The sequence below is a fragment of the Paenibacillus sp. V4I7 genome (genome assembly GCF_030817275.1).
Taxonomy (GTDB): Bacteria; Bacillota; Bacilli; order Paenibacillales; family NBRC-103111; genus Paenibacillus_E.
Genome location: NZ_JAUSZD010000002.1, coordinates 1,038,087 through 1,153,429, shown reverse-complemented (window position 1 = coordinate 1,153,429; position 115,343 = coordinate 1,038,087). Strand labels below are relative to the sequence as shown.

Annotated in this window: 115 protein-coding genes and 10 pseudogenes (2 of these 125 cut by a window edge); 13 read left to right on the top strand and 112 right to left on the bottom strand. The window is 42.5% G+C overall.

The window, feature by feature from the left end; genetic code table 11:
- On the bottom strand, positions 1-86 hold the beginning of the coding sequence (locus tag QFZ80_RS06595; protein WP_307557935.1) for a hypothetical protein. 181 nt of this gene lie to the left of the window's left edge; 86 of the gene's 267 nt are visible here — the first part of the coding sequence; the start codon lies at positions 84-86; its stop codon lies beyond the left edge, outside the window.
- Here QFZ80_RS06595 and QFZ80_RS38840 point away from each other — a divergent pair.
- On the top strand, positions 13-279 hold the full coding sequence (locus tag QFZ80_RS38840; RefSeq protein ID WP_373460375.1) for an EAL domain-containing protein: 267 nt from the start codon (positions 13-15) through the stop codon (positions 277-279). The two genes, QFZ80_RS06595 and QFZ80_RS38840, sit on opposite strands and share 74 nt — an antisense overlap.
- Positions 280-340: 61 nt before the next feature.
- Here the strand turns inward: QFZ80_RS38840 and QFZ80_RS06590 are convergent, their stop codons facing one another.
- From QFZ80_RS06590 to QFZ80_RS06565, 6 genes are all read right to left on the bottom strand, one after another.
- Positions 341-1,048: a FadR/GntR family transcriptional regulator gene (locus QFZ80_RS06590; RefSeq protein WP_307548060.1), complete on the bottom strand. Its 708-nt coding sequence runs from the start codon at positions 1,046-1,048 to the stop codon at positions 341-343.
- Between the two features lie 23 nt (positions 1,049-1,071).
- On the bottom strand, positions 1,072-1,812 hold the full coding sequence (locus QFZ80_RS06585; RefSeq protein WP_307557933.1) for a LutC/YkgG family protein: 741 nt from the start codon (positions 1,810-1,812) through the stop codon (positions 1,072-1,074).
- Positions 1,805-3,316, bottom strand: coding sequence for a LutB/LldF family L-lactate oxidation iron-sulfur protein (locus QFZ80_RS06580; protein ID WP_307557931.1), 1,512 nt, complete (start codon positions 3,314-3,316; stop codon positions 1,805-1,807). The genes QFZ80_RS06585 and QFZ80_RS06580 overlap by 8 nt, the downstream gene beginning before the upstream one ends.
- Positions 3,313-4,041, bottom strand: coding sequence for a (Fe-S)-binding protein (locus QFZ80_RS06575; RefSeq protein ID WP_307548066.1), 729 nt, complete (start codon positions 4,039-4,041; stop codon positions 3,313-3,315). The genes QFZ80_RS06580 and QFZ80_RS06575 overlap by 4 nt, the downstream gene beginning before the upstream one ends.
- 306 nt (positions 4,042-4,347) lie before the next feature.
- The gene (locus tag QFZ80_RS06570; protein ID WP_307557929.1) at positions 4,348-5,304 is read right to left on the bottom strand and encodes an aldo/keto reductase; all 957 of its coding nucleotides are present in this window, start codon (positions 5,302-5,304) and stop codon (positions 4,348-4,350) included.
- A gap of 32 nt (positions 5,305-5,336) precedes the next feature.
- Positions 5,337-8,039: a UxaA family hydrolase gene (locus QFZ80_RS06565; protein ID WP_307557927.1), complete on the bottom strand. Its 2,703-nt coding sequence runs from the start codon at positions 8,037-8,039 to the stop codon at positions 5,337-5,339.
- A gap of 384 nt (positions 8,040-8,423) precedes the next feature.
- On the opposite strand from QFZ80_RS06565, the gene QFZ80_RS06560 reads away from it, so the two are divergent.
- The gene (locus QFZ80_RS06560) at positions 8,424-9,326 is read left to right on the top strand and encodes an AraC family transcriptional regulator (RefSeq protein WP_307548071.1); all 903 of its coding nucleotides are present in this window, start codon (positions 8,424-8,426) and stop codon (positions 9,324-9,326) included.
- Between the two features lie 838 nt (positions 9,327-10,164).
- Here the strand turns inward: QFZ80_RS06560 and QFZ80_RS06555 are convergent.
- The 14 genes from QFZ80_RS06555 to QFZ80_RS06490 form a co-directional block, all read right to left on the bottom strand.
- Positions 10,165-11,034 (bottom strand): carbohydrate ABC transporter permease, encoded by an 870-nt coding sequence (locus QFZ80_RS06555; RefSeq protein WP_307557925.1) that lies wholly within the window; start codon positions 11,032-11,034, stop codon positions 10,165-10,167.
- Positions 11,034-11,993: an ABC transporter permease gene (locus QFZ80_RS06550; protein ID WP_307557923.1), complete on the bottom strand. Its 960-nt coding sequence runs from the start codon at positions 11,991-11,993 to the stop codon at positions 11,034-11,036. The genes QFZ80_RS06555 and QFZ80_RS06550 overlap by 1 nt, the downstream gene beginning before the upstream one ends.
- A gap of 99 nt (positions 11,994-12,092) precedes the next feature.
- Positions 12,093-13,607: an extracellular solute-binding protein gene (locus tag QFZ80_RS06545; protein ID WP_307557921.1), complete on the bottom strand. Its 1,515-nt coding sequence runs from the start codon at positions 13,605-13,607 to the stop codon at positions 12,093-12,095.
- An 81-nt stretch (positions 13,608-13,688) separates the two neighbouring features.
- The gene (locus QFZ80_RS06540; protein WP_307557920.1) at positions 13,689-15,437 is read right to left on the bottom strand and encodes a sensor histidine kinase; all 1,749 of its coding nucleotides are present in this window, start codon (positions 15,435-15,437) and stop codon (positions 13,689-13,691) included.
- 87 nt (positions 15,438-15,524) lie between these two features.
- Entirely contained in the window at positions 15,525-16,538 is a 1,014-nt protein-coding gene (locus QFZ80_RS06535; protein WP_307548080.1) for a response regulator transcription factor, read from the bottom strand.
- A gap of 583 nt (positions 16,539-17,121) precedes the next feature.
- Positions 17,122-17,226, bottom strand: a complete 105-nt coding sequence (locus QFZ80_RS06530; protein WP_307564049.1) for a stalk domain-containing protein — start codon at positions 17,224-17,226, stop codon at positions 17,122-17,124.
- Positions 17,227-17,762: 536 nt separating this feature from the next.
- Positions 17,763-18,743: an aldo/keto reductase gene (locus QFZ80_RS06525; RefSeq protein ID WP_307557918.1), complete on the bottom strand. Its 981-nt coding sequence runs from the start codon at positions 18,741-18,743 to the stop codon at positions 17,763-17,765.
- A 215-nt stretch (positions 18,744-18,958) separates the two neighbouring features.
- On the bottom strand, positions 18,959-19,822 hold the full coding sequence (locus tag QFZ80_RS06520) for an aldo/keto reductase (RefSeq protein ID WP_307557916.1): 864 nt from the start codon (positions 19,820-19,822) through the stop codon (positions 18,959-18,961).
- A gap of 318 nt (positions 19,823-20,140) precedes the next feature.
- Positions 20,141-20,710 (bottom strand): cyclophilin-like fold protein, encoded by a 570-nt coding sequence (locus tag QFZ80_RS06515; RefSeq protein WP_307557913.1) that lies wholly within the window; start codon positions 20,708-20,710, stop codon positions 20,141-20,143.
- A gap of 116 nt (positions 20,711-20,826) precedes the next feature.
- Positions 20,827-21,534, bottom strand: coding sequence for an SDR family oxidoreductase (locus QFZ80_RS06510; protein ID WP_307557911.1), 708 nt, complete (start codon positions 21,532-21,534; stop codon positions 20,827-20,829).
- A gap of 35 nt (positions 21,535-21,569) precedes the next feature.
- Complete coding sequence (locus QFZ80_RS06505) at positions 21,570-22,049, bottom strand: hypothetical protein (protein WP_307557909.1); 480 nt, start codon at positions 22,047-22,049, stop codon at positions 21,570-21,572.
- A gap of 268 nt (positions 22,050-22,317) precedes the next feature.
- A complete protein-coding gene (locus QFZ80_RS06500; protein WP_307557907.1) occupies positions 22,318-22,713 on the bottom strand; it encodes a (R)-mandelonitrile lyase in 396 nt (131 codons plus the stop codon).
- Positions 22,714-22,735: 22 nt separating this feature from the next.
- On the bottom strand, positions 22,736-23,962 hold the full coding sequence (locus QFZ80_RS06495; protein WP_307557904.1) for a multidrug effflux MFS transporter: 1,227 nt from the start codon (positions 23,960-23,962) through the stop codon (positions 22,736-22,738).
- 5 nt (positions 23,963-23,967) lie between these two features.
- Positions 23,968-25,008, bottom strand: coding sequence for an NAD(P)-dependent alcohol dehydrogenase (locus QFZ80_RS06490; RefSeq protein WP_307557902.1), 1,041 nt, complete (start codon positions 25,006-25,008; stop codon positions 23,968-23,970).
- Between the two features lie 202 nt (positions 25,009-25,210).
- On the opposite strand from QFZ80_RS06490, the gene QFZ80_RS06485 reads away from it, so the two are divergent.
- Entirely contained in the window at positions 25,211-25,759 is a 549-nt protein-coding gene (locus QFZ80_RS06485; protein ID WP_307557900.1) for a TetR/AcrR family transcriptional regulator, read from the top strand.
- Positions 25,760-25,948: 189 nt separating this feature from the next.
- Here QFZ80_RS06485 and QFZ80_RS06480 read toward each other — a convergent pair whose 3' ends face one another.
- From QFZ80_RS06480 to QFZ80_RS06395, 18 genes and pseudogenes are all read right to left on the bottom strand, one after another.
- On the bottom strand, positions 25,949-26,290 hold the full coding sequence (locus QFZ80_RS06480) for a hypothetical protein (RefSeq protein WP_307557898.1): 342 nt from the start codon (positions 26,288-26,290) through the stop codon (positions 25,949-25,951).
- A gap of 332 nt (positions 26,291-26,622) precedes the next feature.
- Positions 26,623-26,898 carry a hypothetical protein gene (locus QFZ80_RS06475; RefSeq protein ID WP_307557897.1) on the bottom strand — a complete coding sequence of 92 codons (276 nt, stop codon included), beginning with the start codon at positions 26,896-26,898 and terminating at the stop codon, positions 26,623-26,625.
- 235 nt (positions 26,899-27,133) lie between these two features.
- Positions 27,134-28,072 (bottom strand): NADP-dependent oxidoreductase, encoded by a 939-nt coding sequence (locus tag QFZ80_RS06470; protein WP_307557895.1) that lies wholly within the window; start codon positions 28,070-28,072, stop codon positions 27,134-27,136.
- 18 nt (positions 28,073-28,090) lie between these two features.
- A complete protein-coding gene (locus QFZ80_RS06465) occupies positions 28,091-28,576 on the bottom strand; it encodes a MarR family winged helix-turn-helix transcriptional regulator (RefSeq protein WP_307446210.1) in 486 nt (161 codons plus the stop codon).
- 17 nt (positions 28,577-28,593) lie between these two features.
- Positions 28,594-29,673: an alkene reductase gene (locus QFZ80_RS06460; protein ID WP_307557893.1), complete on the bottom strand. Its 1,080-nt coding sequence runs from the start codon at positions 29,671-29,673 to the stop codon at positions 28,594-28,596.
- Between the two features lie 154 nt (positions 29,674-29,827).
- Positions 29,828-30,745 (bottom strand): MFS transporter, encoded by a 918-nt coding sequence (locus QFZ80_RS06455; RefSeq protein ID WP_307557891.1) that lies wholly within the window; start codon positions 30,743-30,745, stop codon positions 29,828-29,830.
- A 2-nt stretch (positions 30,746-30,747) separates the two neighbouring features.
- On the bottom strand, positions 30,748-31,491 hold the full coding sequence (locus tag QFZ80_RS06450; protein ID WP_307557888.1) for a pirin family protein: 744 nt from the start codon (positions 31,489-31,491) through the stop codon (positions 30,748-30,750).
- A gap of 548 nt (positions 31,492-32,039) precedes the next feature.
- Positions 32,040-32,465: pseudogene (locus QFZ80_RS06445) on the bottom strand (ABC transporter ATP-binding protein); the annotation flags it as partial.
- Positions 32,466-32,885: 420 nt separating this feature from the next.
- Positions 32,886-33,254 (bottom strand): mCpol domain-containing protein, encoded by a 369-nt coding sequence (locus QFZ80_RS06440; protein WP_307557886.1) that lies wholly within the window; start codon positions 33,252-33,254, stop codon positions 32,886-32,888.
- Position 33,255: 1 nt separating this feature from the next.
- On the bottom strand, positions 33,256-33,873 hold the full coding sequence (locus QFZ80_RS06435; RefSeq protein ID WP_307557884.1) for a Cap15 family cyclic dinucleotide receptor domain-containing protein: 618 nt from the start codon (positions 33,871-33,873) through the stop codon (positions 33,256-33,258).
- Between the two features lie 133 nt (positions 33,874-34,006).
- Positions 34,007-34,459 (bottom strand): Mov34/MPN/PAD-1 family protein, encoded by a 453-nt coding sequence (locus tag QFZ80_RS06430; protein WP_307557882.1) that lies wholly within the window; start codon positions 34,457-34,459, stop codon positions 34,007-34,009.
- Positions 34,449-36,248 carry a ThiF family adenylyltransferase gene (locus QFZ80_RS06425; protein ID WP_307557880.1) on the bottom strand — a complete coding sequence of 600 codons (1,800 nt, stop codon included), beginning with the start codon at positions 36,246-36,248 and terminating at the stop codon, positions 34,449-34,451. Before QFZ80_RS06425 ends, QFZ80_RS06430 begins: the two co-directional genes overlap by 11 nt.
- On the bottom strand, positions 36,232-37,209 hold the full coding sequence (locus QFZ80_RS06420; protein ID WP_307557877.1) for a CBASS cGAMP synthase: 978 nt from the start codon (positions 37,207-37,209) through the stop codon (positions 36,232-36,234). Before QFZ80_RS06420 ends, QFZ80_RS06425 begins: the two co-directional genes overlap by 17 nt.
- Complete coding sequence (locus QFZ80_RS06415) at positions 37,210-38,184, bottom strand: CBASS cGAMP-activated phospholipase (RefSeq protein ID WP_307564047.1); 975 nt, start codon at positions 38,182-38,184, stop codon at positions 37,210-37,212. It abuts the gene before it with no gap.
- 428 nt (positions 38,185-38,612) lie between these two features.
- Positions 38,613-39,467: a TniQ family protein gene (locus tag QFZ80_RS06410; protein WP_307557875.1), complete on the bottom strand. Its 855-nt coding sequence runs from the start codon at positions 39,465-39,467 to the stop codon at positions 38,613-38,615.
- A 48-nt stretch (positions 39,468-39,515) separates the two neighbouring features.
- Positions 39,516-40,502: a TniB family NTP-binding protein gene (locus QFZ80_RS06405; protein ID WP_307557873.1), complete on the bottom strand. Its 987-nt coding sequence runs from the start codon at positions 40,500-40,502 to the stop codon at positions 39,516-39,518.
- An 11-nt stretch (positions 40,503-40,513) separates the two neighbouring features.
- Positions 40,514-42,655 carry a Mu transposase C-terminal domain-containing protein gene (locus QFZ80_RS06400; RefSeq protein WP_307557871.1) on the bottom strand — a complete coding sequence of 714 codons (2,142 nt, stop codon included), beginning with the start codon at positions 42,653-42,655 and terminating at the stop codon, positions 40,514-40,516.
- An 11-nt stretch (positions 42,656-42,666) separates the two neighbouring features.
- Positions 42,667-43,305, bottom strand: coding sequence for a TnsA endonuclease N-terminal domain-containing protein (locus tag QFZ80_RS06395; protein WP_307557868.1), 639 nt, complete (start codon positions 43,303-43,305; stop codon positions 42,667-42,669).
- 551 nt (positions 43,306-43,856) lie between these two features.
- On the opposite strand from QFZ80_RS06395, the gene QFZ80_RS06390 reads away from it, so the two are divergent.
- Positions 43,857-44,045: a hypothetical protein gene (locus QFZ80_RS06390; protein WP_307440860.1), complete on the top strand. Its 189-nt coding sequence runs from the start codon at positions 43,857-43,859 to the stop codon at positions 44,043-44,045.
- Positions 44,046-44,127: 82 nt separating this feature from the next.
- Here QFZ80_RS06390 and QFZ80_RS06385 read toward each other — a convergent pair whose 3' ends face one another.
- The 8 genes and pseudogenes from QFZ80_RS06385 to QFZ80_RS06350 form a co-directional block, all read right to left on the bottom strand.
- The gene (locus tag QFZ80_RS06385; protein ID WP_307557866.1) at positions 44,128-44,970 is read right to left on the bottom strand and encodes a tyrosine-type recombinase/integrase; all 843 of its coding nucleotides are present in this window, start codon (positions 44,968-44,970) and stop codon (positions 44,128-44,130) included.
- Positions 44,971-45,139: 169 nt separating this feature from the next.
- A complete protein-coding gene (locus QFZ80_RS06380; protein WP_307557864.1) occupies positions 45,140-45,481 on the bottom strand; it encodes a hypothetical protein in 342 nt (113 codons plus the stop codon).
- 151 nt (positions 45,482-45,632) lie between these two features.
- Positions 45,633-46,169 carry a GNAT family N-acetyltransferase gene (locus QFZ80_RS06375; protein ID WP_307557861.1) on the bottom strand — a complete coding sequence of 179 codons (537 nt, stop codon included), beginning with the start codon at positions 46,167-46,169 and terminating at the stop codon, positions 45,633-45,635.
- 223 nt (positions 46,170-46,392) lie between these two features.
- Positions 46,393-46,815 (bottom strand): hypothetical protein, encoded by a 423-nt coding sequence (locus QFZ80_RS06370; RefSeq protein WP_307557858.1) that lies wholly within the window; start codon positions 46,813-46,815, stop codon positions 46,393-46,395.
- 212 nt (positions 46,816-47,027) lie between these two features.
- Positions 47,028-47,261: a hypothetical protein gene (locus QFZ80_RS06365; RefSeq protein ID WP_307557856.1), complete on the bottom strand. Its 234-nt coding sequence runs from the start codon at positions 47,259-47,261 to the stop codon at positions 47,028-47,030.
- Between the two features lie 240 nt (positions 47,262-47,501).
- Positions 47,502-48,116, bottom strand: coding sequence for a hypothetical protein (locus QFZ80_RS06360; protein WP_307557854.1), 615 nt, complete (start codon positions 48,114-48,116; stop codon positions 47,502-47,504).
- Positions 48,117-49,172: 1,056 nt separating this feature from the next.
- A pseudogene (locus tag QFZ80_RS06355) lies at positions 49,173-49,438 on the bottom strand (transposase domain-containing protein); the annotation flags it as partial.
- Positions 49,356-49,550 carry a hypothetical protein gene (locus tag QFZ80_RS06350; protein WP_307564351.1) on the bottom strand — a complete coding sequence of 65 codons (195 nt, stop codon included), beginning with the start codon at positions 49,548-49,550 and terminating at the stop codon, positions 49,356-49,358. The pseudogene QFZ80_RS06355 and the gene QFZ80_RS06350, both read right to left, overlap by 83 nt.
- Between QFZ80_RS06350 and QFZ80_RS06345 the strand changes: the two are divergent.
- A pseudogene (locus QFZ80_RS06345) lies at positions 49,462-49,722 on the top strand (transposase domain-containing protein); the annotation flags it as partial. The gene QFZ80_RS06350 and the pseudogene QFZ80_RS06345 sit on opposite strands and share 89 nt — an antisense overlap.
- Positions 49,723-49,790: 68 nt before the next feature.
- Here QFZ80_RS06345 and QFZ80_RS06340 read toward each other — a convergent pair.
- The 14 genes and pseudogenes from QFZ80_RS06340 to QFZ80_RS06275 form a co-directional block, all read right to left on the bottom strand.
- Positions 49,791-50,891, bottom strand: a complete 1,101-nt coding sequence (locus QFZ80_RS06340; RefSeq protein WP_307557851.1) for a GerAB/ArcD/ProY family transporter — start codon at positions 50,889-50,891, stop codon at positions 49,791-49,793.
- A gap of 25 nt (positions 50,892-50,916) precedes the next feature.
- Positions 50,917-52,074: a Ger(x)C family spore germination protein gene (locus tag QFZ80_RS06335; protein ID WP_307557848.1), complete on the bottom strand. Its 1,158-nt coding sequence runs from the start codon at positions 52,072-52,074 to the stop codon at positions 50,917-50,919.
- Positions 52,071-53,519 carry a spore germination protein gene (locus QFZ80_RS06330; RefSeq protein WP_307557846.1) on the bottom strand — a complete coding sequence of 483 codons (1,449 nt, stop codon included), beginning with the start codon at positions 53,517-53,519 and terminating at the stop codon, positions 52,071-52,073. Before QFZ80_RS06330 ends, QFZ80_RS06335 begins: the two co-directional genes overlap by 4 nt.
- Positions 53,520-54,442: 923 nt before the next feature.
- Complete coding sequence (locus tag QFZ80_RS06325) at positions 54,443-54,607, bottom strand: hypothetical protein (RefSeq protein WP_307557844.1); 165 nt, start codon at positions 54,605-54,607, stop codon at positions 54,443-54,445.
- A gap of 278 nt (positions 54,608-54,885) precedes the next feature.
- The gene (gene tnpC / locus QFZ80_RS06320) at positions 54,886-56,463 is read right to left on the bottom strand and encodes an IS66 family transposase (protein ID WP_307564045.1); all 1,578 of its coding nucleotides are present in this window, start codon (positions 56,461-56,463) and stop codon (positions 54,886-54,888) included.
- A gap of 80 nt (positions 56,464-56,543) precedes the next feature.
- Positions 56,544-56,897, bottom strand: coding sequence for an IS66 family insertion sequence element accessory protein TnpB (tnpB, locus tag QFZ80_RS06315; protein WP_307557842.1), 354 nt, complete (start codon positions 56,895-56,897; stop codon positions 56,544-56,546).
- The gene (tnpA, locus tag QFZ80_RS06310; protein WP_307557839.1) at positions 56,891-57,226 is read right to left on the bottom strand and encodes an IS66 family insertion sequence element accessory protein TnpA; all 336 of its coding nucleotides are present in this window, start codon (positions 57,224-57,226) and stop codon (positions 56,891-56,893) included. Before tnpA ends, tnpB begins: the two co-directional genes overlap by 7 nt.
- 82 nt (positions 57,227-57,308) lie before the next feature.
- Positions 57,309-57,530, bottom strand: a pseudogene (locus QFZ80_RS06305) (hypothetical protein); the annotation flags it as partial.
- A 28-nt stretch (positions 57,531-57,558) separates the two neighbouring features.
- Complete coding sequence (locus QFZ80_RS06300; protein ID WP_307557837.1) at positions 57,559-58,584, bottom strand: DUF3231 family protein; 1,026 nt, start codon at positions 58,582-58,584, stop codon at positions 57,559-57,561.
- Positions 58,585-59,469: 885 nt separating this feature from the next.
- Positions 59,470-60,798 carry a group II intron reverse transcriptase/maturase gene (gene ltrA / locus QFZ80_RS06295; RefSeq protein ID WP_307557835.1) on the bottom strand — a complete coding sequence of 443 codons (1,329 nt, stop codon included), beginning with the start codon at positions 60,796-60,798 and terminating at the stop codon, positions 59,470-59,472.
- Positions 60,799-61,436: 638 nt separating this feature from the next.
- Positions 61,437-62,024 carry a Type 1 glutamine amidotransferase-like domain-containing protein gene (locus QFZ80_RS06290; RefSeq protein ID WP_307557833.1) on the bottom strand — a complete coding sequence of 196 codons (588 nt, stop codon included), beginning with the start codon at positions 62,022-62,024 and terminating at the stop codon, positions 61,437-61,439.
- A 174-nt stretch (positions 62,025-62,198) separates the two neighbouring features.
- On the bottom strand, positions 62,199-62,801 hold the full coding sequence (locus tag QFZ80_RS06285; RefSeq protein WP_307557831.1) for a tyrosine-type recombinase/integrase: 603 nt from the start codon (positions 62,799-62,801) through the stop codon (positions 62,199-62,201).
- A gap of 225 nt (positions 62,802-63,026) precedes the next feature.
- Positions 63,027-63,626: an NADPH-dependent F420 reductase gene (locus tag QFZ80_RS06280; RefSeq protein WP_307557829.1), complete on the bottom strand. Its 600-nt coding sequence runs from the start codon at positions 63,624-63,626 to the stop codon at positions 63,027-63,029.
- Entirely contained in the window at positions 63,623-64,030 is a 408-nt protein-coding gene (locus tag QFZ80_RS06275) for a MerR family transcriptional regulator (protein ID WP_307557826.1), read from the bottom strand. Before QFZ80_RS06275 ends, QFZ80_RS06280 begins: the two co-directional genes overlap by 4 nt.
- 541 nt (positions 64,031-64,571) lie before the next feature.
- Here QFZ80_RS06275 and QFZ80_RS06270 point away from each other — a divergent pair.
- On the top strand, positions 64,572-65,927 hold the full coding sequence (locus QFZ80_RS06270; RefSeq protein WP_060647817.1) for a catalase: 1,356 nt from the start codon (positions 64,572-64,574) through the stop codon (positions 65,925-65,927).
- 86 nt (positions 65,928-66,013) lie between these two features.
- Here the strand turns inward: QFZ80_RS06270 and QFZ80_RS06265 are convergent, their stop codons facing one another.
- The 7 genes and pseudogenes from QFZ80_RS06265 to QFZ80_RS06235 all read right to left on the bottom strand — a co-directional run bounded on the left by QFZ80_RS06265 (position 66,014) and on the right by QFZ80_RS06235 (position 71,194).
- Positions 66,014-66,355 (bottom strand): DoxX family protein, encoded by a 342-nt coding sequence (locus QFZ80_RS06265; protein WP_060647815.1) that lies wholly within the window; start codon positions 66,353-66,355, stop codon positions 66,014-66,016.
- 159 nt (positions 66,356-66,514) lie between these two features.
- Entirely contained in the window at positions 66,515-66,940 is a 426-nt protein-coding gene (locus QFZ80_RS06260) for a MarR family winged helix-turn-helix transcriptional regulator (RefSeq protein WP_307440771.1), read from the bottom strand.
- Between the two features lie 201 nt (positions 66,941-67,141).
- Positions 67,142-67,252: pseudogene (locus QFZ80_RS06255) on the bottom strand (polyketide cyclase); the annotation flags it as partial.
- A gap of 124 nt (positions 67,253-67,376) precedes the next feature.
- Complete coding sequence (locus QFZ80_RS06250) at positions 67,377-68,393, bottom strand: hypothetical protein (protein WP_307557823.1); 1,017 nt, start codon at positions 68,391-68,393, stop codon at positions 67,377-67,379.
- Positions 68,394-68,565: 172 nt separating this feature from the next.
- Positions 68,566-69,018 (bottom strand): DUF4275 family protein, encoded by a 453-nt coding sequence (locus QFZ80_RS06245; protein ID WP_307557820.1) that lies wholly within the window; start codon positions 69,016-69,018, stop codon positions 68,566-68,568.
- Between the two features lie 56 nt (positions 69,019-69,074).
- Positions 69,075-69,497, bottom strand: a complete 423-nt coding sequence (locus QFZ80_RS06240) for a hypothetical protein (protein WP_307557818.1) — start codon at positions 69,495-69,497, stop codon at positions 69,075-69,077.
- A 1,247-nt stretch (positions 69,498-70,744) separates the two neighbouring features.
- Positions 70,745-71,194: a GyrI-like domain-containing protein gene (locus QFZ80_RS06235; protein ID WP_307557816.1), complete on the bottom strand. Its 450-nt coding sequence runs from the start codon at positions 71,192-71,194 to the stop codon at positions 70,745-70,747.
- Between the two features lie 332 nt (positions 71,195-71,526).
- Here QFZ80_RS06235 and QFZ80_RS06230 point away from each other — a divergent pair, with 332 nt between their 5' ends.
- On the top strand, positions 71,527-72,804 hold the full coding sequence (locus tag QFZ80_RS06230) for an IS110 family RNA-guided transposase (protein WP_307557200.1): 1,278 nt from the start codon (positions 71,527-71,529) through the stop codon (positions 72,802-72,804).
- A gap of 460 nt (positions 72,805-73,264) precedes the next feature.
- Here QFZ80_RS06230 and clpP read toward each other — a convergent pair whose 3' ends face one another.
- The 20 genes and pseudogenes from clpP to QFZ80_RS06135 all read right to left on the bottom strand — a co-directional run bounded on the left by clpP (position 73,265) and on the right by QFZ80_RS06135 (position 88,898).
- Entirely contained in the window at positions 73,265-73,843 is a 579-nt protein-coding gene (gene clpP, locus QFZ80_RS06225) for an ATP-dependent Clp endopeptidase proteolytic subunit ClpP (RefSeq protein ID WP_307564042.1), read from the bottom strand.
- Positions 73,844-73,850: 7 nt separating this feature from the next.
- The gene (locus tag QFZ80_RS06220) at positions 73,851-74,381 is read right to left on the bottom strand and encodes a hypothetical protein (RefSeq protein WP_307557814.1); all 531 of its coding nucleotides are present in this window, start codon (positions 74,379-74,381) and stop codon (positions 73,851-73,853) included.
- Positions 74,378-74,806, bottom strand: a complete 429-nt coding sequence (locus QFZ80_RS06215; RefSeq protein WP_307557812.1) for a MerR family transcriptional regulator — start codon at positions 74,804-74,806, stop codon at positions 74,378-74,380. The genes QFZ80_RS06220 and QFZ80_RS06215 overlap by 4 nt, the downstream gene beginning before the upstream one ends.
- 317 nt (positions 74,807-75,123) lie before the next feature.
- Entirely contained in the window at positions 75,124-75,612 is a 489-nt protein-coding gene (locus QFZ80_RS06210; RefSeq protein WP_307557809.1) for an NUDIX hydrolase, read from the bottom strand.
- Positions 75,613-75,814: 202 nt separating this feature from the next.
- A complete protein-coding gene (locus tag QFZ80_RS06205) occupies positions 75,815-76,249 on the bottom strand; it encodes a hypothetical protein (protein WP_307557807.1) in 435 nt (144 codons plus the stop codon).
- A 180-nt stretch (positions 76,250-76,429) separates the two neighbouring features.
- Positions 76,430-78,550: a stalk domain-containing protein gene (locus tag QFZ80_RS06200; RefSeq protein WP_307557805.1), complete on the bottom strand. Its 2,121-nt coding sequence runs from the start codon at positions 78,548-78,550 to the stop codon at positions 76,430-76,432.
- Between the two features lie 1,457 nt (positions 78,551-80,007).
- Positions 80,008-80,229 carry a DUF7660 family protein gene (locus tag QFZ80_RS06195; protein WP_307557803.1) on the bottom strand — a complete coding sequence of 74 codons (222 nt, stop codon included), beginning with the start codon at positions 80,227-80,229 and terminating at the stop codon, positions 80,008-80,010.
- 64 nt (positions 80,230-80,293) lie between these two features.
- A complete protein-coding gene (locus tag QFZ80_RS06190) occupies positions 80,294-81,070 on the bottom strand; it encodes a Cof-type HAD-IIB family hydrolase (protein ID WP_307440855.1) in 777 nt (258 codons plus the stop codon).
- Between the two features lie 277 nt (positions 81,071-81,347).
- A complete protein-coding gene (locus QFZ80_RS06185; protein WP_307440854.1) occupies positions 81,348-81,536 on the bottom strand; it encodes a hypothetical protein in 189 nt (62 codons plus the stop codon).
- Between the two features lie 330 nt (positions 81,537-81,866).
- Positions 81,867-82,373: a 3'-5' exonuclease gene (locus QFZ80_RS06180; RefSeq protein WP_307440853.1), complete on the bottom strand. Its 507-nt coding sequence runs from the start codon at positions 82,371-82,373 to the stop codon at positions 81,867-81,869.
- A 244-nt stretch (positions 82,374-82,617) separates the two neighbouring features.
- Positions 82,618-83,079 carry a DinB family protein gene (locus QFZ80_RS06175; RefSeq protein WP_307440852.1) on the bottom strand — a complete coding sequence of 154 codons (462 nt, stop codon included), beginning with the start codon at positions 83,077-83,079 and terminating at the stop codon, positions 82,618-82,620.
- A complete protein-coding gene (locus tag QFZ80_RS06170) occupies positions 83,076-83,300 on the bottom strand; it encodes a hypothetical protein (protein WP_307450109.1) in 225 nt (74 codons plus the stop codon). The genes QFZ80_RS06175 and QFZ80_RS06170 overlap by 4 nt, the downstream gene beginning before the upstream one ends.
- Positions 83,301-83,426: 126 nt before the next feature.
- Positions 83,427-83,869 (bottom strand): annotated as a pseudogene (gene msrA / locus QFZ80_RS06165) (peptide-methionine (S)-S-oxide reductase MsrA); the annotation flags it as partial.
- A gap of 241 nt (positions 83,870-84,110) precedes the next feature.
- A complete protein-coding gene (locus QFZ80_RS06160) occupies positions 84,111-84,374 on the bottom strand; it encodes a Rossmann-fold NAD(P)-binding domain-containing protein (protein ID WP_307557801.1) in 264 nt (87 codons plus the stop codon).
- Positions 84,375-84,431: 57 nt separating this feature from the next.
- Positions 84,432-84,494 (bottom strand): annotated as a pseudogene (locus tag QFZ80_RS38835) (hypothetical protein); the annotation flags it as partial.
- A 22-nt stretch (positions 84,495-84,516) separates the two neighbouring features.
- A pseudogene (locus QFZ80_RS06155) lies at positions 84,517-84,948 on the bottom strand (SDR family NAD(P)-dependent oxidoreductase); the annotation flags it as partial.
- Positions 84,949-84,990: 42 nt separating this feature from the next.
- On the bottom strand, positions 84,991-85,641 hold the full coding sequence (locus QFZ80_RS06150) for an MFS transporter (protein ID WP_307557795.1): 651 nt from the start codon (positions 85,639-85,641) through the stop codon (positions 84,991-84,993).
- Between the two features lie 89 nt (positions 85,642-85,730).
- Complete coding sequence (locus QFZ80_RS06145) at positions 85,731-85,943, bottom strand: hypothetical protein (protein ID WP_307440849.1); 213 nt, start codon at positions 85,941-85,943, stop codon at positions 85,731-85,733.
- On the bottom strand, positions 85,940-87,370 hold the full coding sequence (locus tag QFZ80_RS06140; RefSeq protein ID WP_307440848.1) for an aldehyde dehydrogenase family protein: 1,431 nt from the start codon (positions 87,368-87,370) through the stop codon (positions 85,940-85,942). Before QFZ80_RS06140 ends, QFZ80_RS06145 begins: the two co-directional genes overlap by 4 nt.
- Positions 87,371-87,524: 154 nt before the next feature.
- A complete protein-coding gene (locus tag QFZ80_RS06135) occupies positions 87,525-88,898 on the bottom strand; it encodes an MFS transporter (protein ID WP_373460021.1) in 1,374 nt (457 codons plus the stop codon).
- Between the two features lie 242 nt (positions 88,899-89,140).
- Between QFZ80_RS06135 and QFZ80_RS06130 the strand changes: the two genes are divergently transcribed.
- Positions 89,141-90,058, top strand: a complete 918-nt coding sequence (locus QFZ80_RS06130; protein WP_307557792.1) for an AraC family transcriptional regulator — start codon at positions 89,141-89,143, stop codon at positions 90,056-90,058.
- A 516-nt stretch (positions 90,059-90,574) separates the two neighbouring features.
- On the opposite strand, the gene QFZ80_RS06125 is transcribed toward QFZ80_RS06130, so the two are convergent.
- The 3 genes and pseudogenes from QFZ80_RS06125 to QFZ80_RS06120 all read right to left on the bottom strand — a co-directional run bounded on the left by QFZ80_RS06125 (position 90,575) and on the right by QFZ80_RS06120 (position 91,907).
- Positions 90,575-90,787, bottom strand: coding sequence for a hypothetical protein (locus QFZ80_RS06125; protein WP_307440846.1), 213 nt, complete (start codon positions 90,785-90,787; stop codon positions 90,575-90,577).
- 75 nt (positions 90,788-90,862) lie between these two features.
- A pseudogene (locus tag QFZ80_RS38830) lies at positions 90,863-91,054 on the bottom strand (helix-turn-helix domain-containing protein); the annotation flags it as partial.
- Positions 91,055-91,679: 625 nt separating this feature from the next.
- Positions 91,680-91,907, bottom strand: coding sequence for a DNA cytosine methyltransferase (locus QFZ80_RS06120; protein WP_307440845.1), 228 nt, complete (start codon positions 91,905-91,907; stop codon positions 91,680-91,682).
- A 210-nt stretch (positions 91,908-92,117) separates the two neighbouring features.
- On the opposite strand from QFZ80_RS06120, the gene QFZ80_RS06115 reads away from it, so the two are divergent.
- Positions 92,118-92,537: a DoxX family protein gene (locus QFZ80_RS06115; RefSeq protein WP_307440844.1), complete on the top strand. Its 420-nt coding sequence runs from the start codon at positions 92,118-92,120 to the stop codon at positions 92,535-92,537.
- Positions 92,538-92,918: 381 nt separating this feature from the next.
- Here QFZ80_RS06115 and QFZ80_RS06110 read toward each other — a convergent pair whose 3' ends face one another.
- The 12 genes and pseudogenes from QFZ80_RS06110 to QFZ80_RS06055 all read right to left on the bottom strand — a co-directional run bounded on the left by QFZ80_RS06110 (position 92,919) and on the right by QFZ80_RS06055 (position 101,821).
- Positions 92,919-93,581, bottom strand: a complete 663-nt coding sequence (locus QFZ80_RS06110) for a response regulator (RefSeq protein WP_307440843.1) — start codon at positions 93,579-93,581, stop codon at positions 92,919-92,921.
- A complete protein-coding gene (locus tag QFZ80_RS06105; RefSeq protein ID WP_307557790.1) occupies positions 93,578-94,801 on the bottom strand; it encodes a sensor histidine kinase in 1,224 nt (407 codons plus the stop codon). Before QFZ80_RS06105 ends, QFZ80_RS06110 begins: the two co-directional genes overlap by 4 nt.
- Positions 94,802-94,912: 111 nt before the next feature.
- Entirely contained in the window at positions 94,913-95,059 is a 147-nt protein-coding gene (locus QFZ80_RS06100) for an IS3 family transposase (protein ID WP_373460020.1), read from the bottom strand.
- Between the two features lie 825 nt (positions 95,060-95,884).
- The gene (locus QFZ80_RS06095; RefSeq protein WP_307440840.1) at positions 95,885-96,346 is read right to left on the bottom strand and encodes a DinB family protein; all 462 of its coding nucleotides are present in this window, start codon (positions 96,344-96,346) and stop codon (positions 95,885-95,887) included.
- On the bottom strand, positions 96,343-97,488 hold the full coding sequence (gene msrA, locus QFZ80_RS06090) for a peptide-methionine (S)-S-oxide reductase MsrA (protein ID WP_307440839.1): 1,146 nt from the start codon (positions 97,486-97,488) through the stop codon (positions 96,343-96,345). The genes QFZ80_RS06095 and msrA (QFZ80_RS06090) overlap by 4 nt, the downstream gene beginning before the upstream one ends.
- Positions 97,489-97,636: 148 nt before the next feature.
- Positions 97,637-97,828 carry a hypothetical protein gene (locus QFZ80_RS06085; RefSeq protein ID WP_307440838.1) on the bottom strand — a complete coding sequence of 64 codons (192 nt, stop codon included), beginning with the start codon at positions 97,826-97,828 and terminating at the stop codon, positions 97,637-97,639.
- Between the two features lie 11 nt (positions 97,829-97,839).
- Positions 97,840-97,949 (bottom strand): annotated as a pseudogene (locus tag QFZ80_RS06080) (LuxR C-terminal-related transcriptional regulator); the annotation flags it as partial.
- A gap of 682 nt (positions 97,950-98,631) precedes the next feature.
- Positions 98,632-99,207: a DUF3841 domain-containing protein gene (locus tag QFZ80_RS06075; RefSeq protein ID WP_307442942.1), complete on the bottom strand. Its 576-nt coding sequence runs from the start codon at positions 99,205-99,207 to the stop codon at positions 98,632-98,634.
- Between the two features lie 160 nt (positions 99,208-99,367).
- Positions 99,368-99,991 carry a hypothetical protein gene (locus tag QFZ80_RS06070; protein ID WP_307557788.1) on the bottom strand — a complete coding sequence of 208 codons (624 nt, stop codon included), beginning with the start codon at positions 99,989-99,991 and terminating at the stop codon, positions 99,368-99,370.
- A 184-nt stretch (positions 99,992-100,175) separates the two neighbouring features.
- A complete protein-coding gene (locus tag QFZ80_RS06065) occupies positions 100,176-100,553 on the bottom strand; it encodes a DUF2750 domain-containing protein (protein ID WP_307557786.1) in 378 nt (125 codons plus the stop codon).
- 143 nt (positions 100,554-100,696) lie between these two features.
- Positions 100,697-101,185, bottom strand: a complete 489-nt coding sequence (locus QFZ80_RS06060) for a hypothetical protein (RefSeq protein WP_307557784.1) — start codon at positions 101,183-101,185, stop codon at positions 100,697-100,699.
- Between the two features lie 294 nt (positions 101,186-101,479).
- Complete coding sequence (locus QFZ80_RS06055) at positions 101,480-101,821, bottom strand: hypothetical protein (protein ID WP_307557782.1); 342 nt, start codon at positions 101,819-101,821, stop codon at positions 101,480-101,482.
- Positions 101,822-102,194: 373 nt separating this feature from the next.
- Here QFZ80_RS06055 and QFZ80_RS06050 point away from each other — a divergent pair, with 373 nt between their 5' ends.
- Together QFZ80_RS06050 and QFZ80_RS06045 are read left to right on the top strand one after the other, a co-directional pair.
- Positions 102,195-103,466: an S-layer homology domain-containing protein gene (locus QFZ80_RS06050; protein WP_307557780.1), complete on the top strand. Its 1,272-nt coding sequence runs from the start codon at positions 102,195-102,197 to the stop codon at positions 103,464-103,466.
- A 45-nt stretch (positions 103,467-103,511) separates the two neighbouring features.
- Positions 103,512-103,757: a hypothetical protein gene (locus QFZ80_RS06045; protein ID WP_307557778.1), complete on the top strand. Its 246-nt coding sequence runs from the start codon at positions 103,512-103,514 to the stop codon at positions 103,755-103,757.
- 390 nt (positions 103,758-104,147) lie between these two features.
- Here the strand turns inward: QFZ80_RS06045 and QFZ80_RS06040 are convergent, their stop codons facing one another.
- From QFZ80_RS06040 to QFZ80_RS06025, 4 genes are all read right to left on the bottom strand, one after another.
- Complete coding sequence (locus QFZ80_RS06040) at positions 104,148-104,480, bottom strand: hypothetical protein (RefSeq protein ID WP_307557776.1); 333 nt, start codon at positions 104,478-104,480, stop codon at positions 104,148-104,150.
- 116 nt (positions 104,481-104,596) lie between these two features.
- Positions 104,597-105,127 (bottom strand): hypothetical protein, encoded by a 531-nt coding sequence (locus QFZ80_RS06035; RefSeq protein ID WP_307557774.1) that lies wholly within the window; start codon positions 105,125-105,127, stop codon positions 104,597-104,599.
- A 186-nt stretch (positions 105,128-105,313) separates the two neighbouring features.
- The gene (locus tag QFZ80_RS06030; protein ID WP_307557768.1) at positions 105,314-105,598 is read right to left on the bottom strand and encodes a hypothetical protein; all 285 of its coding nucleotides are present in this window, start codon (positions 105,596-105,598) and stop codon (positions 105,314-105,316) included.
- A gap of 181 nt (positions 105,599-105,779) precedes the next feature.
- A complete protein-coding gene (locus QFZ80_RS06025; RefSeq protein WP_307557772.1) occupies positions 105,780-106,052 on the bottom strand; it encodes a DUF3977 family protein in 273 nt (90 codons plus the stop codon).
- 282 nt (positions 106,053-106,334) lie between these two features.
- Between QFZ80_RS06025 and yjcZ the strand changes: the two genes are divergently transcribed.
- Complete coding sequence (gene yjcZ, locus QFZ80_RS06020) at positions 106,335-106,514, top strand: sporulation protein YjcZ (protein WP_307557770.1); 180 nt, start codon at positions 106,335-106,337, stop codon at positions 106,512-106,514.
- A gap of 145 nt (positions 106,515-106,659) precedes the next feature.
- Here the strand turns inward: yjcZ and QFZ80_RS06015 are convergent, their stop codons facing one another.
- Positions 106,660-106,944, bottom strand: a complete 285-nt coding sequence (locus QFZ80_RS06015) for a hypothetical protein (protein WP_307557768.1) — start codon at positions 106,942-106,944, stop codon at positions 106,660-106,662.
- Positions 106,945-107,729: 785 nt separating this feature from the next.
- Positions 107,730-108,323 carry a YdeI/OmpD-associated family protein gene (locus QFZ80_RS06005; RefSeq protein ID WP_307557767.1) on the bottom strand — a complete coding sequence of 198 codons (594 nt, stop codon included), beginning with the start codon at positions 108,321-108,323 and terminating at the stop codon, positions 107,730-107,732.
- Positions 108,324-108,792: 469 nt separating this feature from the next.
- Here QFZ80_RS06005 and QFZ80_RS06000 point away from each other — a divergent pair, with 469 nt between their 5' ends.
- Positions 108,793-110,262 carry a hypothetical protein gene (locus QFZ80_RS06000; protein WP_307557765.1) on the top strand — a complete coding sequence of 490 codons (1,470 nt, stop codon included), beginning with the start codon at positions 108,793-108,795 and terminating at the stop codon, positions 110,260-110,262.
- Between the two features lie 690 nt (positions 110,263-110,952).
- Here QFZ80_RS06000 and QFZ80_RS05995 read toward each other — a convergent pair.
- The 3 genes from QFZ80_RS05995 to QFZ80_RS05985 all read right to left on the bottom strand — a co-directional run.
- Positions 110,953-111,384, bottom strand: a complete 432-nt coding sequence (locus QFZ80_RS05995) for a hypothetical protein (protein WP_307557763.1) — start codon at positions 111,382-111,384, stop codon at positions 110,953-110,955.
- Positions 111,385-111,595: 211 nt separating this feature from the next.
- Complete coding sequence (locus QFZ80_RS05990) at positions 111,596-112,222, bottom strand: hypothetical protein (protein WP_307557761.1); 627 nt, start codon at positions 112,220-112,222, stop codon at positions 111,596-111,598.
- 570 nt (positions 112,223-112,792) lie between these two features.
- Positions 112,793-115,343, bottom strand: partial view of an Ig-like domain-containing protein gene (locus QFZ80_RS05985; protein WP_307557759.1) — the 3' portion only. It continues 299 nt past the right edge of the window; the window shows 2,551 of its 2,850 coding nt (coding positions 300-2,850); the start codon falls outside the window, past its right edge; its stop codon occupies positions 112,793-112,795.

Sequence of the window (115,343 nt, the reverse complement as noted above, 5' to 3'; positions counted from 1 at the left end):
ACATTCAACCGGATTCGTTCTGATTTCCCGAGAAAAAAGCTTCCGGGACCGGCAACTTCCGGCAAGCCATCGAATACTTCTCTCATTGAGGGAATTATTGAAATAGCACGCAGCTTAAAGCTGGATATTATTGCTGAGGGCGTTGAAACAAAGGCACAATTTGATTTTCTAAAAAGTCACGGCTGTGACCAGGTACAAGGTTACTTATTGGCTGGGCCTTTATCAGCCGATCAGTTTGAACGCAATCATGTGCTCCGATTGCGTGCTGCTGGAAGCTAGCCAAATTGGGAAATGCGAAAACGACCGATCTCCTTTGGGAATGGCCGTTTTTTTTCGCATTTTATATATATTTGATTAAAATACTTTCCACATGCTCCAAATGCACTCGCATCGCTTGAGAGGCTAGCTCAGGATCTCCGCTGTGAATCGCTTCATAGATAACTTTATGTTCCTTCAAAAGCTGAACAGCCACTTCCTGATTCGCATACAGCTCCGCACGACGAATGTCGCGAATCATCATTTCCATCGCGTTGCGGATCGAATCGCACGTCTGCATCATGATTGCGTTATGCGTCGCTTGCACAAGCAGCTCGTGGAAGACAAGATCGGTTCGTTCACCCTCTGTATCATCGTTGATCGAGTTCTCCATATCCTGCATGATGAGCTGCAGTTGTGCGAGATCCTCGGGCGTTCTCTTCCGCGCAGCAATGGCTGCGATCGAGATCTCCAACGATTGTCTCACTTCCATGAGCTCGAGGAGCGTCGTCCGATTCATGCGAAGTGACGTCCACTCGGGCAGTGACACCTCGGCAGGCGCTTGCCGAATCACGCGACACGCGCCGCCTTGGCGAATCTCGATAAGACCCATCGCCTTTAAGGCGCTGAGAGCCTCCCTCATCGTGGAACGACCGACGCCGAAACGCTCGGACAGCTCTTTCGTGGAAGGCAGCTTATCGCCCATTTTCAACTGGCCATGTACAATCATATCTTTGATCTGCTGGGCAATCTCATCATAGTGATTCTGTTTGTGCAGCTTCGTAACTTCCATAGGGGTACCTCTTCTATCAGGTTCTATCCGATAAGTAGCACGTGAACAATCCCTGGACCATGCACACCGATCGTCAAATCATTCTCAATGTCCGCCGAACGGCTGGGCCCTGAGATGAAGTGGATGCCGGCAGGCAGGTCTTTCCTTGCTATCTGATCGAATGGGGTGAGAATTTCGCCTAGTCTCGTTTTCAAGCGTTCAATCGGCAGCAGGACGATCAATGCCGTAGGCAGCAGGCTGACCGAACGGCCTTTTTCTTTCGATGATAACACACTTAGCGATCCCGTGTAAGCCGCCGCATGGTCAGCAAGGACGATACCCAGATCGGCATTCGCTGCGCTGGCCTTCCAGTTGGTTTCTTCATCGGTATTCCATACCGCTAGGTCGACTTCTGGGAGAGCATCGGCTAGTTCCAGCGCATGTAACTCCGCTTGATTCTGGTGGATCACACGTCTGACACTTAGCGTGCCCACGAGTTCTTGGATGGTTGCTTTCGCCGCCTCCATCGAAGGGACTCTGACAACATGCCCGCCTGCGGCATGGAAGTTGGCCGTGAAGTTCTCGATGCGCTCCGCGGGTGACCAGTCAATAGTTTTCCAGCTATCCGATGCCCCTTGGAAAGGATGTGCAGGCTTCTCTGTTACCCGTGCACGCCCCAGTTTCTGGGCGATGCCTTGGATGAATCGTTCTTGCTCAGCCAGGGATTGCTGATCCAGCTTATTTAACTTCGCCTGCCAGTCTGGCGTAATGTCTCGTCTAGCCATGATGCTGTCCTCCCTTTTTGCCCCGAGCGGCTAGTGCGTCCGCCATTCTTGCTTGGATAGCAGGATCATCCGTAAGCCCATGACGAATCTCTTGCTCGAGTGTTTTCCAGCCGTCGCGGAAGGATGCCTTCGGAAGGCTCGGCGTTACGCGATAGGAGTTCCACCCTTTGAGCGGACCGACCTTCAGACGAATGCCCCCTTCACGGACGACCAGCTTTTGGCCGATTCTGCCCAGCTTGAGTACGGCGTTGAGACGCTTGGCATTGCCCATCACCGCAGCAAAGCCCTTCATACCCGCTGCCTCGATCTTGTCAACATGGCCCGCTTCCACCTTGCGCCTGCGCAGTGACACCAGCATGTCATGCAGTGGAATCTTCACCGGGCATGCTTCATAGCAGGCTCCGCAAAGACTTGAAGCATTGGCGATGTCATCCCATTCCGCCACGTTTTTCTTGAGCGCTGGTGTGAGCACCGCTCCGATAGGGCCGCTGTATGTGCCGCCGTAGGCATGACCGCCGATATGGCGGTACACCGGACACGCGTTCAAACATGCGCCGCAACGGATACAGTTGAGCAACTCTTGGAACTCCGGGTCTCCGAGCTGCTGCGAGCGCCCGTTGTCTACGATGATGATGTGCATCTCTTCCGGCCCATCAGCGTCCAAATCTCTTCTCGGACCTGTGATGCCTGACATGTAGACGGTCAGTTTTTGTCCCGTTGCTGAGCGCGGAAGTAGTGTCGCCATGACCTCGAGGTCAGCCCACGTAGGGATAATGCGCTCCATCCCCATGAGCGTGATTTGTGTCTTGGGCACCGTTGTGACCATGCGGGCGTTGCCTTCATTTTCGAACAAGACCATCGATCCGCTCTCCGCAATGGCAAAATTGCAGCCCGTCATCCCAATATCCGCTTCCAGGAATTTCTCTCTTAATTTCTTGCGAACATAGCCAGCCAGAATCGTCGTATCCGGGGCCAACGTCTCCCCAGCATCCTTCGATAATAGCTCAGCGATTTGATATCTATTTTTATGTATAGCTGGAATGATAATATGGGATGGTGTTTCGTCCGCTAACTGAATGATGTACTCGCCTAGATCTGTTTCTATTGCTTCGACGCCGATGGAAGCCAGCGCTTTGTTCAAATGCAGCTCCTCCGTCACCATCGACTTGGATTTGACGACCGATTTGGCTTGTTTGGCTGCTGTGATTTCCAAGGAGATTTTGACCGCCTCAACATCCGTATCCGCAAAATGCACATGAACTCCATTCGCTCTCGCATTGTTCGCAAACGTCGTTAAGTAATAATCCAGATGCGCGATCGTATGCAGACGAATCTGTCTGCCGCGTTCCCGCCAATCGTCCCAGCTCCCATGATCGGCAGCTGCCTTCAACTTGCCGTCGCGCAGGCGCTCGGTCGTAAACTTAACCGCTTTGCGCAGAAACTCATCATTGAGCGCGATATCTGCCCGTTCCTTAACCGTTGACTTCCCCATCGCTTGACTCATGCGCGCTTCATCCCTTCATACAGCAGCTCAGCTAGATGCATAACTCGCACCGGCTCGTTTCGATAGCGCAAATTTCCCGCAATATTCATCAGGCAAGCCAAGTCCAGTCCGACCAGCACCTCGGCCTCGGTTTCCTTCACATGATCAACTTTCTCCTGCACCATTGCCCCGGAAATATCGGCCATTTTCACCGAGAACGTTCCTCCAAATCCACAGCAATCATAGGCGAAAGGCAGCGGCACCAGCTCCAGATCTTTTACACTTTGCAAAAGGGCGAGCGGCTCCTTCTTGACGCCTAGCAGCCTGCTTCCGTGACAGGAAGGGTGGTACGTCACTTTATGTGGGAAAACAGCACCCAAGTCCGTGATATTAAGAACACTTACAAGGAACTGTGTGAATTCATAGGTCTTATTCTGAAGCTGTATGGCCTTCTCCAGCCACTCCGGCTCATCCTTAAATAGATTCGCGTAGTGATGAATCATAAACGTGCAAGAGCCCGAAGGCGAAATCACAAAATCGCTATCTTCAAATGCGGTAAGTAGCGTCTTCGCTGTTGTTCGCGCCTCATCCCAGTAGCCGCTGTTGTATGCAGGCTGACCGCAGCAGGTTTGTACAGTCGGTAATTCTAGCAGAACTCCATAATGCCCGAGTAGTCTTGCAATCGCTTCGCCGACCTTGGGATATAATGCATCACTTAGACACGTAATAAATAAGGAAACCTTCATGAGAAGCCCCACTTTCTTTCGTTAACTTATCAGGTTATCAGACATGTTGAGTTTAACACAAACCCCCTTGTCTTGAGAAGGGGCATATGGTGGGAATTGCATCATTTTTTTTGTGGACAGTCCGGGTATCGCTGCGTCCCAGTTAAGTAAATCCCATTATAAATCATCTTTTTGAAGTAATTAAAAAATCCCGCCCCAAAGACATTCTCTTAGGGACGAGATTATTGTTCCAATTCAATGAATCACCCGAGCAGCTCGGTCACGAATCGATCTAGATGACCATGATTTCCCCTACCACTAAGCAAATCAATTCCCTTCGGGATCTTCCGTATCATAGCCAAATTCATCAAGCGCCGGCCATAGTTCAGCGGCAATCGGGTAATTCGCGAGCTCCAATGTCTGGGCTACCCGTTCCGGTTTACTCATGCCGACGACCGTGCTGGCGATCCGCGGGTCGCGAAGTGAAAATTGAAGCGCTGCGGCGGCTAGTGGCACATCGTATTCCTGGCAAACTTTGGCAAACATACGTGCTCGTTCCACTATGATTGGCGAAGCATCGCTATAGGCATACCGAGCGTATGCTTCCGGACCTTTAGCTAATATGCCGCTGCCATAAGGAGCAGCGTTAATGACGGCGACGCCCATGCGACTAGCGACATCAAGCAATGGTTCAGCAGCTCGATTGAGCAGCGTATATCGATTGTGGGTTTCTACAGCGCTGAACGCTCCCGTTTCGACATAACGAATGAGCATATCGATCGGTCCGCCGGATATGCCGATGTGTTCGATGACGCCTTGCTTTTGAAACTTATGAAGTACTTCTAAAGGTCCACCGGTTCCCATAACATTTTCGAAGGTGGTATGTTCAGGATCGTGGATGTAAACGTATTGCAGACGATCAAGTCCTAATCGTTCGAGACTTCCTTCTATGGAACGTTTGATCTGTTCACCGCTGAAGTCGCCGGTCTTGAAGTCGCGGTCGGCTTTGGTAGCCAACACGTACCCAGCCGGAAGGCCACCATTCGCTCGAATAGCCTTGCCAATCCGCCGTTCACTCTCACCTTCGCCGTATGCTGCAGCCGTATCTATAAAGTTGATCGGGCTTTCGAAAGCGGTACGCAGCGTTACCAAAGCTTGTTCCTCCGACGTGCTATATTGAAAGGTTTCCGGCATATCCCCGAGCGGAGCGGCTCCAATACATAGCGGCGATATGAAGAGGCCGGTACGACCAAACGGTCGTTTGGATAATAATGCGTTCGTCATGGAGTGTTCCTCCCTTTCTGTTACTGTCTGCCTTATAACGACACGCCTAAAAAACCCCGTGTCATTTGAAAATCGATATTACCTTGCTGATAGAGACGCGGTACATAAGTATGTTCTAAGATTTCTTTGCTGCGCTCGAGAATATGATTCACCCATAAGCTCGGGTTACCCTCGAGTTCCAAATCAATATCTTGCTTATGATTATGCAGCACGGCCTGTTCCGACGTCACTTGCAGCATTGGAACGAAAGGATGCGTCTGCATCGGACGTTCACCGATCCATGCAATTATTAATTCTACCCCTGTGGCGGCGAGTCCTGTGATTGTCTCCACCCCATGCTTTGTTGGCGTATCCATAATGTGGAAGCCGTTTCGGCGGACATGTTCCCCATAGGCGATAGACGGCCCGACTTGATACGCGCTAAATAGATGCTGACTGAATGCATCCTCGGTTAGCAATCCGCTGTTCTCGGGAACGACGACCAAGCCTCCGGACCCGACAATGAGCTTGGTTAGTAGTCCCAGCTGCTCGCCGGCATCTTTGTTAATGGCACCAACGCTTACGATCCCGATGCGCAGCCCTTCCAAACCGACCGTCACCTTCTCCGCAGTATCGGCATCAATCAATCGATCGGCGAACCAGGCCTCTACCTTCTCGCTGACCTTGGCAATTCCGCCGTCGAGCTGAATGCTGGCATATCCAAGACGGCTCGCATCGACGCCCATCACATCCATCTGATGGCGCATGTAGTCATTATGCGTTTTCTCGCAGCCATGCTCCAGCAGCAAACAATGCTCCACCATCGGATGCGTAATATAGCCGATCATCGTGCGGGCAAATAGAGATTCAGCTGGCCCCCCTGAGGTGCCGCAGCCTTCCGTGTGCGCCAATGTTACGAAGCGCGAGAGCTCAGGCTGCCCTGCTCCTTTCTCGTTCAGGCGCTTTGTGATCATGCCCGCTACCTGTCCAGCACAAAGACTGGTCGGCACGATCAAGCCAATATTGTCACTAGACTGCCGATTGCGATGTCGAGTAAAGGAAAATTGGATCGGGTTAGCCATGGTTATAGCATCATCTTGAATGTCTATCGGAGCTCCCGTCGGTACAGGAGTGTGAAGCAGCATCTCAAGTTGACTCGCATCGTTCTGCTGCCAGTTGCGCCAAATTTGTACTTGGGCATGGCCCGCCTTCTCGCCGACGCTTCGCTGACCAGAGGCAATTTGGAGCGCCAACTCGAATACCTCTTGGCCCAGCTCATCCATCGACTTGCCTTCCAGATACTGCCCCGCGTTCACGTCCATATCGTTCGAAAGCAATTGGAAGCGGCGAGTTGTCGTGACCGCCTTGACCGTAGGCACATATGGAAAGTTAGTGATCGAACCGTTTCCCGTTGTAAAGAAAATCATGTTGCAGCCTGCGGCTACCTGTCCGGCGATGCTCTCCAGGTCATTGCCAGGGCTATCCATGAAATAGTAACCGCCATCCTTCATGAGTTCCCCGTACTCAGTTGCATAATCGATCCGCGTTGTCGGGTCTTTCTTCATAGCGGCGCCTATAGATTTAAGATAGATGTTGTACAAGCCGCGATACATGTTGCCACCTGACGGGTTACCTTCCGCACTGGTGCCGTGCCAAGACGTGCGCTCCTTAAATCGGTTCACAAGTTCCAGAAATTTGCGAGCGGTTTCAACGTTGCGTACTTTCGAGAGGACATAGGGCTCCGCGCCAATCAACTCATCCGTTTCAGCTAGACTAGCCGCACCCCCGTAACGCACCAATTGTTCCGAAACCCATCCGAGAAGCGGATTCGCGGATACCCCGGAAAATGCGTCCGAACCGCCGCACTGCAAGCCGATTCGCAAGTGGCGGATGGATTCAGGCGTTCGCTGCATCGTGTTGACCGTTGATAGCCATTCGCGTACTAAAGCTTCACCATTAACCAGCTCCTCTTCGAAGCTGCCTGTGAGCGACACGAACTTATGCAGGACTTCATCGATCGGATAGCTATGCTCACGTGCATAAGCCTCCACCATCTTGTTCGTGACCGATTCATTACCATAATCGACAACCAATACCGCTCCGACGTTCGGGTTGACCATGAAACCTGCGAGCGTCCGCAGCAGTAATTCCACATTATTCGGCTTTTCTGTGCCGCCCTCCGTGTGAGCGACGGGAACGATCCCGTCTATATTCGAATCTTTCTTCCATTCGCCTTGCAGACGAGTGGCAAGCTCATTCACGTAGCTCCCCGTATGCGAGGTGGTGCCGAGCAGTACGATGTAGTTCCGGGTGCCAACCCCGCGATCTTTATGGCGGCGATATCCCATGAAAGTTCGGGTATCCGTATAAGCTGGCGATGCCTGAGCCGGCCGGAAGTTCTCCTCGTCAAAGATAAAAGGAGAAACTTGATCCGCGAAATTGGGCTCCGCCGGCACCGCGAATGTCAGTTGGCGCACACTGAGCGCTTCCCGTACTGTTTCGTTGATCACATAGTGGCCGGGCTGAATCGGCTGAATCGCCACGCCGAATGGCAAATGCCACGAAAGCAGATCTTTACCAGGAGCAATCGCTTTCACCGCAAATCGATGGCCTTCCATAACCGTGTAATCCAAGGTGAGGATTTGGCCTTCATACTGAATGGTGGTACCGGAGTTCAATTGCTGAATCGCAACGGCGCAGTTATCCCCGGGCAAGGGAAGTCTCGCTACTTCTTCAAATTGGTAAACGACGTCCATCGATGACTGGCTCCTTTGATGAGATTTTCCGAACAACACAAATACTACGTCAGCCTATAATAGAATAATTTGAGTTTCTTTCAAAGTTAGTGCTGTATAGATAACAATATCCCCGTCCAGTTGATGAGCTTGCAGGCAAAAAGTCTCAGTACCTCCGTCAACTTCGGTGTAATCCATCCATAATCTTTCCGCTGCATACTCCAAAAATTTAATGGCATCAATTTTTTAGCATGCATAGCCTCCTTGACTTCGGTGCGCACACCTATTATTGTACCAGGATTACGGCATTTGTTAATTCTTTACCTTTGCAAAAACATACTCTATTTTGATATTCTATAAATAAGACAAATTAATGAAGTGAGATGATCTAGGGAGGTTCGGAAAATGCAAAAACCGCTAATAAAAAACTTTATTAACGACCCCCTCTTGCCATTTGACATTGTATTTAAGGACAAAAAGACACCGAACCGTGAACTACCAGAGCATCTTCATGATCGCTTTGAATTAGTTTATGTTTATAGTGGAAAAGGTACGTTTTTCTTAAATCAAATGCTCTATGAGATGAATGAAGGAGACCTCTTCATCATTCCTGGCAATACCATCCATCAGGCATTGCCAGATTCTGAATCTCCTATTACGGCCACTGCTATCTTTTTCGATCCGCAACTGATCGGACATTATTCATCAGCTGATTCGTTTACGAATATGCAAGTTTTTGACCGAGCCCGAAAATATAAGAGCTATAAGCTTGTTGTCCCAGCAACCATACGCCCTCTGTTTGAAGAAAAACTCAAACAAATGCATGAAGAATTGGAACAACACGAAGCTGGTTTTAGATACGCTGTTCAACTGAATTTAAATAGCCTTTTGATCATCATAAATCGTTTGATATTAAAAGAATCCCATCATCAACTGGCCGCGTCCGATGTCTGTCCCTCCTGGTTACTAAACATACTTCAACACTTAGATCAGTTTCACACTGACCAAATCGCTGGACTTTCGTATTTGGCTAAGCACTCTTCAGTATCAGCCGCTCATTTATCTAGAGCGTTTAAACAATTAACCGGGATGAATATCACTGACTATGTGAATGCCAAGCGAATTTCAACTGCAAAGGAGCTGCTTTTAACTACCAACTTAGGTATTGATACGATCGCCCACAATTGCGGTTATGAGAGTTTACCTTATTTTCATAAGTTATTTAAGAAGTTTACTGGCGTTACCCCAGGCTTATACCGAAGAAAAGTATTAGAAAGCCGAAAACAATTCCGAAATGAATATTATTAAAAAAGCAGATGAGGTGTATCCCATCTGCTTTTTCATGATCTGAATCGATCCAAGTTTATGCCTTGCATAGCTTGCAGCTCCGCCCACTTTCCACTAAATTACTTAATACGAATAACCAAATGTATAAAACAATTGCAATGGGTTTGTATTATCGATTTAAAAAAGAAGACGAATTAAACAAACAGACCTCACTAGCAACTTTATAAAGAACAATCCTTACGAATTCGAATATTTTGTAGCCGATATTCTACAGGGAATATACGGAGGGAAAACAGGATGCAAATGACAATAGTCATGATTTGAAACCGGCGTGAATTTGAAATAATAGTGTTCTCTTTGTAATTGTAGTAATAGTGGCAAAAAAACATGAAAAATAAAAAAAATAAAAAAAAAAAATGTGATGTTTCATAAATAATTATAAAACGGAGCCCGCAAACTCGCGTGGCTCCGTTTCTGTTGTTTCAGAATTGATTAGATTTAAAGTTCGACTCGGCGAAAATAACTGTTTGTTGCAGAATTCGTTAGAAAAAATTTCAGCCTTAATACGGTTTATAGATAAATATTATTCATCGAAAAATATTTATCAGGAAAAGCTTATAGATCTAAGCATTTTCATGACTTATTTGCGATCTTGATTAATATCAGTTTTACCGTAGACGAGGGCAAGATCATCGCCCGCAGCAATGTGGAGCTCTGTTATGCCGCCGTTCTGTACGAATCGGATGCAATAAGCAATAAGCCCCCGACCACTCCGAGCAGTGATTCTCGTGTACTGCGTATTGGATCATGACGTCATCTCGTTCCTCCTCTCCCGAGACAAGGCCTCTTGCGTAATCAGTCATCCTTTAACTGAACCTACGAACATCCCCTTATTGAAATGCTTCTGAAGAAACGGATAGATGACGAGTAACGGCAGTGCCGTAATCAAAATTGCTGCCATACGCGCAGCCGGGGTGTAAGTAAATAATACTTCGTTCAATTGACCGGTTTTCTCATCATTAAGGATCAACATTTGTCTTAAGAATACTTGAAGCGGCCACTTTGAATCGTCATTTAAATAGATAACGGCCGAAAAATAAGTATTCCAGTTCCCAACAAGATAAAACAAGGTAAACGTTGCGATCGCCGGCTTCGCCAAAGGCAGGATAATTGTTGCGAACATCCTCCACTCCCCACAGCCATCTATTCTCGCCGATTCCTTAAGTTCGTTAGGAAGAGCCGCGAAGAAGCTGCGCATAACGATCACATTAAAAGGGGCGATTGCCGCTGGAAGCCAAAGCGCCCAATAGGTGTTGGTGAGTCCAAGTCCGTCCACGATTAAATAAGTCGGGATCAGGCCGCCGGAGAATAGCATCGTAAACAAGATTAAGAAGTTAATGACAGACCTGCCCTTAATCCAAGATTCCGATAACCCGTATGCCATCAAAGAAGTAAGGGTGATATTGATAAGCGTTCCGACAACGGTAATGATCACTGAACTCTTGAACGCGCTAATAAAACCGGGATTGTTCAATAAGTATTGATAGGCTTCCAATGTCCAAGAGCTTGGGAGGAGAAAGAAGCCCCGCGTGTAGTAATCTCGAACTGGAGCGAACGAAGTCGTAATTACGTACAGTAGCGGAAACAGAATCGAAATCGTGAAGATGATAAGAAAAACATATAGGAGACACGTAAAAACGAGGTCGCCCTTCGAAATGCGTTTCACCATTAATACACCCCCTCCTCTCCGAACCGCTTCGCGATTTTATTCGCACCTAAGACCATTACGAGTCCTACGAAGGATTTAAACAAGCCGATCGCGGTAGCATAACTGAAATCGCCTTGTACAAGTCCTTGGCGATATACGTACGTTTCAAAAACGTCCGACACTTGAAGGTTCATTGGATTCTGCAGCAGGAAAATATGTTCGAAGCCAACATCGATAAAATTTCCAACCCGCAGAATAAGCATGATCAGAATAACGGTTTTCAGCGATGGCAAGGTAATATGCCAGATTTGGCGAAGCCTGCTTGCTCCATCCACCCTGGCTGCTTCATACAATGCTGGATCGATAGAAGCGATTGACGCTAAATAAATAATCGCGCCCCAACCAGCTCCCTGCCAAATATTGTGAAATAGCCAAACCCAGCGAAAATATTGCTGATCCGTCATCAAATTGATGCGGTCATATCCCAAAGCTTCCAACATCATGTTTACGCCGCCATCTTGCGCTCGGAAGAATAACATCGTGATTCCTACAATGACGACCCATGATAGAAAATGCGGCGCGTACAAAATGGTTTGGATAGCGTTTTTAAAGTATTTAAATCTCACTTCATTGAGTAAAATTGCGATTAGAATCGGGAATGGGAAAGCAATTACGATATCCAGAAGATTTAGAATTAATGTGTTTTTAAGTAAGAGCAAGAAGTCACTCTCAGAGAATAATCGAACGAAATGGTCGAATCCGATCCACTCACTCTTCCATACGCCTTGGAACGGTGAATAATCCTTGAATGCGATGAATAGACCGAACATCGGACCGTATCGAAAGATCAGGAAATACAACAGCCCCGGAAAGATCATCAAATAAAACGGGAATGCTCGTTTTAGGTACTTTGCTTTTGTTTTCGCCAAAGGAATCGATCGGGCTCCTGCGGTATTCGTGTGTGATACCGTTTGATTCATAGATTTCTCTACCTCCTAGTCCAACGTAACATGAGCGTGAAGAGTAGGACAGGCCGCAAAAAAAATGCGGCCTGTGCAAACTGAAGCTCGTGAAAGTCGTTATTTCTGTACCGCTGCTTCGTTGATTTCTTTTATGATTTGTTCCCCGCCATTTGCAAGCCAGTCCTTGGAAGCCTTTTCAATGGATTCGACCGGTTCACCTAAAATAATTTTGTACATTGCTTCTTGAAACTTTGCGTTCAAATCAGCGCTTTTCTTCTTGTAAGTCTCCGAATAGACTTCAAGTCCCATAGCGGCATTCGGCCACGGATATTTTTCGACGAGGGCTTTGTAATCCTCATTCCGTTTAACTTCTGCTGGGCTAGTCCATAGATAGAGGTTAAAATCCGTACCCGGACGCTTAAACAGATTGCTGTTCAGGTGGCGCGGCACCTCAGGCTCCCACTTATCGGTGATCTCGTACTTGCCTTCTGCGTTCTTCTTATAATGGATACCTTCGACACCATTCTTCATGACCTTCGTACCTTCCTCTGTGACCCACCAATCAAGGATTTGAAGAATGCGATCGATCTTCTCCTTACCCGCCTTCGCGTTAATAACCACCTTGATCATGCCGACCGCATTATTCGTGTTTCCGCGAAGTCCCGTAGGTCCCGCAGGCGGAGCCATGGGAACGATAACCGGTTTCGAATCCGGGAATGTCTTTTTGACCGCTCCTTCGATCTCAATGTAATTGTTATGGTACGTAAAGAGACCCAGTTTATTCGACTTGATTAAATCTTCAATTTCCGTCGACTTGCGAAGCACAAAGTCTTGATCCAACACGCCTTCACTATAAGCCTTCTTCATGAAGGCAAGATAAGTTTTATATTCCTCAACTTGCATCTGGTGCGGGATCAGCTTTCCATCTTTCTTGGTCCACTGGTTTGCGATGCCGAATGCATTACGGACAGCGATGTTATTGGCTGCAAAGCCGACCGTGTCATTTTTGCCGTTCTTGTCAGGATCCTGTTTCGCGAACGCCTTGGCGATTTCATAGAACTTGTCGACTGTAAATTCATCTGTGGAAGGAAGCTTCATCCCCAAGTTATCCAGCCAGTCTTGTCGGATTTGCACCGAATCTCTTACAGTCCAGCTAATTTCAGGGAGACCGTACAGCTTTCCACTCGGATTCAGTACTTTCATCGCTTCAAGATCCATCGGGAAAGCTGCGCTTAGGTTCTTATATTTCGCTAGTTCTCCCGTTAAATCCACGAACGCGCCTTCACGCTGCCAGGCTATATAGGTATCACTGTATACTTTGTAAAAATCCGGTAAAGAACCCGACGCTGCCATAACTTTCAGCTTCTCTTCGTACTCAGGGCCGTTAATAAGCTGAAGCTTAATGTCAACATTAAATTTTTCATTTAAATACTTGATAGTAGGGTGGTCTTCCGCCCATTTCGGACCACCCCAATACTGTGCGGGCATCGTGATCGGGATTCTTACTGAATTTTTTCCGGCATCTGACGATGTACTTACACTCGGTGCGTTTCCACCGTTATTGCCCGATGAACAACCTGCAATCAGGCTAAGGGCCAGGAGGGATCCTGTAATCGTCTTCATTAGCTTCATTTAGAGTAACACTCCCCTTGGTTATATTCTCTTGACAATGTTAAGTATATAGCCTCCCTTAGCCCAAAAAATTGTACAATCTCACGAAATGTTATACGATTTGTGAAACGGAATTCTCACCGAAACGACTGTCCCCTGCTTAGGAAAGGAGTGGATGTCGATGCCATACCCTTTTCCGTAATAAAGCACCAACCGATGGTGAACGTTAGTGAGTCCAAGCGATTCATACGATTTCATTCTCTGATCTGTCTGATTCGTAATGGATGCCAGCCGTTCTTTCAGGTTGCGTAAAATGGTTTCATCCATACCTACACCGTTGTCCGCAATCTCTATAATCAGGTCATTCCCGTCCGGATAAGCACTGACCAGCACAGCGGCCTTCCCGTTACGGGGTTCAACTGCATATTTCACGGCATTCTCGACAATGGGCTGTAAAGACAGCTTGATAATACGTGCGTGCAAATATTTCTCATCCACATAAACTTTGCTTTCGAAATGCTTGGTAAAACGTATATGGATAATCTCCAGGTATTTCTTAAGCTGCTCCAGCTCCTCCTCAAGACTAATCTCCTTCTGCTCCAGCCTTGCGGTAAATCGATATAAGGATGCTAAATTCCCTGCCATTTTCTCTATCTTAGGAACCCCATTCAGGAAAGCGATACTCTTGATGATATCCAAGGTGTTGTACAAGAGGTGAGGGTTGATTTGATTTTGAAGCGCTTGGATCGTCGCCTCTTTCTGAAGCAGCTGCATCTGGACCTCTTTGAGCTCCATACTGTACACCGTATTGACGAGCTCGTTCAGCCTCTCCGCCATACGATTAAAACTTACACTCAGCAGTTGTATTTCGTCACGCCCTGGCGTAACAGGCGCTCGGACGGATAAATCACCGGTCTGCATCTTTTCCATCGCTTTCTTCAGCTGCATCATTGGACGCGTAATCCGATTAGCTGCAATCGGAACAGCTATGATAATAAGCAGAATGAGCAGCGCCATGACGACGACGGCGGAAACTTGAGCTATTACCAGGCCTGTCGCCATCTCCTTCAGCGGCACTAATGCGATCGTCTTCCATCCAGTCAGGTTTGAAATGCTGTAGGAAACAAGATATTCTTCCCCCCGCCATTCCTGTAGTGAGTTTGGCTCACTTAGCGTAAGCCAGGAAAGCTCCGTGTCTTCAATAGGAGATGAGAGCATAGTAGAGTTAGGGTGATAGACGATTCTTCCATCTGAAGACACCATAAAGATATAACCGGTTTTGCCGATGCGCATGTTCCCGATCATATTCTTGATCTCTGTCAATCTCATTTGCAGCACAAGGCGGCCCGATATCTTTGTATTATTCACGTCAAAAATCGGAATGGCAGCTTCAATAAGAGGAATATTGCCACCTTCCCTGTACATGGTGGGGAATATTTCCAAATCGGTGTTGAGAGGCATCTGATACCACGGTTGTCTTGCCAATTCGGTATCGGTTGTCGTACCTGACGACTGCAAAACGCTTCGATCCTTTGACATTAAATAAATGTTCTCGATCTCCGAATAATTAATCGCAATATACTTATTGAGGATCTCTTTAATCATAGCTTGCTTTTCCGCCCCCACCGAGGACCCGTCTCGAAGCCAATCCTGAATTAGGCTCGAGTCCCCTTGCTGTAGGAGTAGACTTGAATAGCGTAATACCCCTGCATTCATGGCGTACGTGGATTTAGCGATCTGCTGAAAATAGATTTCCAATTGATGATTAAGACTTTCGGTCGTGGTTTCTGCGATGTTGTAAAAATCCTGCTGGGTCGAGCGACTGTAATAATAATGAGAGACGTAATTCATTAACAGTACTGCGATCATGGCTATGCTGATAAAACTTAGAATGATTTTTTTGTTTTAAGGACATGCGATAGAGAAATTGTTTCATGTTCATATCCCCAAATTCTTCCGATATTCATTGGGGGACATCCCCACCATATTTTTAAAAACTCGTATAAAATAGGTTTGGCTCGAGAATCCAACTTCTTCGGCAATTGCGTATATTTTATCTTTAGAGTTTCGAAGAAGCTCCTTCGCTTTCTCCACTCGCACTTGGTTGATATAATTTATCAGCGACTCCCCGGTATATCTTTTGAAGAGGGAGCCGAAATGAGAGATGCTTAAATCTGTATACTCCGCCATTTGCGTCAGTGTGATGTCATCCTGATAATGGTCACGAATAAAATCGCATGCGGATTTAATGATTTGTTTGAATTCCTTTTTATTACGTTCCGGATGAAGAAACCAGGCTTCCACCAATTTGCCCAGATGCGTTCGAATTTCTTGATCGGGAACCCCGTTGAATTGAGACTTTGTCATATGCTCCGCTTCAATGCTGGCCAGCAAAGAGCAGATTTTGGACTCAATAATACGAAGCAAGCTTAAGTAAGCGCCATAGTTCAAATGTTTGATGATTTTTATGTCATCAATAAGTTTGTATATATTTTTTATACCCTCCTTAGGATCCAAATCATTGATAGTATCGAAATAGGTTTGGATACGAATCAAATAATGATTCATTTTCTCAATTTCCGTTAATTTCCCCATCGCATCCAACACAGCTTCCCGCAATTCATCCCGATTGACAGGCTTAAGCAGGTACTTATTCACACCGTAACCGATTGCTCTTTGCGCATATTGGAAATTTTCATAACCACTAATGATAATAACGGCCATCGGGATTTTGTTCTCCGAAATATTTCGAACCAATTCCAGTCCATCCATTTCCGGCATCATAATATCCGTTATTAATACAGTTGGCCACAGTTGCTGAATCACGTGCCAAGCTTCAACGCCGTTCGTAACATCCCCTACTACTTTAATGTCATGTCCTATACTTTCTACCGCTTCGACAATAGCCGCTCTGATCCATGGTTCGTCCTCTGCCACTAGTACTTTTAACATATGAGCCTCCATACTTTTTTTTATAAGAATAGCTTACTCTGTTCTTACTTGGGAAGAACAATTTCGAATATTAACTGTTACTCCAAGTCAAAGTCATTGATCATACGGTGGTTGATGATTGCTAAACGATGAAGGTATCCTTCAAAAGATTCATTCGAATACATTTCTAATTGGTTAGAAAACCTCATTTCAATAATCTCTCCATTAACAAAAATACAACAAGGGTAGGCTATGTTCATATTCGCCTACCCTTGTTGTATTTTTATTCAATTTTTTTGCATAAATATTTCATTCCAACGAATTATAAAATAAATATTCCAAAGATATTTGAAACAATTCTAATTAATTATGGAATTTCACAAAAAAAAAAAATGTGATATTCCATAATTAATTAGAAAACGGAGCCCGCAAACCCGCGGCGCTCCGTTTTTGTTGTTTCAGAATTGATTAGAAATTAAACTAGCCCACGGCGAAAATGAGTTTTTGTTGCAGATTTCGTTAGAAAAAATATTTAGAAATAATTCTACGTATGCATAATTATACAAAGCGTTATTTGATCCTAATCATTCCTTCAATATTGTTATTAATTGGCTGTAATTACGACTGTTTTGTTTGAGGCATCCCATTTGACTTCAGCGCCTAATGCTTCACTGACAAGTCTAATAGGGACAAACGTACTTCCGTTGATTATTTAATCAATTGCCTTTAAATAGTACCTCTTATTGGAAGCAGCAACATGTGATGCAAGTTTAAAAGAGGTTTGCCTGGTTTTTATAATACCTTCTTATACATTCAAATGTGTGCCATACAGCGGCTTCATTAATCATTTTCAAAGCCATTTCTTCTTCCTGATCTACTTGTTTTAGATGTTTTTCTAAAGTATTCCTTATACCGTTACAAATTTCCTGGATAGGTTCTACATATGCAAAATAATCGACTAAATATCCTTCCAATTATGGGGTCTTATGCTCCACAAGATAAAGAACGAGACGATCATAATCCTTGGTTTGTTTTTGGATCCGGTCGCTTGCCAGTTTTGGGCTCCTTACACATCATAAGGAGCCTTTTTGTTTTCTAAAACGTCATATTTCCTCATAATAGGAATGTTGCCCGTTTTAATCCCTCCCCCGCCATGGTGGACGATCACTTGAGGAATTAATCCGATACGTTTATAATATCGGAGGGTATCCTGCGAAAGATCAAATTTCTCAAATTGCTTATATACTACTGTGGTCCAACTACCGGATGAGGAACATACGGCGCCTCCAGCATAGCAACTTCTTCTGTGGTTAATTTAGTGGAAAGAGCAGCTACCGCATTTTCGAGATGAGATATTTTTGTTGCACCGATTATAGGCGCAGTTACTGGTTCTTTTTGTAGCAACCAGGCAAGCGCGATCTCAACGCGGGAAACTGAACGTTTTTCCGCAATTGCAGCGATCTGATTCACAATCAATTGATCGGCATCAAATGTAGCATCGTATTTTTGTTTTGCAATTTGATCTGTTTCGGAGCGATGTGTTGATTCCTTTGAACTTCTTGTCAATCTTCCTCCAGCAAGCGGACTATATGGTATTACACCAATTTTCTCAGCTTTGCAAAGCGGAAGCATCTCTCTCTCCTCTTCACGATAGATAAGGTTTAAATGATTTTGCATCGAAATAAACCGGGTCCATCCATTGTTCTCGGCTACATGTAAGGCTTTCAAAAACTGCCATGCATACATAGCCGAAGCACCGATATAACGTACCTTTCCAGCATTCACCACATCATGTAGAGCCCCCATCGTCTCTTCGATCGGCGTATGGTAATCCCAGCGATGAATCTGATACAGATCAATATAATCGGTTCCCAGACGTTTTAAGCTTTTGTCAACTTCACTCATTATTGCCTTTCGGGATAAACCGGCACCATTAGGACCTTCATGCATACGGCCGTGTACTTTTGTTGCGATGACGAGTTCATCCCGATTGGCAAAATCATTCAGCGCCCGTCCTAAAATCTCCTCGCTTGTTCCGTCGGAGTATACATTCGCAGTATCAAAAAAGTTGATCCCAAGCTCAAGAGCTTTTTTTATTATTAGACGACTGTTCTCTTCATCTAGCACCCACTGATGAATCCACCTGCCAGCCTCGCCAAACCCCATACAGCCTAGGCAAATCCTCGATACATCCAAGCCGGTATTTCCAAGCTTCACATACTCCATTTGACTGTTTCCTCACTTTCAAACAGTTACTGTTATCACAAACACTTCACTGAAACAGAGGGTGAGGTTGACATCCTATATATTCCCATAAACTGCACGCCTTCTCCACGCCGCCCATGGTGGTTTTCACTCCCATGTCTCAACGGGGCATTGCCCTCTCATTCCTTTGTTACGCCTCCAATAATCATTAATATTAGTATTCGCTGCTGATCAAGTTACTTTATTTTTCCCCCAAAAACCGGGAAGAAGCTATGCTCACCATAATTTTGGATGACCTCAATATTCTTCAAAGTCTCCATATCTGCATCGCTGATAACAAAATCAAGCTCTGCATTGATTCTCATGTGTTCTGGATTTGCTGTCTTCGGAATTACTACAAGACCAAGCTGGATATCATACCGTAGGCTAAGCTGAGCTACAGATACGCCATACTTATCAGCTATTGCCTTAATCTCTGTGTGATCAAGGATTGCACCGTGTGCAATTGGTGAATATGCCTCGACTATGATGTCATTCTTCTGGCAGAATTCAATTAACTCCAATGGCGTATTGCTCACATGAGCCAAGATCTGATTGACCCCAGGCTTAATCTCACAGCTTGCAAGAATATTCTCTACATCGTCCTGAAGGAAGTTAGAAAGACCGATTGCCTTTACTTTGCCTGTCTTATATGCATCCTCCATGGCTCTCCATACCTCTTTGTTTTCCTTGAAATAACGGTTCTCCTCACGGAACTCATTCCAAGGCTGTGGGCTGTGAATAATTAGAAGGTCAATGTAGTCTAGCCCCATTTTTGCTAAAGACTCATCAATGGATTGCGTAACTGCATCATAGTTCTTTGCTTCTGCAGCAACCTTTGTCGTAATGAAAAGTTCTTCTCTTGCGACACCGCAGGAACGGATTCCCTTGCCTACACCGGCTTCATTCCTATAAGCCTGAGCAGTATCAATATGGCGATAGCCGATGGATACAGCATCACGTACTGCCTGTTCAGCCTGTTCATCGTCAAGCAGCCAGGTACCTAGCCCTAATTTTGGAATTGTTGCACCATTTGATAATTTGTAAGTTTCGTTAAACATGTTTTTGTCTCCTTTGCATGGTTATATTTTTGTTGTACCTTGCCATGATGTTTGATTCTATAGGGTGTAATGTATCATTAAACTTCTGGAATAAATTAATTAAAGCTTACTAATGCATTCAGTGTTCGCTGAAAGCCTGTATAGGGATGGCAGTTGGTAATTATCGATTGTGTTTCCTTGCCAATACCTACGTTTACGTTGTCCTGCACATATGCCTTCACTTGACCTTCAGCGCCCCTCATTGCGCTAAAGTGTCAATAACTCCCGTGTTTTCGAATACGACCAAGCAGAAAAGCCCCATATCATAGGAGCGGAAATTTAGTTCATTTGCTGAATAGTTACCGCGAAATCACCATTCATATCTTGAAGCTTTTTAGTAAACTCTTCTTCGATCCCCGATTCGATCTTTCCTAGTTTGACAAGTCCGCTCGAATAGTTCCACTCTTTATAATACATGTTCACATCTTTCCACGGAGCGTAATAACCGAAATCCCCAACTTCCGGAACACTTCCTGACGGTGCATTTTCCGTAGACAATTCTTTATCCAAAATACTCAATTTTTCGAAGCCGCCAAACTCCTTAAATATGAGTGTCAACGGGAGCCTTGTCAAAAAATCCCGGCTTGTCGGATTATCATACATCTTTACAATGAATTCTTCATTATCAAAAATCAATTTGACCCTCACATCTTTCGATTCAAGCTTATCTGTGGTCAATGAAGTAGATGATTGGGTAGCCTGGTTCTTCGTTTCTGTAATCATATCCGTTGGATTAGTGCTACTGTTATTTTTCACATTATCATCTCTTTTGAATTTAGACTCTTCTTTACCGCCACAAGCAGCAAGGGAGATGGCCGTCACAAAAGCGAGAAGTAAAGATTTTTTCATCCTGTTGGCATCCCCTCTTAATTCAGTTTTTGAATGATTACCGTAAATTCATTCATATTTACTATCCGATGCTAGGTTTGATTATTTCAAGCCCATGAAGGAATAAGAGTACTTCATTACCAGTCGATTGCTTTTCCATCTCTGAAGAAGCCTCCTTGCGGTCCACCGGGCCCAATCGTTGCTAACCAAAGGATCGACTCCGCTGCTTGCTTAGGTGTTCTAGGAGCAGCTGGACCACCCATATCAGAACTCACCCATCCCGGACAGACGGCATTGATTTTAATATCGCCTTGGATTTCTGCAGCTGCCAATCGCGTCAATGCATTAAGGGCAAGCTTTGACAATTTGTATGCACTAACTCCTCGCTGCGACATTTCGTTCATCATTCCATACTCCGATGATATATTAATGATTCTCCCATAGCTCCTCTTTTCCATTAGCGGTATAAAGGTACGGATGACATGATAGACACCGAAGAAATTCGTTGACATCGTTTTCTCCAGAATGGAAGGATCCATCGTCATAAACAGTTCATTCTCATCCAGATACACGCCGGCATTATTAATCAAAACGTCCAATCTTCCAAATGTTTCATTCACGGTCTGCGAGGCTTGGCGGATGCTGTCTTGATCATCGACATCCATTTGTACAAAAGAAACGTCCAAACCTGACTGCTTAAGACTTTGGGCTGCTTCATTGCCTTTTTCTAGATCACGACTCGCTAAAATAACCCCAAAACCATTCAAGGCTAATTGTTTGACAAGCTCAAATCCAATTCCCCGATTCGCGCCTGTGACAAGGGCTACTTGTTTATTGTGCGACATTGAAATCCCCCCACTTCCTTTTTTATAAAAGGAGTTTATTTCTTACGTGTCGTCGGCCCTATCCGATTCTGCTGCTTTATCTGATCGATCGCTTCGTTGAGCGCGTCAGCGGCTATGCTGGATTCTGCAAGTTCGTTCACTTTAACTTCGTCGATATGCTTCCCGACGAAGTTCGACGGGATCACGTCGCTAAAGTGCTGGTGTAAGTCGAGAGATACCGTATCCGTAGTATAAGGTGTGATCTGGATGCCTTTAATAATGTCGTCAACCAGTGTGATTGTTACTGAGATGAACGAATCGCGGCTCCCGTAGTTACCTGTCGCCGTATGGACGCCGTCAACATAGGTGGATTCTTTACCCATTTTCCAACTAGAATTACAGGAGCCAGCATGCGAGGAAAACGGCGATTGCCCGAATGCCATATTCTTTGCCGAGCATGATGCCATGACAAAAGTCAAAGAGATCCCTAGAATCGTCGTTATTTTAATCCTTTTACTTAGGTTTGTTACAATCATGCTTTCTCCTCTCCTTTTGAATTGACTTATAAATGAGAAAACAACAAGTTGCCCCAAAGTACATTGAGGCAAGTCTTATTGCACAAAAAGTGTAACAGTATTAGAAATTTATTTCGTCAGTCAACGCTGCAATTGGATCGATCACAATTCCATTGTCAAACTAATTAGCCTAAATTACGCTCTTTTAAAACTGCCTTATCCTGTCAAATACGATCTATACAGCAACTTCGTTCGTCATATGACGGGTATTTATGAAGCATTCGCGTGCTTAGGACTGGTATTGATCATCACTGACTTTTTCCATCCATTCAACAGCCTTTCCGTTCAGACGCTCTTGAATCGCTATATGCGTCATAGCTGTGGTTGGCGAAGCTCCATGCCAGTGTTTCTCGCCAGGCGGGAACCAAATCACGTCACCAGGACTTATTTCCTCAATTTGACCTCCCCAGCGCTGAGCCCATCCTTTACCTGCTGTTACGATTAACGTCTGACCCAGTGGATGCGTATGCCATGCTGTCCGCGCACCCGGCTCGAACGTAACGCTTGCTCCTGCTACACGAGCAGGAGCTGCAGCTTCAAACAGTGGATCAATGCGAACCGTACCAGTGAAATATTCAGATGGTCCTTTGCCCGAAGGTTGGGACCCGACCTTTCTGATTTCCATTTTCTATATTCCTCCATTTGAGTTATGAATTTTTTTTCGTATTGTTTACAACGCCTACAGTCTCCGCCTTCCTAATGAGGACGATATAGGAAACGATGGCCAGTACACTGGTTGTAAATATAACAATCCCAAAAGGGATGGCTGAATACTCACCTGCGATTCCCACAAGTGGGGAAGTAACTGCTCCTAGTGCGAATTGAAAGGTGCCTAGCACGGCAGACGCACTCCCCGCCATTTCTCCATGCGCTTCCATCGCTAAGGTAATAGAAACCGGTCCAATAATCCCAATGGATATAGCAAATAAAAAGGTTGAAACAAATTCTGCTAGTAAAGATCCATGAGAGAGAACTGTAATCAGGATTGCGGAAGTAGAAATAAAGGACAGCGATAACCCGATACGAAATATACTGCGCTCCGTTAGCTGGCCAACCACACCTTTGACAATTTGCGCTCCAATCATAATAGCAAGACCGTTCATAGCAAACAGGAGCGAAAATATTCCCGGCGACACACCAAAAATGTTCTGATAAATAAACGGAGTGCCGGCAACAAAGGCAAATACACCGGCGAACAAAATACCATTAACAAGCGCATATCCCATAAATGTTCGATCGTGAAACAGACGAGTATAGTTCCTCATTAATTCCTTGAAGTTTCCCTGGACACGATGCTGTACAGGTAAGCTTTCCTCTAACCCCCATGTTGTGATCCCTGTTAATAGTATTCCTAGAAGCCCCAAAAAAACAAACACACCAACCCATGAACTGAAAGATGTGACGGCGCTTCCGGCATTTGGGGATAATAATGGAGCGACATTGCTGATCATCGTGAGCAGAGAGATAAACTTCGTCAATTCGACCCCATTATATCTGTCCCGAGCAATCGCACGAGAAATCACAAGTCCGGCCGAAGCTGCCACCCCTTGGACGAAGCGTAAAACGATGAAAGATTCAATATTGGGTACTAAAGCACAACCAAACGATGAAACAATATAAAGAACCATGGAGATCAGCAATGGGGTACGTCTTCCATACCTATCACTTAAAGGTCCCATGACCATCTGGCCTAAGCCTAAACCAAGTAGGCTGGCTGTTAAACTCGCTTGAATCATGGATGCGTTACTTCCGAAAAAATCCATGATTTGCGGAAGCGACGCAAGATACATATCGACTGTAAATGGTCCCAATGCTGAAAATGCGGCCAGTATTAAAGCCAATCGGAGCGAATGATTTTTAAGTTTATCGTCCATTCGTTCTATAAAGTCGATATGTCGATAACGAATCGGTATCGCACGTCACTACGCAGAATTCGCTCATACGCTTCGTCTACTTGCTCGGCACGGATAATCTCAATTTGAGGCAGAATGCCATGCGCGGCAGCAAAATTAAGCATCTCTTGTGTTTCCGCAAGTCCGCCAACCAAGGACCCCGCAATACTGCGGCGACTCATGATTAGGGAAAACACGTTGTATTGACTCGGTTCCGCGGGCGCTCCGACATTAACAAGCGCTCCGTCTACACGAAGTAGCGATAAGTACGAATCGACGTCAATGTTGGCGGATACGGTGTTGAGAATCAGGTCGAATCGGCCGGCTAGCAAGTTGAAAGTTTCCGGATCGAGCGTTGAAAAATAATAATCTGCACCAAAACTTAACGCTTCGTTTTTCTTATCTTTCGCACGGCTTAACACTGTAACTTCTGCTCCCATCGCATGGGCGAACTGTATCGCAACGTGGCCCAACCCACCCATCCCCAGAATAGCAACCTTTTTTCCTGGGCTGGCATTCCAACGTTTCAAAGGGGAGTAAGTGGTAATACCGGCACACAAAAGCGGACTGGCTACATCTAACTCCATACCATCCGGGATATGCACAACGAACCTTTCAGTAACAACGATGTTTTGGCTGTAACCGCCATAGGTTGGATTGCCATCATAGTCCAAGGAGTTATAAGTAGCTACAAAGCCTTTTAAACAATGCTGCTCCTCTCCTCGGAGGCAGTATTCGCACTCTCCGCAAGAGTCCACATAGCAGCCAACACCAACGCGGTCACCTACAGCAAATTTCGTGACCTTCTCCCCAACTGCCGTTACAACCCCAGTAATTTCATGACCAGGCACCATTGGGAAAATCCCGCCTGCCCAGTCCCCGTGTGCACTATGAATATCGGAATGACAAATGCCACTAAACTTAATATCGATCGACAGGTCATCCGGTCGTAATTGTCGTCTTTCAATCGTAGTCTTTTCAAAGGGCGCTTTGGCCTCTGAAATACTTAGAACGCGAGTTTTGCACATGTGTGTTGTCTCCTTTCAATAAATCAAATTGAAATGATTAATCAATCGAATTTGATTAGAAAAATAAATTTGATTAACCAACTAGTGTCTATTATTATATAATCAAGCACGTAAATTCAATGGTTAAAGTAACGCAATCTGTTGATATATCAACAGAACTGCGAAATGTGTTAAGTATCTTAGAAAGTTTGGTGAATATACAATGGCTAAAACAGATCGGCGCATCCTTAAAACGCAGGAATCTTTGAAAAAAGCTGTTATTGAACTGATGACTGAAAAAAATTTCGATGATATAACCATTCAGGATATTTCAGATCGGGCTAACCTAAATCGAGGAACCATTTATCTTCATTATCAGGATAAATTTGATTTATTGGATAAACTCATTCAAACACACTTCGATGAATTAGAGGAGATGGATGAGTGGGCTTGTAAGCTGGATTGGAACGAGGCTCTTGTACCTTACTTTGAATATTTCGAGAAGAATTATTTGTTTTTTTCAACCATGCTCGCAAGTACTGGGGCTCCCGCTGCATTTCGAGCTCGGCTTCTTGCTTCTTTTATACAAGGATTCAAGGGTGAAATTGACAGAGACAGCGGAAAAAATACAGATTTAATGGATGATGTTATGCTGCAATATGCAGGGACCGCTTATGCAGGTGTTATCGAATGGTGGATCAGAAACGGCATGCCCTATCCGCCACACTTCATGGCTAAACAAGTCGGTACCTTGTTAGGGAGAAGCCTGTAGGTTAATGAAATAAATGTATATATTCGTTATAGATTCTTACTTCCAGATTGAAAAAGCCCTTGATATATCAAGGACTCTTTGATTATATACTGGGTTTTACTATCTCTCACTGTAATAAACCCTTGTTTTTTTGCTGTTTCTTCTTCGATCTGGTTTCTATTACTCTTTAGGGATAAATCCCTTTGTTTTTTATAATTCTCTAAAGAGGATTTTATCGATTAATATTAAGTTTTTAGACGGCCTTAAAACAATTTTGCCTTCTATTAAACCTTCAGTAATTAAGGTTGAAAAATTAATCGACTTGGTCCCCATGAGTTTACTAGCCTGATATGCACTAATATACTTTTTGTGTAAGTTTACATCTAGAATTTTTTGACCACTCCCACCATCCCAAATAATTTGCAAATAATTTCTATACTCATCTGTAATAAAACTAAAATCATCAATTTTAGATAATTTAATAAGCTCAAAATGAAATCGTCCAAAATCCTTTCTTAACCCTGTCAGCAATTGAGAGGTTTTAGGAATCATTTTGAAATCATTCAAGAAATCATAAAATGATCGTGGCCAATTAGTAAAAATACTGAAAGCTTCGTTTACTATTATGGAACAATTCTAAAGAATTATGGAATTTCACACAAAAATGTGAATTGTAACTTGTTTTGTCGTTTAATTAATATTGGTTAAGGTGCATCTGTAAATAAAAAATGGCATATTTTGTAATATAAAATGTCGTTTATCGGTGTTGTTGTAATGTTGAATGACATTTTCTATGCATAATTCGCTTATTTTTGTTTTGAAGTAAAAAAAAAGCAAATCACATGTAAGTGACCTGCTTATTAACTCTTGTACCCCTTAATATTCTATTGTTCATAATAAATTGGATTGAATTTTTCTTCGTACAATACCTTGTTAATTACCTGCTCCATTTTATCTTTTTCTACTGTTCCTGTACTATTGTTTATAAAAAAATGTACGTCGTAAGGGAAAAACTGTTTATTAAAATTATTAAAATTAGATTTATTTCTATTTCGATAATAGTTACTTATTTCAAAAGATTGAATCCATTCACTTATACCATGAGGAATATTTTTTAGAAGAAGCCACACGGCTATAGTCGTACGTCTGTGACCGTTCATGTTCAGCAGCCGCTAGTGACTTTTCAGCTTGGGCTATCTTGGCCTTCAGTTTATTCTTCTCAGTGGTCAGATTTGTCTTCGAAAGGATGATAAAACCATATTAAAAAAGAGCCTCTAGAATCGCTTCTAGGGCTCGTTTCGCATTTAGCTTTTTCCAAACCAATACTTTTGCAGTGGTCTCCATAAAAGGGGCTTGTTTGAATAGTTCTCTATTTTTAAACCAAACCTCGCAGCTTCAAAATGAATTAACCTTAAGCAAAATTCTTCCTCGGCCATGTCTTGATTCACTTTTCTCATGAGCCTTCTTCGTTTCGCTTAATGGAAATATTGAATCAATCTCTGCTTTTAATGTTCCGTTGGCAAGTAATTGAGCAATGACTTGCAAATCCTCGGAGGTTGGAAACTTCGAATTAAACTTAGCTGTGACTCCATACTGTTCGGCCTTTTCAGCAGATGGGGGCTGCGTCAAGGAGACCAGTTTTCCGCCACGTTTCAGAACAGACCATGATCGATCCTCGTTATTTCCCCCAACCGATTCGATGACTAAATCTACGTCCTTGACTTTCTCCTCAAATGGTGTGGTCGTGTAATCAATGACCAGGTCCGCACCCAATGACTTTACAAAATCCAGATTGGCGGTTGAGGCAGTAGCAATAACCTTAGCGCCTTTCCACTTAGCCAACTGTACAGCAAATTGTCCTACTCCGCCAGCGGCTGCGTGAATGAGTACCGTTTGACCGGCTTCTAATTCGCCTTCCGATAATAATGCCTTCCAAGCCGATTCTGCACCGCCTTTAATAGTTGCCGCATCCTCAAAGTTCAAGTTTTCCGGCATGTGAACCAAATCATTTGCCGGGGCAATGCCATATTCTGAGTAGCCTCCATTTACATTTCCAAAAACGCGATCGCCTTGCTGAAAACCGGTTACGCCTTCGCCGACGGCTTCAACGATACCCGAAACAGCTGTTCCAGGAGTATAAGGCAATGTTTTAATAAATATCTCTTTCAGCCAACCGTTACGGATCTTCCAGTCTAGAGGAATAGCTGCAGCGTAAGCAACTTTGACAAGAACTTCTCCAGCAAGCGGTTGAGGGCGTTTAATTTCTTCGAGTTTCAAAACATCCGGTCCGCCGTACTTACCGACTTGAATAGCTTTCATTAAGGATTCAGTCATTTGTATCTCTCCCAAAGATTATTTTAAAGCAGTGTCTATTTGAGCAGCTACTTTTCTTGATAAATTTATTAATAGTTCTTTTTCTTGTTCTGAAAGGTTCTCTATCGTGACTCTCTCCAGTATACTCCAAGCTTCTAGAACTTTAGATTCAAATCCACGACCAGCCTCGGTAAGGGACACAATAGTAACTCGGCCATCTTCGTCTGAACGGTTGCGGGTAATCAATCCCGCCTCTTCCAGCCTGCGGACAGATTTTGCAATGGTTGAGTGATCCAGACGCAAGGTCCTGCCAAGGGAGTTCTGCGACTGACCGTCCTGCTGGAACAGCTGCATGAGAATGATTTCTTGTCCCGGAAAGAGGCCAGTCTCGCGAATCAATTGGGAAGCCAGTGCGCGATGCGAACGCGCAAGAGCAAAAATCGAGAAGCTAATCGGAAATTGCTTCTCTGCGCCAAACTCTACTTCGGGTAATTCATTATCGGGAAGTTTCTTTTCTCGTTTCATAGATATCCACAACTTTCTTAAGCTTTGTCCTGTTCAGCAAGCGTCGGATAATCTGTGTACCCTTGGCTGCCTCCTGCATAGAGCGTAGCACGTTCCGGTTCATTTAGCGAGGCACCGGCTTTAAATCGTTCAATGAAATCAGGATTAGCCAAAGCCCAAGACCCGATAGGCGCAATATCAGCAAGTCCTTCGTCGATGTCGATTGTAATATTTTCAAGCGGTCTGCCAGCACGGTTTACCAACAGAGCCGTTGGCCATGCCGATCGGATTTTGCGCAAAAGATCTTCGTTTCCGACATGTACGATGTGAAGATATGCTAAATTTAGCTTTGCCAGCTCAGATACCAGGTATTCATATAACTCAGTACCATTCGGACCTTCATCAAGACCACCCAACGGTACGCCAGGAGAGATGCGGAACCCTGTACGGTCTGCGCCGATTTCTTCCACCACTGCTTTTGCCACCTCTATGGCAAACCGGGCGCGGTTTTCAATGGACCCTCCGTATGCATCAGTCCGTATGTTCGCATTCTCCGCAATAAATTGTTGAATGAGGTATCCGTTCGCCCCATGAATCTCTACTCCGTCAGCACCCGCCTGAATGGCTGCGGCAGCTGCTTTGCGAAAATCCTCGACGGTCGCTTTGATTTCTTCAACGCTCAACTCACGAGGAACTGGAATTTCCTGAAGTCCTGCAAAAGTATACATTTGAACAACAGGTGCAGGAGCGATTGCAGAAGGAGCAACCGGCTGGCGATGATGAGGGGTGTTATCCGGGTGTGACATACGGCCCACATGCATCAATTGAATGAATAGGTGACCGCCTGCATCATGTACTTGATTAGCGACTTCACGCCACCCGGCAATGTGTGCATCTGTGTAAATACCAGGAGTAAACAAATACCCTTGCCCATCATCAGACGGCTGTGTACCTTCGCTGATTAACAAACCCAATGAGGCGCGCTGCTTGTAATAAAGAGGGGTGAACTCGCCTGGTGTCCCGTCAGGCAGAGCCCGTCCCCGAGTCATTGGCGCCATTGCTAGTCGATGAGAAAGCTCCATTCGTCCAATTTTAATAGGATTCCATATTTTTTTCATTTTTAACACTCCTCGTAAATAATGTATTGCCGGCAACATAAATATACCATAACTTTATGTGGTCGGCAACATTTAATTGAATGTGAAGCGAATAATCTTATCGCTTCAGGGGAAAATTAATTCGGTCATTGCGAGAACCATTAACGCCAATACGCTAATTAGCCGTCCGATATCTCAATAAACGGCTCACGAAGACTGTGAATATGAGTAAGGAGATCGCTACTGATGCGGCAGCGACAAGGAACAAGACCTGATACCCCGTGTATTGAGACACCCATCCGAGCATGATCGCGCCAAGCCCGATTCCCAGGTCAAATGCGGTCATGAAAGAAGCATTTGCTGCCCCTGCCCGGTTAGGATGTGCAAGGCTCAAGGTTGCTGATTGAAGAGCTGGTTGTGCTGAGCCGATTCCAATTCCAAATAAAACCGATGAAGCAATCATACCGTATAAACCATTTGACAAGCTTAATACCAGCAAGGCTGCAATTGTAACCGCAAGAGCCGGTACAACCATAAATACCTCGCCATAGCGATCTGAAAGTTTTCCCGTAATCGGCCGGATTACAGTAAGCGTTGCTGCGTAAACCAAAAAGAAAGTGCCTGGATTAACCTTGACCGATTCCGCAAAGAGCGGCAAAAATGTAATAATTCCGCCATAAGCGACGGCCATAAAAAAGATCACAGCCATGATGGATAAAACCGATTTTTCAATAAAATCGATTCGCCCTGCGGCAGCTTTCGGTTGAAACGGCGTTTTTGTTGTAAATGCCAAAAGCATTGCTGCGGCAGAAAGGATCGTACCGATAAGGAACAGGCCGTTGAAAGAATAGTTCCGCAGGACCCAGACAATAAACGGACGCCTGCCGTACCGATCCAGCAATCCTCCGACAATCGGACGAAAAATAACGGCAGACAGCGTAAACATTCCCATGGCCAGTCCAATCTGCGATTCGCTGCCGCCTAACTGTTTAATAAAAAGAGGCAGTGTCGGAACCAGCAAATAAAAACTGGTAAACAGAAAAAGCATTCCTATAGTCATAAGAAAAAATGGCTTTGACCACAAGCGGTCCATAATTACCTCCCCCCGCTGATCGTACCTGATTTCGAGGCTGCTGCATTTAAATCCGACAAGAAAGCGACGATTATCGCTTGACTTAATGTTCTCATTATGGGCATTTCAAGTTCTGTAACCGTAAAAGCATCCCCTTTCTGAAGGGTAGTATTACCCACTTGAACCGTTCCGTTCATCACGTATACAAAGGGGCTCATTCCCTCAGCAATGGGCACTTCAAGTTCTGCTCCTGCATCCGCGTGGATATCGAACACCAGGACTTGATTGCGAAATTTAAGAGGGGCATCGGAAGCTTCCGGTCCAGCCACCAGCTGCCATGTGCCATTGGTATAATCAACCGGACGATCGTAGAATTGAACGCCCGGCGGTAAATCCTTATCTCTAGGCCTGACAAAAATTTGCAAACCTTCAAGGTCTTCGCCGGAATTCGTTTCTTCGTGGGAAAAGCCGCTTCCGGCATTCATCAACATTAAGCGTCTGCGTGTAATGTTCTCCGTAACACCCATTGAATCTTCATGAGTGACCTTGCCGCTGATAAGATAGGTCAGGATTTCATCGTTGAGGTGTTCATGCATAGGGACCATGTTATTTGCTCTAAGAGTGGCATGATCAATAACGCTAAGCGGCCCGAAAGCAGGATCAAATGCCGGTACCCCATATACCTTGCCTGGTCTCATACGTCTAATTTGAAAGGGGCCGCCTCTTCCCATTGTTGGACTTTGATGAGATTGTAATATATTAATCATAACTGTCCGCTCCTTCATGATTCTAATTGGAATTCAGTCCTAACAACCACATTTAGTTGCCAGCCACATAAATATAGCATAGATTAATGTGGTCAGCAACACAATAAACGTCAGTCATTTGCCACATTCACATCACCACGTACTTCAGTGATGGTTAGAAGATCAATTCGTCTGTCCTATCTGCTGTTGAATGGCTCAATATAATATTTGGTATAGTCGCATAGTTAAATCACAATTTCTCGATATTTGCTATCCATTAATATTCTTGCACCACAACCATTTTGTTTCTGTTTCATCTTATGCTTCATAATAAGTGCCTCTTTTCGTATGTGGGTTTAGTTCTTGCCGGAACGTTTCCCAGTATACTAGAGGCGCTTTTTTTCTTTCAAAGGCTCAAATTACTTCATTACAGGAATGGCTCCTTTATAGTAATGTAAGTGCTCGTTGGAATAGCTAAATATCTTCACTATTTTCTCTGAAACCACGAATCATTCATTGAAAATAAAATAAACCGGAACCCCCTATTTGGAGTTCCGGTCTTATTAACACTAAACGACTTCATTTAATCGCCCATCCCAAAACTGCACAATCCGCTTCGCCTGTTGGGCAATCAATGAGTCATGCGTAATCAAAATAATCGTCCGACCTTGTGCATTTAATCTCTTTAAAATGTTTAAGATCTCCACACCCGTCTTCGAATCTAATGCTCCCGTAGGCTCATCCGCCAAAATGATCTGAGGATCTCCTGCCAACGTTCTCGCAATAGCAACACGCTGCTGCTGTCCGCCGGATAACTCCGATGGAAAGTGATTCCTGCGATCCAATAAATCCACCGATTCCAGTGCATACAAAACGAGTGGCTCTCTTTCCTTTTTACTCATTTCCCGATAAATCAAAGGCAACTCTACATTCTCATAGGCACTTAATCTCGGCAGCAAGTTGAAGCTTTGAAAAACGAAACCAATCTTCTGGTTACCTGGTACTCCTTAGCGTTTATTTAGTTCAAAACAATTGTTTCAATTTCTGAGGATTTGTTTAATCCCTCCAAGTTATAATGAATAATAAAATTTTTTTAAAAAAAAAAAAAAAAAAATGTGATATTCCATAATTAATTAGAAAACGGAGCCCGCAAACCCGCGGCGCTCCGTTTTTGTTGTTTCAGAATTCCTTAGAATTTGAAGTGAATCGTGTCTTATAACGCTGTTTGTTCCAGAATTCATTAGAAAAAAATATTTAGCTAATTTGGAGCGTATGCACAAATATACAATCAAGTTTTTAATCATGTATAAGTCTTAAAAAGTTGTTTACCACAGGCTAGGACCACGAATCTATTTTAACTTGTGTAACAATTCTCTATTCCCAAGTATTAACTTACCAAGTTATTTTACCGAAAATTATTCGATAATTCTATTTTTACCTGCTGCTTTTGCCTTCATTAAATTAATTATTGCCTCTGTTATAGAACTCCCTATTCCAGCACTTATTGTTTCGTTTGTTAATAAATTAAACTTATTTCTGAGAACATCGGTAAACTCTCTTATTTTGGTCAGGTCACTTACTTTTGTACCTATGAAAAAGTCATCGCACCCATTCATCAATAATTCAAAATCTCCATTCTCTTTAATAACATCTTTTAAAATAATCATACTGTTTTGGACTTTCATATGAACTTCCTTTGCATTTTCTAAATCACCACATAATAAGTGATATTCTATTCTGTCACCAATATTGTCCGCATCTAATCTAATATAGTACCTAAACATGTTATTTATCACCTCTACACATTCTTTTAATAACTTCATAGGTTGAAAAATGTTTTTTTTGATTAAATGTTACATGTATAGTTCCACAGGTTTTATTTCTAGTCCAATATTTCCCACTTAGTCCTAACGTTTCATTCAATACACGAAGTTCTACAACCCCTTGTCTTGTATCTTCTTCAGTACTAATAATATCTGCACAATAAAAATATGCTAAATTAACCTCTCCCTCTTTTTCATTGAAATCGATTTTCTCTATGTATGATTTCCCTGCATAATTTTCTGTAAATGTTTTTATGTGAAAATTCAAGAAATTTTGTTTTATTACAATGTAGAACTCTAAAGCACCAACTCCATTTCCAGATTCATCTCTCCAGTCACTTTGTAATGTTCCTGTCCATGTCCCATTTAAATTGGGGATATCAAATATTTTTTTAAGAATAATGATTTTCCAACCATATTTAAAATAAAATAACCAGAATAATGTTACAATGGAGACCGATTTGCTAATAATTGCTAAGTAATTAACATTATTAGACTCGGTTAAATAAAAAATCAAGAAAATAATAATTGATAAATACGCTGAAATTCTTATGGTTTTATTAATCATATTTTTATCCATTTCAAAACTGTGCCTCATTCCTAATATCTCTAATGTTGCCTTTGACATTCGCCAAAACTAAATATTATACTTACCCACTTCTAACATATATTTAATAGTTTTTCATTTTCTATTTTAGTATTATAAATTCCATTTAAAGTTGTGTGAGCTTCCTACCTTTATGTTGTGAAGCCACATAAAAGTCACGTATGCCAACGATGACGAGAAACAAAAAATCGATCTCCATCTTAGTATCGTTTAACATACCTTTTAAAAGTTCACGATCCACCGATGACGGCGTTGGAGTTGCTTCAGGGTGAGTATGCCATTCACCAAGATACCTGATTTCTCCTCCCGACTCCCACCAAGCTTGATTGACAATTCGCTGCGCTTTTTTCACGCTTCGCTCAAAAAAATAGCGCCCCGATTTATCCTCGGATGTCGGGGTGCTTATTTGTTCGATGACTATTTTCTCATGTTCATAAATTCTGCCCAGCAAAATGCCGCCAGATTCATGTTGGTGAGGCTTGATCTGACGATAAGAGTTAAATGTTTTTATGACATCAGGCGTGAAGATGAGCGATTTATCGCCAAATTTATATAACATTACTATTGCATTCCTCACATCGCGCAAAGTTGGCAAGCGGAAATCTCCGTACTGAATAATTTTCCGCTACAGCCCATCTTCCAGCTATTTTTCTACCTTTTTCTTTTTGCAGCGTTAAATTACCGAGCCAAGTGAATAAGACGTTTTCCTTCATCTTACCATACTGAATATCTTCTATAAAAAACGTCAAATCCAAGATAAATCGTTTCACTTCTACTATTCCGTAGGGCACAAATGTGCTTTGACATCCCGCTTCACGCTTTGAATATAACCCTGGCTCTGCTAGCACGCTTTTTAGAAATGCATGCTGTTCATCAAATACACAATGCAAACACCCGATATAGGAAGGATCCACATATACGGCATGCGCCCCCGCTAAATACGGTTCTACCCAGACATAGAGTAAAGGCTTATTAATGATACCGTCTTTTTGCAGCCGGTTGAGGCGTAGCTCCGTCGGAAAGTGACCCAGAGCGACAATAGAAAAATCACATCGGTTTAAAACCGATTCGTAGTCACGGAGTAACCTAAGCACATCATACTCATATGTCGTTACTTCTAAATGTGGGAAATGAGATGCTAGCTTTTGATGTACACTGCGAACCTTGTAGTTCCCCACATCATTGGCACCGCATAGATGCCGTGCGACGTTTCCAAACGTCAGCTTTTCTTTATCGATTAAAAGCAGCTGGTCTATGCCAAAATCAACGAGAGACTTGGTGATATGACTGCCAATGGATCCACAACCAATGATTCCGATTCTTTGGCTAGAAGAAATCTCTCCGTCACCACCACGTGTGAAGAGTCTCATTTTGTCCACGCGAGTGACTAGCTGTTTTTTGACACCCAGATCACGAAAGTCGCGCTGCAATTCAAGTAATGCATTACGCTTCCATCGGCGAAAACCTTTGAGCCCTTTTTGTACCTTTCCTTTTCTTTTATAGTGAGATGTTTTATATTGCTGCGCATTAGCGTGCTCCCATGCGCCGATAATATGACCATCTTTATACGGCATTGAAAACACGATCGTAGATGGTCTTGTATCTTTATTAAGAAATTCTAACAGAGGCTTTACTGCATCACCGCTTACAGTCTTTAGCCGTTTTAAAAATTCACCGTTTTTTGTTGGGAATGGTGGCAGACCAATTGATTCGAGAGGTAAATAAAACGCCTTCTTGCGTGTCGGATCAACTGTTGCCCCAGCTTGAACCAGCCAAGTTTCCCCTTCCATTCTTGTATCAGCAACTAATTTAGTGACGCTCCAATTTGGATGAGTAAAAGAAATAAGATGTATTTCTCTAGTCTCAGGGCTTATTGAAAGTAGCGAAAGTATCTCACTATTTGCCTCCTGAATCCAATAAGATTCAAACTCATCAAGGTAATCCAACGAATTTTCGCCTGATTTTCCTTTTTTCAATAGAATAAATGCTTTTTGAATAACTTCATCCAAAATACCATGCGGATTACTTATATTGGGATGAGCGACCTCGGCATCAAACGTGCATAGTACCTTGCGTTTATCCAAATGTGGTATAGGATAAAGCCTAGAAAAATATGGATCGGGTACGAATACAGTCGGAAAAACATCGGGAAAGTTATAAGGTATAGCAAGTATGATTTCAAAAATCGCATCTTGGTCTTGGCATCTGATTTGAAACGACTTAGAAATGCCCTCTTTATCAGGACCCGGGTATTGCACTTCAACCGCTTGGTGTTTATCAATAAGATGGAGCGCCGCAGTTTGCAGCACTCCATCGTAATACACACTCAAATTACGCTGATCGTCCATGGTTACCGAGCACCGGTGGCGCTGACGCTATTACAACAGAATTTGTTTCCGACTTCGCGGCTTCCGTAGTTTCATGTTCCGGGAAGCGGTCCCCGAATACATCAATCCACTTTTTCGAAGCTTTAGTTTTATCTGATTCTTCTAGCGCTTCCTCAGCTTTTTTAACTAGATTTGCCAGCTTATTTAAAAAGTTATCCCGTCTTGTGTCCGACCAATCCGACATCAACTCTTCACTTGGAAACACCGGTCTTGTTAGGGAGAAAGAGTCGGAGAGTGCATTGTGTATAGCTTTGGCTGTGGCTGCAAGTGCGGCATCATCCTCATCCGGGTGATCGGCTACAAAGTGATTTGCAGCCAATATGGTTAAAAACATTCCACTCGGCAATTTAGTATCTCCTTCTTTATTATCCTTCCACGCCTTTAGATATCGAACGAGTCGTTTGAGCTGGTTCCCTTTTTCCTTCACTTCATCGTTGAACCATTTAGTAAGTTCCTTAGGGTCGCTGTCAATCCAACCTTTTGACTTGTGCGCAAGTTTTGGATGTTCATCCGTTTTCTTCACATAAATCGGCAGGTCGACATGGTATTTGGCTTTAAAGATAACCCGAACGCATGTATTTTTATCCACAGGATCCGTTGAAGTATGTCCTTTCGTCGCCTTAACAATCCAGCTGTGCACGGTTGCTGGCGTAGCCCAGTCCTTTTCTTCCATATCCTTTAGATGCTCTAAATAAATCCCGTCATCGACATCGTATTCCCCATCGATTGGAGTGACGGTCGTATTCATCATATAGGAGCCCTGACCGTAAAACTTAGGTTCGGCTAGCCCGAGCTCCTCCTTAAAATACTTTTTGATTTTCTTGCGAATTTCATTTCGGGATGTCCGAAGACTTTCTTTTTGGGTCGAATCTAGATAAATTTCATTATGAAAATTAGTAAACAGATCATGGCAGTTTGACATTTAAGCCGATTCCTCCTTGGTAATTGTTGTGAAAAACGCTTTTACATCCTCTTTTTCAATCCATTGCTCACTTGCCTGAATTCCCTTTTCGATTAAAATCGAAAGCGATTTGGGGCTAGCCATATCAAGGGCAATTTTTTTCTTTTCATCCACTGTGAGAGCCATACTTGGGATCCGCACATAACTGCCACCGGAATGCGAGCGTAGATGCTCAATGTGATGGTGCACAGCCGCGCTTTGAGAATCTATCATCAGGGAAATTAATTTATCGCCCCAACTTACAAATGATCTCCGTTTGTTCTCAATGAGATTAGGAAATTTGACGGCTTCGTTAATAGAAGAAATAGAGAGCAGGCTATAATCGTTATAGCGGCTATCGTTTTTGTAATACCTTAAATATTCTTGGATACCATACAATGCAGGATTGTTTGCAACTAATCCACCATCGACGAATTGTTCTCTGCCATTTTGCATTTGCAATTCAACGATAGGGAAATAAGTCGGCGCGGCTGAGGTAGCAAGAGCCACTTCAGTAAGCAGCCGCTTTTTATCCCTTGTTAATTGTGGGACATGGTCTGATTTGAAGATGCACGGCTCCCCGGTCGTGATGTTTACGGTTGGAATAAGGACATGTGTCTTGCAATCCTCTATCCTTTTGTCACCGAATACGCCTTCTAAAGCCACACGAAGCTGTTCATCTGAATACTTCGATTTCCAGATTAGCTGCTTTAGCCAATGAAGTGCTCGCTTCCATTTCCTTTGGTACGGAAAGATCTTAGGACCCGAATCTTTGTAAAATTCGACAACTTTACTCATGGGTATACCGGATGCCAATGCCAGTGCGATGATCCCACCAGTAGAAGTTCCGCATATGAGATTAAAGTGTTCGTGAAGCGGTCCATACCTTTCTTCCATCTTCTGAAGAACTGTTGCTGAGTACAGTCCTTTTATTCCTCCACCATCAATGGAGAGGATTTTGTAACAACTTTGTGAACGCAGAATTCATACCCCCAAATATTTTTTTAGCGAAAAGCAGGAGTTGTACAAAATGGGCAGAATGAATAATTATCGAATAAAATTCAAAGCTCCATTTTTACTGATGTAGGATTGTAGGAGATCCTGCACCTTCATAAATTCGCTATAACAAAGCACAGCTACCAAAAATGGACTGGGCTTATTTCACTATCTATTATACCTTTTCTGGTAATATAAGGACAAGGATAAAACGAACAATAGTTTTATATAATTAAAACAGCTCGAAATTTGACTTAACAATGTTGGCTTTATGTCTATGTAACTTTTCCATCAGTAGAAGAGGATTGCACACTTAGTATTTTGCTCTAATTCTCCTTACTATACATTTTAATCTTTCATTTAGAGTCCCTGCCCAATACGTTATAAACTTAAAGTATGTTTTTGATCTTTTTAATAAAATCATTAAAGAAATAGTTAATATTATCAATAACAAGACTGTAACCTGTGAGAAATTCAAGCTCATTTGTGCTGTAAGTTTTCAATAGATTATTGGGCCAATCATCTGTCAACTCATATGATTTCAATATATTCCATCGAAAATAATTTTCATCACCTATAAACCAGCTTTTTTTATCTTTTCCTTCATCATATGTTAGATCAGCAAAACCAATTTCCCCATTCGAGTGATAGTTTAAGAACCATCTTAGTCGTTTAAGTACTAAATAATAATCAGTAACAACTAAGCCATTCCAAACTACCCCTTCGTTGCGAATATCATCAAACATAATCATTGAAGAATCACTGTTAGATAAGTTGATATATTTATTTTCACACATTGAAAGTTCTTTTTTGCATTTGCTACATTGATTAATCGTAATATCCTTAAAATTTGTGATTTGGAAGCATCCATCACAGTGATTTAATAATATTAAATTATGTTTATTGCAAACAATGATTGGAGCAATCATCCAGTGAATCCGGTGATATGATTTTTCACTCAAACAAATTGGACAAAATTTGCTAAGATTCTGTATTCGTGAATTATTTTGATGTAAACCAGAACGGTAAATAAAGTAGATTGAATTCCTAGCATAGAAGTGTTCATTCTCTTCATTTAAAAGAAGCAAAGCTCTTTTCAAATCACCTACGCCTTTTTTGAAATAAAGTGAAATATGGTCGTTTATTATATCTATAGTAACATAGTTACTACATGCAGCTCTAAACATGTATCCCTCAATCGACTCATCCTCATAAATAAACAATTGATTTTTTAGACTAGACACTTTAAATCACTTATCTCCCAAACCAATAATAATTCTTAATGTATTCCACTAAGACTTTTTTAGATTTTCTTTTTCCAATGCAACACTTAACTTAAACACTTTCCCATCAAAAGGATTAATCACTTTCGGTCTTGTTTCAAAAGATAACAAGTCAAAACCTTCAAATAAATGCTTCTCTTCTAACATGTCACTTCCAGCTTTCAATGCTTTTGAGGAAGCATGCCTAAGTAAGTGATAGATTGTCCTGGGCGTACCCAAACTTGCATAGTAAATTTTTTCAGCAAGATATGGATCAAAAATTTTCGAACTGCCTCGATCTACAAATGGCAGCTTTGCCTCGATGCCTTTAAGGTATCCACGAAATTCTTTTTGTTCATCAGGATTAGAATACGGAAATACATTAAACTCTTGTTTATTAGGGAATCTTTCATCTAGCTGTTCATTAGCTGCAAAAATTCTCTTCGCTTTTTCCTTAATTCCACCAAAAACAATTGGTATCTTAACATCATTAACAAATTGTTTTATCCAGTCTGCAGCCTTATATATCACTTTTTGAGTATCTGATGCGACAATATGCTGGGCCTCATCGATGAATACCACTCCAACTTCAGAGTCTTCAATTTGATGTTTAAGCATTCCTGTTAGTACTTTTTCAGATCCTTTGTTATAAAATGGCTCACCTAAACTCTCCAACATTTTTGACGCTACGTTTAAAGGAGATGAATTGGCAGCTAATTCCACTCTAAGTACAGGAACAGATTCGTACCTAATTGTATGACCATTCCTTATTCGTGTTTTCTTCTGCCTTGGGTAAGCTAATTCATACGTTTTAAATAATGTTGATTTCCCTGCTCCTGTATCCCCCAAGATGACTAGCCCATCATTTAAGTGATGGCAGTCATGTATCATATTGTATAGATCCGTAAATCTCTTATGATGGACAACAATATTTTCAATATCAAATAACCTTTCTTTGAGGTCCTTCTCATCTATTTTCATTCCATTAAGGCGCTTATATTCTTTATTTCCGTCCACTTTTTCCCCTCCTACGCTAACCTTGAAGTCTCATATGTTGGCAGATCATCATCGATATCTTGGTGCCTTTGAGCTTCATTGTGTACTTTTCCCTTTGGCTTGGCATTTACTTCGGCAGTACTTACCATAGTAGACTCGTTTCCTTTTTTGGCTTCTTCTACAACCTCTTTAGCTTGATTTGCATCTTTTGCATCTTTTCCTTTTTTCACTCTAAGTTCTTCCTCCGTTAGTTGACCTACATAACGAAAAGTCTCCGGTTCTTCTGGTGCTCCTAACTTTCCATAATCAAAAGACCCTAGCGCAAGACCCTCTACAATACTGGCTTCTGCTTGAAGAGTTTGCGTGTAGCCTCTACGTTTATCTTTATCTTGCTGCTGTTCGATCGAGTGTATATTTACCATTGCTTGAATAATATGTGTATCATCAAATTCACGTCGTTTTCGTCCTTCTGATAAACAAATTGTTTTTATTTGCTGATAAGGTATTGGAAGTGAAGGCTCCAAATCATAATGCTTCTCATACTCATTAATTCTATTCGGATCAATTTCAGCTTCAATATAACTGTAATCATATGGATTTTGTACATATACCTTTTTGACATCAGCAAAATCAAACCTAACCAATACTTCTAAATCTTCATCACCTTCTTGTTTCATTTTGTTCTTAAGCTGCATTAACTCTTCACTCCAAAACCATGTTTCTGAGAGAGTAACTCCTTCTGATTGAATTTTTCTCTTTTTGCTTCCACCACAAAGGGCTAGTTTGATTTCTTTTTTTGTAAAAGGTAATTCCTTAATTAAGCTAGGATCTTCTGCAAAAGCTCTTTCCCAAATTTGGTGTGGCGTCCCGCCTATTCGGCTGTGACTCCAGTTGTGAGAGATAATATCAACAAATATAATGTGGGCTATATAGTAAAAAGCTTGCAATGTAATACAGGCTTTCCCTTTGGAGTCATACATTTTTCTCTTAAACATATTAGAAAAAGTTGTCCCCTTTAAAGTATGCACAATATCATTAAACGTCTTTTGCCCTCTCTCGACTGTTCCTTTTTTGTGACCAGCTGCAACTTCTGGAAATAAAAGATCCATACCAAAATTCTCACATATTTCTTCAATGTTATATGAATTGTTCGATGAAGCATTATCAATAACAAGTTCTTTAGGAATTCCATACGCGGTCCATTCATTGATTACGTCGGGGTATAACTTCTTGAGATACACCTTAGGTAAAAAACAATGAAGCAAACATTGTCTGATTGCAAACGAATCAGGCGTATCAAATGTTATATAAAAACCTAAAGGATTTCCAGAAAACACATCAATTGCGTAAACTAACCAAGCTTTTTTTCTATCCATTGTTTTTGGATCAACCATAAATAGATCGATCGGTGTCCAATCCAGTTCAACTCGTTCGAGAGGACGGGTTGGTCTTTCGACCATAGGCTTGGAACCGTCTCTTTCAAGCTTAGCTGCTACAACACCATCTCTTGCTTTTTGTTGTCGATAATAGTCACGCTTTTCTTTAACAATTCGCCAAATCGTTTGAACAGATCTTATAATTGCTTTATCATCTTCATCTCTCATCTTATTAATATTATTTATACTACCTTTATACTCACGATGAATGTCTCTGTATCTAACTTCTTCGCCTGAATATAGTTTCTCTCCCATTATTCTTTCCAGGGATTCTATGACCTCACCTAAGGTTCTTCTTTGGTTAGGCCCAGGTTTTCTCTTTAACAAATACCTTGCATCACCATATTGCTCCCATAATTTCTTCCAGTTATAGAAACTCGCTTTACTTACAACAATATTTTTCTCATCCTTTAATGTTTGTAAATACTCATCCAATTTAATCTTATGGAAATAACCTTTAATCACCGGATGAAGAACTTCAAGCTTCATATCGATCTCAGTTTTTTCATCATCTGTAAATTCAACATCCATCTTTATTTTATTGGCACGTTCTCCAGTATCTCTAAATGTTAATCGTTCCTCATAAAAAGCAACTTCCAATTCATAAATAGAGTAGGTTTTTCGTTGCTTATATTGTATTAATTCAACAATCAGGTCTTGTTTTTCTTTCCGTATAATGACATATTCAATGCCATCCATTATAAATTGAGTTCCTGATGAAAACTTATTTCTAGCCATCTTCTCATCCCCTAAACAACCCATACATAAGATTTTTGTGAAAGCCGCTCTTTAACTACTTCTGCCATAACTTCATGAGCATAAATAAGTTTATTTAGATTTAGCATCATCATAGATGCTTCAACTATTTCGCATTGCTTTAGCAATTCCGCAACAGTTAGAGGACCATAACATTTTAGAACTGTCTTTATATATTCAGTTACAGCTGGCGTTGTTTTGTGTGCTTTTACTTCAAGCAACAACTTCAAATTACTTTGAAGATAACCGATGCGAATTTGTTCCTCGGTAATAACTTGAAAAATCCAACCTTTTTCTAAGCATAATAGTCTTGCTGCTTCGAATTTAGCCTTATTTAGATTTGTATTCACAAATTTAGTCAATTTAACCTCGATTAGGTAGCATTGCCCATCCCTAGTTACAATCAGGAAATCAGGAAAATACCTTCTTCTCCTGCCTTTATAATGAAATCTTATCCCTATTGGCTGGAATGATATTTTCGATACCTTGCTATCGAAATTTGCTATTCGAACATAATCCCTTTCAAGTAAGCTTTCCGTGTGAATAATTCTAAGACTTTTAGATCTACTAATTTTACTTCGATAGTTTCTTCCTCGAGTTGGCCTGATCCGACGAGCTGAAAGTTGAACCATATACAAAACCACCCTTGTTCCAGAATTACTTAGAATTAGTTTTGCCATTATTTACTTAAGTTAGACCTGAAATAAAAAACACGGTACCAAATGTGGCCCGTATTTTAACTTCTATTCAATTTCTTCTCTTTATTCTTTCTGATAAGGGCATTTGTTGTGCTATCATAATTTTTCCAATATTCTCGAGTGATACCAAGAAACCAAATCCTCTTCTTGATTATTAAACTTGCTGAGGTTGTGGACACGAAGCATCGTAAAATGTTTTGCTGCTATGATGGGCCACCTTGATGAATTCATAATTTTACAGGGGAAATTGTAACTTAACCCATAAGTTTGCCGTTTTGGAATGCTTATGCTTCCAATTTACCACGGCAAACTTATGCTTCCAAATAATAAATCAGATATGATATTCAAAGACTTCTATGTAGTTAATTAGATAATTCATTTGTTATTTACATTTTTTTCTATATATGTTCTAATCTAAATAGATAATAAAGAGACACCATTTATAGATTGTTCAATGATGGATACATTCTGGAGGGTCTTTAGTAATGAATAAAACGTTGTCTACCGATATAGAACTATTCGCCGCAGCATTATCACAAGTATATGTTGTTGTAAGCAAAGATGAAATGCTCGACAATGCTGGAATTATTCGCGAATATTGCAAGGATTTCGTGAGAGTCGGAGACTCATGGTTCGCTCGAAATACGTATCAATTCAATGTAATAATTAAATAACATATAACAGTAGTCTATCATTATAGCATTGAGCTAATCGTCGCCCTCTTTGTCTTGAGTAAAGACAATACATTTATTAGGCTTAAAAATAACGACGATATAATTCTCTCCTACGCTCACCGCGCAGTTGGGCGTAAATTTGAGTTGTAGATGCTTTCTCATGTCCGAGCATCCCCTGAATAAATTCTAAAGGTGCACCGTTATCTAACAATTGGCAGGCATAAGTATGACGGAATCGGTGTGGATATACATTCGCAGTAATATCACCACGTTTAGCAAGCTTTTTCAAAGACCAACGTATCGTTGGAATCGACAATCGACGGACAGGATTCGTTTCGATGACAAACAATGCTTTACAAGTATCATTTCTGCTTTCCATGTACCTCTTAAGCCAAACCTTACACTCCGTAGTAAAATAAACCTCTCTTTGTTTGGATCCCTTACCATTTACAATAGCAGAACAGTTTTCCCAGTTGATATCTTCAAGGTTTATTTTCTGAACTTCTCCAACGCGGCATCCTGTGCAATATAGAAACTCTAATAATGCGTGCTCTCTATGAGATCGACAGGTAATCTTAAGATGAATTACGTCCTCTTCAATCAGAAATTTCGGAATTCGTTTGTCCATCTTTGGTTCTCTCAACTTAATAGACGGATTCCGCGTGAGATGTCCTTCTTCAAATGCAAAACGGAAAAGGGAACGCACAAATCGAATTCGATGGCCTAAACTACTAGGTTTTAATCTCTCTGATACCCTAGCCAAATAGTCTTTAAGTAAGACTAGAGATATTTCCTCTAGTTCAAGATCACCAAGATCAAGAACTAACATTTTTAATTGTAAAGCGTATGCTTTCATTGTGTGCGAACTAAATCCCAAAATACGTTTATCAGCTTCGTACAGCATCCACAGATCCTTCAAATTCATAATAAAAACCCTCCCAAGTTTTGTTAACTCTAGTTTTGCTAGAAATAGGAGGGTTTAATCTTATATTCAATTTTAAACTATCGATTACCGTCATCCGACTGTGCAACAAGTCAGCGAATTTTATTGAAGTAACGTTCTGCCGTTAGTTGAACGATTTTATCAGAAATATTTATTGTGATCTTTGCATTCTAAATCGAACAGATTCAAAAGTCATTAATAATGCCGCAATTAAAATAAACATAGGAATTATCGCAAGAAGTCCCAAACTTCCCATGTTCGGCTTCCATAAGGAAACTAGAGGCAAACTCAGAAGCAAACTAATATACATAAAAAATGCCTTCTGAGTGACTGATGAGATTATTGACAGTAAGCCCATAGGAATCAAAATTGCTGGAAGACCTCCTAAGTCTGACCCATTTTGAATCCTAATGATAATAAACAAAAATATTGTAATAGCTGAAGCAAGAAATCCAAAATATGAAGTGATTTTATTAATATTTATTTTACTCATCAATCTACACTCCTTTTTAACAATAATCCCCAAATAAATGACGCGTTTATACATATATTTGTTGCTGAAACCTGCCCTTTAGTGTAACGAAGGGCTACCTCGCGGTAGCCCTTTCGGTGTTCGACTATCGTTTCCCGATAGTTCAATAAGGTTAACCTTTTTTTGGTTCTATCCATTCATTCTCTAAAATGCTCATTTCCCATAAACTCCAGTATTCGTTTCCATTTTTCCTTGAGTCTCTATGTAATCCCTCTTTTACAAATCCCGCCTTTTCATAACAAGCAATTGCTGATGCGTTAAAATCAAATACACCAAGACTAACTCTATGTAATCTAAGTTCATTAAATGCAACTTTAAGGATTTCTTTCATCATTACTTGACCAATTCCTTTTCCCCTTACCTTTTTATCTCCAACTAACACTTTTCCTACTCTGGCTGATTTATTTTTCTTGTCAATTTTACCTAATGATATATGTCCGATTACTTTTCCTGTTTCCTTATGTAAAACACCATAAATTAAAGTATTAGAGTTTTCCTTATTTGCATCAATAAGATAACTCTCTAATTGTTCTTCCGTTAAAGGGAAACAAAAATTAGGACCTCCCCATTGTAGTAAAAACTCTGGAGAATCAATCCAATTAATAAGTTGCTGAAAATCCGAACGCTCAAAATATTTTAATTCAACCATTTCAAACTCTCCTCATTCCTTTAACTTTTTTTATTAAATTTTACCGAATGATATTAACCTTGTATATCACTTCTTATTTTAACTAACATGCCCGTTCACAAAAAAGGCCACCGAGTTTATCATCGGTAGCCGTTTTTATCTTTGTTATGAAGCAATCGTATCCGTTAGCTCAATGGCGTAGTGCGGTTAAGTGGTGCATGATGACGGCAGTATTCGATTCCAACTATCTTAAAAACAATTCCCAACTGCCCTCTTCATTTAGTTTTATCTGAGATACCTCAGTATAATTAAGAAAAAAATCTTTCCTAAAGTCATGTAAATAAGAGCGACTATAACGATTCATAAATGAGAGGCAAAAATCTCTAGCTAATTCATCAGATTCATCAGCACTACCTATTTCAATCCGTATATAGGTCTTTACATCAAATTCAAATCGGATTTTTAAAGTTTCTATTTCTTCTTTCCACCATTCGAAATCGAAACCATATTTAATCCAAATTGTGCCTTCATCCTTTTCCATAACTGCTTCTGCTTTTTTCAAGTCATTTTCCCAGATAACATAACCATTCAAAGAAACTTTCACAAAGTCTAGCACTTCTTGTTTGGGAATGAAGTCATTTATAAAGATAATCAGCCCTCTTGACAAATAATCACGCTCCGTTCTATGGCGGTATCTTCATATATTTCACTTTCTTCTTAGTTCTTGTTCTGCGAAATTCTGTCTTTATGCGGTAGTTGTTCACCTTAATAGTACCACACATATTGTTTGAGCTTATTGAAGAAATCTGCCAGTTAGCGTAATCCCTATTTTTGAACTCAATAGTACCTTTTAAGTATTAGTTAGTTAAAGAAAAAACGTTAGCCTGTGAGTTTACCAGACAAAAAGTTGTATAGCATCCACACCAGAAATAAAGCAATCAATATCCCAATAACTAACATTATTTTAATATTTCTGGATAAACCGAAACTCCCAAGTTCTACCCATAGTTCTTTAATGTCTCTAGGTAAAATCCCGAAATTCAACATGAATATGAGAAACAGAATAAAAAAAGCTATTAGTCCAACAATAATGCCCCCCATAATAACTCCCATACATACACCCCTACATAGTTCCCTTTCATGGTGGTATTCCCCAAATAGACCATAAAAAATTCTCATTGCTCCACGAATGTATAGACTACTGGATACTGCAACGATATATTACAAGCTTTTTGGGCTTGTTTTGTATAATTATCCATGAAAAAAGCCACTTGGCAAGTGGCTTAAGTGAGTAAGTTTTCAATTATCGTTTTTCGTTAGTCGTCCATGCCCCTCGCGACCTTGATGCACTTTTTATCGCGCCTTCTTTTTAAAAGGATTGTTTAAGTTTAATTCACGGTTCCAATTATTGTTCTTGCCTCTTACTTTTAGAAGTAACTTAGTAACCCAGCACGCAATATATGCTATTCCAACGTCGATAATAAATAAGTGAAATTGGGTCGTTCCTATTCTAAATTCAACAAACCCTATATACTTTTCAATTGTTGCGAAACCAAATGCAAACACTGCACTTAACAATATGGTGTACAAATAGAAATTTTTATTCTTATTGGTACAGTATTGATACAAAAGCAAAAAACCAACTGGAAGTACCGATGCGGTCATATTTAACGCATTCGGTAATAAAGGTGTTAGAAAGTATTTGTGAGTGAAGTAACCATTTCTTGAGAGTGCAATATCAATGTACGTCCAGAGCATATGTACTGTGTATCCAAAGAAAAATATTTCAAAAATTCTCTTTCGATCTACTGTAAAGAAAAGCAATAAAAGGGGTACAATCAACAAGAAAGTAACTACCCAAAATTGCCAATGCCACATATTCGAAAAACTACTCCAATAAGAACTTATCAGCGAATTTACCTCTTCCTGTTTCTCATGGATTTGATTCCAATATTGTTTAAAATCCAATTTAATGCCTCCTAACAATATTTCTTCTATAAGAGTTCCGCTTGTCACCTAAGTAATTCTTGCCTTGATGAGTTATTCGATGATTTCTTTAATAGCCCATCCAGTTTGCTTATTTGAGGTTGATTTGTTAAACCTGTTTGATTTCAGTATCAGTCTTCATTACCATTTATGCACGAACTTCATAGGTTTCTTTTAATGTTTAATTTGTCCAACATATCCGATTAAATACATTTTATTATTGCTCTACGAATGTATAGACTACTGGATAACTGAAACGATTAATAACAGGGTTTTCGTCTTTGATTTGTCTTATAATTACCCCCATGAAAAAAGCCACTTTTGACAAGTGGCCAACACTGAAAAATATTCAACAAATGTTCCTTGTTAAGGATAGAATACTTTTCAATGGTTTATGTTATTCCTATTCGTCATCAAAACGTTTTCTTATCAGAACCGCACGAATCAATATCCCCACACCTATGCCCACAAACGCTCCGACAATGCCTAACCATACGGCACCAAGTAATACAGGAGAGTAAATGAAGCTCCCTGCGCGAATAAATCTAACCGCTCAAAGACTATACTCCAATAATCCATTGTTATATTCCTTGTAGGCTGCTACATCCGATCCTCATATTCCTTGAAAAAATCGACATGTCGGCAACCCACTTCCATAAAAGGCTGAATGTTATCGAAAAGAATTCAAAAAAGCCGAGCACATGTTAGCGGCGGCGAGATTGAATAACACTTTCTCTTTTATCTATCTGTCGTTTCCGTCGCTCTTTTTGTCAGGGTTCTTCTTGTTAGTAACCCCAATCCTATCCCCAAAGACAATCCAACGATACCTAACCATACTGCGCCGAGATAGTCACGTGAGAATATTATCCCAATAGTACCGAAAAATGCACCAAAAGCGAAGGGTACTACTGCAAACGGTGTTGTACCGCCACCTGCATCTTTATATGCATCCCAAATACCAAACATGTAAATACATGGATAAAAGTGAGCGTCAAATAGCCCCCACCTATCGGTGGGAGCAGGAATTCGGATATCCTATTATAAAGTCTTGTTCATGCGGCAGTCGGTCGGTAGCACTTTCGACCAGGGCATGAACGGTTCGACGTCACTGGGTCAAGCGGCCCAGCTAGCTGTGGTAACTGTTCGAAGAGATAGTTCAAGTAGTCATATGGCTTGAGACCGTTCTCTTTCGCTGTCTCGATCACGCTGTAAATCACAGCGCTAGCCTTCGCGCCAAGCGGTGTATTTGCGAAAAACCAATTCTTTCGCCCGATCACAAACGGTTTGATTGACCGCTCGCTCCGTAATCCTAAACTTTGGATTAAGCAGTGAGCGATCCATTAAGCCTTTCGTTATTGGTCGCAAAAACTGGATTTTTAGCAATACGCCGCGTGGTGCAAGAGCAAGTGCCATCATCTATAGCCTCGTCGAAACAGCGAAAGAGAATAGCCTGAATCCTTTCAATTACCTGACCCATCTGTTTGAGGCAATGCCACAACTTCCCGATTTAGAAGATTCCGTGGTGCTGGACCACTTACTTCCGTGGTCAAAGACTTTACCGCTGACATGTCGTGTATTCAAAAAATAGATTATCAAAGTCCTCGTCTGATTGCCAGGTGGAGACTAATTTACGTCTACTGACATGGAAAAGCAAACCTAGTCGACGCTCGACGCTTTGCGGTATTGCCGTATACTGCCTAGCATCCATAAGATCAATGGAACAACAATGTAGAGGAAGGGGTAAAAAAGGCCAACAAAAAACATGTTCTTAAGCGTATAGAAAAACCGAATATTGTATGTGCTAAATATCACGTAACCCAGCCAGATGAAAGTCGTTATGCAAGCAATAAGCTTCCAATTCTTGAATCCTGTCCACTCTGATAACCCGTAACTAAGTATGAATAAACACACAGACAGTTTAATAAAAGCGCCAAGGTACCAAAGGGGGATGTAAAAAGCATCGATATTCTGAACGAAATTGAGGATGGATACAAACTTTGTTAGAGAGTAAATAGGTACTACCAATTCAGCGGCCATTTTTGGTCCGGTTATGAACAGAAGTACCAGAGTGCTCAATACACCCCATAGAATTGCAATCGACGTACCCAATAAGATAGCACGCGAGGCCATTCGTTTGTTCTCAGCGAAAAAGAAAAGGATCAGAATGATCGAAGGATCAAACAAGTAGTTGAATGAATATAAGGTGCCTTTTACAATAGGAAACCAGCCCGAGTCGGCATAGATGGGCAGGATTCTTTTGATATCCATATCTTGCGGATTCAGGAAGAGCTGTACAAATAACATGAAGACAAAAAAGGGGCCAATGATCTCCGAACATCGACCGACTGCCGTAATTCCCCCTCTATACACGGCATATGTAACGTTAAACAATAGACATAACAAGATGACGATCATCGGCGTGTTATGGAGCATAACCAGATTTATAAATTCGACCGCAACGTTAGCTGTCGTGCTCATTTGCATGAACCAAAGCAGAAAATAAACGATGACGATGATTTTGCCGATCACGGTGCCAAGCAGGTCTTTCATGAAGCCAATCAACGTTTTGTCTATATTTTGCATGCATACTCGTAACATGATCCATGTTATGGCCAGCATGATCATGCCCCCAAGCAGAATGGAGATCCAGCAGTCCTGACGCGATTGCTCCGCGGCTAAATGGATAGGCTGATAGGATATCCCGATCATAGAGGAGAGGCTAATGATCCAAAACATTTGATACCCGCTTATTTTCATACTTACTTACCACTACTTCCTTTATTTATTTTAACTGTGCGCCGCTTGTTCCGTTTGACATTAATTGTATATCTGCCTTGACGGTCACATCGATTTTTTTGAATTTTTCATCCCAATCGTCTCTTTGCAACTTCCACCAGTATGGATATTTGCGATGCAGATGTTCTCCGATACCGAATATGTCAGATCCCCACTGCTGGACTTTATCCATCGTAGCTTGCAATTCCTTTTGAACTTCCTCATTAACGTACTTCTGGACCTCAATCATGTTATCTACCTCGGACATATCGAGCGATGTTGTATTTTCAAGGAGGTAAGCTTGCGCCTTGACAGTTAATTTAATTTGTTCGGGATTATTGCGGCTTTCGGAATGAATTTGTCGCCCAAGATGGGTAAATCTGAACGATAAAGTGCCCTTGCCGTCTTCCCATGGGATGGTTATCCCTTGAAAAGTTCCTTTTCCCGCCATCCAGACCGCTCCGGAGCCTTCCATATTGTTCAAAAACCCTTCGATTTTAAGTTTATTGTTCAAGACGGCATAGCTGGAGATCCCGGCAATCGGAGTTGCCCCTTTGATGCTCAATTTTTTATTTTCAATCTGGATGGTTGGCACTAGAGGCCTGATCCCTTCCGTGACACTGTCGATAATGAATTGCCGTGTAGAGAAGCTGTTCATCCCGTTGATTTGCAGTTCCTTTCCGGCGCCAATGCTGGATAGATGCTCCATGGGATGTCCAATCATAAGGAATTCTTTAGCGCTGCCTTTTACCATGACAATAATATCACGTTGATTGTTCGCAGGGTCCCTGTTCAGTTTATCGAATAACTTGCTTACGTCGTTCTTATTGAAATAATTCTCACTAATGGCGATCAGGATACGGTGACTTGTCAGCAATCTGCGAGAAAGCTTCTTTTGGATTTTCTGAGTGGCTTCGAAAACGTTTCTCCCCTTAGCCGATATGACGAAGAAGCTTTCCGAATTGCCGGAGCTTTCCTTGAACGGTCCGGTCTTCTGAGTGGGGGTTACGATCTGATAGCTTACTTCAATCTCTCCGTTGTCGGCATGATCAATCGCCGAACCCAGGACGAAAGCCAATTGGTTGGGCTCGACAATATCCATGCAGCCGGAGGTAGTCAGAATAAGAATGAAGGAGACGCTTATCAGGAGTACGAGCCGAATCATCTCTGCCGTCCTTTCTTTTTCTGCCCGTTTTTGACCCAGAAGGGGTAGCGGATGATCAAGTCTTTAATGCGTGTACCGTCGAACGGGGCAACAGGGCTTAAGTAGGGTGTTCCGAAAGATTCAAGCATGACTAGGTGGATCAGCAAGAAGATAATGCCGAATGAGAAGCCGACGAAACCGAGTAAACCGCTAAAGAATAGCAAAAGATACCGGATCAAGCGAAAGGGAAGAGTGAGGCTGTATCTTGGGATCGTATAAGCCGCGACACCGGTCAAGGAAATGACGATGATGATTGGTGTGGATATGATACCGGCCTCAACAGCTGCTTGACCGATAACGAGCGCACCGATTATGCTGACGACCGGGCCGAGTTGGTTGGGAAGATGGATGCCAGCTTCCTGTAATCCGTCAAAAATGAACATCATGAGGAGTACTTCAACAACGGTTGGGAAAGGGGAGCTTTCTCTCGCCGTCGCGATGCCAATCATGAGATTGCTCGGGATCATCTCCGGATGGAAAGTCGAAAGCGCGACATAGATAGCAGGAAGGGCAAGTGATATGAAGGCCATAAGGTACCGAATCCACCGAGTTAGAAAGACGAATACAAACCTCTCGAAGTAATCGTCTGCCGATTGAAGTAAAGACCAGAGCGTTATGGGAAGAATGAGGACAAAGGGGGTTCCGCTTGTGATGAGAGCGACCTTTCCCTCTAATAATGAAGCGACCGTGATATCCGGGCGTTCGGTATTTTGAATTTGCGAAAAGATGGAGAATGAGCTATTCTCGATCCATTCTTCGATATAAGCGGAATCGATTACGCCGTCCATATCGATTTTGTCGAGCTTTTCTCGTACTTCCAATAACACTTGCTCATCCGCCAAGCCTTGCATGTAGGCAAGGACTACTTCAGTTTGCGTGTATTTTCCGATCTTATACGATTCCATCTTCAGATTCGGATGGATGATCCTACGTCTAATCAACGATGTGTTGGTGCGAATATTTTCGACGAAGCCTTCTTTGGAGCCACGTAAAGTCGATTCCTTCTTCGGCTCCTGGATGCTTCTCATCTCAAAATCCTGGACCTGAGCGATGAGCGAGGATTCTTTGCCGTCAACCAAGATCCCCAAGCTGCCTTGCAGGATATGATTGATCAATCCCTCTAAAGTTTCCTCCGTCTTTACGTTCGTTAGCGGAAGCCATTCGCATCTGAACATTTCGGCCAGTGACACGATTTTATCAATACCTTGCGGCAAACCATTGAAAATAAGGGGCTTCAGCACATTATCCTCGATGCTCTGTAAACGCACCATGCCATCAAGGTAAATGAGCAAAAGTTTGCTTTCATCCTTCAAAATAAAAGAGCGCAATATAATGTCCGAGCAATTATGGAATTGTTCTCTAAGATAGGTTTCATTTACTCCAAGGTTACTGCTTATGGAACCCATAGACGACCATCACTCCTGAGGCTTTAATTATTATTATTGCCAAAGAGAAATGCGCCTATGCAAATGTCGAGTATTAAAACCTGCAGCTTTGGATGAAACTACACAAGCCATTGAAAGAAAGTCATTTAAAGGGGTAAACCAATTCATAGATATGTATGGAGTGTGTATACATACAGATTTATTTGAGAACTACTAAAACGTACTTAAATTACAAAGAAATGGGGTATATCAAATGCCTTTCATTGCTTTGGCCATAATATTTATACTTGCGGGATGGCGCTGGGGAGATTGGAGACATTGGCAAACGTATCATTCGACCATTTTGTATTACTTGCTCGGGGACATTTTTTATATGGTGCTAACAAGCCATTATCCGTTATGGCAACATCAGCCCTGGCCGCCAATTCATAGCTATATAGGGGTCGAAATAGGCTGTTTTGTGTGCTTTGCATCTACTACACTGATATACCTTGGTTTATTCCCAAATGGAGTCGGTAAGTCAATATTATGGATTGGATTTTGGGTAGTAATTTATTCCTTAATTGAAGTTATATATATGTTTTGCGATGCGATAAAATATTTTAACGGTTGGAACTTGTTTTATTCCGTTTTATTCAATATGATCATGTTCCCACTGCTTCGATTACATTTTTTCCGGCCATTACTAACGTACATAATCTCAATTCCAATTGCTATTGCAATATTGGTTATATTCCAGGTTCCAATTAAATGATGGGCTCTCAGAAAATTGACCGCATCTGCGCCGAACAAGGCAAGAAATTTTGTTAATGAGACCTGCGGAAGGAGGCAAAAACGAAATTATGATCAAAACCATAATTATGGTGGAAATAAATAGTGCGCATACGAAACGGTCTGGACCCATTTTTTGAAGGGTGCTTTCTGCACTTCGTTCAGGGCGAGCGTCAAAATAATCGGGCAAAGCGCACCGGCAACCAGTCCGCATACCATATCTTAGCTATTGGACCAGAAGAAGTAACCATGGTCGGCATAACCGAAGAATGGCTTCCCTCGTGATGTAATTTAATGAGCTCTCGTACCCGTTCCTCGGTTTTAAGGGCTTGTCTCACGTGTGCTCACTCCTTCGCAGGATTTCATCATCTTGGAATAGTGGTGAACATTATCAGAAAATAGGGCAAACGTCGAGGAGTCAAATACAGTGTTGGTCAGGTATTTTTCCATAGACTTTACGTGGTGTCTCTTATACGGTAAGTTCCTTAAAGCAAAGCAGTCTTACATACAGTCATTTAAATATTCCTGATAACAAGGAGCGCATGGCCGTTCGCTTTTAACGCAGCGTCAAATAACCCCCACCTTGTTGCAGGATGGGGGTTAAACTAAGCTGGTATTAAGATGTAAACACTCGGCAGGTCAGCGGTAACGACGCCGACCACGGAAGTAGACGATCTAAGGCTTCTGTATTTTTCGGATCATCCAGCTGAGGCAGTTGTTCAAACAAATAGTTTAGATATTTGTTCGGATTAAGACCATTTTCTTTTGCCGTCTCGATCACACTATAGATGATGCTACTGGCCTTCGCGCCGCGAGGTGTATTCGCGAACAGCCAGTTCTTTCTCCCGATCACAAACGGCTTAATGGATCGTTCACTTCGATTATTGTCAATTTCCAAACGTCCATCCAGTAGGAAAGCCGACAGCTTGTCCCATTGATTGAGGCTATACGTAATCGCTTGGCCGAGCAGGCTTTTGGGAAGCGTACGCGACCGCAGATGGCGAAGCCAACCTAAATAAGCCTCCAGAATCGGCTGGCTTTTCGCCTTCCGGGTGCTATGGCGTTCCTCCGGTGTCGCTTCCTTCAATTCTCGCTCGATGGCGAATAACTGATTACAGAAGTCGAGCCCATGCTGAGCTGTCGTTTTCGTTTTGTCTTGCCCAGCCGGGACCGCCTTTATTGCCTCGTCGTACTTGCGTCGGGCATGCGCCCAGCACCCCACGAGCGTGACTCCGGCCACTTTGTGGTAACCGGCATAGCCGTCCACATGCAAGTAACCCGCGAATCCTTTGAGAAAATCGCGCGGATTCTCGCCGCCCCGGGTTGGGCGGTAGTCGAATACCACGATGGGCGGTCCTTCGCGTCCGGTTCGATACAGCCACATGTACGACTGCGTCTCGGCCGACTTACCCGGTTCTCGGAGCACCTGAAGCGTTGTCTCGTCAGCTTGCAGAACGTCTTGTTTGAGTAGATGTTCTTGCATCCGGTCCACGAGATGAACGAGCCAGTGATTCGCCCCATACATCATCCAATTTGCCAGCGTCTGCCGAGAAAGTGTCAGCCCAAGCCTGGAAAATTGCTGCTCTTGCCGATACAGCGGCTGACTATCCACGTATTTCTGACTCATGACGTACGCCATGATCGAGGAGGAGGCGAGGCTTCCCGGGTAGACGGGCCGCGGCATTGGAGCGGTAATGATAGGTGTACGGATTTCCTCGCGCTCGCAGCGTCGACAGCCATACACTTGACGGACATGCCGAACAACACGGACTTCCGCCGGAATAATGGTAATCTCGTTTCGCGTCTCGCTGCTCATATTATGAAGCGCACTGCCACAGCATTCGCAAATTTGCTCAGACTCCGATAGTTCATAGGTCACCGTATCGACCGGGAAATGCTCCAGCTTCGCTTCGCGGGCACCTGTCGTTTTCTTGCGACTAAAGCTGAGCGTCTCCATATCTGGCTCTTGCATAGCGGGGGTGGCCAGCACTTCGGCTTCATTAAATAGGTCCATCTCAACCTGATCTGGATGCGACTTCTCGCTGGATGCGCCGAAACGTTTCTGTTGGGCCAGCTTAAATTGCTCCTGATACCAGTTCAGCTTGGCGGTCAGTTCGGCGTTTTGCTGCTCTAGCGTAGCATTCTTTCTTTCAAGCTCTTCTATTGTTATTGGGGTATCCGCTCGATTTTCCATACTTAATAGATTGGACAAATCCCGTTTTCAATCCTGCCAATAAAGGCTGCTAGGTATGGCGAAACAGCGAACAATGATGGCTAGATAACGGTTTCCGCAGTCACTTTGGTGTGTGCCTGCCGCTGGCTAAGGGCAAGTCCGTCCAGAAGCCAACGGAGTTCGCGGGAAGAGACAGTGACCGTGCCCTCGTTGCCGCTGGGCCAACGAAAGGTGCCGCGCTCAAGCCTACGGTAGAACAGCCAGAAGCCATTATGCTCCCATTGCAAAATCTTGAGTTTGTTCTTCTCCCGATTACAGAAAACGAACAGAGCTGGAGAAAACGGGTCAAGACCGAAGCCTTCCTGAACAAGAGCGGCAAGTCCATCAATGGATTTACGTAGATCCGTCGATCCGTAAGCCAGATAGACGGAATGCGTGCCAGGCAGCGTTAGCATGTGGAACGAAGAACCTGGACGACTTCACGAAACAGGCGAGAGTCAAAGTCGGACCGAAGCTCGATACTCGCTTCCCCGACACGGACGATGAGCGGTGTGGTATGGGCTTTTACACTTACGGCGTCGCCAACGGAGAGCGGAATGAAGGCAGAAGGTTGGGATTTGGTGGAGCTGGTGGAAGACACCCCGTTTAATTTGCGAAGCCAGTACTTTAGCGTATGTAACGTAAATTGATTAGCGGAGCACCACGCAGCCATAGTAAGTCCACTGGCCTTGTAATTTTCGATGAGAGGAATCCATTCTTGACAGCGAGCTTTCTTGATTTTCATGAGGCGGCCTCCTAATTCTTCGGATGACCTTATTTTCTCATTTCACTTTGGGGACTTAAAGGTGTGGTACGTTTGACGCTTACGGATAAAACATTAACCACTGGTAATCCGTTTGAATTATTGCTTTCTCAAATTCTCCATGGAAACTCGAAATAATTACTTCATTTAGATTGGATTGACTGTTTATTAAAAACTCCAAACCGACTAGTAACAGTCCTTTTAAAAACCGACCATTTAAAAGTTGTCCAAATCCAGGCAAGGCTATACTCCAAAGAAATACCTCAGTACGAGTACATTTTCCCATATCTTTCCCAACTTTTCATTAACGTTAATTAAGTTTGTGCTAACGCTTTACGGTCATCAGCTTGTGGTGGCTGTTCCATCCAACTGTTTTCAATCATGATGTTTATCCCATCTTCAGCGTATTTTTGTGTTTCGGTAATAATACGTTGATATTGTAATGCCAAATCCGTTCTCATACAGACTGCCATTCCAGCCCCATAAAATCCTACTGCTGTAGCAATCAATACCATGGCATGATACATCATCAACTTGTCCGAGAATGGTGAAACAGTAGAATTTGTAATCTCAGATTCCCAACGTATTGGGGAAGGCAGGTCGTTTTCGTGTAAGATGGAACTAAAAATCTCAATATGTTTAAAAGTGATAGCTACCCCTCTTACCATATAATCCCTAACTTCTTTAGACTTTGCTACTTGACTAAATCCTAATTGTAAAGCCCTGCTCACAATGTCTTTTTTCAAATTAAAGAAAATATTACTTATCTCAATAGCGTTTAATGGTCTGCGGTCGCCAAACCAACCGCTAATAAAGGATTGTTTCTTAACAAAGTCAGCATTTTGTGGTGTAGAAACATAAGGAGGTCTGGAAAAAATCCCTTTAGACAATAAAACATCAGTTGTCTTATGGAAAAGTTCCATTGCTGAAGTATTACATTTAGTGTAATACTCACGAATATCTGAACGTGTTGCAGACGTTAATGCAACTGCATAACCAGTTATACCGTGAATGGTCATTTCATTAAGGTACATTAACCAAAAGGTATCTGAAAATAAACGTGGTGTTGATAGGTTTACATCATGCTCTGTAAACCCAAACGGTATTGGAAAGTTTTCCTTCTTAAAAAATTCAGTGATTGTTTGAATATGTGTTTCAGCTAAGTTTAAGGCATATTCAAAAACTGGTTTTATTTCAGTATCTTCAACCTTTTCCAACATGTACTTTATGACACATATTGCCATAGTGTCATTTAAGTAAGCAGTCCAAAGGCTTGCCATTTCTGGTGATGTTAATCGTATATTATGCTCAGTTTCATGCTTCGCTCTTATTTTGTACATAGCCTATCTAAACCTCCAAATTGAACTGTAAAAGTATTTTATGCAAAATCGAGCAAGTTTACATCTTTTGTGAATTCCAATTGATGGTAACTATTTCAATCAAAGTAAAATAAAAAATGGTCGTATTCATATTATGGTACAATGCTTTGTGAACATATCAAAGCAAAGGTAAGGTGATACTTTTGGACAATTCAAACCATTATTACTGCTCTAGTTGTAGCAAAGTTGAGCCTACGCAAAATGCTTGTATGATATATAAAACAGGCTTTATTCAAATCAATGGTCAGCAATACCATGTAGGGTATTGTGAAAAAACGAAAACAAAACCCTAAGTAACGTCAAATAAAACTATGACTTCTTTCATCCATCGTCAGAAGCCCTAGAAGCCACTCTAAGGGCTTTCGTTATGTTTATTCAATTTCATAACTGCATTTCTATTTGGTTATCGAGGATACTGTACACTCTTATGAGATAAGAAAAGCACCAACCTAATGATGATTTTTTTTGCAGAATACAGCTTTCGTATTATCATAGTTTTCTATTTAACATGATCATGTTCCCAATGTTACGCCTGCACTATAAAAAGCCTTTACTGACGCAATATAATAACGATCCCGATCATCATTGGTTTTATGTTTATATTTAAAATTCCGATATTAAAGTGATATTTCAGTAAACACCATAAAAAGAGGAACAGCTATGATAGCCGTCCCTCAAGTAATTGCCCGTATGTTGAACAGGCAATCTCCTTGCTCAACGAATATAATGCCGATACGGCGACAGGATGCTATTGCATTAAGTAGAGTAAAGGACTGGATTTCCCAGCCCCTCCTCATCAAACCGTACGTGCGGTTTTCCCGCATACGGCTTTCCGACGTTCTTCATCTAGGGCATTACGGTTTTCCATGAGCATACTGTTTTCAATCCTGCACGTTGAAGCAGAATCTGCATCTCCGACCAATTCCGTTTGCGCTTCCTATGTTTGTTATTCCAGAACAGTCTCAATCTCCTCAGGATGTACCAGTCCACTTTCCCAAGGAAACGGTTTGCCATACTTCGATCTACATCCTGATGAGCATAATAGTTGCGCCATCCTTGAATCATTGGGTTCAGCAGCTTGACCATCATATTTAACTGACAGTTTAACAGGCCTCTGGATGCCGTTTCTTCCTTCACACGAGTGCGCATCTTCTTCATTGCTTTCTTCGATGGAAAGCTTCGAAGTCGATACTTTGTCCCGGTTTTATGAAGGTAAGGCATCTTCCGATGATGAAAGCCAAGGAAGTCGAATCCGTCCTGGTTCTTCCATAGACTCACTAGCTTTGATTTAGAAGTGTTCATGGTCAATTCCAGTTTCCCAAAGATCGCTTTAAGTGTCTGAATCGATTCTAGCGCCTGCGGTTTGTATCGACATAGAATGACTAGATCGTCCGCATACCTTATCAGCTTTCCGAGATGGGAAAACCGTTTTTCCCATATCGTATCAAGGTAATTGAGATAAATATTGGCCAGAAGAGGAGATATTACGCCGCCTTGTGGGCTTCCGATCTCCGTTTTTTGCCATATGCCATCCTTCATTACACCTGCTTCAAGCCACTGTCTAATTAACTTCAGTATGCGCCTGTCGCAGATGCGTTCTTCGACCAGTTTCATCAGCTTGCTGTGGGAGATATTATCGAAGTAACCTGTTATATCTACGTCGACCACCCAATTGATGACGCCCCAATTGATGCTTTCCCGGATGCTTTTTATAGCGTGGTGAGCCGACCGTTTGGGGCGAAATCCGTAAGAGCAATCTTTAAAATCTGCTTCGAATATGCCTTCGATTACCAGTTTGGTTGCCATCTGAACAGTCCGGTCACGGACTGTTGGAATACCCAAGGGACGTGTCTTACCGTCCGGCTTCGGAATCTCTTTCCGTTTAACCGGAGACGGTCGGTATTCCCCATTCATTAGCTGTTGCCTGATCTCTTCGATGAAGGATTCTTCGCCAATCTCTCGAACGATGAATTTAATCGTTTGTCCGTCAATACCGGCACTACCACGATTGGTTTTCACTCTTGTCCATGCTTCTTGCAAGATATCTTTTCGGAATACTTTGTCGTACAGTGCATGAAACTTACGCTTTGGGTTCTCCTTAGCCGCAAGATAGAGGGTATTTTGGAGTTGTCGAGCGTTTTCACTGGTGGCGTTAGCCGTGTATTCGGCATTCACTTGCTCTTACCTCCTTAATATCCCGTAAACGAAGTGGGGTATTGCCTTTCGGCGCCCTTCCCTCCCCGGGGTTATGTTGTCCGCCGGATCTTTGGTAATATGGCCCCCTCCGACTCCCTTCCCGCAGCTTACCACTTCACCTTTGAGGCTTATAAGTTTGCTCGTTACGAAAAAAAAAACTTCGTGCGGGGGAGGGTCTCCCTAGTTCCAGACACAACTGTCTCTACATGCCGATCCCTTTACACCGGAGGGTTCTTCTGCGCTGCATTCCAAGTTCTTCGCGCGTTCCATGGCCTTCGCCGGGGCAGACGTGGCTCGGCTCCCTCTTGTCCCTTTCGGGTTCAGTTTCACGATGCGGTAGGATTCATTTTCATTACGGCCTGCAGATTTGCTTTATTACGCTTCCGCGCAACTTTTCACAGGGCTTCAGCCGCCGGATTTCGCCGACGTCTGCCTGCTAGCTACGGGGCGGCTTGGTCCTTACCCCGACTGAACTTGCATCAGTAAGTTGTGCCTAGCTTGGCTAGGCGCGCTCTGCCCGTTACCTCAACAGGCTGCCATAGCCGGCAGCCTGTTGTTGTTGTTCACTCGTTCTCCTTTTGCTCAATAATGCAGTTTGAAAGGTCAAAATTCATGAATTATATGACTATGTAATGGCCATCCTCTATTCTGGTTAATTTGAGGTTCTCCTTAATTTCTAGATCCACCAATTTCTGTTCCTGCCCGAGATATCTGTTGTGATGCGGCAAAATGATTTCTGGTATGAGACCAACAGCATCAAAATCAGTTATGCCAATCTCATTCCATTCAGGGTGCAAAATATTTGCATGCTTTATTGTCTTCCCAAGTACTACAGCTCCCGAACTGTGACCAAGGATCATGCTGCCGCTCTCTCTTATATCAATAAGTATGTCGTCAACCTTAGCTTTCTTAATTTGTTCCAATAAGTAAAAGGGGTTTCCACCGAAAATACAAACGATGGGATAATTATATAAAATTCGAGGATTTTCGTTTGCGATATCAATGAAATCAACTGTTGAAAACCCAACGTCAGTTAGCTGTACAGTTGTTTTATTTATATGAAAACTTCGACTTTCGGAATCCTTAATTGCTGTGGTAATAAGACAGATTTTTTTCTCTATGTTGTGTTCCTGCAGTATTTTATTAAATTGGGTAAATACTGCATCATCGTAAAGTCCATTTGAGGTTAGAAAAACGGGTAACATTACAGTATAAACACCTCCGTAAATTTACATTGCATTTATTGTATCGTAGCAAAATTTCCCATTATCCCCATTTAAATGTTAGCTGGGAAAAGGCAACCGATTTGAACCGTCTGCCTTTTCGTTTTGAGCTATCGTTCCTCGTTAGTTTAGTCGCCACTCAGGCTAAAGTGCTTGTTAAACCACGAGCTTCTCTAACCATGCTGAATCAGGTTTCATTATACGTAATCCATCTGCTAGCCAAAGCTTCTGCTGATCATTCATGCTGCTGACATAATTAATGAAATCTTCATTATCTTTTTCTCTTATTGCTGAACAGTTCTCCCAATTAACATCTTCAATGTTTATTTTCTGAACCTCTCCAACGCGGCATCCTGTGCAGTACAGAAACTCCAACAGAGCATGCTCCCGGTGAGAATGACAGGTAATCTTAAGATGAATAACATCCTCCTCAACTAGGAATTTCGGAATACATTTGTCCATCTTAGGTTCTCTCAGCTTGAGAGAAGGATTCCGTGTCATATGACCTTCTTCAAATGCAAAGCGAAAAAGGGAATGTACAAATCGAATACGATGACCTAGGCTACTCGGTTTTAATCGCTCTGATACCCTTGCAAAATAATCTTTTAGCATATTTAAAGATATTTCTTCAATCTCCAGATTACCCAGTTCGCGAATCAACATGTTTAGTTGTAGAAAGTATGCTTTCATTGTATGCATGCTGAACCCCAGGATACGTTTGTCAGCTTCATACAGCACCCATAACTCCTTCAATGTCATAAAAAACCCTCCCAAATATAGGTTATCTCTAGCTTTGCTAGAATTGGGAGGGTTTAATCTTAACGCTTATAGTGTGTTATGCTAGCGTATCCGTTAGCGTAGTCACCCTAATTAGGACTCTTACCGTTAATTAAAATCTACGTTACAACAATGTTTAACTTAATTGCCTACACGCTATACAACAAAAGATCAAACAACGCCGTTTGCACCGGATGGCATCGACCACTAACGCCTTAGTACGCTAAGGCTATATTCTCGCCCGAACTTGGGAGCGAGTATGCTCCAGATCATCCCTATCGCCGTTTCCGCCTTCGCCATAGCGTCCGGACCGCCGATTTCAACCGGATCGAGCCCGATATCACTTGCCAACTTGGCGACGACTTCTACTGCTGCGGGGTCATCCCCGCTTAAGAAAGCCGTCGCGGTACCCGCTTCATACCGAGGGTTCGCGAGCACTTCCCAGGGCAGCATGTGGAAAGCACGGACGACGCGCGCATTCCGTGCGAGACGCCGCACCTCGGCGTCCGAGGACGTACCGTCGTATCGGTTGGTGCAGTTGATGAGGATTTTACCGTCCAGATCCCCTGCCTCGGCCAGCACGCGCTCCACATCACTGGGCAGAACGGCCAACAGGATCACCTCGCCGAACGCGACCGCTTCCATGATCGTACCGGCCTGCGCGTTAGCGCCGACGACTTGTAGCAAGAGCTTCATCTTCTCGCTATGAGGATCCCTCGAGCCGAACATCACGCGATGTTCAAGAGCGGCCCATTGTTTGCCTAATGTCCCGCCAATATTCCCAGAACCAATCGAAGCGATTTTCATTTTTTCACTGCCTCCTTTTCAATGATCCCATTGTAGAAATCCAACTTCTCTCTCGTTTCTTCGATTATGTTCGCCAACGCTAAGTACTGCGCTTCCATTCTAACCATATGCTCCGAGAGAATTTGCACTCGGCTTTCGATAGTCTTCCTGTCTTCGACGCTTAGCGGGAACGCAGGATTCGCGAAGCATCTTCCTTCCTGCAAAAACGTCTTCATCTCGTCTAGCGACAACCCCGTCTTCTTTAGGCAGTGCAAGGAAGAAAGCTGCCGCACGTCATCCTCACTATATGATCTTAGGCCCCCCGGCCCTCTCTTTGGCGGCTTCATCAAGCCGATCTTCTCGTAATACCTGAGCGTATCGATGCTGAAACTCGTTAACTCCGCCGCTTGCCCGATCGAATACATCTGATCTCCACCTCCTCTCTGTTCCGATATTATTATTCTAGAGGCTGGAGCCGACTCCAGGTCAACACCCGATTTGCGGTCCCGCCTTTTTCTTAATGAATTGATAAAATCATGGTACCTTCAGACAGCAGCATTGCTCAAACTATGCCGTCCGTTATTTCAATAAAACAAAGAGGAGTTGCCAGCGCAAGCTCCTCCATTATCGTTCTTCGTTAGCTTAACACCCCACCACCCCATTATTTCCTTGCCGCTATCTTGAAACGTTTCGTATTGGTCTTAATTCCCTTCTCCGTTTTGCGGGTTTCTTCGGTTGAATAATAGTAAATTTTCCATTTCCTTTCCTTTAACCATTTTAAAAAAAGACTTGCCGTCAATTTAGGAAATTACATTCAACTGGACGTTTTCATGTTCTGGCGGAATAACGTAAGTTACCCCGCACGGGGTGCCTTTTTCATGCTTTGATCACTGTCATATTCATAGCCAAGCGCCTCATACCTTAATATGTCCATACAATTTATAGTGCGGCTTGGGAGGTAGAGAGATGAACGAGAACACAGGAAATCGCCTCTGGCCGGGGGAGCTTCCGGATGTTGAACACTCGCAGACGGTTGGAAGTCGAGGCCCCGTGCTGGAGCAGGATAGCATACTCCACGAAACACTGGAGACGTTTATCCATGAGAAACCGCTGGAGAGACCCGTACATGTCAAGGGCTGCGGCGCCTTCGGCTACTTCCAGACCGTTAACGCGATGCCGGCCTACACGCAGCTGTGCTTCCTGCAAAATCCGGGCCTGCAGGTCCCCGTCACCGTCAGATTTTCGCTTGCTGTCAGCAATCGGGGTACGCCGGATACGTCCCGCAACGTGCGCGGCTTCTCCACCAAGTTCTACACGGACCAGGGCGTATTCGATCTGGTCTGCAACCACATCCCGGTATTCGCCGTCCGGGACGCCATCCGCTTTCCGGAGTTTATCCGCTCCCTCTTGCCTTCACCCGTCAATAACCTAACCGAGCCGGAGCGGTTCTGGAACTTCGTCGCCCGGGCGCCGGAAGCCACCAACTTCGTGCTTTGGCTGTACTCTGACGTCGGTACGATTAAAAGCCTTCGCCACATCCCGGGCCACAGCGTCAATACCTACGTCTGGAAAAACGCACAAGGCATGCGCACATACGTCAAATATCACTGGATGCCTCTTGCCGGCATTCAGTACATCGATCAGCGAGAAGCCTCCCGACTGTCAGGCGAGAATCCCGATTATGCCGCTAAGGATTTGTTCGATACCCTGCAGGCGGGCAAAGGGGTGGAATACGGCCTTTACGTGCAGCTGATGAACCCTCAAGACGAGGCCACCCTCCCCTTCGACCCGCTGGACGATACGAAAATATGGGATGAGCGGCAGTATCCGTTGCATCCGGTCGGCAGACTGGTCTTGAACCGCAATCCGGATAACTATAGCGAACAGGTCGAGAAGCTGGCCTTCTCCCCTGCGAACCTGCTGAAAGGCGCAGAGCTGTCGGACGATAAACTGCTGCAAGGGCGCTCTAACATTTACTGGGATTCGCAGCGGCGACGGCTTGGTCCGGATTTCCGTAGCATTCCGATCAATCATCAGCAGCACTGGTCGCCGGACTCCCAAGTGACCAGCGGCAACGGAAGATTCGTGGAAGGCCGCCTCGAGCGTACGGACATCCCGAAGCAGGATGACTTCATGCAAGCGGGTGAGTTCTACCGATCGCTTGCGCCACTGCAGCAAGAGCATTTGGTTGCGAACCTAACCGGCGATCTTGTCCAAGTCTCGCGCGAAACGCAAAACATCGTGCTCGGCTACCTGTACAAGGCGTCTGCCGAGCTTGGAGAACGGGTCTCTCGGGCCATCCATGGAATGACCAGGGGTTGAAAACCAAAAAGAGCTGTATTTGACAACAAATACGGCTCTTTCTTTATATAAGGTAATGATTTCAAGTCAAAGCTCCCGTTTCAATTTCAGAGATCTAAATGATAAAGGGCAATCGTAAAAGACAGCAGACACAGTATTATTGCTGGGATCGCTTTTTTAAATGGATCACGTGCGATCACAAGCAGAGTAAAGACTGCAACCAGCATTGTCGCTCCTAGAAGTAATCCAGATAACAAAGCTACGATAGGATACCATATCCCTACTATCATTCCAATGGAGCATATTATTTCAATAAACCCTGTTAAGAAATTAAATATGGACGGAAGACCAAATCGACTAAATTCATTTGCCATTTTACCTGAGATTATTCTCGTTCCTGTTATCATGAAGAAAATGCCCAATATAACTTGGAAAATAATAACTAACATACCGTAATCACGCTCTTTCTAGTTTTAATTTTTCGCATTTTATATGCTATAGCATATAAATGGTGGACTCATACGAGTACATGGATATTTGAGTTGGGTCTCTTCAATTCGTTGTGTCTGCATCTCGAATTGCAACACGCACTTCAAGATGCCTAGGCACTACTCATCTTTTACGCTTGAATACAGTTTGCTAAGTAGCTCATGTAACTGTTGAAGTTCATCTTTACTCAAATTTTTGGTAACATGATCGTGAGCAGCCGTTACAATTGGCAAAAGTTTTGTTTTGAGACTCATTCCTTTGTCGCTAAGGAACAAGTTGTGGGATCGTTTATCAAAATCATTCTGTATTCTTCTTACTATTTCTTTTTTTTCAAGTGAATAAATCATCCTCACAACAGTGGTTTGATCTCTATCAATGGCTTCAGCAAGCTCTTTCTGGCTCGTTGCTCTTTCCGCGTCAAGTATATTGATAATCCCCCATTGTTCAGGAGTTACTTCATATTGTTTAAGTATTTTCGTGAAAAAATTAGTCATTTTTACATCTGTTCGATGAACAAGAAAACCAGTGAGATTATTTAGCTCCATAATATATGCTCTCCTCTCTATAAGATCAATACATGCTATAGCATATAAAATATCTTAAAAACTCTTGTTTGTCAAATGGGACGGCTCACTCACATTTCAGTAATGCCTGCTGGAACTGGGAAAATAATGATAAAACCAGCGGCATTACTGGACTGTGGAATACTGCCGCTGGGTTTAGAATTGAACTAACGTGCCCGTGCATCAAGATATACTTACCAGATGCTCCTCAAGGCGATCCATGGTCTGTTCAGCACCTGGGACGGCATATATTTTCACCTTTTCAAATACAGCGGCAGTTTCTTCAAAGATCGTAACACCAGCTATAACTGACAGTATCTCCTCGAGCATATCCTCACCTCAAACGTAGTGCTATCGTTATCCGTTAGTTCAATGAGTACCGTTTTTGCTGTCCGGTATAACCGACATCAATCTCATTTCAATCCTTTTGAAGCCCCATCCCAAACAATGACTTTTGAATCTCGTGATCCACTTTACTTTTTGAAGTTGCAAAGTATAAGGTAGTTAAAGAGTTTGGTAGTTTCTGCCTTATAAAGGAATCAAAATCAATCGAAGTTTTGTAGATACTCAGCAGCTGTAACGAAGGCAGTTGATCCAGACCGGTCAAGGAAGTTAAACCTTTGCAATTTAAGACCGAGATTTCCCCTAATTCCCTCTGCGGCTCATTGAAGTTGATCTGATTTAGCTGAAATTGATCTTCAATGAGAAGTTTCCGAAGCTTCTGGAATTTCGTTATATTTTGAATGTTGCTAAACCCCCTGACTCTTACGATTTCTAAGGTTTCGATTTCATTTTCTTCAATCTCATGGACGCTTTCTCTTCCCCCTAGAATGAACTTAAGTGTTTTCAACTTACTCAATTTGTTGATAAAATGAACGGGCGTTTTACTGATCGAATTTAAGGAGAGAAACTCGAGTTTGGCTAAATGTCCAATAGCGTCTAGGTTCTTGACCTTACCACCTGCGATCAAAGTATGCAAACGGCTATAGCCTTCTAGATGTGCCAAATTCACGGTCTTTTTCTCAGAATAAATCGTAAGCATGCAAAGGTTTTGGAGAGGTTCGCCTCTCAGGATCTCTGCATCTTCCAACTCGAATATGTTCAAATTCAAATAGTACAAATTCTCAAGCCGGGTTAGTGCCTCGGTATTGTGAGCATGGAGTAGACAATCAACATACAAAGTTTTGACATTCGGAATCTGTAGAATAGTATTGCAATCAAATGATAAAGAGTAATGCCCATAAAAGCGTACACCCAAGTTCTCATCCCAATGGGCGCATAATTCGTCTAATTCGTGGAGTATTGAGCCGTAGAATGATGGATGAGAAAACTGCACGATGACATGTTTTCCTTGTCGTAATTCATTCTCGACCTGATCACGGTCCAGTACCGACGGATCATTGATTCGAATCTGGGTATTCCAGTTGACGCCCAAAGCGGATTCCTCCCGGTTTATTGTTTTTATATTAGTTTCCCAAATTAAAAGGAAAGGCAGGAGTATATCCCTATGGCTGTAAGACTTTATGTTGAACTAATCTGCCCGTGGAAAAGGCAGCCGGTTTATTTCAGCTGCCTCGTTATGGTCTGTATCATGCTATCGTTTCTCGTTAGGTAGATGATAATATAGACTCATTTCTATAACTAAAGTAAGGACCGCACATGCCAGTCTCATGGGTTATTACATATGTCCAATTAAATTTTATGTCTACAACATAAACATCCGCTGCATTTATAAATTCATCTGCAGTTAACTCTGATAATTCTTCTATCAACAATGCATCATCTGAATGCTGATAAAATACATAGCAAGTATGTTTTTCGATATTATCGAAGGTTTTGTTCGCATCCTGACGCTGAAAGCTCTCTCTCTTCTTATAGCTAAACAAGTGCCATAAATAACCACAGTAACCCTCATTATCGTAAAGATAAATAGATTTTTTCTCGTTTTCACTTAAATGATTAGCGAAATTATTCTCCCAATGCTTTCGTAAGTGAGGACCCAAGTTCGGTATTTGTTGGACTTTTACTTTTTTCTCTTTTAATGAATCTAATAAATTCACATAACACCTCATCAGAGTTAAGTTATTTGCCTTGCAACTATCGTTCTCCCGTTAGTTCAATCATAATTCCCAAAATGAAGTAGGAACTGTTTATTGTTGCAAACAAAAATCAAATCATCCCAATAAATCTCAGTGAAAAAGTTTGGCTCACTATCTACTTTATATATCGTGAAATCACTTTCGAAAAAATTGCTCATTAAATCAATGAAACCATTAATACTAAACTCTTTACAAAATCTAACTGGTTTATCATGTCGATTAAAGGTATACCCAATCTCAAAAAACCATTTATCACAAAGACCTTTTATTTCCTCCTTCCAATCCAAGATGGGAGTTACTTTTGCAATCACTTCTTCACCCTTGCCTTTGTTTAATTTTAAAGAGTTAACAAAAGAAACAAGAATATCATCATGATATTCAAGTTCTGTAAATTCAAACGTATAACCAATATTCCTGGTATGTAATAACGAGAATGCCAATAAATATCCCTCGATTTTTGCTAACTTTATCTTTTCCAGTTTCCGCCCCCCCCTTTATTAACGCACTGCACTGTATCAATAAAATGATTTATTATAAAATTCGATTGAGTATGCATTTTTCAGGTTAACTCTTCCACGTTAAACTGCCCTTTAGTTTAATTGCTTGCTCCCAGATGAAGCTCCTGTCCATGATTCGCTATATCCAGGGTAGTAATAACAAAAGACCCAAACTCCCCATTTTACCTAGTGATCGAATTCATTCTTCGATCAAGGTAAGTAATGGCTTGCAGGGTCTTAATATCTTCAATTTCATCTCATATTCGTTATGGATTTCGAAGAAAACGGGTTTTATTTTTGTATTCTTCACCTCGTTTAAGGATAGAAGAAGGATGTGATTTCCGATCACCAGCAACCATATTCAGCATATCATAGCTTTTCGCTGAAAAGACATCCCAAATCCTTGAAATGTACATATCCAAAGCAATAAATGCTCCGAAAATAGATACAATCATTATGCAAAAGATCACCATAGAAAAGCATCCTCCCTTTGTGAAATGCCAGATCTGTTTCAGTTATCCATATAAATAGAATAGCACAAGTAAGGAAATAAAAGTAAAATTTTGTTATTAAACTAATGTTCCCAGTTAGGTGAATAAAACCGCTACCTTATTATCAGTCTCTTTATTGTCTGCAGATGTTCAATTCCCAAATAAGAATAAGTTATCACAACGCTTTTGGGATTCTGTATAAATGATTCCTTTATCTCTACATCATAGTCAACTATGACTCTTTTGTTTGTTGTCCAAGTATCAGAACTTGTATATACCCTATGGCTTGGAATCACTTGAACCGTAAATGGTTTACCGTCAATAGTTAAATCGCCGATTACAATTCCTTGAAAATCCTGTAGCTCAATTTTCAGTAATTTTAGTGCTTTGTCACTTGTATTAACAAGCCCAAAATTATATTTCTGTTTAGTATTAATTAAACGTAGAAGCAGACTTTTCAGTGATTTCCGAAGCAGTATCAATAGTAAAAGCATTAACAACACGATTATAAGCATACTGATATGAAAACCAACCAGCAAGAATAAGAGCTACAATAATACCTAAAATAGCCTTTCTGATAATTAGCACCTCCAATTTGTTATGAACCTATCCACTTATACTTGTTCGATAAGAGTATGATAAATCATACCCATTTCGCAAAACTGCTCCTTGAATCATTGAACTATCGTATCCGTTAGCTTAATCCATGATTGGGATATATACCTCAGCTTCATCAGGCCATACAGGATTTTCAAAATGATACATTTCGAATGCGAGCGCCCTGTTATTGTTTTGCTTGTTGTTGGCTTTCAAATAATCGTGAATATCTCGATAGGGGTCACTTGTTGATTTTACTTTCGCATAACGATGCGGAGGTATCGTAAAGCCTAACATCCCTGCTGGTACATCTGTAATATCAGCCACTTCCATGCAAACGAAGTAAGTAAACAGTATCTCCGAAGAAAAGCTCGGACTCACGTAACGTTCAGGATGAATTATATTTCGAATTTCAACTTTGCGTCTGAAAAATTCCTTTTTCATATCTTCTACTCTTTCAGGAAGATGGCCCTTAAAGGGTGAAGTGATACACAAGCCAACAAGATTGATTTCGGGTAATTCAAACTCGTATACCTGGTTGTTATCCGACATTAAGATTGCCCCTCTCAGCATATTCTGAAAAACTCAGTTAAAATGCACTTTTTAATTGTGTAGCCAATCAAACTTACCGCTTTACGCATACCACTCCATTATAGCGATCATTTGTTCGCGTGTAAATATTTTCCTATTAACTATCCTGCCCGTTAGCGCAACGAGGCTGCCGATCCATACCGGCAGCCTGGTTCTGTTTGCTTAGTGAGCTATAGTACCCGTTAACATTCCTGTAGGTGTTAGTAGATTGAACTTGCAGAAAAAAGGACGCCTCGCTAGGATGAGTATGTACTGGGTTGCAGCCCTCAGAACTCACCTTAGGAGGCGTTATCATGAAGTCTAATCCAATTAAGTCTCAAAATCAACGCGTAGAACGAATCTCCACTACCACTCTGGTCATAGGCATCGACATTGCCAAAGAGAAGCACGCTGCACAAGCCATTAATTTTCGAGGTATTGTCCTCACCAAGCGCCCTATTCTATTTTCGAATGACCTAGCTGGCTTTGAGCATCTAGAAGACAGTATTCGGAAATTACAGAAGATGCACGGCATGAATGACTTGGTTGTGGGAATGGAGAGCACCGGTCACTACTGGTTCAATCTTGCCAACTGGTTGGTGGATCAAGGAATTGATGTGGCTCTTGTCAATCCAATGACAACCAAACGCAATAAGGAAAACAGAGATAACTCACCTTCCAAGAACGACCCAAAGGATGCTCTGGTCATCGCCGATGCGGTGAGTCGTGGGTTCTACACAGCCTTCGCTCCAAAGGATGAAGCATTCCGCCGTATACGGGTTATGGTTACAAACAGAGAGCACTGGGTTGTTAAATCAGGACGGATTAAGAATAGAATCCACCGCTGGCTCGATATCCGTTTTCCAGAATACAGACAAGCATTTGATGATATTTTTAGCGATCGTTCCTTGGCCACTTTGCGCCGGTTCCCAGCCCCTTCTGACCTATTGCAGCTAACTCCGGAGCAAATGGTACAGATCTGGGGTGAGTATATGGCCAGACCTGGCGGGGTGCGAGGTACGAACAAGGCTTTGGAACTTCAATCACTCGCTAGACATAGCGTGGGAGACACTACTGCCCTTGAAGAAGACAAATGGGAGCTGAGGCACCTCATCGAAGAGTATGAAAGGATCCGCCGAATTATTGACGAAGCGGACGAGATGATTGAAAAGATACTGCCTGAAATTCCTTGTTCTGATCTCGTTCGATCTGTCGGTACTTCCGTTCCTGCAACGGCTGCCATATTGGCATTTGGCGGGGACTTACGTAAGCTGTCTCACGGAAATCAATTATTGCGCAAGGCAGGATTGAACTTAGCAGAACGAAGTTCAGGCAAGTATAAGGGGCAAATCAAGCTCACCAAACGAGGCAACTCGCTACTGCGCAAGCATCTCTACTTCACTGTGTTTCACCTGTTATCTTTCAATGAAGCGTTCCAAGCCATGCATACGCATAATACCGAAGTGAAACGAATGACGAAAATGCAGTCCATGATGAAGCTGATTGGGAAACTAGCCCGTATGCTTGTAGCCATGGCAAGAGAAGGACAATCATTCTCCATGGATAAGGCCCAGCTACCATTATCTGCATAAAAAATAAATCTTAACTCTGACACGTAAATTGGCTCATTCGCAGGAACTCATAAAGAAAGCACGGAGTACCGATATTTTTAAGCTTTAGGGCATAGACCCGTTCCGTTAACGTTGATCGGACTCCACACCTTGGAAAGATAGGACGAAGGAATGTGAGGGCAAAGACCCGTCGAGATTTGGGAGAGTGAATCCCCAAGGACCTTGTGGAGAGAAGCGTGCAGCATAACTTTTCTTATGGAAGATGTTGTAAAAATATTCAGCACCTTCTGTTCCCGCATGCGCACTAACGGAACTGCCTGTCCCACACTACCCAAACACCTGAACTCCTGTTTAACAAGCATATTGAAATCCTGCGAATGAGCGAGCATTCGTGAGATAATCCTTATTCTCTGAGGGAGCGTAACAATTAATTAGGTTGGCTCCTATGTTCATTTTTCAATCGCTAGGTCTGAGAAGGTTCTTATTTCGTAAGTACGGCATCAATTATACCGTAGTTTAGGGATTCCTGGGCGGACATAAAGTGATCCCGGTCAGTGTCCCTTTCAATTTTTTCAATCGATTGCCCTGTTTGTCTTGCCAACAGTTGATTCAATTTCTGGCGTAAATTCAAGATTCTCTTTGCACTAATTTCAATATCGGATGCTTGCCCTTGTATGCCTCCCAATGGCTGGTGAATCATAACTTCACTATTTGGCAAGCAGTAGCGTTTTCCTTTAGCTCCGCTGGATAAGAGAAATCCACCCATGGAAGCCGCCATACCGATACAAAGCGTGCTTACATCCGGTTTTACATATTGCATGGCATCATAAATTCCCATACCTGCTGTGATGGATCCACCGGGACTGTTAATGTACAATTTGATCTCCTTTTCCCGATCATCCGCTTCTAAATAGAGCAACTGCGCAATAACGGTGTTCGCCAACGTGTCCGATACTTCCCCTGTAATGAAGATAATGCGGTCTTGCAACATACGCGAATAAATGTCGTAAGCCCGTTCACCCCTACTGGTATTCTCCACAACGTACGGTATTAGGTTCAGGTTCCTCCTATTGAATGATCCCTTCGATCCGGTATTTCTTTTCCCATTCAGAAAGGTGATTGGGGTCGATCCTGATAAACTTTGTCGGCGCATATTCGATACTATCTTGAACTTTGGAACCTTCGTTCTGCTGCTGCAGTTCCTTGATTTTACTTACAACTTCTTCGTCAATGAAGGCGTTATCGATTTCCTCATCCGTTACAACCATTAAGCGAATAAAATGTTCAACGCGAGTGACACTTCCATTTTCGTCATTGTAACAGAATGCTACAGTAATGGTTTTCTCCCCGCATGACACGGGCTCTCGAGTGAAGACTTCGATAAAAACGTCGCTTACATACCTAGGGTTATGGATAAAAATTTCTCCCGTCTGATCTTCATCGAAACCACTAAGATTACGAACCCGATGAATACCAGCTGGAAGAGAGAGTTGTATATGGGCTTTCCCAACTTGCCCAACCGGAGCCAGTTGAATCCAAAGGTGGTTCATGCCTTCTTCATTTTCAATCGCTGATTTTGCGTAACGGACTTTGATCATTTGTTTCCTTCCCCTTTCAGCATATGGGCAACGGTTTCGATCATCTTCGCTTTCAATTCTGGTGAAATGCGCGAGCTCATCGAGATGATAACATCTTCGTTTACGACATGAGTTTCGTTCTGAAGAACCTGATTGGACTGATACAGGCGGAGGTTTTCACCGATTTTGATGACATCATCAATTGACAATCCCTTTAGCTTTTCTTGCGCTGAGGCTAGGGTTTCCCCGCTTTTAGATAACGTGAGGATAGCGCGAAAATAATATAGGTGGCTATCCGTATACATCCTTTTGTTGCCAACCAATTCTAGGGGTGGGATAATCCCGATTTGTGTATAGTACCTGACCGTTCTTAAGTTCATTTGTGGGTCATCTTTTTGCAAAACTGCAGCTATTTGCTTAGCGGTGTAAGTATTCAATGTTCTCACCTTCTTTACTGCTTATATTTACACTTTACTGTCACTATTACAGTTTAGTGTAACATATTATATTTGTCAATATTCGGTTCCCTTCAAGATTATCGAAAACGTAACAAACCGGCTGCATAACAGCCGGTTAAAGTCCTAGATTATTGTGTTATCCTGCCCGTTCGTATTACGAGGTCCTGGAAAACTCCTAAAAACCTAGCCACTGGAGGTAGCCACCACGCTCTACTGCCCGTCTCTCGGAGCAAAGGGCCACCTCGCGGCAGCCCTTATTGATTGAACTATTGTTCCTCGTTAGTTTAAAGAACTATTCTTAATGACTACAACGCTCTTTGAAAATTAAGACTGCATTCGTGCGTTGTTGTAGTAACGTAATCCATAAAATTCACAGAACCATTAAAGTTCAAATAAGCTTCATAACGCAAACGGATTGCAGGTAAAGTAATAAAATCGAGAACATTTTCCTTTGGAACCCACTTGCAATCGCTCGTTTCATCAGAAGTAGTTAGTACTCCGCCAACAACTCTGCACACGAAATCAAACATGACCTTCGTAGGAACATCAGTCACACCGTCATACCACTTATGGACCGCTGTATTGGATATAACATTAACTAAATGACTAACAATCGCGTCGATTCCACTTTCTTCTTTAATTTCACGGAGCACTCCATCAATTAGGTTTTCTCCAACCTCAGTAATTCCCCCAGGATACACCCAACCATCGTCATGAGCTTTAACTAACAAAATATTTCCATGTCCATCTTCTACAATTCCGCCTGCTGATACAATATGTGTTGGGAATGCCATTCAAAGACCCTCCTAGTAGGATATAATTGTATATTAATTCCATTTAATCCACATACTTTCCTGCTTAGCGTGATCGATACTCGATTATAATTGCATAATCTTCCACACTGGCACCACGTTAACCTGTCCGATAGTTGAACAGGCTGCCGATGATGTCGGCAGCCCGTTCGTCATGGTGCTATCGTTTTCCGTTAGGTCAATCTCATTTACCCTTGACGACATTATTATCAATTAAAAATTCATCAAAAAAGGTCATTAGTCGGTCGTTAATATCATTAGTCATATGATAATAAACTCCATTGATTTGGATATCTTGATTCGGTCCAAACGACATACCTATTATCTTTTTGTTTTCTTTATCGTACAGTTGAAGACTTCCGCTACCAGTCCATGGATTCGGCTTCGTCTTACGATATGTGGTTGCTCTCAATGACTGGATAAAATAATTAATTTCTGTTATGTTCTCTGTCTTGTAGAATAAGCCGTTTCCACCGTGTCGATATTCTATCTTTACGACATCTCCTGGTGGTGCAATTTCATCAATACTAAGCGAAGCAGATTGTAATTGAAACTTAGACAGTACCACCATTCCAATCACAAGAACTAAAATAACACATGCTAAAATAGGTTTCCGCATACGAATCCCCCTCTGCTTTTTAGACGATCAAAATGGGGATTGGTTGCATAACCCTGCCCGTTACTTTAATGAAACCCAAAGAAGCCGCTTCAAAATAGCAGCTCCTCTTCCACTATCGTTTCCTTTAATTAAACTTACTCTAGCCTTATTCACATGTTTTTGTATCGATTTGAATGTTGATCATTCTCTTTTCTCGCCAAGTTCGAATAGTCCGAAGTAATCCGGCTGACCCGTTTCACTGTAAAGCTTCCCCTGCCCATGAAACTTGCCGGCTTTGAATTCACCTTCGTAGATCAATCGACCGACCTTGTCGAATAACATTCCTTTGCCTGAAGGAACATCGCCAATCAAATCGCCTTCATATTTTGAACCGTCGGGCAATACGACTCCCCCCGTTTCCGGCATCTGCCGGATGAACAGAACCCGCTTCGAATCGTCCCACTCGAGCATCATGCCGAGCTTTTGTAAAATTCCTGCATACATATAAGTCGTATCGCCGACTAGCCTGAGCTCTATCGGTAACTCGACTACTCTGCCATTGAACTCGGCTCTACTTTCTCCAATGTTAAATTTGAACGCGCGATCCGTTCGGCCAGTTTTCTCACCGAGAATCGTTTGTCGTTCTGCTTGCCATGTGATCTTCCATTCCGCCGCTTCCAATACTTCTCTCAGTGGAACGAACAATGCGTAGTCGTCTACACTATTCGGAGAATGCTCCAGCTGCAGTTTGGTTTCATTCAGATAAAGTGTAATCGGCAAATCAACATTCTGTCTTACATGCGCGAGTAGCTTCCCGTCTCCTTCACCGAACGCGGGGCGCATAGCCGTATGGTGAACTGGCTCTCTTGCGCTAACGTATATCCACTTACCGTCTTTGCTGCTACCAATCACCATCGAATCGTGGTATAGACCGGTGTACAGCGTCTTATCTTCCAAACGATCCGCATCGAAAACGTTGATCCGATTTGTATACTGGTTTTGTCCCGATCGATCCAATTCTCCACTGGAGTAAATGATCTTGTGCGTTCCATTTACCCACACCTCGGACCAGAACGGAAGCTTATGAGGGGGATAAACAAGCTCTGTCCCATGAAATAGTCCACCGTTAGCATAGTAGCGATACACGTTATCGCTGGAAGCGGAAAATCCAGACCAACTCTCGTCAGGGATCGGCAGCTTCGATTCAGTAATTGTGCCGTCACGCCAAGCATATTGATTTCGGAGTTCACGATACGGACGATCATTCAGCACGAAATAAACGTGTTCCCCATCGTCTTTAAATTGAACCGGCATACGCTGGCTTAAACCTTGGTCTTCCGGAATCCATCCGTTTACGGATTCGTCAAGCACCTGCGTGATGTCCTTATCGAGCGAGTATAGAAGAAGTGTCAAATCGTTCTCCTGCGATTCCTTCCCGACTGCCATGAACACGTACTTGCCATCCTTAGATAAGCTGGCTCCATGAACATATCCATCAACATGGATGGATGAGGCGGTGTTGCTTTGCGGGACTTGAATCCCTTGTTCAGGCTGCTCGTAAAAGAACCCGCGTCGATCGACCACGAAGTCGCCTTTTCCCATATAATTCGTTTGTAGTACCACGGGATAGCGGATAAGTTGCTTTTCTTGAAGATCATAAAGGGCATACAGCTTTTTCAAAATAGCGTCACACTCGCAATAATCAATAGGCCGTATACCAAGTAAATAACTGTCACTATTCCCCAGTATTCGGAATGAATAAGGGTCATCGATTGCGGTGATCAGCTCCCGTACCTCGCCATCCGTCGAATAGCGCCATAGCTGTAACGATGACTGGATCGATACGGCAAAAATCGGAGCATTTGCGATTGGTTTGCCTTGGATCGTCAGCGATTCGTTTACATTCACCTGATAATCTCCTTGCAAATAATAACCGGTATTCGGGTGTAGTCTGATTACCGAAACATGAACGTGAACCGTCCGATCATTTATCCAGTCGAAATCCCATTTTAGCTCCGGTGTGTAGGGATTGTCTGATGCTGCGCTTTGTTTTTCTATCGCTTTGGCAACAGATTCATGATCCATCGGCTCCGGAAACTCAATAATAAACGTTTGCGGTGAAGCGGAAACTAACGTACGCAGCGGAGCCTGTAAGCGCGGCTCCGCTTCCAGACGGATCGATATTTGAGCCGCAGTATCAGAAATATTGGCCTTCTCGGCATTTGCTTCCTCAGCAACTATAGCGTCGGCTGTCGCGATGGTCCCGCCCAATAATAAACCTAGGGCTATTACGAGCGATTTCATCTGGAACATTCTGTTCATTTCTGCCCCTCCCTCAAATTAACTAACAAACTAAAGATTAGACGATGGAAGGATTGCCCATGTTGCGATCTGTTTGAACATTTTGGACTAATTAAGAAAATAAAGTCACTACCGCTGTTTTATTGAGCTATCGTTACTCGTTAGCCATCCATGCCCTTTAATTACTAGCTATGCTTAGACTCCAGGCAACAAGTGGGGCATGATGTTTCTGCCGACATCAATAACGTACTTACTTAACTCTGAGACGAGTTCTTTGTCAGTCGTTTTGTAAAACTCTTTGTCAATTACAAAGTATCCTGTACTTGAATATCGCTTATCACTCGCAAACTCCAGAAGTACAGCACAAATTGTGATTATCCATGTCTTTGGCATAGAACACCTCTCAATGTATGTGACGCTTTAGTTTATTGTTTATTTGCAGACTGACTCCTCCGCTAAAGTGCTCGTTAACGTAATGAAGGCAGCCCTATATACCTGGCTGCCTTCTCTTGCTGCTTAATGTCCTACCGGTTGCAATAGGTAAGCATTTGATGTCATCTCCAGCTTTTCCCCTGCGCCACACGGAGCGTGCGACTTTCACCGCACTCCGCGTTCCCTCTAACTGACTTTACTAGATCATAAGTTCCTCGTTACTCTAGGATATGGACTGTTCAGTCATCCCAGTAGCTTGCACTGTGGCATCCATTGATGTCCCCACGTTCTTACCTGATCGGTGCAATTCACGCTTGGAAAACAATCTTTCTTTTCAGTTAGACTTGGGGCTGTTCCTCCACTCCCATTATAGGAGTTTCACCAGTCATACCCCTACCCTCACAAGGATGAATGTATTTCGGCATGCGCCTTATAACAACCATTTCGGGTAACAGCCCTTGTTACAATGTCCCTTGTTTTCCAAGTCCCTTACAACCTAGCTATTCTTTCTGTACTTAGGTGCTTCCTCTAGGCCTGTGAGACAGATGCCGCCATTGTTCGGCATAGCGTATTTCATAGGAAAAATTCTTACTTTACGCCACTCACACCATCTTTTGATGGTACATATGTTTCCATATGTTCTAACTTTAGACCTGTACATTCGGAAGTTCGTCAGTTCAGTTTGTTTGAACATTCTCACCATATCCAGTTTTTCAGCCGCGCGACATATCCGTTGGCATACCTTTTTCTATTCGAATGGCTACAGCCTTCGTTCTGCCGAATCTACCTGTACTTCACACCTTATGTTCTGTTAAACATAACGCGCGCAGGAGTATTGGCGGGATGGTTTCAGGATACATGGTTCCGTCATTCCCATCCTTGGTTGTAAAGTTAAGATTACTGCTGTAATCTCCTGCTTTTCACACTGTTTGGTGCTTATAGCAGAACTTGTCGTACTTTTCCTTTAGTTCATTCTCAGTTACTTCCTCGTCTAATAAACCTTGTTGTTATGGTGCTCTCGTTACCCGGTAGTGTAATGGCTTTTTTTACTCGTATGCCTTACCAGCTAATAAAGAGGTTGCAAGCAGACTCCAAGTAGGCGTTTTCGAATTCGCATCATCAGAATCATTTAACCAAGCAGCCATAGCCTCCAAAAAGCTATCCAGTTTTTGGTTCTCCCAGCTCGAAGCATTATTAGTTAGATCATGTCTCAATGTATGAAGAAATACAACCATCTCATCTTTATTGGATACATCATTAGGGTTCAAGGGTTCACATCCTCGTCGTATTATTCAACAAACGTTTCCGTTAGTTAAATGATGGATGACTGAATTATATTATTCCGAACTGTGTCAGAGCAAAGTGTATACCATCTTCGCTTGCTTTTTTGGTAACGAAATCTGCTTTTTGTTTAAGCTTTTCATCACCGTTTCCCATAGCAATCCCCAAACCTACAAACTCTAACATATCCAAATCGTTTCCACCATCTCCAAATGCAATTGAATTGCAAACGTCAATTTTGTAATAATCCAGCACTTTTTTAATTGCTTGCGATTTAGATACAATTTGAGTTTCAAGGACGTTCATTACATAACCGTGGAAACGTACAAACTGAAGTTGCGGAAAGTTATCAATAAATTTTTCAGTTTCACTCTCATCAGCATACAAACATATACAGTAAATCTCCTCTGGCAGTGTGTTTAATTTGCTAGGATAATCTACAAGACCAAGAGTCTCTGCTAGAGCATTTCTAACACGTTTCTCTTCTACACCGATGCCGTTCATTGAAATTGAATCTGTAAAGTAGGAAATACCGTGTCCGTGTAACTCGGCAAAACTCGACAGATCATGAACAGTCTTTTGAGATATTACCGACTTATAAATAACTTCGCTTTGGTTTTTCACAAGAGCGCCATTAGACGAGATTAATGTATCAATACCTAGTGAAATCAGTTCTTCACATAAATTATGCGGTCTACCTGTTGCAACTACGACCTTAATGCCTTCTTCATGAAGTCTCTTAATCGCCACTTTTGTACTTTTAGGGATTACTCTATCCACTTCACTGTATAACGTACCATCAACATCAAAAAACACTATTTTATACATTCTGCACGAATCCCCCTATTACTATCTCTTTCATTATAAAAAATGACAGTAATAGTTGCAAAGCCATGCATCCAATATTTTTCGTCCACTTTGCCGCCACACTGATCAATCGATCTGCATATCCTGGCTAAATCTAGTTCAGACTTACAGGTTTCGTAATGAAATGAAAGGCAGATGTTCTCAAGATTCATAAATCACCCTTGTACAAAAGATTAATTAACGTAAAAAAAGAACTATTCCAGATCGCAGCCAAAGCGACCGAAATAGATAGACAGCCCTACACTTCCGCTGAAGGATATTCAGCTTTTAATTCTTCAACGGTGCCGAATTTAGGAGTTTCAAAGATCAATTTCGCCGGTGCCTTGTCGGTTTTATTTTTGACAATATGGCCATAATATTTGCCAGATTTTTCAAATACGAACATAGTCTTATCCTTTTCCTTGAGTAAAGGGTATTTATCGATCATGAGGGCACTCTCCTCTCTAAGATAGATAAATCAACGGATTTGATTCATCTATCTTCATTATTACGTCTCAAACATGTATCCGTATTTATCTCATTTATTGATCAAATAAGTCTCAACAATAATCATTACTGATACCTCTTGTGGGTAACAATTATAAATGAGACTAAAAAGCACCCAAATGGGTGCTTTTTTGAATGTCTATTTGAGATTTCGAACGATTATAAATGAGATTTATTGATATATACTTAATTATAAACGAGACTATATTTACAATTCAACCTAGAAACCAATTTTATCCTTCCTCTTGTTTCCTTAGCTATTAGTTTAAGTTTACATTTTATGCACATTATCCACCCCAAACCACTTTACTGCTTGAGCAACGATATAGTCATTAGGATTATGATAGAAAACAATTAGATTTTCCTTTGCCCTTGTGCAACAAACATAAAAAATCTTTTTAGTTCTTAAAAATACTGATTCGTTTTCAGTTTTGTTACTAAACAAGTATTCAAAATTGAATTTATTCCACTTACCATTGTCTAACACAACAAATACATTTTCAAATTCAGAACCCTTAATTTTATGTTGCGTTGAAAACGGAGTAAAGCCCTCGAGATAATAATACAAATTTTGGAATTCTTGATATTTCACATCTTTGACCCTACTATAGACGTATTCATTTTCTTTAATATATTTATTGTAACTATCATCTTTAATGCACAATCCGTTACTATCAGCGAATTCAACTACATCTTCAATACTACTCTCAGACATTTTCTCAAGTGCTGAAACAATATTATAGATCTCTATCTTATGCTCAACTGTTAGCGGGCGCATCGGCGATAATTTCTCGCTTTGCTTCTTCTAGTTCTTGATTTAATAGCATAGTCAGTTCTCCTTTAGTTTCTTGTCGTATTTTACACCAACTTTTACCGTTTTGGAATCTCTTTTTCTCTTTTTCTCTTTTTTAAGGTTGCTGCGAACTGAACAATAATCATCATTAAAGTGATTGCAATCATTATCGTGTTGAAGGCGGGCATATGGTTCGTCGTTGGCAGTAATCAAAGAAGCATCGTTCGCCTTAAGAAGCTTGCAGTGCTTTCAGCATAGCATTGACAAATCCGACATGGTCAAGCATATGCAGCTCCGTGGACACGATCAGCTCGCCGATCGTTTGCGCCTTCAGGAAGTTCTCCGGCACGGGCTCGTCCAGCCTGTCCTTCAAAGTCTCGCGGATAAGGAACGCTAGAGCCTTGAGCTGCGAGATCAAGTCGTCCCACGCTGGTGGCTCTTCCTGCCAATCCGCGGGCTTCGTGCCGTAGGCGAACAACGCCTGGTACCGTCCCGTCAGGAATGTGAGATGGTTCGAGAGGCTGAACACGTGGAATTCCGTCACCGTCAGCACATGTCCGACATGCCAGTGCAGGTGGTTCTTGAAGCCGTTCGGGATCACGCGGCGTTTGTCCGGCGGGCATTGCTCGACCAATTGTAAAAAGACGTTCAGCCGGCTGTCCAATAGTTCCAAAATAAACTCGTTTCTCATTGTTCATCGTCCCCTTGAAATAGATTGTCATATTTTCCGGATCCGCTTTGTGTCAAGTCGTCCTTAGGAATAAAGTGCAGCGACGCGGAGTTCGTGCAATATCGAAGTCCCGTCGGCTCGGGGCCGTCTTGATCATGCTGCGTGACTTCGACCTGCAGCTTCGTGAGCGACTTCAGCCTTTCCGCTTTGTCGAACCGGGAATACGGACTTTCCAGCGCCATCAGCTCCTGACCCTCGCCCCAGACGCGGTCCAGAAAAGCCTCCCGGCCGGACGCAACGTCGTTGAATTTGTAATCGGACGGATGGGTCCGGTAGATGTCCTGATGGACGTCCTCGGCAGCATAGAACGCGGAGACTGGTAAAATGCTCGTCACGAGCGGCTTCTGAAACTTGCCTTGCGCGGCGAGCGCCCTTTCGACGCTTCCGCCGCCGTCTGCTGTTCCTTGCCGTCGTAGAAGATGACTGAACGATTTTCCGTGCCGCGGTCGGCGAATTGCCCCTCCGCGTCGGTCGGATCCGTTTTGCGCCAGAAGACTTGGAGCAGCTGGTCGTACGAGATACGGCTCGGGTCGTAACGGACCTGCACCTCTTCGAGATGGCCCGCATTTCCGGTAGACTCCTTCTCATAAGTTGGGTCGCTCGTGTGTCCGCCCGTATAGCCGGTGACGACGCTCCGACGCCGTCCAGCTTCTCTAACGGCGCTTCCACGCTCCAGAAGCAGCCTCCAGCGAATACGGCGGTTTTGGTATTCCCGCTTGTCGTCGCCGGTTCCGTGCACCTTGTTACTCATGCCGGAGAATACGGCGGTCTTGGTATCCCCACTTGCCATCGCCGTTTCCGTGAATCGATTCACCTTATTACTCATGCCGGGGCTCAAGACCTGAACAAAATTTGGATTATGAAGGTCGAACGGATAACACCACTTTAATCAATCATGAATGTTGATGGAATCGGAAGAATCCAACTAGATGCTCATTCAAAAGAATAACCCCCCTTTTATGTAATATCGCATAGCCCCCTGTTCTTATATATTAGGAATTGAAGCTGACCGACTCACTTAGGTATCGCCATTTCGCATCGGACTCTGCGCGTGCTCGCTGTTCGGCAGCTGCAATGGCTACAGCATCATTGCCCATTAAGAGACGAAACGGCGGCTCTTCCATGTCAGGTAGTCCTGTAATGACTTCCGCGATCTTGACAGGGTGTCCAGGCTCCTGTCCGGCATGTTCACGAAGCATTTTAGCGAATGCCCCGACGGTCTGCTCATACGGTTCACTGACTGGTGGGATGGTCATTGACGAGCCTGCCCAGTCTGTACGCATGCCTCCTGGTTCGATCACGGTAACCTTGATGCCGAATGGCGCGACCTCTTGAGCTAGTACTTCTGAGAAGCCACCGACCGCCCATTTTGGCACTTTGATAAGCTGCCAGCCCAGCGGTCCCAATCCGTCCGCCTATCGATGAAATCTGAATGATGTTCCCGCCACCTTGTTTACGCATGATCGGCAGCACCGCTTTTGTCAGATAGACTACGCCATAAAAATTCGTGTTCATCTGGGCATGAAAATCATCGTGTGTCACATCTTCAATGGAAGCCATGTCTCCGTAGCCGGCATTGTTTACGACGACATCCAGTCGCCCGAATACTTCAATCGCTTGCTCAACAGCTTTAATTACTGCCTTCTTATCGGTTACGTCCAAGACAAGCGGATGAATTTTGTCACCGTATTGTTCAGCCAAATCTGCCAACGATTTCGGACTACGTGCTGTTGCAATCACATAATCACCTTTTTTCAAAACAGCTTCCGTCAGGCTGCGGCCAAGACCTCTAGAGCTTCCAGTAATAAACCATACTTTTTGAGTTGTCATATATTTTAATCTCCTATACTAATTAATTTAAGTGAATGTTGTTTAGTAACCCATTATCATTGCTGGATTTGGCTCATCACCACTATCCAATTGATCTTCTTCCTTCAACCGTGGTTTGCGAAGAATTAGTGAAAGGGCGACACCAACTGATGCAATACATGCGGAAAGGAAGAACGTATCTCCGTAACCCGCCACTATTGCAGCCAGCGGATTCGCTCCTTCCCCAGCAATTGTTGCGTAAGAAGTAATTTGCGAAGTAAGATACCCAGTAAGTGCTGCAACCGCGAACAAAACGATAACTTGCTGTGCAGCTGTAGTAAGTGGCGTTACGCGGCTAACCAACCGGCGAGGGGCAGAGTTCAGAACATGTGTATTCAGTGGCATCATGGAGAAACTCATCCCAAGTCCTAACGTGCAAATGGACACGATAATAAGCGACAGACTGGTATCAACCGATACACTTGATAAAATAAATAACGCACTAGATACGATGGCTAAACCAATGAAAGCAAGCCGCTTGGCACCGATTTTATAAAATAGACGTCCACTGATTGGCATGCCGATTCCTGCGCAAAGCGCTTGTGGCATTAGAATACAGCCGGTTTCAAGAGCGGTGTAATGCTTCATGCCTTGAAGGTACAGAGGTACAATCAACAACGCACAGAATAATGATAGCTGAACGGTCCAGGTCAAGATTATACTGCGTGTAAAGTCCGAGGATTTGAATACTTTCAATTCCAGAAGTGGATGCTTCTATCGGAGCTCCACGAATATAAATGCAATTAATGCATCACGCCGATCGTTAGCCCTGTAACTGTAGAAGTGGAAGACCAGCTTGTGCCACCTTCGCTCACACCGTAAGCAAGCGTATCGAATGCAATTGGAGAAAGGCACATACCGAGTACATCTAGGCGAGCTGCTTTATGACGATCGGATTTAGGCAGATATTTCAGTCCGAGAAATATTGCAATGATACCTCTTAATTTATCGATCAATATGATTTTTCATATCCCGTAATCGTCTTTGTTTCCAGACATTCTTCAATACCGTATTCGCCATACTCTCGGCCAATACCGGACTGTTTATAACCGCCAAATGGGGCTTTCATTTCATGAAACGCTCCGTTTATGAGGATGGTTCCCGAATTGATTTTGCGAGCAAGCTCATTAGCTTTTTCCAAATTACCGGTATGAATATAGGCTGCAAGCCCATACGACGTATTATTTGCCATTTCAATGGCTTCCTCTTCCGTTTTATAGGTGAGGATCGCTTGTACGGGGCCAAAGATTTCTTCTTTCGCAATCGTCATATCTTCCGTGACATTTGCAAAAAGTGTCGGTTTGACGAAATAGCCGTGCTCCAGACCCTCAGGATTTCCAACTCCGCCCGTAATCAATTCAGCGCCCTCATCGATACCGGTTTGAATGTAGCGTTGAACATTTTCGTACTGCTTTTGTGTCACGATTGGTCCAAGGGTTGTCGTTTCTTCGGTTGGCATTCCTACTTTCACAGCTTCCATAGCCGCTTTAGCAAGCCGTTTGACTTCCTCCAAGCGATGTTCAGGTACAAGTAAGCGGGAGCCATTAATGCATGCCTGACCATTATTAGTTAGCGCTTGTCTTACAGCAACCGGAATTGCTTTTTCAAAATCCACATCATCAAGTAAGACAATCGGGGATTTGCCGCCAAGCTCAAGTGTTACTCGTTTCATAGTATCGACGGCGCCTCTGCGGATCTCTTTCCCCACGCGAGTTGATCCGGTGAAATTAATCATGGCCACGTCTTCGTGGCGAGTCAATTCCGCTCCAACCGTGTTGCCAAAGCCATTGACGATATTAATTACACCTTTAGGCAGCCCTGCTTGGTGGAAGGCTTCAACGATCTCGTCGGTCTGAATCGCGCTCAATTCACTTGGCTTTATAACCACGGTACAACCCGCTGCAATTGCCACTGCTAACTTCGTCGTAATTTGTGAATAGCTCGCGTTCCAAGGCGTGATTATACCGATAACACCCATGGGCTCCTTTACAACTTTCGCGGAAGCCATGTAACGGACAAACTCGAATTTTTCCAATGCTTCCTTAACATCCAAGAAATTATTCGCTGCCAGTTTTACGCGTCCGATCGCCATTCTTCTTGGTGCACCATATTCTTCAATATTTGCTTCGACCATACTATCCATACGTGCCAGAATAGAATCGTGCAATCGTTTAAGCATCTGGGCCCGCTCCTCGATAGAAGTTTGCGAGAAAGTTACAAAAGCCTTTTTCGCGGCTGCAATAGCTGCCCGGGTATCCGATTCATTTCCAAGGATTACTTTGCCGATAATTTCTTTCGTGGACGGATTAATTAGAATTTGTTCGTCCGTCCCTTGTGGTTGAATGAATTCTCCATTGATATAATTTCGATTAATAATTCGCATGATTATATCCCTCCTAATAATTAAAAGACTTAATGACAATTTATTAAGCACTCTAACACATTTACCGCATTTCTAACATTCAAGTTCCCACAGGTCGATGATAGCTTCCAGTTTGAAGGATTGCAGATCATCATCGCGAAGGTGTGAAGTAAACTTATCTTGTTGTTCCCTTGGAGAAAAACGCCCTGGCTCCATGTCGCGCCCGCACTCGATTCGCCGGGAGCACTAAGATCAACACCACAACGAGTGAAGCCGTCAGGAATAAGACCGAACCCCCGATCGAGACGGAGATCGCATGGGTAAAAGATGTAGCGGAAGCATCCCCCGAACGTTTCACCGCCTCGAAGACGGAGATCAAAACCGCGAGCCCGAGCGACGATCCAGTCTGATGAGCGACGTTGACGAGCCCTGACGCGGCCCCCGCGTCCTTGGCCTCCACACCAGACAACCCTAACGTCGTGAACGGCTGGAAGATCATCCCTGCCCCGAACCCCATGACGATCAACGGGAAAAACAAATCAGGGAAAAAGCTAGAATCTGCCGATATGAGACTCAGCCAGCTTGTTCCAGCGATCGCGATTACCAATCCGGAAATCAATACTCTAGCATTCCCGAATCGGGCTACAAGCGAAGGCATGGCATACATCATCCCGAACTGAACGACCATAAACGGCATAATCCCAAGTCCCGCCTCCAATGAATTAAAATGAAGGACGTTTTGCAAAAATTGCGGGACGAAGAAAAAGATCGGATAATTGCCGCATAGGAGCAGCAGCCTCCCCAGATAAGCTCCGGATCGCTGTCGGTTCGCGAACAAGCGAAGAGGTGTAACCGGTTCTTTCGCTCGTGCTTCGGTCAGTACGAAAGCTGCTAGCGAAACTACTCCAAGAGCAACCGGGCCCCATACTTCCAGTGCCCCCCACCCGACAGACGCGGCTTGAACGAAGCCGAATGCCAGCGCCGTCATGCCGATTACCGATGTCAAAGCTCCCATAATATCCAGATGACCCTTTGTCGTATCTGTCTCCCGCATATATCGGGGCACCATTAGGAGCAGAGTGATGCCGATCGGCACGTTGAGGAACATCCCGGCGCGCCATGAAATGACGTCCGTAAGCAATCCGCCAACGATTAGACCGACGCTTCCTCCAGCTCCCGACACTGCGCTGTAAATAGCGATCGCCTTCACACGTTCTCGGGCCTCCGAGAAAGTAACAGTCAACAAGGCCAGCGCCGACGGCGTCGCAATCGCTGCCGCCACCCCTTGCAAAGCACGGGCGACAAGTAGCAGCGAAGCAGACGGCGTCAAGCCTGCCAGTATCGATGCCAGCGAGAACAAGGCGATACCCGCGCTGAATGTTTTTCTTCTTCCGAAGATGTCCCCTGCTCGAGCGCCTAATAGCAGGAAGCCGCCGAACGCCAAAATATAAGCGTTCTGCACCCAAGTTAATACTGCCGTCGAAAGATGTAGTGAACGGCCGATTTCAGGTAACGCGGTAATCAAAATAGAACCGTCGAGCACCACCATCAGTTGAGTCGCGATGATCATCAGCAGAATGATCCGTTTCGATTGTTCATTCAAGTGAATAACCTCCCTTTCATGTTCTTAAGGACATTATGGCACGAATCACTTTCGCGAAATAGCTCGTTCCTGCTTAAAATTTGCTCAATCCTGCAAAGTAAAAATTCTTATAATTCGTTAATTGGTTGGCAATCTTCAGGGTAGGATGTATAATAGGAGGATAAAAATAAGAACAGGGTGACGCTCCCATGCAGACGAATTTAGATCAATTATTAGAGAAGGTGGCTTGTCTCAATCTTACGGAGGGGCGAACGGAGACGGCTGTCCCCTTTTTTACGCTGGTACGGCGTAACCGACCGACGGCGATGGCGCCAGGCATTCTCACGCCATCTTTTTGCCTCATCCTACAAGGCACCAAGAAAATCCAACTCGGTCAAGACACGATCTATTATGGTGCGGGCGACTATTTAGTCTCGTTGTTTGATATCCCGGCCTCCGGTCAAGTCATTGGCGCTACGCGGCAATCACCATATATCGGCTTACGCATTGATTTAACGGCGGAAGAAATTGCCTCTGTCATGACGGAAGCTGACATCAATGTGAAACCGCTCAACCAAAAGATGGGACCCGGAGCCTATGTAGGCAAATCCGATGAGCACTTACAGTTCTTATTCATCCGACTGTTGGAGTTGCGGGGCAAGCCCGAATCGGAAATTCATTTTCTGTCTTCGCTGATCAAACGCGAGATGATTTTCCGCTTACTTACGGGAGATTATGGGCACTTGTTTATCCGACGAGTCTTCATGGACCAGCAAAATGAGGGGATCGGCAGAGCAATAGAATGGATCAAGGTGAATTACAACAAAACCTTTACGATCGAAGAGGTTGCGAGATCGTCCAACATGAGCGTATCTGGACTTCATCACAAATTTAAAACTGTCACGACGATGGCTCCTTTGCAATATCAGAAGCAGCTCCGTCTTCAGGAAGCGAGACGCCTCATGCTAAACGGCTCCGCGAACGCGACGGCCGCCGCGCTGGAAGTTGGATACGAGAGCCCGGCTCAATTCAGCCGGGAGTACCGTCGGCATTTCGGGCTTCCTCCGCTTCAAGATATAAAAGCTTTACACAGATTACCAGTACGAGAAGCGTTCGAGACCGGCTAAAAAAAACTTCAATTACGCGAAGCCAATTTCCTGCTTCCACCCCTGAGATTTACGTCCTTGATCTCGATCATTCAAAGTTTCTTCTCACATACATTGAAAAATAAACTTTAAAATAAAAACAGCAGCTGTCTTGGACTGGAGAATAAGTCCAGTATATTGGATTAACGTATCCCGTTAAGCTTAATCGTTGACCCTTACCAACTTACGTTTCAAATTCATCTAATTAAACCAGGTTTTGAGAAAGGTTTTCAGTTACGCATAACAATACAAGTTCTTGTCATCATTCGGCAAACGATATATGTTCTTGTCATTGGCTTTTGACAAGAACATATATCGTTAAAACAAAAAAAGCCGCAACTACGCGACTTTAAGCATATATGTTCTTGTCACCCGACATTTGGCGGAGCCAAACCGAATATTCTGCCGACACTAGCCTAATCCCTTCTTCTTTGGAATTGATTTTGGCGGGACAGCCGAAACTGCAAGCGATACTGCAGCTTCGCGTCTTTAAGCCAATTACACAGCGCGTGAATGTTCGATTTCACTTAGAGAGCCTGTCCTCTCAAGAGACACGAGCGTATAAACAATCCGATTCTGCAGTCGTACACTATTCGTCACCCAAAATTCCCGGTCACTCATAATCGTTTTCAACCATCGACTTATTTTCAACTTTATGAAATCAATAATTTCATCCTGATCGCTAGCCTTTAATTTTTCAAATTGTAACAACACGTTAGCCTCTTTTTCATTGACGCCACTGATTCCGAAAACATTACCTTTAAAACTCTTTGATCCCAAAAGAATCCATTCAACATCCACCTCAAATCCTTCAACAATTGCAAGGATGGTATCGACAGATGGCTTATATTTATCTTGTTCTAACTCACTCAGCGTAGCCTGCGATATTCCAATCCGATTAGAGAAATCAACTTGATTAATCCTATTCAGCTTTCTGATTATCCTAATACGGCTTCCTATTGTTTCGATATGTATCACTCCTGATAAAAAAATAGTCCCGATGATTATTAAAGATCATCGGGACTGACTAAGAGGTTCACGACATTTTTTACTGGTTCATGACTTTTTTTACTGGTTCACGACTTTTTTATCACCAGACAACTTGAAATGGAGTATCTTTTTCTAGTATTAGACCTTCCACTTGAATCACTCCTCCAATATTGCCACTGATGTATAATTTAAGTATAATCCATACGAACAATAGACTCCAGAATCGGATAATAATGGATTAAATTTCCCATCAAATGAACCGAACCTCGCATCGATACTTCACGAATACTTCAACAATTAAACTAAATCTGCACAGCACGGCACGCTTTAGTAGGAAGGATTGTAGTAGCTGCCATCACGGGGACAGATCAAACAAGCCTTAAGGTATTGGAAGCGCTTGCTAACTGGGCTAACTGTTCATGCTTGCCCAACCAACCCTCTTCCTTCAAAACCCCATTCTGGCTAAGGTCAAGGAGATTCCCCGGTCATTTGCGGTTTGTTTGGATCAAGCTATACACCTTGCCGAAACACAAAATGTCGAGACAAGCAAGGGACCATTATGGAACCCAATTGTAACACCGTGAAGCCGGGGATACAGGCTGCCGTACATCATTTAGATCGCAAGGTCCAAAAAATTTGTATATCTATTTGAATTAGAAAAACCCTGGCATGGGCTTCCTCCGATCATTACTCGTGCCTTTGTAATAGCGCTTTTATCAAATTTGGTGATATCTCCATTGAAGATATGTAAACCGATATTATGTCGATAGGTTTTGACTGCATCTTCATCAAGCTCGAGAGCGAATACCACATCAAAACCAGATTCAAGGAATCCCGTCAATGAACTTCAGTCTTCCTTAATTGCCCTATCCCCGATCTTCCATTACCGCATTAAATTCCGGGGAACATGACTTCTTGCATAGAGCATTAAAACTTTCACCAAAAGTCATGCTCGTTTTCATGCGAATATCTATCTTTTCGCAGATTTGCCTCCTTCCTTTTCTTGATATCATAAAGGTGAAAGAAAAAACGGAAGCAAGGAGCTGCCAAAATGAAAACTATTAAAAATTATCGAGGAGCTGTCAAAATGAAAAATATTAAAATCATCAATTGGATTCTTGTGGGCATTGTTGCTTTATATTTCTTAATAACTGCTTTTTCAGATTTGTCTCATACTTCCCAAGTCGTAGAAATTGTCACGAAGTTGGGTTATCCGGAGTACTTTTTGAATATACTTGGAATCGCAAAAGCTCTCGGAATTATTGCGCTGCTTGTTCCAAAATTTAATAGATTAAAAGAGTGGGCGTATGCCGGATTTACGTTCGATGCCATTTCGGCTATTTGGTCAAACATTGCTAGCGGCTACCCTTCGGAAAGCATTGCAGCTGTAGTTGCGATTGTACTTCTTATGGCCTCCTACATTGTGTTTCGCAAACTGAACGAAATCCGTAAGGAACCCGCCTACAAATAGTCGTCCGTTATGAGAGAAACAAGACAAGCAGAGGCCCGAACCTCGAGTGATTATGTCAACCCAAGGCGCATTCGCTTTGGGTTTTTTGGCATTTATTTATCTTGTTATTTCCTCGATCTCGTCATTTTACACCTTTAATTGAAAAGGGGCCATGTGACCTCTAAAAGTAACACCTAAACAATTCCCTTCGTCGCTCCATGCGTAGACCATGAATCGAGGTGGATAGAAGCATTCCTCCTTTTCCCTACACTTGGAAAATAACAAGAATCGAACAAGTGCAAGTCTGTGAGAAGTCATGTATTTCAATAGAAAAGGCACAACTATTGACCATTAAAGCATGAAAAATTTCAAGCTTTAATGCCAAAAGTCATGCCTCGCGATTTAAAGTAGATGGCGAACCGAAAATACAGCAGCTTGCGTTCTGTCGCGCAGCCCAAGCTTGGCTATGAGATTTGAAACGTGATTTTTCACTGTACCTTCCGTAAGAAACAGCGAGCTTGCGATTTCTTTATTATTCAATCCTTGCCCCAATAAAGCCAGTACATCTTTCTCCCGTTCAGTTAATAACCCCAATCCTTCCGGTTCATGATGACTTAGGGGATGCGTCTTCTCCGGGTTCTTTTCGGACATTTTCTTTAACTCTTTTAGCAGCATCGAAGTCATATCTTGTTGCAGTACTGTTCCACCATTGTAGACTGTTTGAATAGCGCTTATGATCGCCTCCGCAGGCATATCCTTCAATAAATACCCATGGACACCGTTTTCCAAAACTTGCATGATCAATTCCACATCATCAAAAGTGGTCAGAATTAATACCTTCGTCTCCGGAAAATGCTTGAGGATCAATTTAGATCCTTCGACGCCATCCATTCCCGGCATTCGAATGTCCATCAACACCACATCCGGTCGCCATTCAACCACTTTGGAATAGGCATCCCTTCCATCCACAGCCGTTCCAACCACTTCAATGCCAGGTTCCAAGCCGATGATGGTCGCAAGCCCGTCTCTCAAGATTCGTTGATCGTCAACGATAAGAATCCTCAATTCTTTTCACGCTCCGTATCCGTCAAGGAATATGGAAGTACAACTTCAACAGCGAAGCCCTTGATGGGATCCATCCTAAAATACACCTCTCCGTTCCACTCCTTCACTCGTTCTTGTAAATTGATTAACCCAAACCCCGGCTTTAGATCGTCAGGCATTTCTCCGTCATTGCTTATGCAAAGAGAAAAGCTGGTGTCGGAATAGGTTAACGAGATTTCCGCATTATTTGCATGTCCATGTTTCTGAGCATTCGTAAGCGATTCCTGTGCGATTCGGTAAGCGGTCAATTGTAAGTCGCTAGGAATTGCAACGGGAATCCCATCCGCTTTAAAATCAGTTTGGACCTGTGCAAATTTGGTAAACTCCTCTGACAACCTTTCAAGGCAATCATTCAAATAAGAGGATTTAATAGGTTCATCTCGAATAGCCCTTACCGACAATCGGAGTTCTTGTAATGAAGATCGGATTAATCCCTCGCATTCCAGATAGGATTGCTCGCTGCGTATTGGATCGACCACACTTAACTTACGTGCCACTTGCATTTGGACCAACAATGCCGTCAGTTTATGACCTACCGTATCATGAATTTCTCGGGCAATTCGCACTCTTTCCCTCGTTGCCGCCCACTCTTCCGCCTTGAGCGCATATTCCTGCAATTGCACATGGGACTGCTTCAATTTCTCGTAGAGCTCCAATGTATCCCTGCGAGCCCTTTGGTAGAAATTAATTAAAGCCGTCACGATGCATGCGAAAACAATAAACGAGCAGGCTATAAAATAGCCGGTTTCGTCCAGTCGTTTATACAAGTACCAGTCAATACTACCCATCGTAACAATAAAGAGTAACAGCAATAAGATACAAGCAAGAATGAGTATGCGGGTTTTTTTTATAAACATTAAAATAGCTAAAGCCGTTATCCCAATAAACAGGTGATTGGGGAATTTCCCGCCGATAAAAATATAACCATAAGATGCGGACACCAAAAAATCTAAGATGAGGAGGTGAAAAAGCAAATTTCGCTTTTTCATTTTTGCGTAAAACTGATTAACAATAAGGAAAACTACCACTGAAAAGATAACAAAACTTAAACTCAAAAAAATCGTAGTCGAATTTTCAAAATAAAAAATACCTGCTATAGCTAAACCAAAAACGAGCTTTAGCCCAAAAAATAGTCTCCATGAAAAGGGACTACTAATGATAATATCCAATTTTTTTAACAATAACTCCTACTCCTCATCATATAGTCATTCTCCTATATCACGCGATCATAACATATTTTGGCTGTAAAAGTCGATTTGTTCAATGGTCTCTGACACCAATTAGTCTAACACTCACCGCTTTGCTCTGACCTTGAACGGCGGTATATATTCGTTGGAGGAATGCGTTCTCCGACGGTTGGAAAATAATTCGATATATTCGAATACAGCCTTCTTAGCCTCAGCACGCGTTTTGAAAGTATGATCATTAAGCCATTCCATCTTTAACCTGAAGCGACGCGATCAGTTGGTCAGGTATGCTTGCGAATCCTTGCATCAGGCCGTCGTAAAGAAAATCATCGGGACGGATTCGTCGACGGTTGGCTGCTATCTTTTCTTTTTTCTTAAAGGAATTAGAGAAGATAACCACCCCATTTTCATGGCATATTACCTTTTGATTATATTCGTTTCCAACAAACTTTTTCCTTTCAGTAAGAAGAACCAACCATTTCGTTCTACTGCCTATTACTTTAACGAGGCTAACGATAAATCCTACGACAGAGATATTCATTAAACCGTATGAATATGTGATGGTCTATTTTAAGATTGATCGTATGAGCGTAATTCGCTATTCCATATTGCTATAATCTCACCGTTTTGAATTATTAGTTTTTTCCCTTTCCAACTTACTATTAAATATCCAAACAGAGAATTATTTATTATTTCTTCATCTCGTGGTATCACGATTTCGCCAGTATGCGTATCCAATGGTAACGCCTGTTTGTCTATATCCACGTAGTTGTCATACTGTGCATAACACTCGCTACATTCGTAAAACATTTGATTTGCAGAATTATCTTTAAGCAGTAGCACCCAACCTTGATTGCAAAAAGAACTGTCGGATGACAAGAACTTTGATAACATTCCCGTCCGCTGCTTCTATTTCAAACAATCCTTTTAAATAAATAACAAAACCATCATTCGGACTCGAACAATGGTTTTGTTTTTTGTTCTCAGCAAGTAAATCTGCATTAGACAGCTATGGTATCGTGTTGAAGGCGGGCATATGGTTCGTTGTGGGTAGTAATCAAAGAAGCATCGTTCGCCTTAGGAAGCTTGCAGTGCTTTCAGCATAGCGTTGACGAATCCGACATGGTCAAGCATATGCAGCTCCGTGGACACGATCAGCTCGCCGATCGTTTGCGCCTTCAGGAAGTTCTCCGGCACGGGCTCGTCCAGCCTGTCCTTCAACGTCTTACGGATGAGGACCGCTAGAGCTCTCAGCTGCGCGATCAAGTCGTCCCACGCCGGCGGCTCTTCCTGCCAATCCGCAGGCTTCGTGCCGTAGGCGAACAACGCCTGGTACCGTTCCGACAGGAACGTAGGCTGGTTCGAGAGGCTGAACACGTGGAATTCCGTCACCGTCAGCACATGCCCGACATGCCAATGCAAGTGGTTCTTGAAGCCGTTCGGGATCACTCGGCGTTTGTCCGGAGGGCATTGCTCGACCAATTGAAGAAAGACGTTCAGCCGGCTGTCCAACAGTTCCAAAATAAATTCGTTTCTCATTGTTCATCGTCCCCCTGAAATAGTTTGGCATATTTCCCGTATCCGCTTTGTGCCAAGTCGTTCTTCGGAATAAAGCGAAGCGACGCGGAGTTCGTGCAATAGCGAAGTCCCGTCGGCTCGGGGCCGTCTTCGAATACGTGGCCGAGGAAGGAATCCGCGTAGCGGCTTCTCACTTGAGTCTCGTCCGAGAAGAACCCGCCGACTTTCCGGTAGACCACGCTATCCGGCTCCAAAGGACGGGTGAAGCTCGCCCAACCCGTACCGGCATCAAACTGGCCTTTCGAGCTGAACAGCGGTTCGCCCGACACGATGTCCACGTATATGCCTTCTTCGGTGTTGTTCCAATACGAGTTCTGGAACGGCGGCTCGTCCTGATCATGCTGCGTGACTTCGACCTGCAGCTTCGTGAGCGACTTCAGCCTTTCCGCTTTGTCGAACCGAGAATACGGACTTTCCAGCTCCTTCAACTCCTGGTCCTCGCCCCAGACGCGGTCCAGAAACGCCTCCCGGCCGGACGCGACGTCGTTGAATTTGTAATCGGCCTGATGGGTCCGGTAGAAGTCCTGATGGACTTCCTCGGCTTCATAGAACGTGGAGACCGGTAAAATGTTCGTCACGAGCGGTTTCTCAAACTTGCCTTGTGCGGCGAGCGCCGCTTTCGACGCTTCCGCCGCCGTATGCTGTTCCTTGCCGTCGTAGAAGATGACCGAACGATATTCCGTGCCGCGGTCGGCGAATTGCCCCTCCGCGTCGGTCGGATCCGTGTTGCGCCAGAAGACTTGGAGCAGCTGGTCGTACGAGATGCGGCTCGGGTCGTAACGGACCTGCACCGCTTCGAGATGGCCCGTCTTTCCGGCAGACACCTTCTCATAAGTCGGATCGGTCGTGTGTCCGCCCGTATAGCCGGTGACAACGCCCACGACGCCGTCCAGCTTCTCGAACGGCGCTTCCACGCTCCAGAAGCACCCTCCGGCGAAAACGGCGGTCTTGGTATCCCCACTTGCCGTCGCCGTTTCCGTTAATCGATTCACCTTGTTACTCATGCCTTTCGCCTCCGTAGTATCGTGTTTGTGATATGAACCATAAGCGGCAAACAACACCACGGCCATCAACCCGGGAAGCACGAATCGTTTCAAGTTCATAAGCCTTCACCTCCGCATAATCCATTGCATTCGTATGTGCGTTCAATAATTCAAGAAGCAGTTGAGTTCAAAGAAAGATCCGACCACCATCACAGCAAGAGCGACACAGTCACGATCCGCAACGCCAAACCGACTCTTTTTTCCGCCATCACGCCCACTCTCCTATCTCTTCTTGAGTTTCGTCGGAGATTCGCTGCCGCGTTCTCCTCCGTTCTTGCCCTTTGATCTTACCAAGAATAGCGGACTGCCAAATCTGTTGAACGTCATGAATTGGACGCAAAAAAAGCATCACCTTGGGCCGCTGCGCATGACGAATCTCATACACTATGCCAAAAGTCATGCTCGTTTCGCTCAAATGGAGTGACGGACCGCATATACGCCGCCTGCGTTCGGTCGCGGAGCCCCAGCTTCGCGATCAGATTTGAGACGTGATTTTTCACCGTGCCTTCCGTAATCGTCAGATACGAAGAAGAAACCGATAAGCATATATCCTCTGCTTTTTTCATGTGCAAATATAATTCTGTGCAATCATCTCGCTTACTCATGTATTCTGTAATTCTACTGACCCATTCTGTGTAAGTCGGATATATTCCAGTTTTTACAGGTGTTATGTGCATGCCTTTATATAAGGAACAAAATACAGATAGTCTTTTGTCAAGTAAATCTTCATCCCTTAAAGAAATACCTGGTCGCACACACTCTTCAAGTATGACACCACTCTCAACATCCGCGTCAAACACTTTGCAAAATTGACTGCCGTAATATTGACTCAAAGTATTATATTCAGTGGAAATTAATGCGGGATTACCTATTTTAAGCACCACACTTCCAAAGCGAGCTGAAGTGCATCTAACAACTAAGTTTGCTGAATATGAAGGAATAAGTTGAAAAGAGTTCAGAGCCCACTTATCAGAATATGTATTAATAACTCTCAAAACCATTTCATAAAAATCTTTACCAAAACGGTTTATTATATTTTCGATCTCATTTTGATTGAAACAATATCGCTTACTCCACTATCCTACCCGCTATCGTGGAAAAGGCAGCCGATCATTGTGGTCGGCTGCCTCCGTATCTTTATTGAACTATAGTTTCCCGTTAGTTTAATGCCTCGAGCTGCATCCTGAAACATTTACGCTATGTTTATCTCGCAATAAAATGCTCAACATTCATTATCTTATTTAATTCGATCTTGCCCGTCACACCTTGTAAAACTCTTTCTTCTGTCCCTTCCCATTCTACATCTCTGATTCTATTCCAGTGAAAAATTTTCTCCCAACTTTTCTGTTTTATTTCATCATTATCAATTCCGTTATCTTCAGCAAAGATATATTCATCCCAATCCTGTTCATTATCTGAGAGGTAATTATTATTTAAGACACAGTGCCAATCCATAAAATCTGATACAAGTACATCTTCCTCATTCAGATTAAGTTGGATTCTCACACACCTAGTACCTCTCCGAAAAAAACCGCCTGTTCGCATATCTGGTTTCTTCAACCACACCCAAATGGGATACTCATTATTATATTTGTTTAATCGGATACTCATCTGCTTCATCATCCACTTATATTGTTCTGAGAAGCCTGAAAATTCTGAAGATCCAACAATGAAGCCATGTTTCCTAAATTGATCCCAGGCTTCATTAGTTTGAAGTGTCCAGTAATATTTTTCCACTCGATATCCCCTGTCTTTGAGTCTGTCAAAAATACCTTTCATAATAACCACTTTTTTACTAACCTCGTAATAAAGTATTCGTGAAGGTATTTAAACTACCCTGCCCGTTACTTCAACGAGGCTGCCGTTTCATGTCGACAGCCTCGTCTTGGTTTCTTATTGAACATACGTTCCTCGTTAGTTCAGCTGTGCTAACGGCAACCTATCTCACATCCAGATTGAACCACTTACAATATTTCAAAAACAACATTTCTTTATAGTAATCGTCAACCATCCAAAGTGCCTTTTCTAACGAGTACTTATAAAAGTCCAACAAATCAGTCTCGATGGATTGCAATTTTTTTATTAAATCATCTCTGTTATATTCGATATAATACATCTTCTGCAACTCTTGCTCAGATAAATCTTTTCTCATTACACCAGAAAAATCGTCAGACCAAATCCTTACCGTATTATCTACGTATTCTATTGATGGGAAAGGATCGTGACCAAGCCATACACCCTTCTTACTTAAAACCGCTTCGAGCAAGTCCCTCCAATTCTCAAGCCCACAACAACAGCTCGGAAGTATCACTTTATCTTTGTCCTCAAAGGCTATTCCACCACGTATTGCAACTTCATCTGTGGTTATGAGTTCATTTAATACATCTGCAGGCTCTCTGTTCACATCTACGTTGTTATACCCACATAGTAACGTAAAAAATAGGACTGCATAATCTAGCGTAGACAATTTGGAAAGATTAACGGTTTCCCTATATTCAACTTTTGATAACCAAGAAGGCTGATCAAAATATGGATCTTGTATTATCGCATTAACTTTTCCCATTATTTTAGCTCCTAATGATTTAATATCTGAATACAGATTACCATATCTTTGAATTAACCTATACCACTAATCTGCCCGGTAGCGGAATAGGCCACCAAATTTATCACCGGTAGCCTGCTAGATCTTGTTATGAAGCTATAGTTTCCGTTAGTTCAACGTGATAATCAAACTACTAACCGTCGTTTTACTCGTATTTTGCAAGTTCTTCCTTTAGGTCTGCTAATAATACTTTTATCTGAACAATGGCTGTATTGGTGCCATTGGGAAAAATAGAAGCTTTTATATTATCCTTTTCCATTCCGTCAAGCCACTCATCAATAAACTCATTTATGTCTATACTCTCTGGTTTGTAATTTGACCATTCATCCACTGTCTGGGCTTGGGCAAACTCCATTTTAGGAAAGAAAGGGAGACACACATTTCCTTCACCATCATCAGCTGTAGCCCAACCCTCATTGTATAACCCCCATACTTCTTCTGAGTCAGCTACTTTTTTAATGAAATACTCATATCTAATATTAGGCGGTTGTTTTAAGACAGATTCAAATTCCTTTTGATTCATTATAATCTTCCCCCGTATTTTCTCTAGATACTTTGAATTGAATTATATCACTTATCATTAACGTAATCTGCCCGTTAGCGCAACGACGGCAGCCGATCTTTGTGGCCGGCTGCCGTCGTATGATGATTCAACTATCGTTTCCGTTAGTTTAGTTTTTTAATCGAACCAGCACTGTCGTAAAAGGCTTGGTAAGTTTCCTCGTACTCATTTACTGACCAATCGCCGAAACCTATACCTTTATATAAAGAAAGCCTATGATCCTGGATTACGCAAATACTGTTATGATATGTGAGCGATAACCCATTTGTATTATTTCTTAATAAAAGCATAACCTTTGTTCCCCGCTTTGGAAAATCATAAGGTACTTCTCCTGGATGAAAACGTATATCCCTCTTTAAGACAATTTCTTTTTGTGTAATTTCACCTTTTAGAACGGCTTCGACTGACAAAGTTATTTCCTTGTGTACAGCGCGATATTTATCAGCAGTATTTTGCTTTATTACATTTCCAACAACAATGTAATCTGAACTATTTAACATATCTTGCGGTGGAATAATTGACATTTTCGCACTCACTGTTTGAGTTGATAAGAATACACTTAACAATAAAAACACAACAAATACTTTCTTCATATTTTTCCCCCAACCAACTTTTTCCTTATGATTACCAATATCCGATTTTACATACAAAAAACGTTTTTCTAGAGCGAAGGAGCTGCCACGCGCAGCCCCTTGGCATTCAACTATCGTTCTGCGTTAGCGGAACAAACTACCTATTTTGTAAATGGGTTCCACTTTTGAGCCGCTTTTAAAATTTCACTCTTTGCCGCTGTGTCGTCACCCGTTACTACTCCCGAGAGAATATATGTATTTACTTTAGTGGAATCATTAAGATAAGGCTGAGTTATATACAGCCAATAAATAATATCAGTCTTTTCCAGGACCCTTCTCCTGTTCCGTTGCCGCAGTTAAGTTGTCATGTGATAGTTTTAACAATGTTGCCTTTCCCGCCGAAATTGTAATTTCTTCCTGAGAGATCACACTGGAATGATTTGGGAAACTAATGTGATCTGGTGAATCGACTTGACGTTGTTCAATTAGGCCAATATCCTTCCCTGTTCCTGTAAGATTATTGATTGAAGTAGACTTCGGTTGTAATTCATTCTGAACTGTGGGTGAGGGTGAATGATTAGTCGAAGCACCATTGGTTGCATTACAACCTGTCAAAATCATCGTAAAACAAAGAAAAATAATAGCAGTTTTTAGCATAATTAACTTCAACCCCCTTTTTGATTTAACAGTATAACTTTGAAGGTAATGAATAGACCGTTGATTTTAGAAGTAAAAAGAACAAAACCAGACCTTAATCAATATTACATAGACGGAAATTAAGGCAGCAAAGTTGCAAATATGTGTTCAACTATCCTGCCCGTTAGCGGAGGAGTTAAGCTACTTCATTTAATGTAAGTATTTAGTGTTTAATCCATCAACGGAATAACTGCCCCAATTTTCTCAAAATACGGCAAAATCACCTTCGTTTTATCATTTTCCAACAAACCTCCATGGTCTATTTATTGAGAAGCATTTAATATGGTATAGGAACTTAAGATTCAAATATAGGACAGCTTAGAAAGGAACGAAAATGTACACAAGAATGAGAGTTAAATATAGTGTTATATTAAAATTGGTCAGTTCTGTGCTCCTTTGGTTTGGAAGCGCACTTTTCATTAATATCAATGCGAATGCGCAGGGAGAATTACCTGCTGTTCAAACAGTTCGTATTGATATGGATATGGTTCAAGCCGGACAGCGGCAGCAGCACAAAGTGCCTTTTAGCGCAGATAAAGGAATTCTTATTTTGAAGCAGGAGCTGGTTACGGATGATAACGTTGCCCACGTATCCGTGATAGATCCAATTAGCGGAGAGATTGTGGGGGAAGCAAAGCTAGAGGGATACGCACAAGTTCAGGTTACCCTGCCCCACAACGGAAATTATGAGTTTTATTTCAGCAATTTCGGTGATAATTTTATCGATTCGGAACCACGATTTGAGGTTTCTTTAACAGGCGCCAACTTGAAAGTGGAAGATACAGCGGTTCCTAAGTTTAGGCTTGGTTACTTCGAGCCATATACGATATGGAGTGAGCCCGCTTCTTTTGAAATAGGCTCAGATACGTATACGATTACGGCTCAATTAGACGGAGAATCGGTAGACCTTTCCGAAGTAGGAGATCACGGTAATATGCCGTTAACGATTAACCCTAAGGGGTTGACAGAAGGATTCCACACCTTGAATTTTATTACGGAAAAGAAGAGCGGCACTGGAACGATGATTACGCGCAGGTTTATTGTGGACAATGAGGATGCGTTCTCCGATGTTCCTAAAGCACATTGGGCTCATAAACCAGTGGAAATCATGAACTTGCTTGGCATCCTTGATGGACGCAACCCGGGGGTGTTTGAGCCTAGCAAATCCGTGACGCGCGCCGAGTTTGCTAAAATGCTTGCCACAAGTATCAAACTCCCGGTTGATTCTAATTCAATCGCAAGCCGTTTTTCGGATGTGCCCACGTACTCGTGGTCTAACCCGTACGTAGAGGCACTAGCAAAGGAGGGAGTGACAGAAGGAGAGCAATGCGGACAAGGATTGTGTTTCAACCCTAACCGTCAAATTAGCCGCGCAGAAGCTGCTGCAATGATGACTAGAACGGGCAAAGTCTCCCAAGTAGACCACGCTCAAGAAAAAGGATTTATGGATGTTAACTACCTACTTCCCAGTTGGGCTTATAATGGAATTGTAAAACTAAGTAAAGCAGGTTGGATCGACGGCTATGAGGACGCTCTTTTTCATCCCTTTGGGACACTTACCCGGGCTGAGGCGGCAAAACTTGTTGGCAAGTTTAGAAAGATTTAAATTGATTGCTTATTTCGGAAAACTATAAAGGATTGATGAACATACGTGAGATTATTTAAAGGTTTGACAGTTACAATTTGTATATTATTTGCGATTTCATTTCTGTACTACTGTGCAAGAAAAGATGCCATGGCGCTGGCTGTCAAAAGCTATGATTATCAGTATGTTGCTAAAAGTACCGAGATTGTATGGTTTAATTTAACCCCCTACTGGAGCGTTACTATGCAAAAAGAAGGTAAAAATAGAACAATCATGATTGATCCAATCCTGCGAGAAGTAATTGCTGAGTAATTGCGTGTAAAAAAAATATGATTTCACCTAGTTTTCCTCGTTTAGCTGAAAAAACGTGGGTTATCACCCAGAGCATTCATGATGAGTTCCAAACTAGAAAGAGCCCAATAATTATGGGCTCTTTCTTAATTATTTAATTGCCGTTGCCGTAAGACATGTATCTCGAGCGTTTTAACATCAGGTCCAATTAACCTGCCAGTTACTTTAACGGACAACGGCAGCCGATCGTTTGCCGGCTGCCGTCAAATAATGATTGAACTATAGTTCTCCGTTAGCCATCCATGCCCCACACTGGGCACCACGGAATAATGAAAATTCTCATCGTGATTGGCTACTTTCAGGGTAGTTTAACAATATAAATATAAATGCCTGAGTAATAACGGAATATCTTTATAGATACTTTTGATAAAAACCAAAGTTTGTCCAATACTCAATTTTATCTACAATTGCTTTTGTATTCCTACTTTCAAAACTTTCTATTGGTTTTTCCCAATTATAATCCTTAATTAATAATAGTTTAAATGTACCGTTTTGATCGCTATCTGGATACCAACCCAAGTCGAGAATAAGATTATAGTTACTATTGGTAAGTTGCAATAAATCTTCAACAAAATATTTACCAAAATCATTGCAACTATCAGGTTCGCATTCATAAAAGTTATTACATTCTACTGTCCATCCTCCCTGTAATCTTAATGGTTGAAGTTCATATTGTTTATTCATAAACTACACCTCTTTATACTTCCTACTTCCACTATCCTGTCAGTTACTTCAAATGAAAAGAGCAACTGCCGGCTCCGATAACTGCTCCATTATTATTTTTTAACTAACATTCTGCGCTAGTTTAATGACTTGCTCATATTAAATGGGATTTCATTTTTATAAGCTGTTGTGTATTTTTCAATTAGTTCTTTTTTATCTTCTTCATTGGCAATTAGAACGTCGCCGTAAACAGGTACTAAGGTATTCCAATTCTCTTCCTTCAAATGTTTGGTTACAAATAAATATGATTGTCCTTCTTGAAGTAATTGGTCATTTTCAATTAGTATTAATTCAAATCTTTTGAATCCACCTTGTTGATTTACGATTACTGTTCCGTTAAATTCACCTTTTATATTATCAGAAACTTCCACCTTAAACTGAGTTTCAGGAGTGCCATCCAATGATTTAGTTCCATCCTGTTTTATCACTTTCCCGACAAATACATTATCTGCCCACCCGACAAGCCTACGTGTATCGGTTACATCAAAAGCGTTGGATGATGCGATTGTTCTGATAACAGGATTTTGTGTTGCAAAAATCGCTAACGCAATAGAGGCAACTATTATACTGCCTATAACAAAAGACCACCTACGTTTTGAATATCTCATCTCTACTCCTCCCTCAGAACCAAGTGAAATATTCCCCTGTTCTTATATTACCATAATTAGGAATCCCAACGGGGTTTTGCAACATTTATTGCGTTAACCTGCCGTTAGTTCAGCAAACGAAAAAGGAGCAGCCACGAAGCATGCTCCTCAACTATAGTTACCCGTTAGCGTAATGATTCGATCAGGCTATTCTAATGTTCTTTTTTTATTTTTCTTTGCATGGATCAGAAAATCAATCAAAAGACCCGTAATCAACCAGGTACATATATGTATTCCATAGAGCAAAAATTGCCATAATAGTTCATTTTCCATTGAGTAATGTAAATTAGTTAACCAAGGATTTAACCATAATAAAACAGGACTCGTTAGAAAAAGCAGCAAATTTTTATCATCGTTCCCAGATAAATTGAAGAGGCAAATGATTAAAGATAATATCAGTAACCAAAAACTGATTTTCTTGATGATTATCATATAGAGACCTCCATTTTGGTTCGCAACTAAAACCAAGTCTAACACCAAGTTCTTACATGCAAAAGTACTAAGTATTCGTAGTACCTTCTCATCGGTTACGTTTATCATTCAATCCTGCCCGATAGCTTAACGAGTCTGCCAAGATTCCACTGGCAGCCTCGTTTTGAATCAGTATTTAGTTTTAGTTCATCCCTCGATTGTTGGATTCATTCCTATTTGGCCAACTTACAAGTCCTAAAATCAATTTAATCGCTCTTCTAGGTTTAGTCATACGTTTAAAACCTTGTTTGGAGTCCACAATGAACACAGTCTTCCCTAACCAAATTCTTAAGTAAATGGAGTGAAATATAATTGGCTTAATAATACCCTTCTGTTCAATCTCAGACCCATCACTAAGTTCTGTTTCGGTCCGAATTATCCACATATTCCCTATGCCTACTTCGATATATTTCAATCAGGAGTACCTCTTTCATCACAAAGTTTCTAACACCAATATATTAACACATATTGGAAGTATCCTGCCCGTTAGCTGAATTACATTATTGAGTTTTTGATCTATTCAATATACAAAAAGGCATTTCACCCATTTGAGTGAATGCCTTTTACATCAAAACTTCAAGACTTTCATCCGATTCTCCTAGGCGGTTGTCTTCCAAGGCATACGTCCAATCAAGCACTATGTACCGAACATATAATTGTACCGTAGGGACAAATGACCTGAGGGGAATGAGTAAACATGGGAGAATTAGGTTATGGTGGTGCAGGTTATCATCATCATGTAGGTTATGGTGACGTAGGTCATCATCATCATCATGGTCATCATCATCATGTAGGTTATGGTATGGGCAACAATGTAGCATTTATCTTAGTTCTTTTTATTCTTTTGGTAATCATCACATCAACCTTTGCATGGTAATTCCTTAATCCAAGGTAACTTAATAAAACACCTCACTCTTTAGGGCGAGAGGTGTTTTTTGGTTTTTCGCAAAACACAAAAAAAGCAGCACTAGTGTGGGGTGGACTGAACTATCGTGTCCCGTTAGCGTAATGATTCGATCAGGCTATTCTAATGTTCTTTTTTTATTTTTCTTTGCATGGATCAGAAAATCAATCAAAAGACCCGTAATCAACCAGGTACATATATGTATTCCATAGAGCAAAAATTGCCATAATAGTTCATTTTCCATTGAGTAATGTAAATTAGTTAACCAAGGATTTAACCATAATAAAACAGGACTCGTTAGAAAAAGCAGCAAATTTTTATCATCGTTCCCAGATAAATTGAAGAGGCAAATGATTAAAGATAATATCAGTAACCAAAAACTGATTTTCTTGATGATTATCATATAGAGACCTCCATTTTGGTTCGCAACTAAAACCAAGTCTAACACCAAGTTCTTACATGCAAAAGTACTAAGTATTCGTAGTACCTTCTCATCGGTTACGTTTATCATACAATCCTGCCCATTAGCTTAACAAAGAGCGCTCGAATTGATTCTGTCGGGAATGAGATCAAGTTCTTGTCAAAATCGGGAATGGGATCAAGTTCTTGTCATTGGCTCGTGACAAGAACTTGATCCCATAAATAATAAAAGCCGCGATTTACGCGGCCCTTAATGAGATAATGTTCTTGTCACCCGACAATGTAACAGTTAAATTATTTAAAATCCATACAATCTCCCAAGGTCTATCAACTCTTAATTTGGATATTTTAGTTTAGCCCTTCCGCTTTGCCCAGGAAACCTCTTCCAAATTCGTAAGCCCCCACACTTCGGCGATCCGTTGGTTTCCACTCGAATAAGTTCAAGAATCATCGGCTGTATTTCAGCATTTGTTGCGGTCATTCCCCGTATACTTGTTCGGCTTACGGCTTCGTCCCTTACTCTTAAGTCATTCTGCTTCTGGAGTAAATCCCATCGCAATCGATAGCCTATTCCAACTATTGATCATCAAAATTAACATCGTTCCGAAAAGTACTTCCTGATCTCATGATACACATGATCCGGCACTTTAAGTGAGGGCAACATTGTTATATGCTCTGTAAGCTCTAACGCCGCCTTCTCCTTTTCCGAGTAAAGGTGGCTTTCTTCTCATGCACTGAGACAATCCTTCCTGAGATAAACTGGGTATGTTAAGAGGATGAAGGATAAATTTTTTCGCCTTTCTCCAACATTTGGATGAACTGCCGGATCCGCTTATCTCGGGTTTCTTGTTTTTTGGCGTTGTGAATTCGAAATACGATTGCGTATTTATTTTGTCTGTCGAGCGTATCATAGAACGCCTTAGCCTCGGCATTGCGCTCCAATTCGATTGCGAAGTCCTCAGGCAGCTGGGCGATGCTTTGCGATTCGTAGGCCTTATCCCAGTTCCCATTCTTTTGGGCCTCTTCAATTGCCTTATATCCGGAAGTCTTCATTCGCCCGTTTGTGATCAGCTGTTCCGCTTTTTCTTTATTGACTTTCGACCAGATGCTCTTGGCCCCGCGCGGAGTGAACCGCTGCAGCCATGTTTTCTCATCGAACGCTTCTTTCTGACTGTCGACCCATCCGTAACATAAGGCAACCTCGAGCGCTTCGTTATAGGAAACCGTTACGACGCCGGAATTCTTTTTCGCAATATGTAATCGGATGCCGGGTGAGGTATCACAATTATCGTCGAGCCAACTCTCAAAAGACAACGGATCGGCAAAGGAAATAACCGGCAAGTCACTCGATTTTTTTACCACATGAATCGCCTCCTGATCTTTCAAATGTGCACAAACCTCATCAACTTAATCCACTTCAAAAATGAGTAAGAATTTCAATTTGATTATAAAAACGCCACACTTTTATCGAAGTATCTTACCAGCAGTCGGACTTGCGGTAGTTTCACTTTTCCACTACCTCTCTTTACGAAATAGGTCTTGACCAGTATTATCCTAACAAAATCGCGAAAACCTGTATTGTAAAAACACGACAACTTGCAGTTACTTGTATACGGCACAACGTATCAATATTGAATTAAACTGCCATTTAGTTTAATCGCCGAAGATGGCTCCCCACCCTACTAAAAAAAGCATTCCCTAGTATAGCGAACAGGAAATTTAGATAAATAGCTTAAATGCGGGAGATCCATGTTTTTCCATAAAATGCAACTTTAGTGCAGTCATCGCGTCTATTGTAGGGCATACACTTCAAAGGAAAAGAGATGATCGCTTGCATTTTTCAGTTAGAAAATACGTTATCGGCTTGACAACCCTTCTGCTGTTTATGCTTACAACGGTGCCTGTCCAAGTCGTCACTGCCAGCACGGCGATTCGGGCATCGATTCCGAAATTCCCTCTCACGCTTAATGGCACTTCACTGGATCAATCTTACAGCCATTATCCATTCCTGTTTTATAATGACATCACCTACATGCCAATGACGTGGAACAATCTTCAAGTGCTGAATATTGAGTACGAGTGGAGCGACGAAACGGGGCTCACTATCTGGCAAAACCGCAACTACCCACCGCCTATACAGGCATCACCCGTCGAGCAGGATCTCAGCAAGGAGCGCAACAGCTCTTCTCATACGGCTCATTTGGCTGATTTCCCGATTCAAATCAGCGGCACGCAGATTGATAACTCAGAGGAACCCTTTCCGTTCCTTACATTTAGAGACATCACATACGTACCGCTTACCTGGCGGTTTGCGCACGAGATGCTACATCTCGATCTTGCTTGGAACGAGCAGGATGGTCTTGGCGTAATAGGCGGTCAAAATGTGATGCAGGAAATCATCGGCGATGATGATCAGGCTTTGTATTTCTACTCCTTGCTGGGCGCAGACCCAGCCAAAGCGATGGTGAAAATCGATAAATCCACCCATCAAGCAGAGTGGCAAAACCGCAAAGCACTGGACGCTTTCACCAGCAGTTTAACTGCTTCCGTACATACCATGGGCGGCAAACCCGTGCAGTTAACGCGTAAGGACCGCGATCTTTACTATGGCGATCTCAAAGTCTATACGCTAACGGACTCGGACGTATGGGAATCCGCTGCTTGGGGCGCTCCTGTTCATACGTATACACAATTTGAGGCGGCCAATCACGCCGTCGTCCTCTCCATCAACCTGACACTCCCGATCGCTGCGATCGGTCCTAATTACGGAACGACGTATACGTTTTTGATCCGTGACGGCAAAGTGACGCAACTCAAAGATTTTAATCAAAAGCTGGATCGGGTTATTCCGAATCCGAACGGCACGACGTGGATTGCCTCTGCGATGCTGCCAAGCCGAAAGGGCATGATGGCCGGTAGCGCACGCCTAGCCTTGCTAGATCGGGATGGAGCCGTTCACTACGTAAACAAGCGGTTGGGCGAGTTGGACGTACAGGCGTTAGGATTGACAAATCCGTCCCTAGCCAATCCTTCAGCTGAAGACGGCAGTTTGTATGTAGTCTTAAACGGTAGGAACCTCGATGACTATGCGCCAAACGAGCAAAGCGGATTCTATGTGATCAATACGAAATTGGAAACCATACGAGTGTCCGGTCTTGCGGAAGGGACGTATTACATGGATAATGCCCGTAAAGTTTTCATTCAGCGGGCTAATAATACAATTATAGATCAAACGACGGATGAGGTTTGGCATTGGTACGATGCGGATTTGGCACGAATGAAAGGAGCTAATGAGGAGTAGGGATGTTTAATGTGTTAAAATCACACAGTTTTACGAATTACAAAACCGTCAGACTCCGAAATTAGTATTGGTATGATCCCAAAAATCTAAATAGCGGCTGCAAAGGACGAGAAATAAAGTCCTAGACAGCCGCTGATTTATTGAACTATCGTTTCCGTTAGCTTAACATTCTTTCGTGCAATATGATAAATTTAGACTGAGGTGATCAACTAATGCCATCAAACGTCCTAGACAGCCGCTGATTTATTGAACTATCGTTTCCGTTAGCTTAACATTCTTTCGTGCAATATGATAAATTTAGACTGAGGTGATCAACTAATGCCATCAAACAAATTAATGCTGTCAGGTATTTTTCTCTTTGTACTGATGTATTACATTCAAAACAATATGCATATAAAATTGCATCTGTTTGAAGTAATAATTCCACTTATTGGGGTTGTCCTGTTTATTTTTGGACTAATTACGAGGGACAATAAATAGTCAACTGTTAAACTAAACTCCCGTTTGAATAAAAAGAGGAGCAGCCACGAAGCATGCTCCTCAACTATAGTTCTGCGTAACAGCTTTTGTTGTATCTCTTGTTCTTCAACATAATTGCGATAATTATAACCGCTGTAATAATCAACAATGTCTTGGTTAATTTCTGGGTACAGTTGAATCCAGTGTAACTCCGAAATCTAGCATTTTTCCCTATTTGAACTGCTTATATTTTTTAATGAATTCAGGTATTTGGTCTACACCCTCCATCCAAAAACCATAACAAGCTGTTGCATCTCCTTCAGGCGATGTGACATTCGTCTTTTCGGCTGGAGAAATATAATAAGCTATAGACGATACCGGCAAATTAGAAATATCGTCAATTATATGCCATTCGCCCCAGCTAGTTAAAGGCGGAGTATATTCATCTTCATAAATGGAAGCAGACTTCTGTAGTCGTATATAAAAACTCCCATCTTTAATATATCTAAATATACTTTCATGTTCTTCATAAAGTACAATGTCCTGATCAAATTCAAATCCAATTTCTTTAATCGCCTCAACGAACTCGTTTTCAATCTTTTTTATTTCTACTTCATTTATCTCTCCGTTTAAAAACTTGCTTTGTAATTTACCTCTGTTCATTTAACATTTTACCCCTTACCTAGAATAATTCTCTTATTATATCCCTCTTTTCGAAAACCTATATTACCCTTTTTACCAAGACCTCGGGTTGTTGAACTATGCTGCCCTTTAGTTTAATCAGTTGGAAAATACTCCTCCCTGCCTTCCGTCGGGAATGGGATAATGTTCTTGTCACCCGACAACTAAACGTATCGTCTCGTGTCTCGTTAGCTCAACTTCTGGTACGCCTGAAACGGTAGATAAGAAAGAAAAGAAATACAATCAGCACGAGCGGTGCAGCGATCCACCACAGATATCCGGCATCCCCAGTCACCCCAGTGGATTGCTTAGGCATTATATGTGCCGCAGAGTCGATAAACGCCTGGAAAGCCTCACCCTCTTTTTCATCATGATGCTGTACTTTTCCATTTTTGATTTGGATCATCCCGTTCGGCCCAGCAATAGGCGTCGGGTAACGTACTTGCTCCACTTTCTCTAGAAACAACAGAAATTTTCCGTTTTCCCGTTGATATTCATCCGCCCATCCGGTATCGAAGCCGTCAATCCCTGCCACCAAGCTAGTCGCAACGTCCCCTCGGTAGACTTTGCTCACTTTGAAGTCGTAACCTACCCACATCATCTTAGGTTCGCCTCGTCTCTTGGAAAAATCGTACGTGCCTTCCACGACGATCGACGCCCTCGAGATAACATCCTCGGCTGGCAAGTCGACCCAACTTGTCGCATAAACGGGTACAGCAGCGTTTAAACCTAACAGCAGAAAAAGTAATCCATTACGCATTCCGCGTTTTATATGGATACGCATTGTATTAGTAATATCAGTCATTTTATATGCATTCACGTTTTTCAACTCCTTTGACATTTATTCTCTCTTCAGATATAGACGAAGCAACGTTCGAATTGTTTCCACTATGCTGCCCGTTAGTTTAGCGGTTAAATTTTATGTGTCGGCATTCGGACAATGTTCTTGTCACAAATCGGCAATCGACTCAAGTTCTTGACATTGTCAATTTACAAGAACTTGAGCCGATAAATAAAAAAGCCCGCGGTTTACGCGGACTACTGCTCACCATTACTTAGCACATTGTTTGAATTAAAATATAACTCCTAAACGAAACAAAATCAATTCCAACCATTACGTTTAGAGGATAAAATTCTGACTCTTACCTTTATCGTACAAGCATGTTCCTATGGAAGATGTGTCAAAAATATTTGATGCTGCTGCAAATCCTTTATTTCTTGCTTGAGATGAAACTGATGCTTCTATTTGTGATACGGTTCATGTAATGTTCTATTTGTATCGCCTCCAAACTTACTATAGTAAAAAGCCAGCGTAACAAATCGCTGGCTTTTCAAATTGAATATGGCTGGAGAATTCATCTCATCATCAATAATTCATAATTGACATTATTTATTTAGGTTTTACTACAACAGGAATAATTATTTTAAATCCATCATATTCCGCAAATATCACAGCTGCTCCTTCTGATTTCGCTACGATCTTATGATCAGCGGTCACTTCAGCTACTTCCGGATTAGACGTACTCCATGTGACATCAGCCGTAACGACTTTTACCGTTCCATCGCTAGACATTGCATTAATGACTATCTCACTTGTTGAGCCTGCTGAATTTACGATATAACCCGGCGAAGAGCTTATCCCCAATGTAAATGTAGGATACTTTGCTACGACTTCAACATTAATTGTCGTTGACATACCAAAAACAGTAGCAGTTATCGTCGTTTTTCCAACAGCGTGAGCGATGATATGTCCATCAGCAGAAATCGTTGCAACCGATTCGTCCGCCACCGTCCATTTTACTAGGCTAGTAACATCAAAACAATCACAATTACCATCTCTGCCCGGATGACCAAAGAAAGCAATTATAGACACGTCCGTCGACTTATTAGGTTCTAACATCACATTGCGGGGAAATGACGTTAAAGCTACAGGCTTTGTGTTTCTTACCCAAACAGAATCTCTCAAACCTCCATAATTGAAATAGATGTATGCTTCACCAGGGCCGACCCATCTAATGACCCCGTTCTGATCAACAGTTGCTACTTTCTCATCGGAAGATTCCCACTTCCCATCAGTATCAACCTGAACTATATTATGATCTGTATATTCCGCAAAGGCGTCCACATCTACAGGAGCTCCTGCCTCAGGCTGTATTAGCATTCCCAGTATGTTTTTAGTGATTCCGACTAAATTAACTGGTCCCTCTTTTTCTGTTACTTTTACTGGAATTTGAATAGAAGGGAAACCTTCAATTGTTGCACTAACTTTCGTTTTACCAATTTTCTTTCCAGTAAATTTCCCGTCTGTAACACCAGCAACATTAGGATCCTCTGAAATCCACTGGATTGACTTCGTAATCTCTTTTTGAGTTCCATCATTGTATTGGGCTAAAACATGTACGGGATAAAGCTTATCTTTTTGAACAATAACATCCAATGAGGATACAAGCAATGATTCTATTTTTAAATCCCCCGTAGATGCATTATTTTCAGAAAGGATTGAAACCTTCAAGATTTCGGTGCTTGTCCCGTGATTGATAAGGACCTGAGTTGTACCTGGTGCAACGGCTGTAAGAACACCATTCTTAACTGTAACAATGCTTGGGTCTAGTGATGTGAATCTTGAATCTGAAGTGACGTCAGTTGTTGAACCATCTTGATATTTTGCTTTTACAGAAAACGAATGCATGCCCTCGGCTAACCGAAAGGAGATGTTAGTTTCACTAGGAATCAGATCAACAATTTTATTCACTAAATCTTTAGAAGGTTCTTTTGAAACGACAATAGGAACCTGCTTTGAGTAACCGGAGCTATCTACGGTAATTATGGCTGTACCAGTACCTACAGCAGTAAGTAGGCCATCCTTATTCACTTTAACAACATCAGGATTAGATGATTTATAAACCGCAGATGGAGTCGACTTTACAACAGATTTGTCCGTATAGCTCGCTTTTACCTCCAATTGCTGCTGTTGATGTACCACCATATTTTTTATATTTGGTGTAACAGAAATCGATTCAGGGGTTGGAGCCTTCTTCTGACCGTCTTTATCCGCGACAGCCACCGGGATATCTACAGTGTGACGACCATTAGCATAGATAGCATGCAAAACGGTTGCGCCACTCAATTGACCAATAACCTTTGATGTACCACCAAAATTTTGCTGAACTGAAGCTACGTAGAAATTGTCGGAGTACAATTGAACGGAAGCTGTGACATCCTCCGTGCTCCCATCACTGTAAATCGCTGTTATTGCAATTGGCGCTTCATCACCTACACCTATGGAGAGGTTTGATGGAGAAGCAGCCAAACCAATAACTCTTGGAGTAGTAAGCTTATTGGTGACAGTAACCTCAATTTTAACTGGAGGAAGAACATCTGATCGATAGGAAGCTGTCACAATTGTTTTACCTGTCTTACCTCCTATGATTAATCCTGAATCCGTTACCGTTGCAATGCTGCTATCTTCGACAGTCCACTTCACTTCACTTGGATTTACATTCTCTGACTCTCCGTTATTGAATACTTCGGTTAATTGAACCGGCCAATTTGCACCTGGCAAAATTTCAACAGCAGGTTCATCAATTACAAGCTTCTCCGGCTTAACAACATTAACAAGTACAGCATCAACCAATTTATCGTATTTAAAATATATATATGCTTGGCCTATTCCAACTGGGGTAATCAGACCATCTTTACTAACTGTAGCAACATTACGATCTGTCGTTGTCCAACTTCCTAAAGAAGTAACCTGTCTACTCTCGGGGTCCCTTGTAAAGGCAAATACTTGAACCGGCTTATCAGAGGTTTCTAACCTCAACTTGCCAGCCGAAAGTAGAAGCGCCGTTACATTTTCTGGAACATCTCTTATAGAAGCAAAGAAGTTTATCTGTGGGAAAGTTGAGTAGGTTACTCTCAATGAAACATCACCTGGTGATATC

Coding starts and splice junctions, on each gene's coding strand:
- QFZ80_RS06205 (WP_307557807.1), bottom strand. CDS start 76,249: ATGCGGAAACCTATTTTAGCATGTGTTATTTTAGTTCTTGTGATTGGA.
- QFZ80_RS06455 (WP_307557891.1), bottom strand. CDS start 30,745: ATGGACCGCTTGTGGTCAAAGCCATTTTTTCTTATGACTATAGGAATG.
- QFZ80_RS06380 (WP_307557864.1), bottom strand. CDS start 45,481: ATGAGTAAAATAAATATTAATAAAATCACTTCATATTTTGGATTTCTT.
- QFZ80_RS06175 (WP_307440852.1), bottom strand. CDS start 83,079: ATGAGAAACGAGTTTATTTTGGAACTATTGGACAGCCGGCTGAACGTC.
- QFZ80_RS06460 (WP_307557893.1), bottom strand. CDS start 29,673: ATGAAAAAAATATGGAATCCTATTAAAATTGGACGAATGGAGCTTTCT.
- QFZ80_RS06515 (WP_307557913.1), bottom strand. CDS start 20,710: ATGAAAAAATCTTTACTTCTCGCTTTTGTGACGGCCATCTCCCTTGCT.
- QFZ80_RS06190 (WP_307440855.1), bottom strand. CDS start 81,070: ATGTATAAAATAGTGTTTTTTGATGTTGATGGTACGTTATACAGTGAA.
- QFZ80_RS06495 (WP_307557904.1), bottom strand. CDS start 23,962: ATGGACGATAAACTTAAAAATCATTCGCTCCGATTGGCTTTAATACTG.
- QFZ80_RS06065 (WP_307557786.1), bottom strand. CDS start 100,553: ATGAATCAAAAGGAATTTGAATCTGTCTTAAAACAACCGCCTAATATT.
- QFZ80_RS06220 (WP_307557814.1), bottom strand. CDS start 74,381: ATGATCAAAGTCCGTTACGCAAAATCAGCGATTGAAAATGAAGAAGGC.
- QFZ80_RS06330 (WP_307557846.1), bottom strand. CDS start 53,519: ATGGGTTCCATAAGCAGTAACCTTGGAGTAAATGAAACCTATCTTAGA.
- QFZ80_RS06435 (WP_307557884.1), bottom strand. CDS start 33,873: ATGGATAAAAATATGATTAATAAAACCATAAGAATTTCAGCGTATTTA.
- QFZ80_RS06580 (WP_307557931.1), bottom strand. CDS start 3,316: ATGAGTCAAGCGATGGGGAAGTCAACGGTTAAGGAACGGGCAGATATC.
- QFZ80_RS06440 (WP_307557886.1), bottom strand. CDS start 33,254: ATGTTTAGGTACTATATTAGATTAGATGCGGACAATATTGGTGACAGA.
- QFZ80_RS06375 (WP_307557861.1), bottom strand. CDS start 46,169: ATGGTTGAATTAAAATATTTTGAGCGTTCGGATTTTCAGCAACTTATT.
- QFZ80_RS06520 (WP_307557916.1), bottom strand. CDS start 19,822: ATGTTTAACGAAACTTACAAATTATCAAATGGTGCAACAATTCCAAAA.
- QFZ80_RS06350 (WP_307564351.1), bottom strand. CDS start 49,550: ATGATGGCACTTGCTCTTGCACCACGCGGCGTATTGCTAAAAATCCAG.
- QFZ80_RS06075 (WP_307442942.1), bottom strand. CDS start 99,207: ATGAAAGGTATTTTTGACAGACTCAAAGACAGGGGATATCGAGTGGAA.
- QFZ80_RS06395 (WP_307557868.1), bottom strand. CDS start 43,305: ATGGTTCAACTTTCAGCTCGTCGGATCAGGCCAACTCGAGGAAGAAAC.
- QFZ80_RS06050 (WP_307557780.1), top strand. CDS start 102,195: ATGTACACAAGAATGAGAGTTAAATATAGTGTTATATTAAAATTGGTC.
- QFZ80_RS06365 (WP_307557856.1), bottom strand. CDS start 47,261: ATGGGAGTTATTATGGGGGGCATTATTGTTGGACTAATAGCTTTTTTT.
- tnpC (WP_307564045.1), bottom strand. CDS start 56,463: ATGGAAAATCGAGCGGATACCCCAATAACAATAGAAGAGCTTGAAAGA.
- QFZ80_RS06130 (WP_307557792.1), top strand. CDS start 89,141: ATGCAGACGAATTTAGATCAATTATTAGAGAAGGTGGCTTGTCTCAAT.
- QFZ80_RS06525 (WP_307557918.1), bottom strand. CDS start 18,743: ATGGAGTATGTGAAGCTTGGAAATACCGGCTTGGATGTATCGAGGATT.
- QFZ80_RS06200 (WP_307557805.1), bottom strand. CDS start 78,550: ATGAACAGAATGTTCCAGATGAAATCGCTCGTAATAGCCCTAGGTTTA.
- QFZ80_RS06430 (WP_307557882.1), bottom strand. CDS start 34,459: ATGTTATATAAATTTGGCGATAAATCGCTCATCTTCACGCCTGATGTC.
- QFZ80_RS06340 (WP_307557851.1), bottom strand. CDS start 50,891: ATGAAAATAAGCGGGTATCAAATGTTTTGGATCATTAGCCTCTCCTCT.
- QFZ80_RS06230 (WP_307557200.1), top strand. CDS start 71,527: ATGAAGTCTAATCCAATTAAGTCTCAAAATCAACGCGTAGAACGAATC.
- QFZ80_RS06540 (WP_307557920.1), bottom strand. CDS start 15,437: ATGAATTACGTCTCTCATTATTATTACAGTCGCTCGACCCAGCAGGAT.
- QFZ80_RS06560 (WP_307548071.1), top strand. CDS start 8,424: ATGCAAAAACCGCTAATAAAAAACTTTATTAACGACCCCCTCTTGCCA.
- QFZ80_RS06425 (WP_307557880.1), bottom strand. CDS start 36,248: ATGGACGATCAGCGTAATTTGAGTGTGTATTACGATGGAGTGCTGCAA.
- QFZ80_RS06535 (WP_307548080.1), bottom strand. CDS start 16,538: ATGTTAAAAGTACTAGTGGCAGAGGACGAACCATGGATCAGAGCGGCT.
- QFZ80_RS06160 (WP_307557801.1), bottom strand. CDS start 84,374: ATGACCATCCCACCAGTCAGTGAACCGTATGAGCAGACCGTCGGGGCA.
- QFZ80_RS06490 (WP_307557902.1), bottom strand. CDS start 25,008: ATGTGCAAAACTCGCGTTCTAAGTATTTCAGAGGCCAAAGCGCCCTTT.
- QFZ80_RS06180 (WP_307440853.1), bottom strand. CDS start 82,373: ATGCGCCCGCTAACAGTTGAGCATAAGATAGAGATCTATAATATTGTT.
- QFZ80_RS06590 (WP_307548060.1), bottom strand. CDS start 1,048: ATGGAAGTTACGAAGCTGCACAAACAGAATCACTATGATGAGATTGCC.
- QFZ80_RS06290 (WP_307557833.1), bottom strand. CDS start 62,024: ATGTTACCCGTTTTTCTAACCTCAAATGGACTTTACGATGATGCAGTA.
- QFZ80_RS06140 (WP_307440848.1), bottom strand. CDS start 87,370: ATGCGAATTATTAATCGAAATTATATCAATGGAGAATTCATTCAACCA.
- QFZ80_RS06575 (WP_307548066.1), bottom strand. CDS start 4,041: ATGAAGGTTTCCTTATTTATTACGTGTCTAAGTGATGCATTATATCCC.
- QFZ80_RS06400 (WP_307557871.1), bottom strand. CDS start 42,655: ATGGCTAGAAATAAGTTTTCATCAGGAACTCAATTTATAATGGATGGC.
- QFZ80_RS06115 (WP_307440844.1), top strand. CDS start 92,118: ATGAAAACTATTAAAAATTATCGAGGAGCTGTCAAAATGAAAAATATT.
- QFZ80_RS06210 (WP_307557809.1), bottom strand. CDS start 75,612: ATGGCATTCCCAACACATATTGTATCAGCAGGCGGAATTGTAGAAGAT.
- QFZ80_RS06545 (WP_307557921.1), bottom strand. CDS start 13,607: ATGAAGCTAATGAAGACGATTACAGGATCCCTCCTGGCCCTTAGCCTG.
- QFZ80_RS06275 (WP_307557826.1), bottom strand. CDS start 64,030: ATGTATTCGATCGGGCAAGCGGCGGAGTTAACGAGTTTCAGCATCGAT.
- QFZ80_RS06235 (WP_307557816.1), bottom strand. CDS start 71,194: ATGTCGGATAACAACCAGGTATACGAGTTTGAATTACCCGAAATCAAT.
- QFZ80_RS06135 (WP_373460021.1), bottom strand. CDS start 88,898: ATGGTGGTGCTCGACGGTTCTATTTTGATTACCGCGTTACCTGAAATC.
- QFZ80_RS06100 (WP_373460020.1), bottom strand. CDS start 95,059: ATGGAATGGCTTAATGATCATACTTTCAAAACGCGTGCTGAGGCTAAG.
- msrA (WP_307440839.1), bottom strand. CDS start 97,488: ATGAACTTGAAACGATTCGTGCTTCCCGGGTTGATGGCCGTGGTGTTG.
- QFZ80_RS06060 (WP_307557784.1), bottom strand. CDS start 101,185: ATGAAGAAAGTATTTGTTGTGTTTTTATTGTTAAGTGTATTCTTATCA.
- QFZ80_RS06570 (WP_307557929.1), bottom strand. CDS start 5,304: ATGACGAACGCATTATTATCCAAACGACCGTTTGGTCGTACCGGCCTC.
- QFZ80_RS06040 (WP_307557776.1), bottom strand. CDS start 104,480: ATGAATAAACAATATGAACTTCAACCATTAAGATTACAGGGAGGATGG.
- QFZ80_RS06565 (WP_307557927.1), bottom strand. CDS start 8,039: ATGGACGTCGTTTACCAATTTGAAGAAGTAGCGAGACTTCCCTTGCCC.
- QFZ80_RS06480 (WP_307557898.1), bottom strand. CDS start 26,290: ATGATTCCTAAAACCTCTCAATTGCTGACAGGGTTAAGAAAGGATTTT.
- QFZ80_RS06555 (WP_307557925.1), bottom strand. CDS start 11,034: ATGGTGAAACGCATTTCGAAGGGCGACCTCGTTTTTACGTGTCTCCTA.
- QFZ80_RS06270 (WP_060647817.1), top strand. CDS start 64,572: ATGAACGAGAACACAGGAAATCGCCTCTGGCCGGGGGAGCTTCCGGAT.
- QFZ80_RS06585 (WP_307557933.1), bottom strand. CDS start 1,812: ATGGCTAGACGAGACATTACGCCAGACTGGCAGGCGAAGTTAAATAAG.
- QFZ80_RS06280 (WP_307557829.1), bottom strand. CDS start 63,626: ATGAAAATCGCTTCGATTGGTTCTGGGAATATTGGCGGGACATTAGGC.
- tnpA (WP_307557839.1), bottom strand. CDS start 57,226: ATGAAAATCAAGAAAGCTCGCTGTCAAGAATGGATTCCTCTCATCGAA.
- QFZ80_RS06030 (WP_307557768.1), bottom strand. CDS start 105,598: ATGATAATCATCAAGAAAATCAGTTTTTGGTTACTGATATTATCTTTA.
- QFZ80_RS06485 (WP_307557900.1), top strand. CDS start 25,211: ATGGCTAAAACAGATCGGCGCATCCTTAAAACGCAGGAATCTTTGAAA.
- QFZ80_RS06185 (WP_307440854.1), bottom strand. CDS start 81,536: ATGATCGATAAATACCCTTTACTCAAGGAAAAGGATAAGACTATGTTC.
- tnpB (WP_307557842.1), bottom strand. CDS start 56,897: ATGCTAACGCTGCCTGGCACGCATTCCGTCTATCTGGCTTACGGATCG.
- QFZ80_RS06465 (WP_307446210.1), bottom strand. CDS start 28,576: ATGAAACGAGAAAAGAAACTTCCCGATAATGAATTACCCGAAGTAGAG.
- QFZ80_RS06260 (WP_307440771.1), bottom strand. CDS start 66,940: ATGGAGCTAAATAATCTCACTGGTTTTCTTGTTCATCGAACAGATGTA.
- yjcZ (WP_307557770.1), top strand. CDS start 106,335: ATGGGAGAATTAGGTTATGGTGGTGCAGGTTATCATCATCATGTAGGT.
- QFZ80_RS06505 (WP_307557909.1), bottom strand. CDS start 22,049: ATGATTGTAACAAACCTAAGTAAAAGGATTAAAATAACGACGATTCTA.
- QFZ80_RS06070 (WP_307557788.1), bottom strand. CDS start 99,991: ATGGGAAAAGTTAATGCGATAATACAAGATCCATATTTTGATCAGCCT.
- QFZ80_RS06470 (WP_307557895.1), bottom strand. CDS start 28,072: ATGACTGAATCCTTAATGAAAGCTATTCAAGTCGGTAAGTACGGCGGA.
- QFZ80_RS06420 (WP_307557877.1), bottom strand. CDS start 37,209: ATGTCAAACTGCCATGATCTGTTTACTAATTTTCATAATGAAATTTAT.
- QFZ80_RS05995 (WP_307557763.1), bottom strand. CDS start 111,384: ATGAACAGAGGTAAATTACAAAGCAAGTTTTTAAACGGAGAGATAAAT.
- QFZ80_RS06300 (WP_307557837.1), bottom strand. CDS start 58,584: ATGTACAAAATAAGAGCGAAGCATGAAACTGAGCATAATATACGATTA.
- QFZ80_RS06475 (WP_307557897.1), bottom strand. CDS start 26,898: ATGAACGGTCACAGACGTACGACTATAGCCGTGTGGCTTCTTCTAAAA.
- QFZ80_RS06015 (WP_307557768.1), bottom strand. CDS start 106,944: ATGATAATCATCAAGAAAATCAGTTTTTGGTTACTGATATTATCTTTA.
- QFZ80_RS06510 (WP_307557911.1), bottom strand. CDS start 21,534: ATGTCGCACAATAAACAAGTAGCCCTTGTCACAGGCGCGAATCGGGGA.
- QFZ80_RS06285 (WP_307557831.1), bottom strand. CDS start 62,801: ATGACATTGAAGGAGTTATGGGTGCTGTATGAAGCTGACAAACGTATC.
- QFZ80_RS06450 (WP_307557888.1), bottom strand. CDS start 31,491: ATGATTAATATATTACAATCTCATCAAAGTCCAACAATGGGAAGAGGC.
- QFZ80_RS06095 (WP_307440840.1), bottom strand. CDS start 96,346: ATGAGAAACGAATTTATTTTGGAACTGTTGGACAGCCGGCTGAACGTC.
- QFZ80_RS06055 (WP_307557782.1), bottom strand. CDS start 101,821: ATGCTAAAAACTGCTATTATTTTTCTTTGTTTTACGATGATTTTGACA.
- QFZ80_RS06550 (WP_307557923.1), bottom strand. CDS start 11,993: ATGAATCAAACGGTATCACACACGAATACCGCAGGAGCCCGATCGATT.
- QFZ80_RS06085 (WP_307440838.1), bottom strand. CDS start 97,828: ATGACTTTTGGCATAGTGTATGAGATTCGTCATGCGCAGCGGCCCAAG.
- QFZ80_RS06500 (WP_307557907.1), bottom strand. CDS start 22,713: ATGGAAATCAGAAAGGTCGGGTCCCAACCTTCGGGCAAAGGACCATCT.
- QFZ80_RS06035 (WP_307557774.1), bottom strand. CDS start 105,127: ATGAGATATTCAAAACGTAGGTGGTCTTTTGTTATAGGCAGTATAATA.
- QFZ80_RS06390 (WP_307440860.1), top strand. CDS start 43,857: ATGAATAAAACGTTGTCTACCGATATAGAACTATTCGCCGCAGCATTA.
- QFZ80_RS06170 (WP_307450109.1), bottom strand. CDS start 83,300: ATGGCGCTGGAAAGTCCGTATTCCCGGTTCGACAAAGCGGAAAGGCTG.
- QFZ80_RS06265 (WP_060647815.1), bottom strand. CDS start 66,355: ATGTTAGTTATTATTTTCCAAGTTATATTGGGCATTTTCTTCATGATA.
- QFZ80_RS06385 (WP_307557866.1), bottom strand. CDS start 44,970: ATGAATTTGAAGGATCTGTGGATGCTGTACGAAGCTGATAAACGTATT.
- QFZ80_RS06335 (WP_307557848.1), bottom strand. CDS start 52,074: ATGATTCGGCTCGTACTCCTGATAAGCGTCTCCTTCATTCTTATTCTG.